The sequence below is a fragment of the Lentibacillus cibarius genome (genome assembly GCF_005887555.1).
GTDB lineage: Bacteria > Bacillota > Bacilli > Bacillales > Amphibacillaceae > Lentibacillus > Lentibacillus cibarius.
The window spans coordinates 634,385-749,727 of the sequence record NZ_VCIA01000001.1; the positions used below are offsets into that span (position 1 = coordinate 634,385).

Genomic DNA, 115,343 nt, shown 5'->3' on the forward strand with positions numbered 1-115,343 from the left:
TCTGCATAGGTTGTTGTTGTAATCTCCCCAGAAACAAGCACCATTCCTGTCGTAACGTTTGTCTCACATGCTACTCGAGCATTGGGATCTTTGGTAAGTATTTCATCAAGTATCGCATCTGAAATCTGATCGCAAATTTTATCCGGATGGCCTTCTGTCACCGATTCAGATGTGAATAATCGACGCTTTATAGCCATATGGCTATCCTCCTTGGATTTTGATACGGAACTCCTTCTCTTCAGTATATCTCAACCTGTTCGTTTCTTTATCAAACAAAAAAACCTTTCCTGCGTCCCGAGGAAAGGTTGAGGCCTTTCGCTCTTATTGTTCAAGGTCTTGGCCTTGCACCAGTTTAGCACCTTTTCACATTCGTGACGGTTGCCGGGCTTCAATGGGTCTGTCCCTCCACCACTCCGAATAAGAGAGTATCCGCTCGACAAATATCGTAACGAATCCCCCTATGGGATGTCAACTTATTTATTGGGATGCAGGAACATTGACACGAAAATTTCATATATATAACCATAAAATAGTATGGACTATTATTTAAAATGTGTTATACTAATAAACAGATTAAATTGATAAGAGTTATTTATACTATGAAAATAATAAAAAGGTAGGTATGCCAAATGAAAACAAAAGAAGACACATTGCTGACTAAAGATTTGTTAACACATGAAAATATCCATTCAAACTTAACTGTTCCACATTTAGTTGAAAAAGTATTGTCGCGTGATGAAGGCGTTTTAAGTTCGACAGGAGCTGTCAGTGCTACAACAGGAGAATACACAGGCCGTTCCCCGAAAGACAAATATATTGTACGTGATGATACTAGTGAAGATGTTGATTGGGGGGAAACCAACCAATCCATTGATGAAGCTTCCTTTGATCAACTGCTAAAGAAAGTGACTGCCTATTTGCATAGTAAAGATGAATTATTCCGATTCCAAGGTTTTGCTGGCGCAGATGAAAATTACAGGCTACCGATTCAAGTAATCAATGAATACGCATGGCATAACCTGTTTTCCCGGCAGCTGTTCATCACACCAACAGAAAGCGAATTGACAGAGCATCAACCGGAATTCACGGTAATATCCGCACCGACATTCAAAGCTGACCCGGAAGTAGACGGGACTAATTCCGAGGTGTTTGTTCTTATTTCTTTTAAAAAGCGGATTGTACTAATCGGCGGAACCGAATATGCCGGTGAAATCAAAAAATCCATTTTCTCTATCATGAATTACCTTTTACCCAAGCGTGATGTGTTATCCATGCACTGCTCGGCTAATATCGGCCAGGAAGGTGATGTAGCGCTGTTCTTCGGTCTGTCCGGAACCGGTAAAACGACACTTTCCGCTGATCCTTACCGGCGTCTGATTGGAGACGATGAACATGGCTGGAGCCCTAATGGCGTCTTTAATATCGAGGGTGGATGCTATGCCAAATGCATTAATTTATCCAAGAAAAAAGAACCGCAGATTTATCATGCCATCCGGTTTGGTTCCGTCTTGGAAAACGTTGTCCTTGATAAGACGTCACGCGATCCGGATTATGATGATACGTCCCTAACGGAGAATACACGGGCAGCATATCCGCTCGAAAACATCAACAATATCGTTTCACCTAGTGTTGCCGGACATCCAAATACCATCATTTTTCTGACCGCAGACGCTTCCGGTACCTTGCCGCCAATCAGTAAACTGACAAAAGAACAGGCAATGTATCATTTCCTAAGCGGCTACACAAGTAAACTAGCTGGAACCGAGCGTGGTGTCACCATGCCGCAAGCAACATTTTCTGCCTGCTTTGGCGCACCGTTCTTGCCTTTAGCACCATCAGCATACGCCGAAATGCTTGGTGAAAAAATTGATCAATATAATTCAAATGTATTTCTCGTGAACACCGGGTGGACTGGTGGGCCATATGGAACGGGTGAACGCATTAAGCTTTCCTATACAAGGGCAATGGTGCATGCAGCACTGGAAGGCGAATTAAATAATATCGAAACAGTTACAGATTCCATTTTTGGCTTAGCTGCACCGATGCATGTACCGGGGGTTCCGGATGAGGTACTGATTCCAAGTAATACTTGGTCCGATAAGGAAGCATATAAGGCAGAGGCACAATCATTAGCCATGAAGTTCCATGAGAATTTCCAAAAGTTCACACAGGCAAGTGAAGCAATCCACAACGCAGGTCCGATTTACAAAGGGTAACAAACATTTCGTTTCCTCATCCCAAAAGGATTTTATATATGAAGGAATATAGTTGGCTTATGCCGGCAACCGGTCTTCCTTATGGAGGCCGGTTTTTTTCTGCGTCAGTAGGAAAGACTTTTAGACAACTGGGGTTACAAATCTTCCACATCCTACTTCGACGTACTAGTGCAGGTGCCCGCACAGGATGTGACGGTTTTAGCCTGCAAAGGCGTTTATACCTTTGTTCCTCTCCGGACGAGTTCATATGAAAAATGTTCGGTCGTTAAAGCCCTACAATCTCCCAACAAACTAGTCGTTTCTAGGCATTCACACATTTTTACCAACCACATATGATAAAAAGTATAACACAATCTTTATGCAGAAAGGAACGAATGTTATGAGAAAGCGTTTCTGTACCGCTTTATTAGGTTGTCTCTTGCTTGTTTTTACTGCTGCATGCGGTTCAGGGGGAACGTCAACGGTCAAACTTGCGGAAGTAACACGATCACTTTTTTACGCCCCACAATACGTCGCAATTGAAAAAGGTTTTTTTGAGGAACAAGGTATCGACATCAAGCTCCAGACAGCGTGGGGTGGGGATAAAACGATGACCGCACTGCTATCAGATGGAGCAGATATTGCGCTTGTCGGATCGGAAACATCTATCTACGTGCAGGCACGAGGTTCTAAAGACAAAGTCATTAACTTTGCTCAGTTGACGCAAACGGATGGTACTTTTCTCGTTGCAAAGGAACCAAATCCTAATTTTGAATGGCAAGATCTTAAAAATACTACATTCTTAGGACAGCGTGTAGGCGGTATGCCGCAAATGGCTGGAGAATATGTATTGAAAAAACACGATATTAATCCAGAAACAGACTTGAACCTCATCCAGAATGTTGATTTTGCTAACATACCAGGTGCTTTTGCTTCAGGAGACGCACAGTATGTCCAATTATTTGAGCCAACCGCCAGCACATTTGAAAAAGAAGGTAAGGGACATATTGTTGCCTCGTTCGGTAAGGAATCCGGTCATGTACCATATACAACATTCATGACCAAAGAAAGCTTTATGACGAATAATGAAAAAACCGTAAAAAATTTCACAAAAGCAGTCCATAAAGCCCAAAAATGGGTGCAAGAACACAGTGCAAAAGAAATTGCCAAAGTGATTCAGCCTTATTTCGAGGACACAGAACTGGAAATCCTGGCATCCTCCGTTGACCGCTACAAAAGCCAAGGTTCATTTGCACTGGATCCTATTCTTGACAAAGATGAATGGAACAATCTAAAAGATATTATGGATGAGGCCGGTGAACTACCTGAAGATGTTCCATATAAAACACTTGTTAATACGCAAATTGCTGAGGAAGTAATTGGCGACTAAGGAGGGGGAACAATGTCATTTCTTACCTTAGATCATGTTTCACACCACTATTTTTCTAAAAAGAATTATACAAAAGCCCTCGACGACGTCACGTTTTCTATCGATGAAGGTGAATTCGTTGCATTACTGGGGCCAAGTGGGTGCGGAAAATCAACCATACTCTCCATCATTGCCAGAATCGTCGAACACACTACCGGTAATATTTATGTAAACAATCAGCCACTGCACCAATCCGATTTGGATATTGGCTATATGTTACAACAGGATTATTTGTTCCCTTGGAAAACAATTATTAATAACGTATTGATTGGACCTAAGATTAGACATGATGATTCACAAGAAACAAAAGAAAAGGCGGTGAATCTGCTCGAACAAGTCGGGCTTTCCAAGATAAAGGACAATTATCCAGACTCCCTATCTGGTGGAATGCGGCAGCGGGTAGCGCTTGTACGCACATTAATTACCAACCCAAAGGTACTATTATTAGATGAACCATTTTCAGCACTTGACTATCAAACAAAGCTGAAGCTAGAGGACTTAGTTTGGGATCTTCTCCAAATTTACAAGAAAACGTCCGTTCTCGTTACACACGACATTGGGGAGGCAATTGCCATGAGCGATCGTATCATGCTCATGGATGCAAACCCAGGTTCTATTGCCAAAACATTTGAAGTGCCTGTTGAATTGCGCAATGAAAAGCCATTTCTAGTACGACGACACCCTAAGTATCAATTTCTGTTCGATAAGATTTGGGGAGAATTGAATAAAAATGAGGCAGTTCCTGAGCAATCCAAGGTGGTGACATCCTACAATGAGACGTGAATCCGATCAGCAACTGTTTGCAAACTATCAGCTTAAAATAAAACGCGAAAAAAAGTTTGTCTTTACCTGGCAGATTCTTATACTTGTTGCCTTTTTTGGTCTATGGGAACTTGCCAGCAATATGAATTGGATTGACCCGCTTATTTTCAGTTCACCTTCTGAAATTTACCATGTTCTAATTGAGAAATTCACTAATGGATCCATGCTGACACATCTTCAAGTAACATTGTTCGAAACAGTTTTAGGCTTTCTGATTGGAACCATATGCGGCATTATCCTTGCAACAATCTTATGGTCGTCAGAGAAGTTTTCGCGTATTATGGATCCCTATTTAGTTATTCTGAATGCTATGCCGAAAGTTGCCTTGGGTCCTATTATCATTGTTGCCATGGGTCCTGGCTATCTATCGATAATTGCAATGGGAGCCATTATTTCCGTCATCATTACAACATTAGTAGTTTACTCTGCATTTAAAGAAGTGGATCATAATTATATCAAAGTATTAAAAAGCTTCAAAGCAACCCGATGGCAAATTTTCAGAGAGGCTATTTTCCCGGCCGCTGTTCCGTCCATGATTTCCACGCTGAAAGTGAATGTCGGTCTATCTTGGGTAGGGGTCGTTGTCGGGGAGTTCCTTGTATCCAAAAAAGGACTTGGATACTTGATTGTTTATGGATTCCAAGTGTTCGACTTCTCCCTTGTTATGTCAAGTTTGATTCTTATTGCCGTATTTGCGGCGCTAATGTACAAAGTCGTTGAACAAATTGAGAAGACACTTATGAAGCATACGCGTTGATAAAGTGAACGTTCACTCAGTTAAGGGGGCTCTTCTCCCCCTATCCGGATTGAGCTCTTGTCGATCACAAAGTTATTTTTTTCTTCTTTAAGTATGCTAGTGGAATTCATCATTTCTTCCCTATTTAATCTTTTCGAGGTAATCCAAGCAATGCTTCAGCACATCATCTTTCATAATAAAGCTATAGGACTTACGATACTTTATATCACCTGGTAAGGCGTCAAGGAGGATGGGACCGTCCGTTTCATAGTACGTTGTCTGAGGGAGCAGCGCGTTTATTTCAGCCGCATAAACATTTTTAACGATTGTTCCACCCTTCCCAGCAACAACATATTGACCTATGTAACGAATCGAATCAATTACTCCCCCTGTTTCCTCCCGTACTTCACGGATGGCTGCATCACGTGCACCTTCGTTTTCTTCCACTTTTCCACCGGGAAATTCCAAACCGCGGTCTTTGTGTTTGGTGAGCAGCCATTTATTTTTATGTGTGCATATTACCAACACATGCTTTGGATCTTTAGAAAATGGATGATCATTAAACGACAATTTTACTTCATTCCGATAAAAATCCTTAAAAATATACATCATTTCATCTGCTTTCCTGTTCCGTTCAATTAGTCAAATGTAATCCCGGTTATTTTCCACTTATTATGAAACGTAAATGTAATGTTAATCGTACGGGTACCGTATAATTCTGTTGTATTCGTTTGTGTAACTTCTACAGTATTATCATTCTTCCGTATCATATCATAGTCCTCTTCTTCATGAAACCATGGCGGTGTTTCGGTCGGTTTGAGATACAATCCATCGGGTTCTTCGTCAAAATAATAGTCGATATATTTTGTAGCAACTTCCTTTGATGAAACTTTTGTAAATGCTTTTAACAGCTGATTTTTAGAATTGTAATGGAGCACCTTATAGCTTTCATTAGTTTCCTGCACAATTAAATTCATAAACTGACTGGTTAAGAAAACAACACGTTCATGATCCAATTTTTTAATCGTTTTACTATTACTGGCGGGTTTAGCTTTTTCAGTCACTGCGTTATCCGCTTCAAGATGATCTGTTCCTTCTACGATTGATACCGAATCATTTCCAGTCCCTTGCAGCGCAATGAAAAAGAACATAACAACCAAACCTGTTAGAATATAGTTTAGGAATTTGCGTTTTCGCACCATGAGTCACCTCTCGATACTATATATAAGTATCGTTCTACTAATCTATTCCTTTTTTTCTGAACCATTAAACAAAAAAACAGGGATTAGGAGGGAAATATTGAAGCAACGAAAAATCCGAATAATGATTCAACATTTTTCCAGTTAGAACCACTTCGGATTTTTATTACTCTTTTAAAAACTATGTTATCATGTGTTTTTAGTTACATCCTGGATTCTGAAACGTTCGTTCACATATGATGGTCGGATAGTATACCCATCGATTCAATATGCTGTTTTGTCACACTATCTCCTAGTTCATAAACCATGCGGAAAGCTTCTGTTATTTGATTATCGTAGTCATCATTGGACTCATCATTATGATAAGGCATAATTGGCACATGCGCACGATAAAATGCTCGAGTATCCGCATCATTCATATTATCGAGTTTATAACGGAGTGTTTGTACCTCATCCGTTGTTGCGTAAATCGTGAATTCATCATTATTGTCATATTTAATTTGTGAAATTTCCTTACTGCCTAAATTGATATAAAATTTCTTTCTTTCCATACTGCACCTCCTATTTCTAATTTGCCGCGAAACAGGAGATACATGCATGTTATCTGTAGTTAACTTTTCATATTAACTCCCCCATCAGTCACTTAACTGATGGGGGTCCATATCCATATTCAGTTTGCTGCTGTCCGGGATTCACTTAAACCGTTAGTTCCATTTGCGAAAACACAGCGACCTCTGCCATGTGGAATGCACATAGGTGTTCCGAACATCGGGTCAAACGTGACATCACATTTCATCTGAAAAACTTCGTGAACCAGGTTACACGTTACAATTTCTTCTGGTTTCCCCTGTGCAAAAACACTTTTGTCCTTTATAGCAACAATATTGTGAGCATACCGGCAAGCAAGATTTAAATCATGCAACACCATGACAACGGTGCGACCGTCCTTTTCATTCAATTCAAACAAAAGATCAAGGACATCGATTTGGTGTGTCATATCAAGATAGGTAGTCGGTTCATCCAACAGGATCGTATCTGTCTCCTGTGCCAGTGTCATCGCAATCCACGCCCGTTGACGCTGACCACCGGATAATGAATCAACAGGCCGGTCCTGCAATTCCAACATATTGGTTGCTTCCAAGGCGTGATGGACTGCACGCTCGTCTTCTGTCGACCATTGTTTCAAAAAGCTACGATAAGGATGTCTCCCTTGTTTGGCAAGTTCTTTCACACTGAGACCATCTGGTGTTGCTGGACTCTGCGGTAGTATAGCCAACTTTTTTGCAACTTCTTTTGTACTAATTTTGGCAATGTCTTCCCCATTAAGGACAACATCCCCGCCTTTTGGCTTCAATAACCGTGCCAATGAACGTAGCAATGTGGACTTTCCGCATCCATTACTGCCGATAAAAACGGTTATTTCCCCTTGTGGAATAGCCAAGTCCAAATCATCAATTATTATGTCGTCACCATATCCAAGCGTTAAATCCTTCGCTGATAGCGTCTGCATCGGAATCTCTCCCTACATGTTGCGTAATCTGGACGAAGCACACATACGTATATATACGGCCCAGCGTTCCAATACTTTATATCTATAGTTTATTTGGTTTTTGCCAAGAAGTCAATGACTATGAGAATCATTATCATTGGTTAATTCGATTATCTATGAATGTACATTTTATTTTTCAAAACAAGTGTTCCAATAAGTTGTAATTATGGTGGGCAATGACACTCTAACTGCTATAACAGTTTATCCCGAAGCAATTTATTGGATGCATTTCTTGGCAATTTTTCAATGAAGTAAATTTCTTTAGGTAACTTATACCCGGCAAGGCGCTGACCAGCAAATTCCATAATGGCTTCTGTTGTAATGGAAGTATCATTAACAACAACGAAAGCAACGGGAATCTGTCCCCACTTATCATCCTCTTTGCCTGCAACACCCACTTCATCAATGGCCTCCATCGCAGCTAAAACACCTTCAATTTCCGTCGGATAAATATTCTCACCACCGGATATGATTAAATCTTTTCTCCGGTCAACAACATATAAAAAACCTTCATTATCGGTATAACCTAGATCTCCAGTAGCCAGCCATCCATCGGCAATCGCCTTTTCAGTAGCTTCATTATTATTATAGTAACCTTTAGTGACCATTGGACCTTTCACTAGTATCTCACCAATTGCACCGTCAGTTTTGTTAATTTTCAATTGTGCCGGAAATAGTGGCTTGCCGGATGAACCCAATCTTTTCAATGCATCGACGGGACTTAGTGTTACAATCTGTGAGGCCGTTTCCGTCATTCCATACGATTGAAAAACGGGAATATGTTTCTCCTTCGCCTGTTCAAGTAAACTCCTCGGCGCGGGTCCGCCACCAAGTAGCATGCAACGGAGTGTTTTCGGGTATCGACGTTTCCCAAGGCAGTCGACAAGATCCTTAAGCATAACGGTGACAACTGATACGATGGTGACACCGCGATTCATAATCGCATGATGAACTGCCTGCTTTTCATATGTTTCAAGCAAATGCACCGATATGCCACATATGACACTGCGCAAAAGAATAGACAACCCGCTGACGTGGAATAAAGGCAGGACTGCAAGCCATTTGTCGTTATTTGCCAGTCCCAGGTTCAGCATTGACCCAGTCGCACTCCACCAATGGTTGCCATACGTGTGAATCACACCTTTGGGAAAACCGGTTGTACCTGACGTATAAATTATTGTGAAAGAAGCATCCAAGTCAATTTCGGTTTGGAGTTCTGCCGATGATTCAGCCGCTTCCCATACATCACTAAAGGAATAAAAATCGGCATTCACCTTATTGTATTCATCTTGCCCGATGACCAGAGTTACACCAGCATCTTTCACTTGAAAGTCCAATTCCGGGCTGGTTAACCGCGTATTTAAGAGAACTGCAATAGCACCAACGTAACTTACAGCATGGATGGCAATGACCATGTCCGGGTGATTGGCCGAGAGTATACCAATTTTCGATTCCTTCTGTACCCCAAGTCGCTTGAGTTTACGTGCGAATGATTGACTTTTTTCTTTCAGTTCATAAAATGTATACACCGTACCATCCGCTAGTTCAAGCGCTGTTTTATTTGGAGCTAGCTCAGCCTGCTTCGTCAGCCAGTGCGGTATAATTTCAGCCATTGGGACTCCCCTCCTTCATGAATGAAAAAGAAAACCTTTGCCCAGCGAACAGCATAAGCAAAGGTCCTCCAGTGCAAATATTTATTACGGAAAGCGCGGGAATTGTTTGAAGTCCGGTTTCCGTTTTTCTTTAAATGCGTCGCGGCCTTCTTTCGCTTCCTCGGTCGTATAATATAGCAATGTCGCATCTCCACCCATTTGCTGCAGTCCTGCTAGACCGTCTGTATCCGCGTTGAACGATGCTTTTAGGAATCGGAGTGCCGTTGGTGATTTCTCTAGCATTTCTTCACACCACTGCAATGTCTCTTCTTCCAGTTTTTCTAGTGGAACGACCGTGTTGACAAGTCCCATTTCATAGGCTTCGTCGGCATTGTACTGACGACACAGATACCAGATTTCCCTGGCACGCTTATGGCCGACCATCCGGGCCAACAGACCTGCACCATATCCGGCATCAAAGCTGCCCACTTTCGGGCCTGTCTGGCCGAAGATGGCGTTATCAGCGGCAATCGTCAAATCACATACAACATGCAGTACATGCCCACCGCCAATCGCATAACCGGATACCATCGCAACAACCGGTTTTGGAATGGTACGAATTAGCCGCTGCAGATCAAGCACGTTCAGACGCGGAACTTGATCATCACCGACATATCCGCCATGGCCTCGTACCGATTGGTCACCACCTGAACAGAATGCCTTGTCCCCTGCTCCGGCTAAAATAATCACACCGATGGAGGAATCATCACGGGCATCCGCAAACGCATCGATCATTTCATTTACAGTTAGTGGCGTAAACGCATTCCGTTTTTCCGGCCGGTTTATCGTCACTTTAGCAATCCCATTATACTTTTCATAAATAATTTCATTGTATTGTTTTACCTCTTCCCATTGGACTGTCACTTTTATGCCTCCTATCACTATTTAGTGTTTGTTAATGGATTGAAGAAACCCTTTCACTATTTTACCAAAAATATTCGGTTGTTCCACATGGATTGCATGACCGGCATTTTCCACCACATGAAGATCACTCGCTGGTATGTATGCCTCCATAGCACGATTAATGGTAATAAACTTCGCATCCTCCTCACCGACCAAGAGCAGCACAGGTAAACGAAGAGATGAGAGTTCTCCCCACCAGGATGGCTGCACACCGGTCCCCATGGTCATGAGTGACTGTGCAAGCCCTTCTGCCGATTGCTGGAGTCGTTCATTACGTATACGTTGCTGTACATCTTTCGGCATGGTTCTCTGTGTACGAAACAATGGCAGCCCTTCCCAATAGTCGACAAATGTGTTGATTCCATTTGTTTTTATCCAAGAAGCCAGCTTTTCATCTTGATGCCGGCGACTAGAACGTTGTTGTTCGTCATTTAATCCGGGTGAAGCACTTTCCAGTGTAAGCGACATAACCCGGTCGGGATGCAGCATCGCCAACGATAATGCTGTTCGCCCACCCATCGAATAACCGATAAGATGCACTTTATCCAATTGCAGCTGATCCAGCAGATTCACCAAATCGCTACAAACCGCTTCCGTATCTTTTGGTTGACTGGCAGTTTTTCCATGACCGGGCAAATCAATCGCAATGGTCTTGAAATCCGGTAGCCAGCCGTTGATCAAGGAGTCCCACGTGCGGGAAGAACCGGTAAATCCGTGCAGCAGCACAACTGGCTCCCCGTCCCCATTCCATTCATACCAGTATACAGCATCACTTATTGTAACATACATGGAATCAACCCCTCGTTTGCAACAGTTCGTTTTCAATAGCCTGCCATTTATCATGGTGCCATTGCCTATTTTCCGTCCGGTCAGTTTTTACTTCAACGACTGATAATCCATCGTACCGATAACTTTCCTTGAGCACCTGCTGCAAATCCGACAAGTTCGTTGGCTGGTGATAAGTGCCACCATACATGGTAATGACCTGTCGGAAGTCAATATCCAGCGGTGTACCGAATAACGTTTCAAAATGTTTTTGATGGTCTACTTGCGGGAGAAAAGAAAAAATACCGCCACCGTTATTATTGATAACAAGGATTGTTATGTTCAACCTATAATGCTTAGCCGCTAAGAGCCCATTCATATCATGGAAAAAGGACAGATCGCCCAGAACGAGCGTAACAGGGATTCCTGACGCCCCAGCTCCCAAACCGCTGGAGACCATTCCGTCGATTCCATTCGCCCCCCGGTTCGCCAACACCTCCAGTGATGCAGTGGTAGACATGAAAAAGGTGTCCAAATCCCGTACCGCCATACTATTGCCGATATATATAGTGCTCCGATCAGGAATAACAGTCATAAGTCCGCGAATAGCTTCGCCCTCTGTAAGTTTTTCCTGCCCTTGTTGATTCAGCAAGTGTTTTTTGGCAATACGATTCATTTGTTGCCAGGTGTCTAACCACGTTTCGTCAGCGCTCGGGGTGGCAACCATGGCTGCCAAGTCTCTGCACAATGCCGTGCCATCAGCGTCGATAAATGCTGTTTGGTTTCCGGCCGGTTCTCGGTAACCAGTATGATTTTCAACGACAAACTGTTGCACATCTCTGTGTTCTTTCATAAAGAAAAGATACGCTTTCGAAACCGGCATCGCCCCAAAACGAATGATAAAATCTGGTTTCAGCTGTTTCCGGATGGTTTCATTCCGTAAAATCGCATCATACCCCTCTATTATATGATCTTTGGCATGCTTTCCGGCACGAAGCTGTGACAAAGGATCTGCCAATATAGGAACTCCCCACTGCCGTGCAAGGTGAGCTATGGCATCGGCAAGATTAGGATCAGGTTGCGGACCACAGACAATTAACCCTTTCCCGGAATGGCTCAATTTTTCACAAAGATTGTTCAATTGCTGAGGATCAAGTCTACGTCGTCCTTCCATCTTACCAAGAAATGAACCCTTTCCACGTTTTCCCCAGAGATCCTCAGTGGAGAAATCAGGTATTAATGGTTCCCGGAATGGAAAATTCAAATGCACCGGGCCGGCATTTCCTTCTCTTGCTATATGGACTGCGCGGGATGCTTTACTCCTCGCATAAGCAAGCATGTCTTCAGTGGCTTCCGGCAATGCCATTTCATGAAACCACTTAGTATAATCCCCATACAGCTTCAACTGTCCAATCGCCTGCGGTGCGCCAACATCACGCAGCTCGTGCGGCCTATCTGTTGTGAGGACAATCAATGGAACGCGACTGTAATATGCCTCAATGATCGCCGGAAAATAATTAGCGGCGGCTGTTCCTGAGGTGCATATAATGGCAACCGGACGTTTCATCTGTTTCGCCATTCCTAACGCAAAAAAAGCCGCGGACCGCTCGTCAATAATCACCCACTGGTTCAACTCAGGATGCTCCGTCATCGTCATTGCCATCGGGGTAGAGCGGGAACCGGGTGAAATAACAACGTCTGTCAATCCAGCAGCAACGAGTTCGTCAACAAAATTGGCTGTATACCGTGTCAGGTTTTCCGTATGATTCATTGCCGTCCCTCCAGTGCAGACAGCATTGGTCTGAATTTAATCATCGTCTCTTCATACTCCGCTTCCGGGTCTGAATCCTTTACAACACCACAACCGGCAAATAAGGACACCTTGTCTCCCTGTACGAGTCCGGACCGGATGGCCACAGCAAATTCCCCATTCCGGTTGCTGTCAAACCAGCCAACCGGGGCACCATACCAGCCACGGTCGAGCTGTTCATGCTTTCGGATAAAGTCCTTTGAGGCTTCCCGGGGAACACCACCAAGCGCCGGTGTGGGGTGCAATTTTTCGATAATGTCAAAAATACTGTACCCTCTTTTCAATTGTGCTGTTACCGGAGTGTATAAATGCTGTAGGTTTCTAAACGGATGAATGACCGGTGTTTCCGGGACATGAACGGCATCGCAATACGCTTCCATTGATTGTCTGATCATTTTCACGACAAAATCGTGCTCACTACGGTTCTTATCATCGTGGAGTAAGTTTTCACCGATTTCACGATCTTCTGCTTCCGTTTTTCCGCGTGGCGCTGTTCCGGCAAGACAAACCGAAAATAATTGATTGTTATCTTGCTTGACTAACCTTTCCGGAGAAGCGCCAACAAAGCAGTCGCCTGCACGTTCCACAGCAAACACATAACTATCCGGCTGTGTTTCCAACAAATTTCTTAAAATAGAAGCAACCTGTACGTCATCTGTCATTGTCACCCGCAGCTCACGAGCCAAGACAATTTTTTGTGCATCGTGTGCTTTTATCTTGTCCGCCGCAAGCTTTACAGTTTGTTTCCATTTGTCAGGTGCTATTTCTTGCTGTCCGGCGATGCCAGCGCACTCCGGTAACCTTTCTGAGCTGTTCACTAATATATCTTTAGCTTGTTCCACCCACTCGGTCAGCTCCTGCAAATCATCATTAGCCTTAACTTGAAGATTAATCGTCAAGTAATTACGAGCATTATGCTTAGTCAACAGCACATTCGGAACCTGAAACGACCGATGACTAAATTTATTCCATAGCGAAGATTTTCGAACACTTGGATCGAATGACATGCCCCCAAGCCCTACAACCCCAGTTCCAGGCACTTGATAAGGGTTGTCAATTATTGCTTCATCGACCAATTGCTGCCAGTGGTTTTCTATTGTTTCTGTTCGGTTCTCCTCTAATTCTATATTCCAAGCACAACCAACGCCGACAATGGAAAACTGTTCAGATGTACTCGTCCAAAAAACACGATCCATTGACAACGTCTTTGCCGACGCAAAGAACCGAACCGGATCAACTTCATGTATTTCTTCTGTCATACTTACCAATTGATTATACTCAGTTGTTTTCGCTTTGGTAATTGCTTTTGAAAGCAGCGATTCAAATGATTTTAATTTTACTTCAATCATTTTTATTATCCTCCATACCATTCACCATTTCAACTTACCATATCTATTTTATTCTTTTTTATTAAGTTCCTCAAGGATTGGTGTCTAATTGTGATGATTTCATGACGATAGGCAATTGACAGGCCTTAACGAATTGCCTAAACTTGTATTGATATAGTAAACGCTAAGTTGAATCCCAAAGCACTAAAGGAGAGGGGAAACGTGAATTCGACAAACGATAATTCAATAAAAGAGGCACTCAACGAACGCAGCGGCTTGCAAGTGTGGTGGCGTCTCTTACGTCCACATACACTGACAGCATCTATTGTTCCGGTATTTGTTGGAACGATGTTTGCACTGACAGAGGAGCATATTAACTTATTATTATTTTTAGCTATGCTTTTGGCATCCATCCTTATCCAATCTGCCACCAATATGTTCAACGAATATTATGACTTTATTCTGGGGTTGGATAATGATAAATCAGTCGGCATCGGTGGTACGATTGTCCGGGATGGTATTTCACCAAGAACGGTGCTTCGATTAGCAATTACGTTTTTTGCCATTGCCATTTTGTTAGGTGTTTATATCTGTATGGCATCAAGCTGGTGGATTGCTGTCATTGGCATCGTGTGTATGTTATTCGGTTATTTGTATACAGGTGGTCCGTACCCGATTGCCTACACACCATTCGGCGAGCTTTTCTCCGGATTTTTTATGGGGACGGTCATTATTGGAATCAGCTATTATATTCAAACATCAACACTGACAAGTTCGGTCATTTGGCTGTCGATACCGGTTGCGATTTTTATCGGGGCAATTATGCTTTCCAATAACATCCGTGATCTTGATGGAGATAAGGAAAATGGGCGGAAAACAGTCGCCATTCTGCTCGGACGGAAAAATGCCATTAGATTCCTGGCCATTTTATTTATCACCGCATACAGCTTAACCGTTATTTACATGATTACCGGAATTTTACCGATGTGGTCAATCCTGGCATTTTTAAGTATTTTTAAGGCAGCTGACGTTATTCGCAAATTCCGCGGCAAGACGAACTCGCTAGAAATGATGCCGGCCATGGCTGCCACAGGTAAAACGAACACAATGTATGGTTTCCTAATTGGCATTTCATTATTGGTCAGTGCCTATTTGTAATGAGAGGGGACTTATCTCATGGACTTTTCCGAAACATTAATGGAAACACTCGGTATTGAGACAAAGCTACTTGATGAAAATCTTGTCATCATGACCATGCCCGTTGATGAGCGTACACACCAGCCTGCAGGATTCTTGCACGGAGGTGCAAATGTCGCATTAGCCGAATCCGCCGCAAGTATCGGCGCATATATGAACATTGATAACGAAAAGTTCGACGTGTTTGGCATCGAAATCAATGCCAATCATATCAAATCCAAGCGCGAAGGTATTGTTACCGCCAAAGCAGAACCTTTGCATAAAGGAAGACAAACGATGGTGTGGGAAGTGCGGATCACCGATGAGCATAACCGACTTCTGTGCATATCCCGTTGTACCATTAGCGTCGTTCCTAAGAAAAAGTAAATGAAAGCGGGAGTGTCATGATGGCACTCCCGCTTTTTTAAAGTTCCTTATGCTGCTAAATTCGTCTGTTTTTGCTCTATCCAAGCCTTCATTTTAATAAATACGGGTACAAATAAGACGCCTACAATAACTCCCTTAATCATATTAAAAGGCAGCACTCCACCGGAAACTGTTATCCATTTCACCGTGGTTGCAGCCATTTCGGGAGCTCCTGTAAACCAAGCATAAGCCGGTAAGATCAGGTAATAGTTTAAAACGCTCATCCCAATTGCCATAACAATGGTACCAGTTACCAGCCCTGAAACCACACTCTTGACACCTTTTGACCGATGGTACAGTACAGCTACTGGTACGACAAACATAACCCCTGCAAAGAAGTTTGATGCCACACCTATCGGATCGCCGGCACCGGATACAACTAGATATAACAAATTTTTAATCCCTTCTACAATAATACCAGCCACCGGTGAAAATATCAGTGCCGCCATCAATGCCGGTACTTCACTGAAGTCTATTTTTAAATATGGTGGTAAAAATGGCAGTGGAAAATTCAAAAAGAATAGCACCAAAGAAATCGTTCCTAGCAATGCCAGGACAACAAGTTTAACTAATTTTGATGATTGCGCGGTTGGTCGCATCACCCGTCTCCTCCTTCATCCTCACCGATTCGCATCTTACACTGATGAAGGGTGAGCCGTATCCTGTCGCGTCTGGTTTTCGGTCCAAAACGTTAAACCGGAAACCTATCATAAAAAACCCTAAAACCTATTAGGGGCTTTAGGGTGTCACGTCACAGGAAAGTTAAGGTACACGCACGCATGCACCGAATTCCGGCTCGTCATCTTCTCCCATCCAGACTGTAACTGTCGGTCCCGGACTCACACCGGGTCCACCGCTGCATTCATGCAGACGGGTCACGGACTTAAAACAGCATAGTGCTTCTTACCGTCGGTCGGGAATTGCACCCTGCCCCGAAGATGGAATCGATATGTTATTTTACATGTATTATACTACAATTTTCTTTCATTGAAAAGTCATTTGCAGCTGTGAAATTAATCTTTCTACGACGTCTTCAACCGAATTTGAAGGTATCTAGTCATCTAATGGATTTAAACTTTCTTCACCCGTCATTTCAGACAGCATAGTAACAAGTAATTCTATCTCCTCATCCATATCCTTAAGACTAGACGTTTCGACAGGTGAGTGCATGTACCTGAGTGGCAGAGAAACCAGTGAAATGGGAACACCGGGACCGGTCAGTCGCATACGGTCTGCATCTGTCCCTGTCATACGTGGTGTCAGTTCATACTGTACACGAATATTCCGTCTTCTAGCTGTTTTTTCGAGCATCTTATTGATTTTAATGTTAATGGGAGCGCCTTTTGCCAGTACCGGACCGCCATCAAGTTTAACATCGCCGTGTTTATTTTTATTCACACCTGGATAATCCGTGGCAAATGTAACATCACAAGCGATGGCCATAGTTGGCTTAATACCGGCAGCAGCAAAATACGCACCTCCCATATTTGTTTCCTCATTTACGGTACTGGCCGCATAAACACCAACATCGCTTCCTCTATCTGAAAGCCGCCGCAGAACTTCAGCAACAATAAATGCCCCTGTCCGATTATCCAGACCGCGGCCGGATACATACCTGTCCATTAAAAGCTCTGGATTAGTCTTATAAACAGCCAAATCACCTATCTGTACAAACCGCTCCGCTTCTTCCTTTGTTTTATAACCGCAATCAATAAACAAATCTTCTAATCCGAAATCGTTTTTCAGGCCACCATGGTGTTGTGCATTGACACCGATAACCCCCGTTGATTCAGCGTTGTGCCCAAGTACGGTCACTTTCATTCCAACAGCAGCCTTTGGATTTATGCCACCCATTTTATCAAAATGAAGAAATCCCTCATCATCAATGCGGTTAATAACAAGTGCAATTTCGTCGCAATGACCTGCCAATAATACTTTAAATTCAGCATCCGGATTTATAATTCCAATTGCATTGCCGGCATTATCCGTCTTGATTTCATCCGCAAAATCCTTTACATAGTTTATCCATTTTTTCTGAATGGCCACCTCATCACTTGACGGTGACGGTGTATGCAACAAATCCATTAAAAACGACCTGTTCGCCTGCTCCATCAAAAAACCTCCCTCTCATACTCTTCCATACAATCATAGCAAATTTTTTCCACGACGCGTAGCCACACGAATAAATGCCCTATTGTAGATAATATAAAGCGAACCAAGCACTTTAATTTACAGAATATTCTTCTTCAGGTACACTTTAGAAAGAAAATGGTAAAAAAAGGAGCGTCGACTAATGACCCTTGAGCAATGGTTTGAGCAAGGCATGGACCCGGACACATATATAGAATCGATGCAGAAAAACAAAGAAAACTTACTACATATTTACGACCATTTCACATTACCGGAGGATGAGCAGTTTATTCGGAACTTGGCAGCGCATGACCTTCGCGTTATTGTGCTCACGGAGGACTGGTGTGGCGATGCGATGCTCAACACACCTATCTTGCTTCGTCTCACTGAACAGGCTGACATACCGGTTAAATTCCTACCCCGAGATGAAAACCTTGAGCTGATGGATCAATACTTGACTAATGGAACATCACGATCAATTCCCAAGTTCATTTTCATCGATAGCAATGGAAAAGAAGTGGCGGTATGGGGACCGAGAGCGGAAGAAATCCAGGAATTCGTCGACCATTCCAGACAGCAACTACCACCAAGCGATCACGATGATTATAAGGAAAAGTCAAAAGAAATACGCCGATTTATGACTAAATCCTTTCGTGACAATACTGACTTCTGGCAGGAAGTTTATGAAAGCATCAAAACCACTTTGAAAAGAAATTTGAATCTGTAATACTGGAACAGAAGATTTTTAGTTAAAGAAAAACCCGAGTCGATTCAGATATTTCTGAATCAACTCGGGTTTTTTGCTTAATGAAATAAGCGCAGGGAAAACACATATCGTTCGTATTTAGAACTGATTTGTTTAGTTTTTTTCCCAGTCTCTTCCTTATCATGACGGAAACATCTTTCAGCAAATGTCAATCACGCCCGTGTATGGACTGCAATTACCTTTTATGGCGTATGAAAGTTTTGGACCTTTGCCAATACTATGTGTGTAATTTTAATGGATTATCGTCATGCTATGATACATCCGGGCACGAACACAGAACAAAAGGAAGCGTCCTTGCAAGTAAAAGTTATATCGCTAAATTTTATAGTTTTTTATAAGGTCCTCCTAAGTCTATATTTTCTGACGTTACTAAAAACATGGGCAGGTGAACAAAGTGAATCTCGAAGTATTTAAACATATTTATTTCCGTATGCCGGCAGCTGTAAGGCTTCTCCTGTCTATTTTTGTACTCATGATCCTATTTGGATTTATCATTCACCTTGTCGAGCCAAATCAATTTCCATCCGTTTTTGATGGTGTATGGTGGGCGTTTATCACCGGCGCAACAGTCGGTTATGGTGATTATGTTCCACTTACTGTTCCAGGCAGAATCATTGGCATTCTTCTTCTACTTTCCGGCGGTGGCATGCTGACATTTTATATTACGACGCTCGCCGCAACCACTATTAATCATGAGAATAAGCTTTCAGAAGGGAAAGTCTCTTTTAACGGTAACCACCATATCGTAGTCATCGGCTGGAATGAGCGAACTAAACAGCTAACAGATATGATTGCCGATAAGGATTCTAACCAAGAAGTCGTGCTAATTGACCGGACATTGGACAAATTACCTTATCGTCATTATCCAGTTCATTTCATCCATGGAGATCCGAGCGAGGATGCCGTATTAATACAGGCCAATATTAAAGCCGCTGAGGCCGTCCTCATTTCGTCAGATATTACCATTGACGAGCGAAAAGCGGATATTAACACCATCTTATCCATCATCGCTGTTCGTGGGAACAATCAAGATGTCTCAATAAATGCAGAAATTCTAACCATCAGCCAAGTAGAAAATGCCATTCGGGCGGGTGCGGACACCGTTATAAGCTCAAATGATTTTATGAGTACACTGTTTTACCATGAGCTCTTCCATAAAGAACAGACAAAACCTTTTGAAACAGTGTTAACACTACTAAATAATCAACAATTTAACCACATTCCGCTTCCAGATAAGTTGGATGGAAACACCTTTAAAGAAACGGTACTGTTCTTCCTGGAAAACGGTGAACTTTTACTTGGAATAATTCGTGATGGCAAGTGGCATATGAATCCACGACCTGACATGGAACTTGACAAGGATGATACATTAATCATCCTCTCATCCTGGTAGTAACAATTCTTCTACCTTTCGCAGCACAGCTTCACCGACTTTCCTAGTTTCACGGTTCAAACCGGGATCAGCTACGGAAAAATCCAAGGTATCATTTTCATCGCTTTTTGCCGTTTCCGGGTATTCAAAATTAAGTAAATACGGCTTCTCTAGCCGTATTGTTACCCCCGGAAAATCTAATGAACCTTGAACGGCATAAAATGGAATACGCATTAAATAGTGTATGCCTTGGTCATTAATAATCAATTCAATTATCGATTGTTCATAATCCCAATTCGTTCGGATAATTGAACCTCCTGGCCTAAATCTCTCTTCCAGCACATAAAGTGGGTATATGTTGTTTTCCATCAAAGAGTGTAACGGAATCATGCCAGTTTACCTCCCTCGTTTTACAAAAGAAGCGTTATTCATTATTTTTTGCTCGAAAACAAAATATATGCTAAAATATCTTATTGTGTTAAAAGAATCGAATACAATATAGGAGTTGTTCAGCATGGGAGATAAGTTTGAAACTGGTAGATTTTAGAAGGAAAAGTTACCGGCATTCAGCCATATGGGGCATTTGTTGCTTTAGATGAAGAAACACAAGGTCTTGTTCATATTTCCGAAATAACACACGGCTATGTTAAGGATGTTCATGAGCACTTGGCAATCGGTGATGAAGTGAAAGTGAAGGTCTTAAGTGCCGATGAAGAAAATAACAAAGTTTCTTTATCCATCCGAGCAACCGAAGAACCGCCAAAAAACAATCCAACAAACCAGAAAAAGTATGAAGCTAATCAGTCGGATAACACAAATGCCGGTTTTAATACATTGAAAGATAAACTTGAGGAATGGATAAAACAATCAGAAAGGTAGAACAAGTAAGATCAAAGGCGAAAGCACCCTTGCAGGATAAAACCATCACGCCCTGCGCGTGCGCCACACTAGTACGCCCTGCACGTCGGAGCCGGACGTGGCTTATCTTGCAAGTAAAAGTTATATCGCTAAATTTTATACTTTCTTAACTAACAAAAAAGAGGCTTCTTCAAATATGCGTCATGAAAGACGAATTCGGCATATTTGAATTTGCCTCTTTTTATGATTTACCAATAATGTCCAACGCCAAACAAAGAACTTACATACCACCCATTAGCCCCCCTTCCATACGTTTACATTCGTTTATATACGTTATGTTACACAAAAATAGCTCTAGCTTGAATGAACAGCGAGAAATTAGGTAAAGTAAAAAGTACAAGGAGGAATATATATGACACATATCAGTTTTTCATGCACAAATGCATATCAGTTTTTCAAGCAAGAAGAAATGGACTACTTGAACGATTATATAGAAACTGCTCACTACAAACTTCATGAAAATACCGGTCAGGGCAGCGATTTTTTGGGGTGGCTCGATTTGCCGGAGAACATGGACAAAGAGGAATTCACGCGGATTAAAACCGCCTCAAAAAAAATCAAAAACGACTCCGATGTGCTGCTCGTTATTGGGATTGGCGGTTCGTATCTGGGGTCACGTGCGGCCATTGACATGCTTAATCATTCCTTTCAAAACTTACTTCCCGGGGACAAACGCCAAGCTCCTCAAATCATTTTCGCGGGTAATCATATCAGTTCGACATACATAAGTGAGCTGCAAGACATACTCGAAAATAAAGACGTATCCATTAACGTTATCTCTAAAAGTGGAACTACGACCGAGCCGGCGATAGCCTTCCGAGTTTTCCGTAAATTCCTTGAAGACAAATATGGTAAAGAAGAAGCGAGAAAACGAATCTACGCGACAACTGATAAAGAAAAAGGTGCTTTAAAAACCGTTGCGGAGGCAGAAGGATACGAAACATTCGTCATTCCTGATAATGTTGGAGGCAGATATTCCGTACTAACAGCAGTTGGACTATTGCCAATCGCTGTGAGCGGCATTGCAATCGATGAAATTATTCACGGTGCCAAAGTTGCCATGAATGATCTGAATGAGCCGAAACTCGCTAACAATCCGGCCTATCAATATGCGGCAGCTCGCAACATTTTATATAACAAAGGCAAGACGACAGAATTGCTGATTAACTACGAACCGCAACTCAACATGTTCAGTGAATGGTGGAAACAGCTCTTTGGCGAAAGTGAAGGCAAGGATCAGAAAGGTATTTTTCCGGCATCCGCCAATTTTACCACTGACCTTCACTCGATGGGACAATATATTCAGGATGGCCGCCGCGACCTGTTCGAGACTGTTCTGCACATTAATAAGCCAAAGAAAGCTATCATGGTAGAAGAGGACACAGACAATGCTGATGGACTTAATTATTTGGCTGGAAAAACGCTGCACGAAATCAATGACAAAGCCTATCAGGGAACACTGCTAGCACATACGGACGGCGGGGTGCCAAATTTAGTCATTGAGGTGCCAACACTTGATGCATATACGTTTGGCTACCTTGTATACTTTTTCGAGAAAGCATGTGCGGTGAGCGGTTACTTGCTCGGTGTCAACCCGTTCGATCAGCCCGGCGTGGAAGCATATAAGAAAAATATGTTTGCACTTCTCGGCAAGCCGGGATTTGAGGATGAAAAAGAAAAGCTTGAAAAAAGACTAAAATAACAATTCGGGCAATTTTTTGCTATAAGACGTTTAAATTCTGGATGTGGGGGTAATACTTTAAACGTAAGACTTTCTCGTATTCCCCCTGTTAAGCAAAGCGTCAATAACGCTTTGCTATTTTTTTGTACTTAAGGTTGAACAGGATCTCATTCAGCGGGATAAATGCTTGGCAGTTTAACCTCTACCCATTTTCCAGTATAATAGTAAACGGAATTATTAGCTATTAGAGCAGGAGGTTAAATAATGGCGGCTTTTGAAAAAGTATATGACCGTACAAATACTCGTTCCGTCAAATGGGACATGCGAAAGAATGTATTCCAAACCGATAATGTATTGCCGATGTGGGTAGCAGATATGGATTTTCAAGCACCACAGGCAGTTAATGATGCATTAATCGAGCGCGCAAAACATGGCATTTATGGATATACAACAATTGATAGTGACGTGAGAAATGCTATTATCAGCTGGATTTCCAGGCGGCACAGCTGGGAAATCAAGGACGATTGGCTTTCATTCAGCCCGGGGGTCGTTGCAAGCTTACATATGGCTGTTCAGGCGTTTACCGATCCCGGTGACAGCATTCTCATTCAGACACCTGTATACACCCCTTTTTACAATGTCATTGAAACACATGACCGAACGATTGTGAAAAATCCGTTGCGGCGAAAAGATCACTATTACCATATTGATTTTGAAGATTTCGAGGAAAAATTAAAAACCGGTGTGAAGGCATTCATTCTTTGCTCCCCGCACAATCCGGTTGGACGTGTGTGGACAGAAGAAGAACTGAAAGAAATGGCCCGGCTTTGCCTGAAACATGACGTACTCATTCTATCTGATGAAATACATGCAGACCTTATCTACCCAGGCGAAAGACATATACCTATTGCCTCTCTTTCAGACGAGATTGCAGCGCAGACCATCACATTCATGTCGCCATCAAAAACATTCAACCTAGCGGGACTACAAGCATCGTATATCATTACTTCCGATAAGCAAAAACGGGATTTGCTGGATAAACAGTTGACCAACCAGGGACATCACATGATTAATACGATGGGAAACATAGCTATAGAGGCGTCCTATCAGCATGGAGAAAAATGGCTTGATGAACTCCGTGATGTATTGGCGGGAAATAAAGCTTACGTCATTCAAAAGCTTGAAGGCGAGACAAATAAGCTGAAAGTGACCAAATCGGAAGGAACTTATCTGCTGTGGATAGACTGCAGTGCACTTGGCCTAGATAGTGAAGGATTAAAGGAATTCATGAGCAAAACAGCCGGCGTAGGGCTCAATGCCGGTGCAGGCTATGGTGAAGAAGGCGAAATGTTCATGCGCATGAACATTGCTTGCCCTCGGGCGACACTGCAGGAAGGTGTTCAGCGTATCGTAGAAGCTGTTAATAATTATCAGTAGCATTGTTCAGGTGATCCAATATTTTGGTTGGATCACCTGTTGTTTTAGCGCCACTTTCCATAAGGCCGCGCCTGTTATTCTTCCTGTTCCTCATTAAAATCGGTCGGATCTGTCGGTGTTTCAGTCGTCTTCTTTTCATCTTTCGCAATAAGACCGCAAGCTATTCTTGCACCGGAATCACCACCAGGCTGGCTGACTCCATCATCCTGCTCTTCAGTTATGACGAGTGATGTTCCCTCCCCGTCCAGCAGCGATTTTTTGCCGTCGAGGAGTGTGGCCTCCGGTAGCATCAGTTCAGCATCAACAAGACCGCCTGCATCTGCCTCAATATTAGGGAGATCACCCAAATGCGCGCCTTCCGGATGCATTAGTCCATGCTGGTCTCCGGTTGGATTCAAGTGATTACCTGCTGTCTTAAAATCAGGCGCATCGCATTTAGGATACTCATGGATATGGATGCCGTGGTAACCTGGCTCTAATCCTTCCAGTTTTAGTTTAACGTTCACACCAGCATCAGCTTCTGTTAGCTTAGCTGTACCAATCATATCATCTGAAGAATTGTACATCTCCACCGTTCGTGTGGTTTCCTTATTTTCCTGACAGGCCGTCAGCCATGTCAACGAAACAAGTACAATTACAACGAATACTCTCATCTATGGTACTCCTTTTCAATTACATTGTATTTTCAGTATCCGCAATCAGATAAAAATTAAACGGATTCCTTTAAAAGAAACCCGTTTCAATCGCTATCTTTTTTTGTCTCAAAATACTGTTGGTACTGCTTTTCTGCTTTTTTTGCCTCTTTCCTGGAAACCTTTATAAAAAAATACATGGTTATGACAGCACCAATCATAAATATAATTAATGTTATGACAGCAGGAATGTATTCTGTTTTATCTTCTGGAAAGTATAAGAACTCCATCATCATCTATCACTTCCTTACACTCATTATAGCACCAAACAAGTAACTTTTAAATCCAGCACCTGCTAATTGCTGAATTCCTTGCCATCTGGCACAATGGACAAAAAAGGAGGATAATAAAATGGCATTTCAAGCTGGAGATATCGTGCAAGTTAAATATAACTCAGGTAAATACATAGGTGAAATTCTTGAGGATCGCGGTGAGCGCTACTTGATAAAAGTACATGCTGTCGTAAAACATCCGATGCAAGGCGACTTACACCATCCCGGTGAAACGGAAGGAGTCTTCTTTCAAGAACGAAAAGCGCTTGCACACTACGAAAAACTCAACGCGGTCAAGTCGGCTGCTAAAGCATTTCATGAAGAAGTTCCAGAGTACCGGACTTCTTTAAAAAAATCCATCAACACAATGAAGGAACAGCTTTCGAAAGAAGATACACCCTTCAACAAGCTATCTTTAAAACAACTCGAGTATTTAGAGCAAAACGACTACACCAAAAGTTATTATCACTGAAAAAATAAATGAGCCAGCGGTTACCCCCTGGCTCTGTCTTTTTTATTCACCCAAATGTTCACTCATTACTTCACTGATGCCGCTCATCGCTTCTTCTTCATCACTGCCTGATGCTTTGATAGTCACTTCTGCATCTTTTGGTATTCCTAGTGACATGACGCCCATAATGGATTTCAGATTCACATCTTTCCCATTATAAGAAATCTGAACATCTGATTCAAATTGACCAGCTTTATTCACTAGCAATGTTGCTGGACGTGCATGAACGCCAGTATCTGCCGTAATAGTAAATGTTTTTTCCTGCATTATTTTCATCCTTCCAATATTAATTCCTTTAGTGTATATTTTCCCACAGAGGTGAATGACATACAAGCTTATTATATACAAAATAAGTCTCTTTTGAAACAGAAAAGCGATGAAAACTGTGTCATTTCCATGAAAGTTGTCTTTATCCAACCATTATGATAACGTAAATTTGACAATGTTTGAGGAGGAATCAAGGTATATGAGTGTGCATATTGGTGCAAACAAAGGTGATATCGCCGACAAGATTCTATTGCCTGGCGACCCATTACGGGCCAAATTCATCGCCGAAACTTTCCTGGAAGATGTGACACAGTACAACAGTGTACGTGGCATGTATGGCTATACAGGTACCTATAAAGGAGAACGCATATCTGTCCAGGGTACAGGAATGGGCGTACCATCCATATCCATCTATGTGAATGAACTCATTCAGGATTATGGTGTACAGACACTGATCCGTGTCGGAACCTGTGGCGCGATCCAGCGTGATGTCAATGTTCGTGATGTTATCCTTGCACAGGGAGCAACAACGGATTCGCAAGTAAACCGGATGATATTTAACGGTATTGATTACGCACCACTGGCTGATTTCGACCTGCTCCGAAAAGCTTATGACGTCGGTAGTGACAAAGGGTTAAACTTACGTGTCGGTAATGTATTTACAAGTGATACGTTTTATCGCGATAACGCCAAAGATGTGAACGAGCTGCTGGCATCGTATAATGTACTAGCCGTAGAAATGGAAACGACCGCATTGTACACACTTGCAGCTAAATTTAATCGTAATGCCTTAACCGTTCTTACCGTATCCGATCATATCCTGACCGGAGAAGAAACCACTTCTAAAGAGCGACAGACAACCTTCCATGACATGATGGAAGTGGCACTCGACACAGCCATCAAACAATAAGGTGCTAACAGAAGAGTAAACAGTCTTCCATTGGTGGAAGACTGTTTTTTTTGCCACTTTGTAAACTCATTAATAAATCGGTTGACATTGAGATTGAACATACTCTATGATAATAACTAATTGAGAGGAGTGATACTTATGAAAGAAATTCGTTCAATTGATTTAACGTTCAGCGCACTATTCGTATGTCTGATGGCAATTGGCGCTAATATTGCTGTATGGTTCCCAGTGTTGGCAATCCCCATTGGCGGCGCTGCCATTCCACTATCACTGCAGACGTTTTTTGCAACATTGGCAGGATTAATGCTTGGTAAACGGCTAGGCAGCATTGCTATGATTACATATATCGCAGTTGGTATAGCCGGTATTCCGGTATTCGCTAAAATGCAAGCAGGCCCCATGGCACTCATTAACCCTACCGGCGGTTTTATCCTATCTTTTGTATTTGTTGCTTTTATAACAGGGCTCATTGCCGAACGTAGCCGGAAACCATCTATTCCACTTTATACGGCAGCTTCTTTATTCGGACTTGTTGTTAACTATGGCATCGGGGTGACGTATCTGTTTATTGCTATGAACACATGGCTTCATCTCGACATCTCTTATTTTTCCGCTTGGGCCGGGATGTTTCCATTTCTCATAAAGGATACAGGAATGGCCTGTTTAGCTGCTATGTTTATGTTAACCATCTCTAAACGAATACCGTCCAGATGGGTTGCCTTCAGAACTTGAACTACCCACCACTTACTAAGCATGAAGTAGGGTATTCTCGCCTGTAAATGATAAATCGATGAAAGGCATGACCGATTGTGATAAAATAGCACTCTAAAAGCTTTCCAATGTCCATGATGCGGCCCACGGATGGGTTTTTTTATTTCAGGACAGCGGAATGGAAACTGCAACAGAAGGGATGTCATATGTCGTGAGCCTTTTTGCAAACTTTCCATTATGGGCTGCATTATCAGCAATTGTTGTTGCCCAGGTTATCAAAATTCCGATTCATCTAATTGCAGCCAGGGAATTCAATCCGGGGCTCGCCTTCTCAACAGGAGGAATGCCAAGTAGCCATTCAGCCGCAGTTGCTGCTTTGTCAACAGCAGTCGGAATAGTTGAAGGCGTGGACTCCATCATGTTTGCGATTGCAGCTGTTTTCAGCGTCATCATTATGTTTGATGCCTCTGGTGTACGTAGACAAGCAGGCGAACAGGCTATTGTCATCAACCAGCTTGTCAAAGATTTTCAGACATTTGTCGAGGGGGCTAAAGACTGGAATCAAAAAGAAGCATTTCAAAAACGGAAGGAATTGAAAGAACTTCTTGGGCATCAGCCTATTGAAGTCCTTGTCGGCGGGTTATCTGGTATAGCAATTGCATTTTTAGTTTATCAATGGTATTAGAAAAATTGAGACTATTCCCTCCCAGCGTTTAGACGCTGGAACGACGGCATGAAAGGTTTTTGTGGCATTTAGATATACGGATTCCGCTTAAACATTGTGCTTCTTCTTATTAAAGGAGACGTCCCACAACACAGTGGAACGTCTCCTTTAACTTTCCTGATCGTTTGTAATTTGCTCTCGAAAGACTTGCAACGTTTCATTTTCATTTAATTTATTCAACGCTTTTTCGGTCAGTTTACCATTTCCTTTTTTAATGACGTAAACTTCTACTTCCTTTTTACCCCATTCTGCATACACGTCATCAACCGTTTCATAGTACAAATCAATTTTGTTACCATTTATGGCGCCACCTTTATCAGCTACAACACCATATCCATAGCCAGGAATGAACAGGATGGTTCCAATCGGATAAATATCCAAATCGGCTGCAATAGTAGAGTATAAATCTCTTTTTACCTGCACCCCGGAATACGTAATACCATATTGTGGATGGTCGGGTGTTTTTCCAGTTGATTCAATTCCGGCAGTATAACCGGTAGCCATTACAGTAGCGCTCGGATATTGTTCAAGGTTAATGTATTCTTTCAGTGTTTTTGGTCCTTCAATCTGTTCACTTGAAATATAACGCTTTTGCTGTTTCATGACGTTCAATTTTTTCTTCTTCAGTGCAACTTGCCTGTACCCGGCTTCCCTCCCGGATGTTATAGGCGATGCATCGTAGTCTTCAACCATCCATGCTTTTACATCTGTGACTGACATATTTGTAATAGATGACAATGTAACAAAAAAAGCGCCAAGAAATAGTAGACACATTGCAGTCTTCCGTATTAAATTCCGTTTTTTCAATGATAACACCTCTCTGGATGTCATCATCTCCATTTTGGAAGCTTTTTATTCATTTACCATTTTAAAACATCCGGTAGCCACTTTTACGCAAGTAGCGAACGACAAATCCAGACACGATCGTCCCGATAAAACCAGCTCCTAAAATACTTATATCCGCGATTGTAATTTCTGTTAGTCTTGTGAAAGCTGTAGAAAATGCACTACCTGGATTTACAAAATACTCCGTAGTGGCTATATCATCTACAATCATCAAAATAATGAAAGGATAAACAAAAGTCATTAGCCACGTTTGTCGTAGCAGCATATTTAAAATAAATGCCAATCCAAAAAATATAACAAAAAACAGTAAAATCGAAACAACAAATTGTATCAACACCGTATCTCCCTTCACCTATGCATACAGCATTTATTTTATAACAAATGCAGAAAAAAGCAAAGACAAGTAATCCTATAGTGATCAATTTAAACCTTTCATTCATTTCTCTTGCAAATATGTCTTTTCCCAATATTTTCATTGCAGACATATCCATGTGCATCGATACACATAAACGTCTGATTTATGATATCATAGCAATGGTGTTTGAATAAGACAGATTGGGGGAACATCCATGCCAGAAGAAGTATATGATGTTACCATACTTGGCGCTGGTCCTACAGGATTATTCACCGCCTTCTACGGAGGGATGCGCCAAGCTAGTGTTAAAATCATTGAAAGTTTACCACATACTGGCGGGCAATTGACAGCCTTGTATCCAGAGAAATATATATATGATGTTGCCGGTTTTCCAAAAGTCCGTGCCCAGGAATTAGTCGATAACCTTGAGGAGCAAGCGGCTATGTTTGATCCAATGATTGTGCTGGGACAAGCTATAGAAAAAGTAGAACGTCTTACGGATGATACGTTTAAGTTGACTTCCAATAATAATGAAGTACACTTCACAAAAACGATTATTATCACGGCAGGCAATGGAGCTTTCCAGCCAAGACGATTAAACATAGAAGGCTGTGAACAGTTTGAAGGTGTTAATCTGCATTACCATGTAAAGGACATGCAGGCATATAAAGATCAAAATGTTATGCTTCTTGGTGGCGGAGATTCGGCAGTAGACTGGGCATTAATGCTGGAGCCGATTGCCAAAAAAGTGACGCTCGTACACCGGCGTGATAAATTTCGGGCCCATGAACACAGTGTTGAACAATTGATGAATTCCAATGTAGAAATTTTAACCCCCTATGTTCCTTCATCAATTAGTGGAACGGATAGAATTGAAAAAGTGATGCTCAACAAGGTTAAAGAGGATGCAGCATTTGAGATAGAGGTTGATTCCATACTTTGCAATTACGGCTTCGTCTCTTCGCTTGGCCCAATTAAGGACTGGGGATTGGAGATTGAAAAAAACAGTATTGTTGTCAATTCTAGAATGGAAACCAATATCCCAGGAATTTATGCCGCTGGTGATATTACAACCTATCCGGGTAAAGTAAATCTAATTGCTACCGGATTTGGGGAAGGCCCTACCGCCATTAATAACGCCAAACAATACATCGACCCGAATGCACGCATACAGCCAAAACACTCAACATCAATGTTTTAATATGGTCAGCCTGGACTCATTTAAGAGTTCCAGGCCTTTTTGTAGGGCTACAAAATCTGTACATTAAAAAAACTAGGGTAGATCCCCTAGCTTTTTTTAATTTAGTTTCCACTAACATTTTTCCGGCGTGCCTGTACGTTCCTTCGCTTTGAATGAGGAGCCACAGCCGCATGATACGATCGCATTTGGGTTATCGATACTGAACCCGCCGCCCATCATATTTTGCTTAAAGTCAAGTGTGGTCCCTTCGATAATTGGTGCATCCTGTTTATTAATAACGACTGGGATACCATTGATATCTTCAACCATGTCCAGTTCTTCATTAACATCATATTCAAAGCCAAGCGAATATGATAATCCGCTGCAGCCACCGCCTTTTACACCGAAACGCAGACGAACGCCAACTGATTCATCTTTCATCATTTCTTTCACCTGATCACGCGCTCCATCTGTAATGGAAATAACCATTTCGAATCCTCCTCTTTCATAAGATGAGTCATGCATTATCCTCCAGTATACAAACTATAGCAAAAACCATCAACTATGAGACGTTCAGAAAAACTCAGGCCTAGCCTCGTTTCAAACTAATTCCGAAGTTTTTATGGTAGGTCATCCAATTTTATACTTTCTGACATTATAAAATGATAGATGCCTGCCGCAATTGTTTCCGCACCACCGGTCATCAACACATCTCCATCCTGCTGCCAATGAATGTGCAAGTCACCACCATCAAGATGAACCGTTACTTCTTCCTCACGCGCTATCTCACCATTTAGAGTTGCTGCTACAACAGCGGCACATGCTCCCGTTCCGCACCCCTGCGTTATAAGCGTATTTGGCGACGCAGCCAATCCATTCCCACAGTTTTTCCCTTCTGAACCATCTTTATTGAATATGCGCATGCCTACATCCGCATCCTCACTCGGGTGTATCAAAATAAGCCCATCAGACCCAATTCCAGTATGAATATGCGAAACAGACTTAGCCAGTTCCGGCAGTCCAACTCCATCATGACTGTAAAACAGCCCCATTTTTCTCCAATTCTTTGTAAATAGTTTTAAGTTTCGGGATACCTTCCGCTACAATTTCATCATTTACTAAAACAAGTGGATAAAATAATTCTTCTTCCAATATGCGATTTGCGAATTCCTTGTGTTTTTCAACATCCGGCGGGTGATCAATATCAACATATTCATAAGCAATGTTCTCGTCTATATACTTTCTGCCGATTGCAGCCTGCAGCCATTCATACGTATCCCGTGAACCGGGCGCACCAACACAACTAGCACAAATTTGCTCTGCACCGTAAACAGTGATATAGATATCCTTCCCCATCACAAAAACCCCCTATTCCTTGGTTACTTTCATTTTACAAAATCCCTTATGAAAGATAAAATAAAAGGTAGATAGTATTTAAAATAAAGAATAGATTTTTTCAGCAATACATTTTATAATAAAAGGCAGAAAGGAGAAGATGGATAATGCAAGAACAAGTACAAGAAGTATTAAATAAATTGCGTCCATTTTTGCTTCGCGATGGCGGCGATGTGGAGCTGGTTGATGTTGATGATGATGGCATTGTGCTCCTTCGTCTGATGGGGGCATGTGGAAACTGCCCAAGTTCTACCATTACATTGAAAGCGGGAATTGAGCGTGCATTGATGGCTGAAGTTCCAGGTGTAAAAGAAATTGAACAGGTATTTTAAAGTTGCCCTTCCCATACAGCTTGTAAAGGCAGACTAAAGTAATGTCTGCCTTTTTTATATGATAAGATTTGCATGAAATATGGCTGATCCTAAAAAGCATCGTGACTCCTTAGATCAGGCAAAGATTAGTTACCTGAAACTCAGACAGGCGTTATCGGGGTGTCCCCTTTCAGTACAGCGGTCAAGTTATCGAGACAGAGATTAATCATTTTGGAACGTGTCTCCTCACTAGCAGACCCGATATGTGGCAGGCAAACCGTATTATCCAGTTTCGCCAGCGGATGGTCTGGAGAAATTGGTTCCTGATCAAACACATCCAGCCCAGCTGCCTTGATTTGCTTATTTACTAATGCCTCGTGTAAAGCTTCCTCATCAACAGTACCACCGCGTGAAGCGTTGACAAATATAGCACTGTCTTTCATTTGCTCAAATGCATTTTTATTAAATAACTTTTGTGTATCATTGGTTAACGGAACGAGTGAAACAACATAATCGGCCTCTTTCAACAAATCAGCGAACGCTAAATACGTAGCCCCCAACTCCTGCTCTGCTGTCTTTTTACGTGAACGATTGTGATACAAGATGGGCATATGAAACCCGGCTGCCCGTCTGGCTACCGCCTCACCAATCCTGCCCATACCGACAATACCGATTTTCTTCCCGTACACATCTGAACCAGCCAACAAATATGGTGACCAATGTTTCCATCGTCCCTCACGAACATAATCGGTGGCTTCTACTATTCTTCTAGCAGTTGCCATTAATAATGCAAATGTCAAGTCTGCAGTCGTCTCGGTCAGAACATCCGGCGTGTTGGTTACCACAATACCGCGTTCTTTTGCCGCCTGCACATCTATGTTGTCATAACCTACCGCCATATTAGCAACAATTTTCACATTTCTGGCGACGTCCAAGAATTCACGGTCAATCGATTCAGTCAACAGACACAGTACACCGTCAGCCGATGCTGCTTCACGCAGTAGCACATCCCGTGGTACAGGTGTATCTTCCTTTTCCCACATGTAAAAATCAGCGTATTCCCGATATGGCTCCAATAGATCATCAGGGATTTTCCTTGTAACATAAATAACTGGTTTCATCTTTGGATCACTCCATTGTTTGTGATTCATAACCAGTGTAACACAGGAATCGCTAATTCTTTAGTCGAAACCCCGGCATTATCAAAAAACATCCGCAACCTTCGTTCATAAACAGGCTGACGTTCCATCAAATCAAGTAAAACAGCGTGGTTATATTCGTAAGTTTCCCCAATAAAACCACGTTCGATAGTATCAAAAAAATGGACAGGAAATAAAAGCCGTGCATATAAGAGCCGCCAGGAGAAAACCGACAACGGCTTAACATGCTGATAATCATCCAGAAATGTTCGTATGTCATGCATGGGGTCTTCCGTTTTCAATAATTGATGTCGAATATACGCTGCTAAGTCGCGTGCAGGATGATCATAGACGAGATCTGTCATCCATAGATATCGATTGTTAAGCTGCCCGTAATACCTTCTGAATGCGATGGTTCCCTGGTCCGTTTCATGGAACCGGGACTCATGCTCACTTTCCTGCATATATTGGATAGCATTTTCACTTATTCCAACCAAGTATGGCAGAAAATCCACTAGTTCACGATAATAGTCCCCGGGATTATCATAAGCTTCTTGCTCTATTTTCTGTTCGAAGGCACTCATTTTACCTATCCACAGATCCTTCCACTGTCCATAGCTAGAAATGAGTTGTGGTTCATAACTGTACAGTGAACCATCCATATGAAACCGTGCCAACCTCTCCCCATAACCATATCCAGTACGATTATCCGCGTTTGACCTATCTGCCTTTAGTACCATATAACCGCTGTCATTATGCTTCGTAAACCATCCCCCTTGCTTATTTTGTACAGGGACTATTACTTGATTCCAGTTGTTTTCATACAAATAATAAGCCAACGATGCTTGCTCCATATGTATCATTTCCTTCATATCGCCGGAAATGATAAAATAAACATAATTATCATCTATGAAACCTTCCGCGCCGTTTATTACCGTTTCTTCGTATACATGAATATCATAATTTATGGCAAGAAAGTCTCTCAACATGATCGCTCCTTTTTTCCGTGTCTAATTTAATATATGTTAGAAACCGCTCTATCTTAACAATTTTTAAAAGAAAAGGTGATAACTATGGATAATAATACGAACAAAACCAAACTGGAATTAAAAGCAAGAGAATGGCTGTCAGAACGAGGGGTAACAATAAAAGACATTGCAGACCTCGTCCATTATTTGCAGGCCAAATACCATGATAATCTTAGCATGGAGGACTGTCAGTACAATGTGGAGCGAGTATTGGGGAAACGGGAAGTACAGAATGCCATACTAACCGGCATCCAATTGGATCGTCTGGCTGAGAAAAAAGAACTTGACGAGCCACTGCAACGAACCATCGAGATTGATGAAAGTCTGTATGGCATTGACGAAATAATTGCTTTCTCCATTGTTAACGTGTATGGTTCCATTGGCTTCACCAATTACGGTTTTATCGACAAACAGAAACCAGGTATTCTTGAACATTTAAATGATAAATCTACCGGCGAGTGCCATACTTTTCTGGACGATATTGTCGGAGCAATTGCTGCGGCAGCTTCAAGTCGGCTGGCTCATGCTACCGCTGACGATGAAATATTTGATGACTGAATGAATTAATTAGGAGGGAGTAATCCGCGGCCTCCTATACATATAAATCCGGCCCAACGGTTGACTTTATATTTGCTTGGAATATAAAAAATCCGAACCGATTCGAAATCTATGGAAGAATTTGAATCATCGTTCGGATTTTCTTTATTCTATACAATTGTTCCAGCCTCTTACTTCATCCACTCTTTTAAAGTTTGGACATAATACGTTGGCTTCTGTTTAAACGTGGCGTAGTCTTCATAGGGTGTAACACCTGTACATACCATCAGTGTGTCAATACCGGCATTTATTCCGGCCAAGATGTCAGTATCATAATTATCCCCAACCATCAATGTAGCTTCCTTGGCAGTACCAAGCGCGTCCAGTGCCTGATTCATGATAATCGGCTCCGGCTTTCCAATAAAAATCGGCCGCTTCCCCGTACTAACGGAAATGACCGATGTAAGCGCGCCATTGCCGGGTTCGAGTCCACGTTCAGTCGGTATCGCCACATCGGCATTAGTCGAAATAAATGCTGCTCCATTCCATACTTGCAAACATGCTTCGGCAAGTTTTTCATAAGTCAATTTCCGGTCCATTCCAATTACCACGAAGTCACAATTGGTCTTGGTAATCTGGTGGCCTTCTTTTTCCAGTGCATCTACCAATCCTTCTTCACCTATTACGTAACACCGAGCTTTTGACTGTTGCTGGTTTATGTATTTCGCAGCAGCCATACTTGTAGTAAAAACCTGCTCAGGAGTGGAATGGATACCCATTTTTTGCAATTTAGCGGAAACTTGTACCTGCGTTTTCGATGAGTTATTCGTTAAAAATAAATACGGAAGCCCGTTTGCTGTAAGTTTATCAACAAATTCAACGGCATACGGTATCGGTTCATCTCCTTTATACATCGTCCCATCTAGGTCAATCATGTACCCTTTATATTCGTTCATGCAAACCCTCATCACTTTTTAATCGTCCATTTACAGCAGTTATCCCCATCAACAATACATGAACGAGGCTCAACACACCCCTCTGAGAACAAATCTTCATACAGTCTTTGGTCACCAGAGCAAATTTGCCGATAAGCTGAAGCGACCTTTGCAATGGGACAATGATAGTGCCTCATTTCATAAGAATCTTCTCCAATTTTTTCAACTTCTACCATGTATCCTTTGTTATTCTGAATAGCTGCAACATCCCGGATTTTTTGGCCAAAATCATCAGTATTCAATTCATTCTTAACCTCTGCTTGCTCCCGCTCCGTGCGTTTCTGAATCACTTTTTCCACTGTTTCTACGCCTTCTAATGCCTCAAGGTCCCACAGTATTTCAAGCGAAAGGCTTTCATATTGACTGGGAAATGTTTTATGACCGGATGGTGTAAGTGAATATATTAGATAAGGCCTGCCAAGCTTCTGTTTAACGAATCTTTTTTTTACAAGGCCTTGCCGCTCAAGTTCACGAAGGTGACGGCGAACAGCAACTTCGGAAATGGTAAAATAGGACATTATTCCTGATATTGTCAACTCATTTTCCTTTTTCAAGACGGTCAATACTGTACGTTTTGCACTCCCATTGTTTTGCATTCTTCCGCCCCCTTCCTGCTAATCATTAGAAAAAGCGTTGGCAACGCCTGCTTCATCATTTAAGTAGCTTCTGATATGAGAACCGAACTGGCTTAGCATCTCCTTATTCCGTTGTAATGTGCTATCAAGCAAGGTATGATCGATTGTCAAATAGTCTTTAACTACCATTTTTCTAAGTGTAATTATTTCTTTATAGCCTGCTTCATCAGCCTTTGGGAGCACTTTTTCATCGACAAGGATGTCAATGATGTCTTCAAAGCTTCCTGGGTCCCGCATAATAAACCCATCAATCATCATATTTCCGACATCAAGCACTGTTTCAATAATAAGTTCGGTCGCACGCTCTAGAAAGAGTTTATCCTTAAACGAGTTAGCTGGCTGATGATTAACCTCACTAAGAACCTTCTCCATATATGTCAACGTTTTCTCAATTTTTTTCTGATCAACGAAATACATCTCGATACCTCCTACTATCACATCATAACACATTAGCAACTTAAAAACGTATTCATACACGTTTTGTATGTGTCAATCTTTTCTCGATGTGGTTGTCACACCAATATATTTGGCACTCTATTTTTGTACACGTTTTCCGGCTACCGCGCTGTCGCTTGGTGGCCTGCATGTTTTCGTCACGTTCCAAAACCCGGAACCTGACAAAAACATGCAGGGTATTACCTAAAACTCTTCATCAAGTTTCCTATCGCTGATGAATGGGCTGTATATAAACTGATGGAACCTTCTTTTGCGCCAATCGATGGGCGTGTTGGCTGATTCAAATACTCCGTCATGCGAACGGTCTTTTCAACGTCTCGCTGCTTGCGTGCGCTTCGTTTTTGGGATGTGAGATAAACATCCCGCAACGTGTTATTGAGGATACCCTGTTTTACTTTCACCATAGCTTCACTGCCTTCTACGCTCCAATGCATCCCCCGTCTTTTCATCCGGAAAGAAACGCGACGCTGATTGGATTCCATAGCCCCTAAGCCTCGTGCGTCTTCTGGCGGGTCTTCCACTTTCTCACGCCAGTCAAAAATACGATCCCAATTGTGCTGAATGTAAGTTCGAAAACCGTTTACCTTTTCTACCTGTTTTGCGTTTTCCAGGGTACTTTCGTATGTATCCAGCCAAAGTATGAACTGTTGCCAATCGTGTTGTTTTAACGCTTTTCTTATCCCGTCCTTAAATTCACTCTTTTCACCGCCTAATGCCCGATTTAACGCCTGAGCTACATGGTAAGCGTCAAGTTGATTCAACACGGGATAACGGGACTGGGAAAAGGCTTCCTGGAACCGTTCAGCTGTGTAGCCCTGCCCGCCATCACTATTTGTCACAACCTGCGTATTCTCCAGCGAATAACCATGGGCCGCATATGACTGCACCTCTTTCCAAAAGTCATCAGTCGGCTTCGTTGTCATGATTACGTGTTGATTGCTGAGTGAGACCCGTTTGCCATTTTTGACCCAGCCTTCATGCATAATCGCATGCCGGACCTCATGGCTTTTCTTTTTCTTTGTAGAACGGACAAAAACGCCATCTGCCTCTGTATATAAATAGTCAACTTCTTTTCCCTCCGGAAGGGACGCTGCTTCCTCCAGTTCAGCCGCCAGTTCCACATCAGCCTGGGACTGCGCATCTCCAACACGCTTCACGATACTCCCGACTGTTTGATGACTCATCGTTACGGGGGTCCATTCCTTCAAAGTTTGGACTGATGCACGATACGTGCTCTCACTAGCCAATTCAGCCACTTTTACCTCCGTCAGGGGACTGTATCGTTGACTTTTCCGAAGACCAGCCCACTCATCAAAGGGATAGTGAGAATCACCTTTCAGGTCATGCATTAATGTATGCCGAAAACGAACTGCCCCAAACGTGAATTGAACCGTTTTCCAATCTTCACGCTCGACAGTCCAGCCCAACTTCTGTTTCTCAGCTTTAATCACCTTATTAATCTGTGTGAACACTTCCCCCATCTGGGAAGCAAACACCTCATACATATAGAGTCGAATGCTTTCTTCCAAATCAACTAAGTTGTTTGTTTCCTTTATTAATGCGTATAATCTTGATATAATAGTTTCCATGAGAAGGCCTCTTTCGAAATGTATTTGCCCGTCAAAGCATACATTTATGATAGAGTGCCTTCTCTTTTTTGACTAGAAAATTGCCTCAGGTGGCCCCGAGAATTATTTTACACATATCACGTTTTTTGGTTTATTTTGGCACGAAAGGATTAAGCATTTTAGGAAAAAATAATTGACAGAAGGGGTGAAAGTAAATATGTCAAAAAAAGATAAAGTGAAATACAGTGATTTTTCTAATGTTCTCAGTCAGCGAAATAATCTTATCCCGGAGGAATTTCCAGAGGGGCCTTTTGGGTCTGAAATCAACGATGAAGAACTCAAAGGAAGTAAATCAACGCCATGGAAGGAAGGACAGAGCCGGGAAAGTGCATTTGTTTATCCGGATAAGGAACAACATGATGACCTCCCGAGGCAAACACCGGGGGCACACCCGCTGCACGATGAAACAGGAGATCCCGATCCTGAAGAAAAAAATAAAGGGCAGTAGTCAACCAAAGACTTCTGCTCCTTCCTCATTTGTCAATTTTCTTCAAGAGAAAATAAGCACAGCCAAAATTACAATATTCGTATAAATAATCATCCAGTGTGCTTATTTTTGTATCGAAGCCAGCTTTCGGATTCTGATCATCATAAAAGCCTTTCAACCGAAGCTGATCATATCCCCAGTCACCGACAATAAAATCATATTTAGATAAAATTTCAGAAAAACGTTCCTTTATCCTTTCTTCTTGAAAACCGTTTTTCTCATTCTCTATAATTTCGTAACATTTCCCTTGTATTTCAATCATCAGCATCACTCCAATTACATTATACAAATTTTATCATACTACAGCATCTTGCAGCCACATTTTTTACAATTATTTGTAGTATGAATTTCCCCTAAAACCGTACACTAAGGTCAGACCATAATTATTAGCAGGAGGGTAGTCATGACCAAGAAACTTTTTATCACATTATCTCTTCTTACGGCTTTTGCACTGGTGGGTTGTAATAATACCGACAATGCGGCCGATGAACGGGAACAAATTGTTGATGAACTCGATCCAGAAGCAGAGAATACACCTAAAAATCCTGAGGGCAATGACAAACTTGGGTATGTCCGTTATAGCAAAGAACAAGTGGATAATGACAATGAAAAAAGTCACATTGTCACCATCGACAGAACGAAGATGGCAAACATGATTGCACGAATCATTTTACGTAACGACGGTTTTGACGAGGTGGCAACACTTGTAACGGACAAGGAAGCACTAATTGCCTATGCTAAAGAGGATGAGTTGGAAACGGATAAAGCTGCTGACATGGCAAAGAAAACAGCGGTATCTATTCTGCCGGAATATTTCGATGTGTATGTATCAGATAATGAAATGATCATGCACGATATACAAAGCTTACACAATTCAAGTACGAAAAATGACAATTACGATAATACACTCGACCAAATAATTGACCGGATGAAACAATCATCGCAAGGAAAATAAAACAGGCGGGAAACCAGCGGGCGGGCTTGCCCCGTCCTTCATCTCGTTAGATAAGGGAGGTGTAACATCATCCTAAGAAAAACCATCACAATGCTGGCGGCAGTTTGTCTGATTTACATTCAGCTTCCACACCTTATCCAAGCAAAAGAAGCGGAAGATAAGTCAATACACGAGCAGCGCATGGCTTTATACAGGAAAACAGAAGCAATAACCCAGATCCCATGGTATTATTTAGCCGCCATCGACCAATATGAACGGAACAGCAATGAAAACAATACGGACGATCAGCTTGTATCCATATCGTTGCCAACCGAAATTTGGTATGGCATTGGAAACAGTTCCATGATTAAGGATATTAATTTTATTCAATTTTTTAACGGAAAAGGCAAAGATGGCAATGGAGATGGGAAAGCAGACCCTGAGCAGCCGGAAGATGCTTTGTTCACCATGGCTAATATGCTGTTGGAATATGGTCCTACAAGGGATGAAATAAAAATTGCGTTGTGGAACTACTATAAACGGGATCTCACGGTACAAACTATCATGAATACAGCCAATGTGTTTAAAAAATTTAATCGGATTAAATTAACAGACAGGGAATTCCCGGTCGATACCGATTACAATTATTCCTACAACAACAACTGGGGAGATCGGCGAGGTTTTGGAGGCATTCGAATTCACGAAGGCTCTGATATCTTTGCGGATTATGGGACACCAGTTAAGTCGACAACATATGGCGTTGTAGAGCTAAAAGGCTGGAATTTATACGGTGGCTGGCGGATTGGTATACGAGATATCAATAATATTTATCATTATTATGCACATATGAGTGGTTACAATGATGATATTAAAGTGGGGCAAATAGTTGAACCTGGTGACATTCTTGGCAGTGTTGGGTCAACCGGTTACGGGCCACCGGGAACTTCAGGTAAATTTCCACCACATTTGCATTACGGTATGTATAAGGATAATGGATCGAAAGAATGGTCATTTGATCCATATCCCTATTTAAGAAAATGGGAAAGAATGTCAAAGTAAAGCTACTAAGCCTATACCTGATCAGGTATAGGCTCAAAACTTATTTAGCGATTCTTAGCATTTTTTACGGCATTGGTAATACTTGCGGCCAATCCACCCCAAATAATCAGCATGGAGATAATCATAAAGGCTATTGCTCCACCGGTCATTTACTTCGCCTCCTTAGTAGATTCGTTCGTATTTTTGGAACCTTTCCATTTGATCAATGTCATGATAATACCAATCAACAACGCACCTACAGCAATAAACCAGCCACCATACAAGATAAATGCATCCGGGTAATTCGCATAATTCCCTGTATCCGTATCAAACTGCTTCAAGATGTTTGTTTTAAATAAATCAAACATCGTATAGCCCAGCACAATCGGTGTGATGACACTCAAGCTGAACGTCCACCAACCGCCGAGTCTAATATCAGAAATTTCATTGGCATGGTCCTTGAATTCTCCAAGCTTACGAAGTACCCAAGCAACAAACACGACTTCAACTAAACCAATAAAGGCAACACCAAATTGGTTAATGAAATAATCTGCCGCGTCAAGGAAGTTCAAACCACCTCGTGTCGCAAATATCAGCGAAACTAATGCTGCAAATCCACCACCGAACAACACTGCTTTTGCACGGGAAATTTTAAACTTATCGATGAGACCAGCAACATAAGTTTCAATAATTGATATCAACGACGAAAGCCCGGCTAAAACAAGTGACGCAAAGAATAAAAATCCGAATAACTCATTAAGCGCAGGAAATTTATTGATAATTTGAGGGAATACCATGAATGCTAAACCAACTCCCCCTTCGACAACTTTATCAACCGGAACGCCTTCCTGCGCAGCCATAAAACCTAATACCGAAAAGACGCCTATCCCACAAAGCAGTTCAAAACTGGAGTTGCCAAATCCAACAATGAAGGCGTTATTTGTTAAATCTGACTTTTTAGGTAAATAACTAGAATAAGTAATCATTATTGCAAATGCAATGGACATACTAAAGAATATTTGGCCATATGCGGCAACCCAAACTTGCCCATCCATTATGGCACTTAAATCAGGCGTGAAGAACGCGTTCAATCCTTCGAAAGCACCTGGCAGCGTAATAGCACGAATTACAATGATTAAAAACACGACCACCAATGTAGGAATGAAAATGCGATTTGCCATTTCAATACCCTTTTTTACGCCTTTATAAAGAACGCCTAAAACAATTAACCAAACAATAATTAAAGGTATAAGAACACCTGGGACGAAACCTCCAAACTCACCTGGAGCTGTAACTTGCAAATAGTCTCCTGTTAAAAATCCTGGTGTATCCGTGCCCCAGCTTAAGTTGAGGGAAAATATAGAATAGGATATTGCCCAGGCAATGATGACAGAGTAATAGGTCGAAATGACGAATGCGATTAACACGCCCCACCAGCCAATCCATTCGCTTTTTTTGTTCATTCTGCTGTAGGTCAATGGTGAAGAGCCACGGTATTTATGACCCATGGTGAATTCCATAATTAAAATCGGAATACCTGCTGTCAACAACGCAATAAGGTAGGGAATCATAAATGCTCCTCCACCATTTTCATATGCAGTTGCCGGAAAACGCCAAATGTTGCCCAGTCCGACCGCAGAACCTATTGCTGCTAAAATGAAACCCGCTCTTGTCCCCCATTGAGAACGATTTTCCATTTTCCAGACCTCCCTTTAAGACGTTTGCTGCTAAATTCTTAGCAGCGAATAGTCTTTATAATGTTTATTCTTTTCTGACATCTATGGTTGTATTATAACGGTACTTCTTCACTATGTCAAAGGTTCTACTTCAATATTTAGAAGTAACTGAAACTTAATTTTCAAAGAGAGATTTCGGCTGAAGAGTAAGCTTGGGGCGGTAATAAAAGTCAAATAATAATCAGTGGAGAAATAAAATCCCCCACTGATTGAGTTTCACTTGATTACTTATCCCTTGTTAAGTCATCTTTCGGTACGGAAATAGATGGATTTTCACTATTACCGCCACCATAAAATTCTGGTATATCACCCATCAGTGCACCACCATCAATATAAATTTCTGTACTGACGGTGGCGGTATCCGTTGTAAACGGAACAATCACTTGCACGTCCGCCTCGACTTCCACATACAATGACACCCACGAACCATTCAGTCCAAGGGGTTCTTCTTCACGCTTGACATTCGTCTGTACATTACCGATAAACTCAAAATTGACCGGAATCTTTGGTCCTAAATTAGCTAAAATCGAATTGCCGGTTGCCTGGCCAATCGGAACTTCCACTACGGTCGGATCTTTTCGTGGCAAGTTTTCTGTTGTATCCTCGAATTCTTCCGGTTCAAAGAGTGAATTCTGATAATCTGGCGGTTCGCCGGTGTTCATATACCGAAAGTATTCTTCCACACGATCGGTTGCTACCCTGTTTATTTCACTAACAATGGCAGAATTCCAGTTGTATGTAGCAACATTGCCGTCATTACTATATGTAATGTTTAATAAATCATCGTAATTATAATTTTCAGCGAACCGGACTGCTGTATTGATTCCTCGAGTGGCGAATTCGGTCGTTTTTTTTTCAGCAATTTCCATTAGCGTTGGTTTAATACCTTTATCAATGATGACAATACTCAAAAAAATCATCAACACAAACAATACTAGCGTTATAACCAAGACGTTCTTAACGGAGAGCGGCTTGCTGGTAATTTTTTTTCTGCTGAATCCCATTCGCTTTCGCACACGGAACCCCCCTCTGAAACAGCATATGCTTGTTCCAGGGGGTTAGAATAAGATATTTACGGTCTATTTGCGGGAAGTTCTAAGTTAATTAATCGTGGAAGCTGAGGAGGTATATATGACGGGGAACGGCCAATCATCTAAGTTAGTTTCATCAAGGCTTCCTTTCCGGTTATTCCCGGCTCCCAGCCGTACGCACTTGATGCATTCGTTACCTTTTCGAGTGGCGCATCTAGCAGCTGATCGATTGTTTTAACACCTCTTGCTCTGCCAGCAACTGTTTTTCTGTCCGCAAGTGCTTCATTAAAAAGATCCACATCTAATGCACCACACATGATGTAGCCGATATCATTGGAGACGACTAATAAATTAGTTTTAGGAAGTTTCACCGTTACAGCTGTAAAATTCATTCCATCCATTTCTATCGGGGTTACCGTTACCATTTTTCAATAAGCCTCCCTTACATTCTTTATCATAAGCTATGCAAAGGAATGGTTTTTTGTCACCGAATTTTTGTTAGCTGCTAAAATAAGTCCTTAGTGTGTAGGTTAGTAAATCCCTCAAAAATTCGGGCAAGAAGTAACGCTTCACCTCGGATCTGGAAACCTCCGGCAGCAATCGACCAAATGTGAACGTATCAGCCGTCGCGATATGATATGTTTTATTAGACTTCAATGGCTCCCCTTGATATCTAATCGACCGGACAGATGCATTACCATCTTCCCTAACAACCGTCTCGACATCCAGTCCTGAAAAAATCATTTTACCTATGACCTCACCCCGGAATCCAAATCCTTTCAGTTTCAGTTCCGTTAAGTCTCTTGTCAGACACGCGCGAATAACTTCTGTTAGTTCATCGCCGTCCAATTCAACAACACAAGGGTTAATCGGATGAGGACAGATACGGTGGACATCTTTACCGCTAACATCACCCGCGGGCAATCCGTCCAATAAAACACCTGCATTAAGTATGGCAGCATCCGCTTGCGTCCAATGTTTCATTACATCCGTCAGTTTTTGCATTAATTCAGTGTGCTGGAACCATTTTACTTCCAATGATTCTTTCAAGTGCGTGATTGGCTGCTCAAGTAATTGATTCGCTTCGTCGCCTAACTCACGCAACGTTTGAACCGTATTCAAATCCTTAGGCAAATGACTGACGTCGTTTGTATACGCCTCCTTCTTCAGAAGTTCCTGGTCAGAATGGTCCCATGTCAGAATGACCTCACCAGTAAATGTACAATGTTTTCCCGCTGCCGTAATCACTGTGTCATTAATGGTTTCACCAGTTCTTAATAAGTGATGGGTGTGTCCACCGATAATAATATCAATGTCATCAATTCGGCGAGCAATTTCCTGGTCTTCATTTAAACCTAAATGGGACAGAAGTATAATAATATCCGCTTCTTCTTTCACATGATGAATATATTTATCAAGTGTTTCCAGCGGATCTGAAACATACCAGTCCAAAAGCTCGTAGAAGGCATTGAACGGTGCTGTCAGTCCAATGACACCAACTCGAACACCACCAACAGACTGCATAAAGGTAACACGCTGCAACCATTCAGGTTCCTTATCCGTCAAACTGTGTAAATTGCTACAAACGACCTGGAATGTTGCCTCATTATATAACTCGTGTAAATCCTCATGAGCCATTGTGATTCCTTCATTATTGCCCAATGTCGCCAGATCATAGCCGACATCGTTCATCAACCGAACATTTGCCTTACCCATAAACGCTTCTGCAATTGGATCTACCCTATCTACATGGTCACCAATATCAACAAGCCAGCATGATTCATTTCCTTGTGTGATTTTTTCTTTTTGTTCTTTCAAATAACCGGCAACTTGAGGCCAGTTCGAAAAATTACTGTGCAAATCATTTGTATAATAAAAGTGAATTTTTTCCAGCATTTTTGTCATACTCCTTACATCAATCCTTCCATAATCAGACGGGCACCGACTAATACCAGTACAATCCGCAACACCCATTCCAGTGCATTACTTGATACTAACTGACTGACTTTTGCTCCTAGTGTGCCGCCAATTAAAGCACCCGGAATGAAAATAAGTACATATTGCCATGTGATATGTCCAAGTGCAATATGTGTGCTTGCACTTATTATACTAATAAATAAAATCATAAACATCGATGTTGCAGTGGCAATATGAATAGGTAAACCAAAAAGAACTATCATCGCTGGAACCATGATTGCACCACCACCAATGCCGAACAAGCCCGAAATCACCCCGACAGTCAATGAAATGAAAAATGCCGGAAGAACTGAAATATATTTAGCAGCTGTCCTCTCTCCTGACTGATCTAGATTTCCAGAGCGCTTTCGTTTAATAAAAAAAAGTAATGACAACAAAATCATCAATACTCCGAAATAAAGCGAGAAACTATCAGCGTGTATAAACTGGTTAAGCCACGATCCCAATATGCCACCCGGTATGCTGCCCAATAACAATAAGCCACCTATCCTATAATGAACACGGCCCTTCTTTATGTAGGCAATTGTTGATGAACAGGCAGTAAATATCATTGTAATAAGGGAAATCCCGACGATCACCTGTGGCACAGCCCACGCAAAAGCATCTATATAGTGATGCATAAATAGCATGGCCGGAATTAAAACAACACCCCCGCCCAATCCAATTAAACTGCCGGTGAATGCAGATAACACGGCAATCACCAAGCAAACAACATAAACCATCCTATCCCTTCCCTATCGCGCGTATCTTATCCCATCGTAGCACCTATAAGTAAGGAAATACACCAATCCGTTTCTCTTAAGATTCTTTCCCCATATTGAACATATTTTCAGACCGCAAAATTGATACTTCTGCATCTTTCAAAAAAAGCTCAAAAAATGAGCTCTTCAAATTTCAGTTAGAAAGAAAACCTTGATGCAGTAATGCATCAAGGTTTTAATAAAGTTTAGCCAATGGAACCTTCCATTTCCATTTTAATCAGTCGGTTCATTTCAACTGCGTATTCCATTGGAAGTTCTTTTGTGAACGGCTCAATGAAGCCCATAACAATCATCTCTGTCGCTTCTTCTTCACCAAGGCCCCTGCTCATTAGATAGAACAGCTGCTCTTCGGAAACTTTGGATACTTTCGCTTCGTGTTCCAAAGAAATATTGTTGTTATTGATTTCATTATATGGAATGGTATCTGAGGTGGACTCGTTATCCATAATTAACGTATCACATTCAATGTTGGAGCGTGCACCTGTTGCTTTGCGTCCAAACTCAACGATACCACGATACGTCACTTTTCCGCCTTGTTTAGAGATTGATTTAGATACGATACTCGATGACGTATTTGGAGCCAGATGATGCATTTTAGCACCTGCATCCTGGTGCTGACCACGCCCGGCTAGTGCGATGGACAGCGTATGACCGCGTGCTCCTTCACCACGCAACCAAACCGATGGATATTTCATCGTCAATTTTGAACCAAGGTTACCATCAATCCATTCCATTGTTGCATTTTCGCCTGCCGATGCACGTTTTGTTACCAAGTTATACACATTGTTAGCCCAGTTTTGGATTGTTGTATAACGGCAATAGGCATCTTTATGAATAAAGATTTCAACAACCGCACTATGCAGTGAATTGGTTGTGTAAACCGGTGCTGTACAGCCTTCTACATAGTGTACAGATGACCCTTCATCAGCAATAATTAGTGTACGTTCAAATTGTCCCATATTCTCAGAGTTTATCCGAAAGTATGCTTGCAGTGGTGTTTTAGCCTCAACACCCTTTGGAACATAGATGAATGAGCCCCCGGACCAAACTGCTGAATTCAGTGCGGCAAACTTGTTATCGGATGGTGGAATGACTTTACCGAAGTATTTTTTGACAAGATCTTCATTTTCTTTCAAAGCTGTATCCGTATCTTTAAAAATGATACCTAGTTCTTCAAGGTCCTCTTTAAGATTGTGGTACACAACTTCTGATTCATACTGTGCGGATACACCAGCCAAGTATTTTTGCTCGGCTTCCGGAATTCCCAGCTTATCAAATGTCTGTTTGATTTCATCGGGTACTTCATCCCATGTTTTTCCTTGACGTTCTGAAGGTTTTACATAATATACAATTTCGTCAAAGTTAAGTTCGGAAAGATCGCCGCCCCATTGTGGCATTGGTTTTTTATAAAATTTCTCCAGCGCGTTCAGCCGGTAGTCCAGCATCCACTGCGGTTCTTCTTTCATTCTTGAGATTTCTTCAACTACTTCACGTGTCAACCCTCGACCAGAACGAAACACCGAAACGTCTTTATCATGAAAGCCATACTTATAATCTTCCATTTCTGGCACTTGTTTTGCCATGAAAAATACCTCCTTTTAAAGTGTACGGATCTTCCAGTACCGGATTTCACAAGCGAAGGATACCACAAGTTTCACCCGGCGCCGGATAGCGATCTGTTACTTAAGCATTTGACTGCTTACTGTTCCTGAACACCTTTTTCCATTGCCTTCCAAGCAAGGGTTGCACATTTAATCCGAGCCGGAAATTGGGAAACGCCCTGTAATGACTCAACATCACCCATATCCAACTCTTCTGTATCCACATCCTCGCCAAGCATCATTTCTGAAAAAGCTTTCGACATTTTCAATGCGTCATCAAGCTTTTTCCCTTGAATTGCCTGGGTCATCATTGAAGCGGATGACATACTGATGGAACAACCTTCACCAGTGAATTTAGCATCCTGAACAATTCCATCTTCCACCTGCAACTGCAGTTGAATTCTATCACCGCAAGTCGGATTGTTCATATCGACAGTCAGAGCGTTGCCATCAATAGTGCCCTTGTTACGCGGATTTTTATAGTGATCCATAATGACTTGTCTGTATAGTGTATCAAGGTTGCTAAAAGACATCCCCAAAATACTCCTTCGTTTTCAAAAGTCCATCGACCAAACGGTCAATATCTTCTTCCGTGTTGTACAAATAAAAACTTGCCCGGGCTGTTGCAGATACATCCAGCCATTTCATTAGAGGTTGTGCACAGTGATGACCAGCGCGCACTGCGATTCCTTCAGCATCAAGTACTGTTGCTGCATCATGCGGGTGAACATCATCAAAATTAAATGTGACTAGTGCTGCCCGTTTTTCCGGCCCATAAACAGTTATACCATCTATTGTACGTATTTTTTCCATCGCGTAGTCAGCCAATCTCTGTTCATGTGCTAGAATATTATCCATTCCCACTTCATTCAAGAAGTCAATGGCTGCACCCAAGCCGATGGCACCGGCAATGATTGGCGTGCCACCTTCAAATTTCCATGGGAGCTCTTTCCACGTTGCATCATAAAGGTCGACGAAGTCAATCATTTCACCACCGAATTCTACCGGTTCCATATTTTCCAGAAGTTCTTTCTTACCGTATAATACCCCAATTCCGGTCGGTCCACACATTTTATGTCCTGAAAAGGCATAAAAATCACAATCCATATCCTTGACATCCACTTTCATGTGTGGTGCTCCCTGCGCACCATCCACTACAATGACCGCACTGTGTTCATGGGCAATTTTTGCCATTTCTTCCACAGGGTTAACCGTACCAAGCACATTTGATACATGTGTGATGGCTACGATCTTCGTGTTTTCTGTCACTATTGCTCGTGCATCTTCCAATGAGATCGTTCCATCATCCTGAAGTGGGATATATTTCAAGGTTGCACCAGTTGCTTTCGCTGCCTGTTGCCAAGGGATGAGGTTACTGTGATGTTCCATCGGTGTAATTACAATTTCATCCCCCTGTTTCAGATTGGCCCGTGCATAACTGTATGCAACCGTATTAATTGATGTTGTTGTACCACGGGTAAAAATGATTTCAGCTGTACTTCTTGCATTCAGGAAGTTACGAACCTTTTCCCGAGCACCTTCATATTGCTCTGTAGCACGCGAACCTAGTGTGTGTACACCACGATGCACATTAGAATTTGCCTTTTTGTAATAGGTATCAACCGCTTCAATTACTGTCCTCGGTTTTTGTGAAGTGGCTGATGAATCGAGATATACTAAAGGATGCCCATTAATTTCTTCATGCAAAATCGGGAACTCTTGTCGTATAGCCTGCACATCCATCAATATACCTTCCTTTCAATCACCTGACTCAGCTGATTTTTCACGGATTCAATCGGTAATTGATTTACAACCGGTGCGAGAAAACCGTGAATAATCAAGCGTTCAGCTTCAGTCTGGGTGATTCCCCGACTCATTAAATAATATAATTGAATAGGATCAACCCGTCCGACAGATGCTGCGTGCCCCGCTTCCACATCATCCTCATCTATTAAAAGAATTGGATTGGCATCACCACGTGCTTTTTCACTGAGCATTAACACACGTGATTCCTGTTCGGCATTCGATTTTTTTGCACCGTGTTCTATTTTGCCAATCCCGTTAAATATGGACGTAGCACTACCTTTCATGACACCGTGCTGTAAAATGTGCCCTTCCGATTCTTTACCGAAGTGAACAATTTTCGCGGTGAAATTCTGTGACTGCTTGCCGCGCCCGACTGAAACTGTCTTGGCATTGGAAACAGCATTTTCTCCAATTAAATGAGTGATATTTTCAGATACCGTGTTACCGTCGTTCATTTGTCCCAGTGCCCATTCAATACGAGCATCACGGTATGCGACACCACGGCGGTTGATATAAGTGGTCGTGCCTGCCGCGAAATTGTCGACACCACCAAAGGAAATTTGCGCATTATCATGGGCAATAACTTCAGTTACAATATTTGATACTGTTTCCTGCTCTTCATTTTGAGAAATATAATTTTCAACGTATGTTAGCGAACTGTTATCTTCTGCTACTACGAGTACATGGTTAAACATGGCCGTTTCCGGATCTTCCTGCCAGAAAATAACCTGTAGCGGTTCCTCAACTTGAACATTCTTAGGAACGTACACAAACACTCCGCCATTCATCAAGGCTGCATGCAATGCGGTAAGCCGGTGTTCATCAACTGCAACCCCATCTTTCATGTAATAACGTTTAACTAAATCCCCATGTTCTCTCAGTGCGGTGAAAATATCAGTAAAAATAACACCCTTATCCTTCAACTCCTGTTTCAAGGAGGCAAAAGCAACCGTATGATTTCGCTGTATAAGCAAATTTTCAGGTGCATTATCTACATCAAGAAATTCCTGAATGTCCGCCGGCAAGTGATCTAACGATGTTAATTTACCAGCCTCAGGAGCATCATGCTTGAAATGGCTAAAATTCCATTTATCTATTTTTGTTTTATCTGGCTTCGGCATTTCCAGGGAATCAGCTTGTTCTAAAGCTTGAAGGCGTAAATCCCGCATCCATTCAGGTTCGCTTTTTTCCTGTGAAAACTGGCTGATATAGTCTTTATTGTATGGCAGCTTTGTGTCAACAGTCATATTACCCCTCCTAGCTTTTTAGACTTCCTGCTCTGCTGTTTTTTCTTCAATTCCCAGTTCTTCCTTGATCCAGTCATAGCCTTCAGATTCAAGTCGTTGTGCCAATTCTGGGCCTCCAGATTTAACAACACGGCCTTGCATCATGACATGAACCTTATCCGGTGTAATATAGTTAAGCAAACGCTGATAGTGTGTAATAATCAAGCAACCAAATTGTTCGTCACGCAGTTTGTTTATCCCTTTGGAAACAACTTTAAGTGCGTCGATATCCAATCCGGAGTCAATCTCATCAAGAATGGCAATTTCCGGTTTAAGAAGCATTAATTGCAGAATTTCGTTTCGCTTTTTCTCACCACCGGAGAACCCTTCATTCAGATAGCGTTGTGCCATGTTTTTATCTATTTCAAGATAGTCAAGCACTTCATCCATCTCTTTAATAAACTTCATAAGGGAAATTTCATTGCCTTCCTCGCGGCGTGCGTTGATGGATGAACGCAGGAAGTCAGATGTCGTTACACCGCTAATTTCACTTGGATATTGCATTCCGAGGAAGAGACCAGCACGGGCACGCTCATCAACCTCCATTTCCAAAACATCCTTACCATCAAGATGTATGCTTCCTTCAGTAATCTCATAGCTTGGATGACCCATAATCGCTGATGCTAGTGTGGATTTCCCTGTTCCGTTCGGCCCCATTACCGCATGGAATTCGCCACCTTCTATCGTTAGGTTTACACCTTTTAAAATTTCATTTCCTTCAATTTCAACATGAAGATTTTTAATCTCTAGTGTTGAGCCTGCCATATCGATACCTCCAATTACTGTTATATTGTTCTTATTGCATAAAATGGACCAAAGCCCATTCTCAATTTATTCTCATTATAATCTTAAATCATTTCAAATGTATTATCAACTGTGAGAGGTTGTTTACCCCAAAAAATTACTGATCTTTCATCACCTATTAGCATTTACTAGGGGTTAATATACACACTAATATGCGAAAGCAGTTTATTCAAGTGGAGTTGAAAAAGATATAATTGACTGAAGCGGTTTGCATGGGAAAAAACGTAGTACATAGAAATCCCCACAGAACATGAATCGCCGTGGGGAATTTCGTCTAATTTGGTTGCGCTTCGAACAATGTATGATTCCCCTTCAATATGCCAGCAGCTTTTTCCAGCTGTTCCTGTACACTTATCTTGGCGGTTCCGCCTGTTGAATGACGGGTGTTCACTACGGTTTCAGGATCCAGCACTTCAAAAATATCTGAATCAATCACATCCGAAAATGACTGGAATTCTTCAAATGACAAATCAAGCAAATATTTGTCATGTTGAATGCAGTATAGGACGATGCTACCTACTGTTTCATGGGACTGTCTAAACGTCATCCCTTTATTTGTCAGATAATCTGCAAGATCAGTCGCATTCGAGTAGTCCTGTCTAACTGCTTGGTACATTGATTCTTTTTTCACGTGCATCGTTTCAATCATTGGCGCGAATAGTCCAAGCGCTCCCTTTAATGTTTCGGCTGCATCAAACATTCCTTCTTTATCTTCCTGCATATCTTTGTTGTACGCAAGCGGGAGCCCCTTCAGCATTGTAAGCATCCCGGAAAGATGACCATAAACACGTCCTGTCTTACCGCGAACAAGTTCCGGAACATCCGGGTTTTTTTTCTGCGGCATCATGCTGCTTCCGGTACAGAATGCATCATCAAGTTCAATAAAATCAAATTCGGCACTGGACCACTGCACCAATTCTTCTGACATCCGAGATAAATGCATAGCAATCATTGATGCGTGTGATAAGAATTCCACTACAAAATCACGATCGCTAACGGCATCCAGACTGTTCTCACAAACACCGCCGAAGTCCAACTGTTTTTGAACATACTCCCGGTCAATTGGAAATGTGGTCCCTGCCAGCGCCCCTGCGCCCAGCGGTAATTTATTGATTCGCTTGAAAGAGTCCTGCAGCCGTTCCACATCGCGCTGGAACATAAAGACATAGGCGAGCATGTGGTGCGCAAACAGAACAGGCTGAGCCCGCGCAAATGCGTATATCCAGGCAGTATGGTATCCTGATTGTTTTGCGCTTGCTGATAAAGGGAAGTTTGAACATTAGTCAGCAACTGAATGATTTCCATAACGGTATCCCTTAAATATAAACGCATGTCAAGTGCTACTTGGTCATTCCTACTCCGTCCAGTGTGCAACTTACCCGCGACAGGACCGATTTCATCCATAAGGAGTTTTTCAACGTTCATATGAATATCTTCATGTTCCTCGAGCAATGCCGCTTCACCATTGTCGATTCTGTCCGCGACCAATTTCAGACCGTCTGCAATTCTATCAGCATCCTGCGCAGGTATGATTTCACAGGCCTTCAGCATCTTGACATGCGCTAAGCTCCCCTGGATATCATATGTCGCCAACTTTTTATCAAACTGGATAGATGCCGTGTACGTTTCCACTAACTGGTTCGTCGGTTTTGTGAATCTTCCACCCCATAGTTTCATTGTTTTAATGTTTCCTTTACTGACATATCTGTTTTAAGTTCGGTCTCGGTCTTCTCGTTGCTACCTGACTCGTTAACAGAGGAGTGAACTTTTGTCGGTAATCCCCACAACTTAATAAAACCAGTGGCTGCTTCGTGATCAAACGCATCATCTGCATTATACGTTGCCAAATCGAAGTCATAAAGTGACTGAGCGGATTGGCGGCCAATTACATAAGCGTGACCTTTAAATAATTTCATTTTAACGGTACCAGTCACATATTGCTGTGTCTCTTCAATAAATGCTCTGAGCGCATTCGTTAAAGGAGAATACCATAAGCCATCATAAACCATTTGTGCAAACTTCTGCTCAACGACCGGTTTAAAATGGGCTGTTTCACGTGTTAGTGTCAATGACTCTAATTCCTGATGAGCTGCTAGTAGAACTGCTGCTGCCGGCGCCTCATAAATTTCCCTTGATTTAATACCCACAAGACGGTTTTCCACATGGTCAATACGTCCAACACCGTGTTTACCAGCAATCCCATTTAATTCCGTTATCAATTCCGCGAGTGGGAATTCACTGCCATTCAGTGAAACAGGCTTACCTTGCTCAAAAGTTATCTCGACAACTTCCGGTTCATCCGGAGCTTGAAGCGGATCGTTCGTTAGTTCGTATGCGTCTGTTGGCGGCTCTATCCATGGATTCTCAAGAATACCACATTCATTGCTGCGTCCCCACAGATTTTGGTCAATGCTGTATGGACTGTCTACGTTTACCGGAATCGAAATATTATGCGCCTTGGCAAAGGAAATCTCCTCTTCCCTGGACATGGACCATTCCCTTACTGGTGCCACAACATCCAACTCGGGATTTAGTCCGGAAAAAGCAACATCAAATCTGACTTGATCGTTCCCCTTTCCAGTACAACCATGCGCGACAGCTTCTGCACCCTCTTTTGCAGCGATATCCACAAGAATTTTGGCAATCAACGGTCTGGACAGTGCCGATATTAATGGATACTTCCCTTCATACAATAGGTTTGCTTTGAGTGCTGGCAACACATATTCATCCGCAAACAATGATTTGGCATCCACCACATATGATTTGATTGCACCAACCTGAAGTGCCTTTTCCTTAACCGACTCCAAATCCTTTCCTTCTCCAACATCCAGCGCCACAGCAATCACGTCATAGTTATACTGATCCTGAAGCCAGTTGACAGCAACAGATGTGTCAAGCCCCCCAGAGTATGCAAGCACAATTTTTTTCTTTTCCATTATGAATTCTCCTCTCATTTGTATCCTGTACTTATTCCGTATGTCGTCAGCCCATTAATGCAGTCATTAGAGCTTTTTGGGCATGCAGTCTGTTTTCTGCCTGCTGAAAAACAATCGATTGTTTACCATCAATGACATCTGACGTTACCTCTTGCCCCCTATGTGCGGGAAGACAGTGCATAAAAACGGCATCCTTTTTTGCAAACGTACACAGTGACTTATTCACCTGGAACTCGGCAAACACTTTTTCACGAGCTGATTGTTCTTTTTCCTGCCCCATGCTTGCCCAGACATCTGTATAAATGACATCAGCCTGCTGTACGGCTTGCTGTGGGTCCGTCGTCAATTCAATGCGGGCTCCCGTTTTGGCAGCAATTTTAGCAGCGTTTTGAACGATTTCAGCATCTGGTTCATATCCTTCCGGTGTAGCAACACTAATTGACATACCAGTCATTGCAGCACCAATCAGCAATGAGTGCGACACATTATTTCCATCACCAATATGGGCGAGTTTGACATTCTTCCAGTCGCCTTTCACTTCACGAATAGTCTGCAAATCCGCTAGCACCTGGCAGGGATGATATTTATCTGTAAGCCCATTTATGACCGGGACGTTTGCATGTGCGGCTAATGCTTCAACCGATTCATGTGTATACGCGCGAATCATGATGCCATCAATATACCTAGATAAAACGTTAGCCGTATCGGAAAGACTTTCCCCCCTGCCTAGCTGGAGATCGTTTGCATTAAGAAATATACCTGCACCCCCCAGCTGGAAAATACCTGTCTCAAAAGAAATACGTGTCCTTGTCGATGGTTTTTCGAACACCATACCCAGCGTTTTTCCTTTTAAAGGCTGCTCATTAATCCCTGCTTTTCGCATTGTTTTCATCTCATCAGCTAAGTTAAGAAGATATACCAATTCTTCACTGTTAAAGTCACTAATAGTAAGAAAATTCTTACCTTTAAGCTGTTGGTGAACACTTGCCTGTTTGACTGCGGGTCCCAACTCACACCACCTGCCCCTTCTTATATAATTCAGTATTGGTAACCAAAATTACAAAACTATTCAGATATGTGAACGAATTATATAAATAACCTGTTGTTGTATTATTATGCACTACTTTGTATATAAATTCAATAACAAAATGAAAATTTTTTTATTTTTTTCGAAAGCAGGTAATGTGAAAAAACTTGTCAATCTATCACGTTGTTTTCCAACCGACCAATATTTTCGATTTCCATGGTCACCACGTCACCATCACGCAAATACAGAGGTGAATCCATCCCCATAGCCACACCGTGTGGGGTACCAGTCATAATAAGATCTCCAGGCTTTAAGGTTATTAGCCCAGAAATAAACGCAATCAGAAACGGAACATCAAAGATCAATTTACTGGTTGAGGAAGATTGACGCACATTTCCGTTTACCAGCGACTGAATCTTTAAGTTACCTGGATCACCGACCTCGTCAGCTGTCACAATCCATGGTCCAACCGGTGTACTGCGATCTAGCGTTTTCCCCTGTAACCATTGTGGAGTGCGTTTTTGTAAGTCACGGGCAGAAGTGTCATTACCAATTGTATAACCGGCAATATAATCAAGTGCGTTTTCTCGCCTCACTTGCGATGCCACTTTTCCAATGACTGCGGTAAGCTCGACTTCATAATCCAACTTGCACGTTTTAGGTGATTTTTCAATCGCATCTTCGGGCCCAATCAGGCAATTGGCGAATTTCGCAAATAACACGGGATAATCGGGAACGTCACTTTTCATTTCAGCGGCATGCTCAGCATAATTTTTTCCAATGCAAATAATCTTGGACGGCTCGGGAACTGGAGTCAATAAATGAACATTTTCACGACTGAAACAGCTATCTTCCATATTGGTCGTCTGGACGAACGCAGCTGCTTCTTTCGCCTGGCTAATAACAAAATCCCCTGCAGCATAAAAACGGGTCGGATCGGATGGGAAAAATTGTTCCGCAGCATCTGCCAAGTCATTTTCCTGTCTGGAACGCCGCCACAAGCACCAGGCTTCCTGCATGTCGACAATTTTATCATGCAGCATGAACCCAACTCTTGGTGATGCAGCACTTTTTTTTAGTTGATAACTTAATAATTTCATCGAATGTTCCTCCAATCAATTGCAATTTGTACATATGTAAAACCTGCTATAATTATTCGTCTTTCGAATGTGATAGTCCTGCCTGCAGTAAAAAGTTAACGGCAAGCACCTTTTCATACGAGACTGTTGTATAATTAAAAGCCGGCACCCCCTTAGAGGTGCCGGCTTTCTGTATCATGAATGAATATTACTATCAATTTCGGCTATCATCTGTTTACACTGCTGGTATTCATGCTGCCGTCGTTTTTCAACGGCAATGCGTTTCTCCAGCTTTCGTTCATACTCTGCATAACCCATTTGGTGTGACTGCTGCATGGCCTTTTCCATCTCCGGTGTGTAGGCCATCTTAATTCCACTATTAATAGTGAACCATCCCTTTCAAATTGTTTACGATAATAAGAATACCACAAGGGATGTATCCGCCGCAAAACGTTTTTAGCCACTTCAAAGTGGAATGTACTTCGTATGAAACAGTGAACAGCAATTAGCTTTTATAAAACACAAGTTGCCGCTATTACCTGCCACATACTGCTGATTCGGCAAAATTTGAATACAAACCTATTAACAACAGTCATGACTTCTTGCTTGATAAAAGCAAGGTGAAATTAATCGTTATTCACAAATAATTCAGGTTTATATTTCATTAAATAACTGTAAATATTAGGTATAGAATGGAAAGCGTACACCTTTTCCTTCACTTCATTTTCGTCCTTAATCAATAAACATGGTACACTTTCTATCTTATTTTCATGCATGAAATTGGGATTTAGTGATGCATTCATTTCATAAAAGATCGTTTCCCGGTGAACCGATTCAATTTTGTCTAGCATGGTTCTTGCCAATGCACACGTGCCACACATTGGTGTATAGATGTATAAAATGTAATGCTCTTTCTGCAAATCGATGTCCTTCATCTGTTGCAATCGAATCACCCTAAGCTAAAAATATAGGATTAACTGCAATCTCTTCTCCCACAAGTGCTTCGGCCAATAGTTGAACAGGGGTTGCCGCCACTTCCCGGAACTCACTATTCACATGAATATGCCTAGCATGGGGAAGCTCGTGTGTCAGCTGCCGACGGATTTTATTGCCTGAATCATCCTCATCAACGAGAATATAAACATCCCGATTATCCAAATCATGTGTGTCAAGGAGTTCATCAAGCTTTTCAACACTTAGTGTCCCATTTGTACAAACAATTTCTGCATCATCGGTAAGTACTTTTTTGATTTGCTGCTTGTCCGTTAATCCTTCCACTATAATAACTTTTTCGCTGTCATGTGTCATTCGTATTGCACTCCTTACTTAAAGGAAACTTTTCTTAAAGAGGTTACACTTATTGGATGCGTTTTCCTGTTTTTACTATTCTTATGTCCAATCCAGCTTTTCCTATGATTGTTCAGGGGTTAATTGTTAGAAAAACTCAGGGCTGGGCTTACCTCGTCTATAATTTCGTGAGTTATAAAAAAACTGACTTGCATTAGTGACAGCAAGCCAGTCATACATCAGCAAAATAAAATTAATCCGCTTTGATCGTATCTTCGTATTGTTCGGCAGACAACAGTTGATCAAGTTCTGCTTCATCGGCCGGTTCAACAACGATCATCCAAGCTTTTTCATACGGTGACTCATTAACAAATTCAGGACTATCTTCCAATTCATCATTGATTTCGACTACTTTTCCATTTATTGGTGCGTATAACTCAGATACCGTCTTAACGGATTCCACGCTACCAAAAGGTTCGTCAGCTTGGATTTCGTCACCCACTTCAGGTAGCTCGACAAATACGATATCACCAAGTTCGTCCTGGGCAAAATCGGTTATGCCGATTCGTACTTTCCCATCTTCTTTTTTAATCCATTCATGTTCTTCTGTATACAACAAATCTTTCGGCAGGCTCATGCATATCCCTCCATTGTCATTATTACAATTATCACTTTAAGCATACTAGGTTATTAGATTTTTTTCTAGCATTATTTATTATTTTCCCAACCATTTTTCCACGAACGTCTCTTCCTTGAATCCGACCGTTACATCTTTTCCATCGGTCACAAGCGGACGTTTAATCAACATCCCGTCTGACGCAAGTAATGCCGCCATTTCTTCGGTACTTGCATCTTTAATCTGATCCTTGATATTGTGTTCACGATAGCTTTTGCCACTCGTATTGAAAAACTTCTTGGCGAACAATCCGCTTTTTGCAATAAGGTCAAGTAGTTCTTCTTTTGTCGGTGTTTCTTCGACAATATGTACACTTGTATAACCAATTTCGTGTTCATCAAGCCATTTTTTCGCCTTTTGGCACGTACCGCATTTCGGGTACCAGTAAAAAGTTAATGGCATACGCTCCCCACCTTTTCTCATTGATTACCTTCATTATAGCAAACGGACTGAGAAAAGGCATTTGGTTTTATCGATTGGAAAGCCAGACTTAGCCGCCTGGCATTTCTTTAGTGTGCTATATAACGTACTTCTCTTTCTCGATAATAGTTGCAGCAATTTCCCTTTTTTTGGCGACCACATCGATTGGTGTGTGACGCGTAAGCTTTCGTAATGATGACAGCATCATGCGCAAGGTGTCTCCAGATTCTACAGCAATCAACGTTTCTTTCGCGTCTGCTTCCATTCGGTTGAATGCTTCTTGAACGTACACTTGTGTGTAAAGCAGCTTTTGCTTGTGTTTATCCAAACCATCTTTATTCATCGCTTTTTTCGTGCGCAAAATGGCGGACTCGATGTTATACACTTCATTGACCATGTCAGCCAGATTAACGAGAAGTTCTTGCTCTTGCTCCAGCTTCTTTCCGTATTTCTGTGCGGCGATCCCAGCACCTAGCAGCACCATTTTTTTCGCGTTTTGCAGTAAATACTGTTCTTGTTCCAGCGGTGCATCACCGGGTTCTTCCGGCATCAGCATCATGAGCTCCTCCTGTAGCTGCTGTGCCTTATCAAGTAGTGGTAATTCCCCTTTCATTGCTTTTTTCATCAATGCTCCAGGGACAAGCAGACGGTTGATTTCATTTGTTCCTTCAAATATCCGGTTAATACGTGAATCACGGTACATTCTAGCTACTTCATATTCTTCCATGAAACCATAACCGCCATGTAGCTGGACGGCTTCATCAACAACATAATCCAAACATTCCGTTGCAGAAAATTTATGCATAGAACACTCTATCTGATACTCCGCAATGGCGTTTGCCACTTCCCGGCCGTCGTTCAACTGCTCTTTCGTCAGTGATCCAAGTCGCTGTTCAAACAGCCCGACTGTGCGGTATACAGCACTTTCATTTGCATAGGTTCTTGCTGCCATCGTTGCTAGCTTTTCCTTCGTTAATGAAAAACCGGATATTGGTGTTTGAAACTGTTTGCGCTCATTGACATATTTCGTCGCCACTTCAATTCCACGCTTGGATCCGCCAACACCGCCGATAGCGAGCTTATAGCGTCCCACGTTCAAAATATTAAAAGCAATTTTATGGCCTCTTCCTTTTTCACCGAGTAAATTTTCAATCGGAACTTCCGCATCTTCCAAAATCAGCGTGCGGGTCGATGAACTTTTAATCCCCATTTTCTTTTCCTCAGGCCCGGTCGACACACCGGGAAAGTCACGTTCGACAATGAACGCTGAAAAATGCTCACCGTCAATTTTGGCATAGACAATGAACACATCAGCAAACGCAGAATTGGAAATCCATTGCTTTTCACCATTCAACACATAATGCGTCCCTGCGTCATTCAATACAGCTGTCGTTTTAGCGCTTAAGGCGTCCGATCCTGAACTCGGCTCGGTCAGTGCATAAGCGGCTAACATCTCTCCTGTTGCTAGCTTTGGCAAATACTTTCCTTTCTGCTCGTCATTGCCGAAAAATACAATCGGCAATGATCCGATGCCGACATGCCCCCCATGCGTAACCGAAAAACCACCGGCACGTGCAAATTTTTCCGTAATTAATGATGAACTGACTTTATCGAGTCCCAGGCCACCGTATTCTTCCGGAACGTCTGCTCCAAGTAAGCCAAGTTCGCCAGCTTTCTTCAGAAGTTCAACCGAATACTCGAACTCATGATTTTCAAGATGTTCAAGTTTCGGCAACACCTCCCCATCGACAAAGTTGTCGGTCGTTTTGGCGATCATTTGATGTTCTTCGGTGAAATCCTCTGGTGTCGTTATATCGTCCGCTTGCACGTCATCTACCAGAAATCCCCCACCTTTAAACAACTTTTCTTTCATCTCGCTCATCAACATCGTTCCTTTCCATGTTGGAATTTTTCCAGAGCATCCTATTTCTCACGATGCTTTTTATTAAAGGCTTTTTTTGTAATCGTTGTCGCTTTTTTACGTAGTGGATATATGATGCGACATACCTTTGTATGAGTGTTAAAACGCCGCTGCGGAAATACACTTCGCTTTCCGTGGGCAGCTGATGAGCCTCCTCATGCTTACGCATTGCGGGGTCTCATATAGGCTTTTGCTCCCACAGGAGTCTCCGTGTATTTCCTCCGCTGTTTTTATTGTTTGGAGTAGGTATCGTGTCAGAAATAGGGTAGAGCCACTTTACTAGTCCGGGTAAGCGGAGGGCGGTGACTCCTGCGGGAAAAGCACGAGTCCGAAGACCCCGCAGGAAGCGGTTTTCTTCCGAGGAGGCTGAGGCCGTGCCCGCGGAAAGCATCCGCCCGGAGCGATCCCGGACGTTGATTGAAAAGTCGTCATACTTATAGAAAACACTTTAGCACTTACGTCGCATTATATGAACTTTGTGTCAAAAGCAACAACCTTTAGAAATAAAACCCTTGCATTCGCGCATGTTAATTCACGCCTTCAAATATATGGTTCAACAAGATTTGCAGCTTACATTAGTTCAAAAACACCGGCCGCGCCCATACCACCGCCGATGCACATGGTGACCACACCATATTGAACACCGCGCCGTTTCATTTCATGGATGAGCGTCAACGTCAATTTTGTACCTGTCATGCCAAGCGGGTGACCAAGTGCTATGGCTCCACCGTTTACATTAACTATTTCCGAATCCAGATCCAACGCCTGAATAACACGGACAGCCTGGGAAGCAAACGCTTCATTTAATTCGAACAAGCCAATATCACCTAACTCCAGTCCGGCCATCTTCACTGCTTTCGGTACGGCTGCGACCGGGCCGACCCCCATTATTTCCGGTTCAACACCTGCAACAGCGAAAGAATGAAATTTAGCAAGCGGCTGTAACCCTTCTGCATCAGCTTTTTCACGATCCATCACAAGCACAGTCCCGGCAGCGTCGCTCATTTGTGAGGAATTGCCGGCAGTGACTGTTCCGTTGGTAGCAAAGGCCGGCTTCAGATTGGCCAGGATGTCTTTTGTTGTTTCCGGCCGCACCCCTTCATCCATGTCAAACATGAATGACTTTTCTTCTACGCTATTTTTTTCACCGATGACGCGCTCGGTTACCTCAACAGGGACAATTTCATCCTTAAATTTCCTTTCTTCCAGCGCCTTGGTGGCACGCTGATGGCTGTGAACGGCAAATTCATCCTGCTCATCACGTGATATGCCAAAGCGTTTGGCTACCTCCTCCGCCGTATGCCCCATTTGCATATAATAACCAGGAGCATTCTGAACAAGCGTCGGGTTTGGCTTGATCACGTGACCACCCATCGGTACAAGACTCATAGATTCCGCACCACCGGCTATAATCGTATCACTGGCACCAAGCATAATGCGTTCTGCTGCGTATGCAATGCTTTGTAAACCTGATGAACAGTAGCGATTGATAGTAATACCCGGAACTTCTTTCGACAGTCCAGCAAGCCCTGCAATGTTGCGCGCCATATTCATGCCCTGCTCTGCTTCCGGCATTGCACAACCGATAATGACATCATCAATATTCCCATCATAATTCCCTGCACGTTTCAACGTTTCTTGTATCGTCAGTGCAGCCAAATCATCCGGTCTTGTATTGGCTAGTGATCCTTTGTTCGCTTTTCCTACAGGGGTTCTTGCACCTGCAACAATGACTGCTTCCTTCACAATTTCTCCCCCTTCCTGAAATTAATTACGCAATGGTTTTCCTTTTAAGAGCATGTGCTGCATACGCTGCTGGGTTAGCGGTTCACCTATTAAACTTAAGAATGCCTCCCGCTCCAGTTCGAGCATTACTTGTTCATCAATCAACGTCCCTTGTTTAATCCGTCCGCCCGACAAGACATATGCCAACTTTTCCGCAATTTTTAAATCATGATCACTTGCATATCCGCCGAACCACAAAGACTTTGCCCCGAGCAGCATGGCAGCATAACCAGCGTCCCCAACAACTGGGATTTTTTCACGTTTTGGTGCTTGATAGCCTGTTTTTGCAAGTGCCAATACTTTTTGTTTCGCATTATGAAGCAAGTGATCCGGATTTACGCTGATGGCATCGGCGCTGTCTAAATAGCCATATTCGCGTGCTTCTTCTGCCGATGTTGACACCTTGGCCATGGCAATCTTTTCAAAAACATCATTCGCAACTTTCGTGAGATCAACGTCAACACCTTTAGGTAAGTTACGGAGCTGTTTCAAATAAAGCTCTTTCGTTCCGCCGCCGCCAGGAATCAGGCCGACACCAAATTCCACGAGTCCCATATATGTCTCCGCTGATGCCTGAACGGATGCTGCAGGCAAGGAAACTTCTGCACCACCGCCGACTGTCATATTGAATGGTGCAGTGACAACAGGCTTTTCGGAGTATTTAATCGACATAGCCATGTTCTGGAACTGGCGCACGACCATATCCAGTTCAACGAAATCATCATCCTGTGCCGCCATCAGCATCATACCGAGATGAGCGCCAACACAGAAATTCTTCCCTTGGTTGCCAATGACAAGGCCTTCGTAGTTCTTATCTACTTCTTCTAATGCATCGTTTATCATTTTGATGATATCAAGGCCGATTGCATTGCCCTTTGAGTGGAATTCCAGTCCGGCAACACCGTCTCCCAAATCTATTAAACTAGCACCGGTATTCTTTTTAATAACGCCTTTTTCATCTTTTAATCGTTTTAAATTAATTTCTTTTGGGTTAAAATGCTGCAGCTTGTATGTGCCTTCATGGTAAAAATAAACATGGCCATTTTCTGTTTTATAGAAGGTCTCCTTGCCACCCTCCAGCATTTGAAGCACCCAATCCGGTACAGTCGCACCTTCTTCTTGCATACGCTCAACCGATTCACGCACACCGAGAGCATCCCACGTTTCAAACGGACCAATTTCCCAGCCGAATCCCCACTTCATCGCCTGATCGATAGCCACGATATCGTCTGCAATTTCGCCGGTTAATTCCGCCGAATAAAGCAGTGTCGGTTTCAAAATATCCCATACCAAGTCACCGGCTCTGTCTCCTTTTGCTTTTACAAGCGCTTTCAATTTCCGGTGCAGTGTTTTCTCCTGCTGCGCCATTTCCGTTGCGTTTGTTTTTAGTTTCTTGCGTTCCTCATATTCCAATGTTTTCGGATTTAGTTCATAAATCGTGCTGCCATCTTTCCCTTTTTTCTTCAAGAAAAATCCCTGACCACGCTTAGCTCCAAGCCATCCTTTTTTCTGCATTTCCAGCATAAATTCCGGCACTTTAAATACGTCTCTTTCCTCACCAGCAACTTGATCACGCACGTTATTGGCAACATGAATAAACGTATCGAGCCCTACAACATCCAGTGTCCGGAATGTCGCACTTTTCGGACGCCCGATCATTGGGCCAGTGACCGAGTCAACTTCACCGATACTGTAGCCGCCACTCAACATTTTCTGCACTGTAACCATCAAACCATATGTTCCAATCCGATTAGCGACAAAGTTTGGGGTATCTTTCGCCTCGACAACGCCTTTTCCTAAAACATCTTCGCCGAACGTCTTCATGAATGTTAATACATCCAAATCCGTCGCTTTCGTTGGGATGACTTCTAATAGCTTTAAGTACCGTGGCGGATTGAAAAAGTGTGTTCCAAGAAAATGTTTGCGAAAATCTTCTGAACGTCCCTCCGCCATGTCCTCTACAGAAATACCCGATGTATTGGAACTGACAATCGTTCCCTGGCTGCGAAACTGATCAACGACCGCATAAACCCGCCGTTTTACTTCTAGATTTTCAACTACCACTTCAATAATCCAGTCAACATCCGCAAGTTTTTGCTTATCATCTTCCATATTACCGACTTCAATTAAGTCCAAGCTCTTTTTAGATGTGATTGGTGATGGCTTTTGCTTTAATAATGCCTTTTTACTGTCAGCAGCCTTGCGATTTCGTACAGTCGGATTTTCAAGTGTCAGTCCTTTCTTTTTTTCTTCTTCTGTTAACTCACTGGGTACGATATCGAGCATCATGGTTGGTATACCTACATTTGCCAGATGGGCTGCAATCCCCGAACCCATCACACCAGAGCCTAGTACTGCGGCGCGCCTGATGGTTTGCTTCATTTTTATCCCCCTACCCTTGTTTGAATGAATACTCATTCATTTTTAGGTGATATTAGAAAAGCTCGGCATCCGCTCCGCCTTATAGCGAGTGCCGAAGCTTTTCTTATAAGGTCTTCCAACACTTATACTTTCTGACGTTAAAATAAGAGATAGTTGCCTATCCATCTGTGACTTATTATAGATTAAATTCAGATATTTCGCAATAAACATAAGAAACTTTTTTCAATTATGCACCAGGGAAACTTTCATGAGGCTATAAAGTGCGTTAAAATAAAAACGGCTTGATTCGTGATTATCATATAAATCACGAATCGGAATGGACGGGTTGAGCAGTACCTCGTCTATAGAAAGGATTGAACAATATGAGCAAAAGATGGATCACAGACTACGCCCAGATTATTGTCGGTGCTACCCTTGTAGCACTAGCCTATAATCTGTTCTTACTTCCTACTAAATTAGCTGCGGGAGGCATCTCCGGCGTCAGCACTATTTTATTTGAAGTATACGCCTTAAGCCCTGCCCTGACACAGTTTCTGATAAATCTGCCCATTTTTGTCATTGGGTGGATCGCACTAGGGTCGGATTTCAGCTGGAAAACATTGGTCGGGACATTTTGGGTTCCATTCATGATTTATTTGACAGCCGAGTTCCCTTACACGGTTTCCAATCCTTTTTTAGGCGCGATTTATGGAGGGATTATTTTAGGGATCGGGCTCGGAACCGTCTACAAAGGCGGTGGCTCCACCGGTGGAACAGCTGCCATCGCTCAAGTAGTCAAAAAATTCACTGGGCTGTCGAGCGGATATTCCCAGCTGATTGTTGATGGATTCGTCGTTATTTCCTCCATTATCGTTTTCAATCTGGAGCTGACGTTGTTTGCCCTTATGTGTATTTATATCACCAGCAAAACGATTGATATCGTCCAATTACGTACATCTGCGTCCAAATTAATGATGATTATTACCGAAGAAGAGGAGAAAATCCACAACCTTATTAGCAACCAGATTGACCGCGGCTTAACGAAAGTACGAACAATTGGTGGCTATTCCAATCAGGACAAAACAATGATCCTCTGTGTCGCTGAGCAGCAGGAAGCCGTGAAACTGAAAAGACAACTGCAAGATGAAGAGCCAACTGCATTTGTCGTGTTCATTAGTGCCTCGGAAGTATTGGGGCGCGGATTCTCGCTAGATAAATACTACGGGCAGAAATTTTAATGCCTAAAAGAAATCGGCAATCTATGCCGATTTCTTTTTAAAATGGTCTGTCACGCATTTCATGTTTGATGTGGTCCTTAAAACTTTCCGAATAGATTCTTTCCGACTCACTTTTTTCCCGTCCATCCTCATCAATCTCTATCTTTCTGTCTTTAAACTTCGCCACTAAATCAACAATGACACCGATCCCAAGAACTCCGCCGAAGACCATCTTTCAAGTATACATATTCTAACATACTTCCTTTGTCACATCCCATTCCGAATACTAACGGCTCTCTTCATTATCGTATGGTTGATATTTTGAAAAATTTCGTCTATCCAATATATATTTATATAGTCCCCGTGTGGAGCATATTGTAAATTGTTCATGTACCCGCCCACCATACCCTCCAATCGTAATCATTCCTATTTACAAATCGTAATCATTACGGTAATATGAAGTAACCATATTAAACGAGAGGAATTCGACGATGAAACGGCATTTACTGATTATACTTTTTTTCGTAACAGGGCTGATCACAATAGGATGCACAGCTTCTGAATCCGACGACAATACCAAATTGACCATCTTTACCTCCATTTATCCGATTCAGTATGCCGTCGAACGAATTGGTGGAGATGCTGTCCATGCAGAAACCATCTATCCCCCAGGAGTCGATGCGCACACATACGAACCGACAACCCGGGAGATGACCGCTATTGCTGGAAGTGACGCATTCATTTTCCTTGGTGCCGGAATGGAAGGATTTGCGGAAACAGCCGCAAATGCACTGGCATCACAAGATTTAGAGTTAGTTGAAATAGGAAAAGATAAAGAGCTCTTTCATGGTGATACTTCTAACCACGATGGACATCATCATCATGATCATAATCCGCATATCTGGTTGGATCCAGTAAGAATGATTGACATGGCTAGCATAATCAAAGACAAGCTGATTGATATAGACCAAGAAAATAAGAAACGATTCGTAAACAACTTTAATAGACTAAAAAACGATTTACTTACGCTTGATCAAACATTCCAAAAAACCATAGCGACCAAAGCAGACAAAAAAGTACTCGTTTCCCATGCCGCCTACACGTATTGGGAACAACGCTATGGTATCGAGCAAATTGCGATCAGCGGCCTATCGTCAAACGACGAGCCATCTCAGAAAGAATTAGTGAAGATTATTGAACAAGCAAAACAATCTGCTAGACATTATGTTCTGTTTGAGCAAAATACTTCGGACCGTGTATCGGAAATTATTCAAAATGAAATCGGCGCTGAAGCCCTGACGATTCATAACCTTTCCGTTTTAACAGAGGCTGATATAAAAGACGGAGAGAATTATCTATCGTTAATGCAACACAACCTGAACGTACTTGATCAGGCGACCAAATAGGAGGCATGCACCATGGCTGAACCGGTTGTTTCCATAACCAATCTCACATACGCCTATGAACAAAAAACTATCCTGACTGATATTCATTTTGAACTGCCTCGTGGTTCCTTTATGGGATTAATTGGGCCAAATGGTGGCGGCAAAACGACACTCATTAAAATGATTATTGGACTACTAAGACCTGATAGTGGGACAATTCGTTTGTTTGGACAGCCCATCCAGCAGTTTAAAGACTGGAGTAAGATCGGGTTTGTTTCTCAAAAAGCAAACAACTTCAACAAAGGATTCCCGGCGACCGTATTTGAAGTCGTTTCTATGGGGCTGACGGCCAAACTAGGCTATTTTACATTTTTTAAATCCAAACATAAGCAGAAGGTACTCCAGGCCATTGATCAAGTTGGTATGCGAGATTACGCATATAAAAATATTGGTCAGTTATCAGGCGGGCAGCAGCAGCGGATATTTATCGCTCGAGCGCTTGTGAACGATCCGGAATTGCTTATTTTGGATGAGCCGACAGTCGGGGTCGATCAAGAAAATGTTCAACGATTTTACGAACTACTGCGTGAACTAAACAAGAAACATGCCGTGACACTACTGCTCGTAACACATGATACGGATGACTTATTGAAATATGCTACCGAGATCGTACACCTGAATAAAACATTAACATTCCTTGAGCAACCCGAAAAGTAGACACAGCAATTAAGCTACCACTTATCTGATTAAATCCAACCATTCACCCTGAGACAGGATTACGATACAGGAGGAAACAAGATGCTTGCAAACTTGTTAGAATATGACTTTTTACGGCACACCTTTTACACCGGACTGTTAATTGGCATCATCGCACCACTCTTAGGAACGTTCATCGTCGTCCGGCGGCTTTCCCTGATAGCTGATGCCTTATCTCATGTAACATTAGCCGGGATAGCTTTCGGCTTGTTTATGGATAAAAAATTCGCAATCGGTATAGCGCCATTGTACAGTGGGATGGGCTTTTCTGTACTTGGGTCGATTTTTATCGAAAAACTGCGTGCCGTATATACTGCGTACCAAGAATTGGCCATTCCGATTATTCTATCGGGCGGGGTCGGACTGAGTGTTATTTTTATTGCATTGGCGAACGGATTTAATACCGATCTATTTAATTACTTGTTCGGATCCGTATCCGCGGTGAGCACAAAAGATTTTTACGCTATACTTGGCATCTCCGTTCTCATTGTTGCGGTGATCCGGCTTTTCTATAAGGAACTGGTTACCTTGTCGTTTGATGAGGAACATGCTGTTGTGTCCGGCATTCATGCTAAACGGATTCATTTTCTGTTTATCGTCCTGACAGCGCTTGTGATTGCCGCGTCTATCCGCATTGTCGGGGTATTGCTCGTATCCGCACTCATGACACTGCCTGTAGCGGCGGCAATGCGGCTGGCGAAAGGGTTTAAACAAATGATGTTATTTTCTATTTTATTCGGAGAAGCGGCTGTTATAATTGGTATGATTACAGGTTATTATTTCAGTATTCCACCGGGCGGAACGATAGTACTTTCATCGATTGTCATACTGCTTCTGGCCATAGGAAAGAAACGATTTTCATACCATACTGGGGGAGTCGCGCATGAGGCTGAATGAGGCTGTTCAACAATTAAAATCACACGGCTACAAAACAACCGCCAAACGGAAGGATATGCTGGCGTTTTTCGCAGAGGCTGATGGCTATCGGACAGCAAAAGATCTGATCAGCTATATGGAGCCAACATATGCGAGCATTAGTTACGATACAGTCTACCGAAACCTGCATTTGTTCCGGGAAATCGGGGTACTGGAAACGACTGAACTGAACGGTGAAAAACATTTTCGCTTTAGCTGTTCGCATCATCACCACCATCATTTCATCTGCAAGGACTGTGGGAAGACCAAAGCGTTAGAAATCTGTCCAATGGACGAAATCAGGCAATCGCTTGGAGGCTATGAAATCGAGGGACATAAATTTGAAATCTATGGATTGTGTCCGGTCTGTCAGGAGGAATGAGTAATGCCAACGCTAATGCTAGCTTATCGATTTTTTGACAAAAAATAGTTTCGTAAAAGAACGAGAACGCTTGGTGAGTTCCAAGCGTTCTTTTGCTTTCATCAGCAAATTAATAGTTACCTAATGTCCCCGACGGTATGAGTGTCTTTTCTCATAGGTTCCCGCGGTGTTCGGGCACTCATCAACGGTATGAGTGCCTTTTCTCGAGGTTCCCCGCTACATTCGGGCACTCATCAACGGTATGAGTGCCTTTTCTCGGGGTTCCACGCTGCATTCGGGCACTCATCAACGGTATGAGTGCCTTTTCTCCGGGTTCCACGCTGCATTCGGGCACTCATCGACGGTATGAGTGTCTTTTCTCATAGGTTCCCGCGGTGTTCGGGCACTCATCAACGGTATGAGTGCCTTTTCTCCGGGTTCCACGCTGCTTTCGGGCACTCATCAACGGTATGGGTGCCTTTTCTCGAGGTTCCCCGCTACATTCGGGCACTCATCAACGGTATGAGTGCCTTTTCTCGGGGTTCCACGCTGCATTCGGGCACGTTGCTGGGACTCTAATCCAGCGTTAACCGGCCACTTCTTCTACTACCTTTGTTTCCTCATGGTGCAGCATATTTTTCTGAATAACATCGTCCACGGGTTTGTTCAGCTGCTGCTTCAGTTCAATTGCATCATCTGGTTCTCCTGCGATGTACAGACGCTCCCAACCGTTATCTTTAGCAAGCTTGTCCAGTTTTGGAGCAATGCTTTTATACCAGCGCTGCTTATTCGCTTCATAACGAGCTTTAAACTGTTCCTGCTGCACATTACGTCCACCTGATCCCATCGACGCATCTATTTTATGCGGGCCGGTGCGCTGACGCCATTCATCCGTGTCAATGTCTAGTCCATAATAATACGTGTGTGTCACTTCTTGAAGATATGTCTCGACAACGCTTATCTGGTTTGTTTGAACAAGAACAATGCCCGTTCTTGGATAGGCATTGCACAATTCCTTCAACTGCTGTAACCGAGGAGTGTCCTCCCAGTAAAATTCCGTGGTTAATTGCATCCGAACACGCTGGGCAAACCACACAGTTTCAGTCGCATCAGCAAACACGATGACACCTTTGTGCAAATTAAGCTCATGATCCTCCACATATTTTTTCACTTTTCGTTTAACACGTTTAAAGTTTTCAAGCTCTTCGGTATTATTTGCTTCCCGCAGATAGCTTTCAAAATTCCTCAGACCATTTTTTAAATGAATCTTCCAGCCACCTGATTGGTTTTCTGGTTCTGACGGATCTGTATTTAAATACATCGTAAAAACTTTATTCCGTCTCTACTGACATGTTCAAGTGCTTTAATCTGTTTAAAGAGATTCATTCGACTTAGCACTCCTTTTTTCAAAGTTAACGCTTAGTAGTCTATAGACGAATAGCGTCAGTTTTAAACGTGTCTAGTCCTAATCATACTTAGCAGGGAAAATAGAAATATGCTAGATAACACCAACTTAGATTATCCACCGGATTCGCTCATCGTTTGATCTTTTTCATTTGCAAGGATAATTTCGTACTGTGTTGCATAAATATCTTTCTATAGACGGAATTACAGGACAGGCCAACGTTGAGAGTGATTAACATGCTTAAAAAAATAGCCTTCATCCTATTCGGAAGTGTTTTAGTTGGAATCGGTATTAATTACTTTGTTATCCCCAATCATCTGGTTGACGGCGGAGTTATCGGGCTGGGTCTGATTGCCAAATATATGCTTGAACTGAAGCCGGGATTGACTATCATTATCCTCAGTTTACCGCTTTATTTGTTTGCATGGTCCCATTTCCGTTCCTATTTTTACAATGGAATCCACGGCTTATTGACGTCAGCATTTTTTATTGATTTATTCCATCCATTAATGGCGCTTGAGACACCACCTATTTTTATTAGTTCGATTAGTGGGGGTTTATTGCTGGGTACTGGAATAGGTCTCATGCTGCTAGCGGAAGCAAGTGCGGGCGGTAGTGATCTGCTGGCACTCATGCTCGCAAAGGTTACGCCGTTAAACGTCGGAGTGATTATTCTTATTATCGATAGTATTGTTATTGTACTTGGATGGTTTATCATCCAGGAAACTACATTTATGTACTCCGCTTTAATGGTTGGCATGATTGGACTGACAACATCAGTTATCACAAGTTTGTTTTCTTCATAGAGCAGCCATGCCCTGACTCTGAAACTAAAAAAAGCCGCACACCATTTCTGTTCATTCTTACATAAGCAGAAATAGTGTACGGCTGTACTTGAATTATTCGTTTAGGAAGTTTGATTAGCGAACGCGTCGCACATGTCCAGCAAAATGTTTCTTCCAGTACGTGTTGCTCATGCTTGCTACGTCAACCCCAGTACTAGTTTGAGCCCCTAGAAATTTACCATTTCCAAGATAAATGCCAACATGTCCATTTGTTTTGTATGTATTAAAGAATACTAGATCTCCAGGCTTAGCGTCGCTGTACGAAATACGTTTACCAGTGTTCTGTAGCGCAGCGGTACTCGACGGAATCGAAATATTAGCCTGTCCAAATGCCCATGATACAAAACCGGAACAATCAAAACCACCAGGTCCCTTTCCGGCTGTAACGTAAGGGGTTCCCATTTGTGTATATCCTGCATTAATTGCAGCAGACAAGCTTCCGCTGGATGTGCTCCGTTGCTGTTTATCGCTATTGTCGACTGAACTGCTCAGTTGCTTCAGTCCACTGCGGGATAATGGTGCTGTTGACTTGCCTCCGGACGATTCGCGCCGGCGCAGTTCCCGTTCAATCGACGCAAGGCTTTGATCTTTATTTTGCAGTTCGTTCTTCAAGCCTTGCAGATGTTCTTTTTTCGTCTGCAGTTTTTTCTTGTCCGCCTCATTCTGCTCTTTCTGGGCGAGGATTGTCTGTTCCATTCCTTTGATTTCCACTTTCATCGATTGAAGTTCTTTAAGTTTATTTTCAATTTTTTCCTTCTTTTCCTTTAAATTAGCTTTATCCGTTTCTTGCTGTTCCACCAGCTGTCGGTCTGATTTAGCAATTTTGGAAACGGCAGATACACGGGTAATCAGATCAGAGAAACTTTCAGCACCAAAGATAACATCAAGAAAACTAACGTCCCCGCCGCTTTTCTGTAAGGAGACAATTCGGCTTTTCATGACTTCCTTACGCTTTTCTATCTTTTTTTCCAACTTATTAACTTCTGCTTCCAAAGCCGGTATTTCTTCTTTTGCTTCTGAGATTTTATTCTTCGTTTCACGCATCTTCTGTCTGTTTTTATCTAGTGCTTCGTTGACACTTTTAATTTTTTCATTTAAATCTTTCAGATCTTCCATAGCATCAGCAATTTTCTTTTCGGTGTCTGATAGATTTGCCTTAACCACTGAGCGCTCTTTCTGAACTCCGTGCAATGTTTCCGCGCCGGCTGGAGCAGCGAAAATCAAGCCTCCTGCTAAAACCACACTAGTTGCGACTCCAATAATTCGTTTCAACATCTATTCCCCCCGCAATTCACGTAAAAATCTTTCGTATATGTATTCGCATTCTCATATCTGTTGTTCAATTCTATGTTATCTATTTCTCTATTAATAGATTTAGCCAACTCGTATTATAGCATTCGAAAATGACATGCATGTAATAGGAATATTACAATTGTATTTCAAATGCTTTTTTCTTCATTTATTATTTATTTCTTTTTAAAATGGTTGCAAATGGACGCATAAATTGGAAAAATAGAAGTTCGAGTAGAAAAAATTGCGGGGATGAAACAGATGAAATGGATAAAACATATAAAATTGGCTGGTGGCCGTATCATTAAAACTGGTGTCGCCATTTTTATTACAGCGTGGATTTGTGTACTACTGGATTGGCCGCCTGTGTTTGCCGTCATTACGGCCATTGTCACGGTAGAGCCGACAGTATCAGATTCGATTAAAAAAGGGATTGTGCGTTTTCCGGCATCAGCGATTGGGTCGGCATATGCAGTGCTTTTTATATCGTTATTCGGCAATTCGCCACTGACCTACACGCTGGCAGCTGTATTTACAATCACAACTTGCGTTAGACTGAATCTGCATGCAGGGGTGTTGGTTGCAACATTGACCTCTGTTGCCATGGTTGAAGTAATCCACAGTAACTTTCTTATGTCTTTTTTCATCCGGCTTGGTACGACAACAACCGGGCTAGTTGTCTCAACTGTTGTTAATTTGTTTATGTTGCCACCGGACTACACAAAGGAAATTGCTGGGCGGCTACAAACGCTTGCGTATAAAACGGGAATTGCCATCGAAAAGGTGGTCAATGATATACTGGATAAGGAACCTAACGTCACTGTTGTCGAGCAGGAAATGGCTGATCGAGTTGACGATTTTATCCATCAAACGGAAGAACTGATACGCTATCAAAAAGAAGAATCTAAATATCATCCGCTTACCAGAAATGAATGGCAACATTTTCAAGCGGAGCAGTTTGATCTCAGGCGGTTGCAGTTAATTCACTATCATATAGGGAATCTGATTCATACATCATTCACAAACCTTGAGTTGACCGATGATAAAAAAATTGCTATTCGGAATGCGGCAATCAAAGTGGCAGCATCGCTTAAAGATCCTCATTTGTATGATCAGAAGGAACATAAGGAACGGCTGCAGCAATTGACTGAATTGTTCTGGGATCACAATGAGGAAATTACCATTAAGAAGCAACAACATCCAACCAGTTTTCGACCTGTACTTATCATGCTATATGAACTAGTTTCTATCTACAATCTCGTTGAACGCTATTATAAAACAAAGTCACAATGACAAGTGACTTTGTTTTCTTTTAACGGAATAAAAACTTCGGCATCGCTATAATACAAGATGAATGCCAGGTTCCTCTAGTCGGTGAGTAACTGTTTTCCGTTAGATTGTTTTCGATTAGCTGTTTTCCAGGATTTCGTCTGCAATTAACTGGTATGATCTTTTTCTAGCTTCATAACTATGTGTAATGGTCAGGATCATCCATTCATCTGTGTCATACATGGTCTCTAGGCGAGTAAGTGCCTGCTTTACTTCTTTAGGATTACCAATAATCGTTTGGTTGGCTGTCTCACGGACCATTGCCATGTCCTCATCAGAATAATGGTAGCGTTTTGCTTCTTGAACGGAGGGAACCTTCCCATCTCCTTCCCCTTTCGCCTGTTGAATCCGCCATAACTGATTGCTTAATGCTAGTTCTTCCGCTTTCTCAGTTGTTTCAGCACATATAACCGATATCGCAGCAAGTTTATTCAGTTGCTGATGCGGATATTTTGCACCGAACGTTTCCGAATAGTTCTGCATAATCCGAGGGCCATCCTGTTTACTCATGAATTGCCCGAATGCATACGGAAGTCCCTGTTCTGCAGCAGCTTGAGCACTCTTTTCACTTGTTCCCAACAACCACATTTCCGGTGGTGTTGATGGCACAGGAGATGGTTTGATTTTGGCGTTCATATGCGCTTCAGGAAATCCCCCATGCAAAAACTTACGCAATTCATCAAGCGATTCCGGCATATGGCGGACATTTTCCAAAAAGTTGCCAGACAGTGCCATGGACGCTTCCGCCGATCCGCCTGGAGCCCGACCGATTCCCAAGTCAACACGCCCAGGATACAGTGTTGCCAACAGGTTGTACGTTTCAGCCACACGGAATGGCTTGTAATGCGGCAATAAAACAGCGCCAGCACCAATCCGTATCTGTTTTGTTTCAAACCCAATCATTCCTAGCATCACATCTGGATTCGGACATGCCAAACCGGACATATCATGATGCTCTGCTATCCAATATCGATTATATCCTAATCTATCGGCTGTTTTGGCCAGATCAATTGATGCGTTTAACGCTTCACGTGCCGACTTGTCCGCAGATATGGGTGATTGATCCAATATGCTAAGCTTCATATACATGACCTTCTTTCTAAGAAAATATCGGTGAATTTCCCCTTTTAAAACAACCTTTTTTAGTTGAAAACAATCTAATATACATTTATGGTAATATGTACACTTACAAAATACAAAGGTGCTGATGTTTTGGGTATATCTATTCGTGAACCAATTAATGGGCTGACCCATTTATTTGGAGCTGTCCTGTCGTTCTTTGGATTAATTGCATTAGTTACGAAGGCTTTAGCAACAACTAATTCCGCGCTTGCTGTTGTGGCAGCTGTCATTTTTGGAACTAGCATGATTCTCTTGTACAGCGCCTCGGCTACCTACCACATGGTTGTCGCGCGGGACCATGTTATTGCTTTTCTGCGCCGTATTGACCACTCCATGATTTTTGTTCTGATTGCTGGAACTTATACACCATTATGTTTAATCAGCTTAAGCGGTATATCCGGGTGGATACTTTTTACGGTTATATCCGGCATCGCCTGTGCTGGTGTAACCTTTAAATTGGTATGGTTTCATGCACCGAGGTGGCTATCAACTGCTTTGTATGTAGGGATGGGTTGGGTCGCTATTTTCTACACCCCTAAACTTGCGCCAATTATAGGTAGTAGTGGTATGCTGATGCTCGTTCTTGGTGGGGTTTTTTACACCATTGGCGCCTTCATATACTGGCGAAAACCAGCCTTCCTCTCATTTAAACATATGGGATTTCACGAGATTTTTCATATATTTATTTTGGTCGGCAGTTTGTTTCACTTTATCTGTATATATAGTTACGTGCTTTAAAGTGATGTGAATGGAGTTGAATCAAAACCTTGTGCATAACTACAGGGGTTTGATTCAACTTTCTATACCAAGCAATATGGACTCGAGCACATAACAGTTCATTCCAGGAATTCCGCTACATTCGTATCAATCAGTTGCATTTCCGCATCACTTAAGTCAAACGCACTCGCTGTCATTTGATCAATTTCCTCGTTCAACTGATTTTCTTTTTCAACCAATCTATTCATCACACTTTTTCTATTTTCATAATACGCCAGCCAGCCTGACTTTTCGGTAAGGGACATATACTTCCATTTGCTAAGCTGCTCCAGCCACTCTTCTGCATTCCATTTATAAAACGTTTGGAATGAAGCGGGCAATCGATCTATTTTAAGTTCATGTCGGATCACTTGTTCCATTGTGTGCAAAGCTTTGCCTTTATCATACTTAACTTGCAACATTTGAGCGACTGCTTCCGATATGTGTTTCTGCTCTTGTTCTGAAATATCCGGAACAGGAAACATTTTCAAATCCTTCACCTTAAACTGTGGAAATGTTTTTCGCTGGAATTTATCGAACTTGTTGATAAACCAGAACGTTGTGATTTTTGAATTCAGCACACCCAACAAAAATAGCGGATCTTTTTGGAAATTTATAATATTGTTAGCGTTGCGGTCATTCAAGACTTCCTCTTCCGTGTAGACAGCGTTGATTGCATACGTTGACCTGGAAGGAATTTGCCTTACTAAAATTCTTGACGATGTGAAAATTTCTTCTTTCCGTCTGGCAGCCAGATGGGGGCCATATCGAAGCCAGCTGCCACCCCAGTCGATATAATAACGGCAAACATCGCGCCCCTCAAGGTACATCCAATACGTTTCATCAACTTGATCATCACTGTGATATACCCTATTCTCCTTCATTTCCTTTGTCTGGACCGGATTACCCTTACCAACTTCATAAGCCACCAGGCCCGATTTCACGGTCGCAACAGCGCCTAAATTCAGCCCTGTTTCTTCTATCTTTCTCATCACATTAAAGGCTTGTTTGTTTTTCATGAGCGAAATATTAATGATACTTTGCTCATCTACTAATTGTTCTGGACGTACTTCAGCGACAATCTCGACATTTTCACCAGCGTATTCTCCGAGTTTGACGGTTGTCGGCGCTGTTTTTTGGAAAATAATGAAACACGTATCGACATCTGCCTGTGCAAATATCCGGTCGTATATATTGATAATTTTCAAGTTGCCGGTGTGTTCCAGAAGAAAACGCCGCATTTTCTTAAACGAATCAATCGTCAAACACGTGTTAGGCACAATGAAAGCAAACCAGCCACCTTCTTTGAGCAAATGGTACGAACGTTCAATGAATAATAAATAGGTATTTATTTGGTATTCTACTAAATCATAATGGTTGTTAAAATAAGCTTTTTCGGCCGCTGTAAATCCTTTATTCCTTGCAAACACATACGGCGGATTGCCAATAATGACATCAAATCCACCAGCATCCATTATCCCCGGGAATTCTTTATCCCATTGAAATGCCTTATTCGTAACATCCGGGTTATCAATAATCGAATTCCCTGTTTTCAAGTTATCATCAAGTAACGTCAATTCCTCGCGTTTATTCGCGGTTTTCAGCCACAACGACAATTTTGATATTTCGACGGTTTCTTCATTCAAATCAACACCGAACAAGTTATTGGTCAAAATATAACGGTTAATATCGACTAATTCCGCTTGACCATCCTGCATTTCTTCCAGTTTTTTGTTAATTTTGTCCCTTTCTAAAGTGAGAGTGTCCAATGCCATATGGAGGAACGCACCACTCCCCACCGCCGGGTCCAATATTTTAATAGAACGCAGCTGCTGTTGTAATTGACGGTAAAACGCAATGTGTTTCTCTACGGGCAACAACTTTTTCCTACGTTTATCCGGTTGGGGTTTATGAAATTTTGAAAAGTCCTCTCCCGTTAAATTCGGTAGTGCATCCGCATGAAATTCCCGTTTTCTGTCATTAATCCAGCTGCCTAACGTCTCCTCTAGCAGCAATTTCGTAACACCCGGCGACGTGTAAAATATCCCGTCTTTCTTCCGTTTCCCTTGCTCCGAGTCAAATGTTTCATTAAGGATATCCGATTTTATTTTTTCAATATCATTGATTGATTGTTCAAAAATATGTCCAAGTATGTTCACATTAAGCTCTACGGAATAATCATAATTGGTTATCCTTTCAAACAACGGAAATATATCATCTTGGATAACTAAACCATCCAATATAATATCCTCTTTAAACAAACCACCATTAAAACGATTAATATTCATATCAGGGTTTCCTTTATCAATCGAAAGGAATAACTCTTTTAGCTGATTCCATATCTTGGTGTCACGCTTTTCAAATGAATGCTTGGACATTTGAACAACGTTTCGGAGAACATTTCTCGGCAGTAAATCGGCATCTTCACAGAAGCAAACAAATATAAACCGATCGAGGATTTTCAACGTCTTTTCAAAAATCACTAACTTATCTAATCCGCTGTTCTGATCCCGCAAATGTTTAAACAATTCCTTCCGTACATGCCGGTAATCCTGATAAAAAACTTTAAGCATTTCTTCTTCCTCTAAATGGCTGAGCTGACGCTTTTTATATTTATGATTAAATATGGCGTTATACATCGGTTCACCCGCTTTTATGTCTAAATTCACTTAGTATTATAGCACAGCGATTTGAACAGTTTATCCGATAGACTCATTTTGACATACAAAAAAGAATCATGTATAGTGTTCAATGTACGAACGTTTAAAACATTTCATTGTATAATATTCGTTTTTAGGGGAGATATTTATGGAAAATGTATTTGACTATGAAGATGTGCAGCTGGTTCCAGCAAAATGCATCGTAAACAGCCGATCCGAATGTGACACGTCCATTACCTTGGGCGGACATACGTTTAAACTTCCTGTTGTTCCAGCAAACATGCAAACGATTATCGACGAAAATATAGCCAATAAGCTTGCTGATGGCGGATATTTCTATGTCATGCACCGGTTTGAACCAGAGAAGCGTTGGGGTTTCATTAAAGACATGCATTCACGTGGACTTATCGCATCAATCAGTGTTGGTGTCAAAGATGAAGAGTATTCATTTATCCAACAGTTAGCCCATGAGCAGCTTATACCAGAATACATTACGATTGATATCGCACACGGGCATGCGAATTCAGTAATAAAAATGATTCAGCATATTAAAGAACACTTGCCCGATAGTTTTGTGATTGCGGGAAATGTCGGCACCCCTGAGGCAGTACGAGAATTGGAGCATGCTGGTGCGGATGCCACTAAAGTTGGTATCGGACCCGGAAAAGTCTGTACTACAAAACTAAAAACGGGCTTCGGAACCGGCGGCTGGCAATTAGCAGCATTAAAATGGTGTGCCAAGGCAGCAAGTAAACCAATCATTGCTGATGGAGGTATTCGTACCCATGGGGATATTGCTAAATCGATTAGGTTCGGTGCGTCGATGGTCATGATTGGTTCACTTTTTGCCGGACACGAGGAATCACCAGGGGAAACGATTGAAAAAGACGGAAAGTGGTATAAAGAGTACTTTGGATCAGCTTCTGAATTTCAAAAAGGCGAAAAGAAAAACGTAGAAGGCAAAAAAATGTATGTGGAGCACAAAGGCTCCTTAAATGATACGCTTAAAGAAATGGAGCAAGATTTGCAATCATCTATTTCTTATGCGGGGGGCAGTCAACTTGAAGCTATCCGTCATGTCGATTATGTGGTCGTGAAGAATTCCATTTTTAATGGGGATCAGGTTTATTAATGACCGCATATGCATTAAAATTCCCCATTTTTAATAAACAGTATTTGACAGTTATCTCTTCATATGTTTTCATTGAATTTAACTGAATAATAAAACGAAAACACTAGGGGAGCATTTTTCTGCTGAGAAAGGTAAGACTTGACCCTTTGAACCTGATCTAGTTCATACTAGCGTAGGGAAGTGGATACGAATGTGCGTAAAACTTTGCCATTTGAATCAATCATACGCTTACCGGTCATACATGATTAGGCGTGCTCCCTCTTAGTGAAATAAGAGAGGAGTTTTTATTATGGCACAGAAATTCAGTAATCGTATTTTTAATCGGGTTAAACCTTTATGGCATACTTATCTGGAGCACCCCTTTGTCAAAGGTATAGGGGAAGGAACGCTCGATGTGGAAAAGTTTAAACACTATATGAAACAAGACTACATTTATTTAGTTGAGTATTCGCGCATCTTTGCCATCGGAGCAGCGAAAGCGCATAACTTAAAAACGATGACCACATTTGCAAACCTCCTGCATGGAACCATGAATGTTGAAATGGATTTACACCGGGAATACGCATCGACATTCGGTATTTCAAATGATGAATTGGAAGCAACCGAACCATCCGCAACTGTGACAGCCTATACAAGCTATATGCTGAATAAAGCACAAAGTGGCGGTGTCGAAAATGCAATCGCAGCTGTTCTGGCATGCGCATGGAGTTATAACTTCATCGGGAAAGAGCTTGCCACATGGCCCAATGCCACAGAACATGAGCTTTATGGCAATTGGGTACAAATGTATTCATCTGAGGAATTTTCCAAGCTTGCCAATGACTGTATCGAATTAATCAATGAAATTGCTGAAGGAAAACCAGAACACGAATTAAAAGAATTAGAGGAGATTGTGGTAAAGACAAGTTACTTTGAATATATGTTTTGGGATATGGCTGAAAATAAATCCACTTGGCCTGTCAAATCAACTGTCTAAAAATAAAGGTTCAAGCTAAATTCGTCACGTTCTATGCCAACCGCTAGCACTAATACGTCGGGACTGGACGTGACTTATCATTTATTTTATACTTCTTATCCTATAAAATCAGGAAACTTCTCCCCCAGGTTGTCTGATTGTCAACAATGGGGGACGTTTTTTGTTCGTACCAGCTTTAACTAAGGAACATAAAAAACTTCGGCACGCACATAACCCTATAGCTAGTGCCGAAGTTTTTTGCTAATATATTCCAAAAGTTTACTTTTAACCGTATACAAAAGACAGTATCATTGACAACAATTTGAAATAATTGTATGATGCGCACGTAACTAAAAGTTTCCCGTGGTAAACATTAAAGTTTATGTTAATTGAAGAACCTTAAATCCTGAACAAAGAAGGGGGAAATATCCCATTATGATTGATTATTTCCTAGATCTAAATCCAATTGCACAAGCAACATTTGCAACCCTTTTTACATGGGGCATGACAGCTTTAGGTGCTGCTCTCGTTTTTACAACAAAGGGCTTCAATCAACGTTTTATGGATAGTATGCTGGGCTTTGCCGGTGGAGTGATGATTGCTGCAAGCTTCTGGTCATTGCTTTCACCGGCATTGGAAAAGGCTGAAGGTGGGCCATTGCCAGCGTGGATTCCGGCCGCAATAGGCTTTTTGCTAGGCGGTATCTTCCTTTGGGCAGCAGATAAATTACTCCCTCACCTTCATCCGGGATTAGCCATGGATGAGGCTGAAGGGATCCATCCGGACAGAAAAAGACGGAGTACGCTTCTAGTTTTGGCAATTACCCTGCATAACATTCCGGAAGGGCTTGCTGTTGGTGTAGCTTTCGGTGCAATAGCCGCTGATTTGCCGACAGCTTCACTTGGTGGTGCCATTGCACTGGCTATCGGTATTGGAATCCAGAACTTTCCAGAAGGCCTTGCCGTTTCTATGCCACTTCGGCGTGAAGGAATGTCTCGTGGAAAAAGTTTTATGTACGGGCAGGCATCCGGAGTTGTTGAGCCAATTGCCGGAATTATCGGGGCACTCGCCGTCACCATTATGCAACCATTATTGCCATATGCATTAAGCTTCGCTGCAGGTGCGATGATTTTCGTTGTGGCCGAAGAAGTTATCCCTGGGTCACAGGAAAATGGGAATAAAGACCTTGCCTCAATGAGTATCATGTTCGGTTTTGCCGTTATGATGATTCTCGACGTCGCATTGGGATAGCGGGATACGAGATAGTCTCCCGTTTCTCACTCCCCGAATTGCGTCCTATCATTAGCCTGAATCAGGCGAACAAAATGACTCATGATCAGCGCAGTCAACCCCCAAATAACATTCCCATTGTACTGATAAAAAAGTTCTTCCCTACTACGGGCGTTCCAGTTGTAGTTTTTTCCTCCTTGAATAAGTTCGAAGGGAAAATCCTTTTCAGGCATGGGCTGGTATGCCACTTTGTATCTTGCAGGTTTAGTTTCTAGAAAGAATGACAGCGGTACCGTAAACACTCGCTCCACCTCTGACTGATTCGGAGTGATCTGCTCCGGCTGTTTGATGATACCCGCAAAAGGATAGACGATTCTTGTTTCGGAAATGAGGTAATCAAGCGGGAATACATCTTGGATAGCTGTCTGTTCCAATCCAAGCTCTTCCGATGTTTCCCTAATGGCGCATTGACATTCATCTAAATCACAGCTATCCATCTTACCACCAGGAAAACAGACGTCTCCCGGCTGACTGCGCATATTCATCGACCTAACCTCAAATAATATATGGGGTTGTCCCTGCTCTGTTTCTATGAGCGGGATAAGAACGCCAAATTCCCGGTATTGTTCCCGCCCAAGAATGGATGGCTTATGGTCTTTAAGCTTTGCGATGATAGCCGACGTATCCAACGCACACACCTCCGTTATTACATTTTTGCTTTTTGCTTATGATATAACTCTTTATTGAAAAAAGGGACAAGTGTGCTTAGCTTAAAATCCTTATCCTTTTCTGAAGCTTATCAATTCAAGCCTTGTCTTATGGTGTTGACGTTTTTATTATAGGGACATCTATAATGATATACTGTCCGATGTTATTACCGAATGAAACACGGGGGGAGCTTTAATGGAAGTATGGGAAGCTGCGTATGTTGCGGGAATAATAGGCGGGGAAGGAAAGCTGCGTCAGGATGGTCGCCTAGAATATTTGCATTAAAATACTTTTAAATCATAGAGCGTTTTATCGTTTAAAGGTACTTTTTCTAATATTTAATAAAACATTTCTACGATAAAATAAAGCGTGAAACTTCCAAATGGAATTTTATGGTTCTCTGTCAAATGTGGTGGTGTGATTTTCACTCCACCATCTCTTTTTACTTCCTAGGCTTTGGGGCATTTTATGCCAAAGCCCTTCTAACCTCTTGTCGCCACAGTATTTTCTTTTTCAAGCGTTTAAAATCTTTAATTCCATATGACATACGTTTGGCCACTTTAATCGTGTTGTTTACACCTTCAATATATCCGTTATTGAACGGGTACATAAAGGACTGTAGAATTTCCTGCCTCCAGCGTTTAAATGTCTTCATGACTTTGTGAAATGCTTCAATATTAGAGGCTTTCATAGCCGATAAACATTCTTCAAATCCTTGGGTCGCTGTGATTTTATCACTTTCTTTAAACCATTGATCGAGCTTGTTTTTTAGTTCATATGCTTCTTTTAATCGGGGATGAATCTGTAGTAATTGATTTACTTTTTCCTTTTGTTCATCAGTTAATTTATATTGGGATTTCCACAATAATTTTTTGCTTCGCTTCATTCGGATTCGTTCATTCTTTTCAAGGTCATGTTGCACTTCTCGCCGCACACTATCCAGCGCCCAATAGACTTGTCGCATAAAGTGAAAACGATCAGCGATGATTAACGGATCACCTAAGGCTTTCTGTACTGCTTGTTTGAAGGATCTGGATAAATCCATGACTACGATTTCAACATTACTGGTGTCACAAGATTTTAAATATCTTTTAATGGTATCTACCTTTCTGTCAGGTAATACATCAATAATCTCTTTATGTTCGATATCAGCTATAACGGTTTGGAATCTTTCCCCACCAGCATCCCCTTTAAATTCATCAATGGCGATTGCACGGGGCAGCACCTTCTTGGTTTTTATGTCCCTGCGATCGAATATACGCAATAACCTGTTAGAACTCATGCCTGTTAATTGTGCAGCAGTCGTGAATGAACCCACACCTGTGTACGTTAATGCAGTTGTTTGAACCGAGCTTGTGCAACGTTGATACCGGTCCACCATTTGAAGTTTTTCATAAAAGGTATGCCGGCAATTCACACACAAATACCGCCTCTTTCTCAAAGAGATTTTCACTGGCTTATTTGATACGATTGGCCCCTGAATCTGCTGATTACGGTAACTATGGACACGCTTAGTTTTTTCCTTACAGAATGGGCACTTCTGCGTTTTCACTTTCGTATAAAGCTCTACATAAAACTTATCTGGTTCACTAGTCATATCCCAAACATCTACATGCTTATCTTTAATCCCCAGCATTTCTATGATAAAATGATTTTGCACTCTTTCCCTCTCCTTTGACCTTTTGTGTGGACAACTCTAGGTTAACAAAAGAGAGGGGATTGAGTGTATTTTTTTGTCTTCATTTGAAGTATTGATAATACTGGAGACACCACCACATTTAGTATAGAGCCAATTTTATGCTTTATATCACACGGTAATAAAAAAACCACCAACATATGTATTGGTGGAGACGGTGGGACGTGCTCTTCCATGCTTTCACATGGCACTGACTATATCTTGAACCTGAATAATCTCAGGTTCTCCGGCGTCTTATGCGAAATAGTGGATTTACCTGTTCTTGGTATCATTCCGCATCCTAGTACTACCTGCTTTTAGGCAGCCTATGAGTCGATACACGGCTGTTGGATTACTCCACATACCGCTCGGTGTTGCCATATTGCTTTAGGAGTGTAACATGTTGCCAAGATCATCTCCACACAACTTAGGTTTCACCGATAAAGCCGGATTATCACTTTTGTGTTACCACAAAAGGCGACTAATAACTAATCGAACCCACGTCCAGAGATATCGCCACTCAGACATCTACACGCATAGTTGGTATATTATCCTTCGCTAACTCTTCAGCCTACCAACAGGCTTCCAAGTAGCTAGTCTGTTTAGTTTCAGCCAGTATCCTCAGACGGTGGAAACTGGAATAGCCCGCTTCATTTGAGACCCTTCAATCTGCCCCACGGGCGAGAGCAGGAAGGATCGCTCTAGGCAGTGCTTAGGCAGCTGCTAGAGCTGGTAATTGTTTTCTTCGCCAGTTATATTTAGGCAATAACGTTTTACGAGCCGTAACCTCGACGCGCAGTCTGAGCTCGATCTATCCCTGTCGAATCCGTAACGTCCCCAAATAATAAAGATGGAGAAAACGCTCGGATAGAACGAGCATTATTTATTTAATTATCATCACGACAATTCTTAGTATAACATATGTGAAGCAAAAGTCAAATCAAGCTGAAGGTTACTGCATACTTTCTTTCACAGCACGGTCAGCGTCACGTTTCATTTGCTTGCGTTTTAGATCTTCCCGCTTATCGTATTTCTTTTTCCCTTTCCCGATTCCGATAAGCACTTTAGCGACACCATTCTTAATATAGACTTTTAACGGTACAAGGGAGTAGCCTTTTTGCTGAATCTGACCGGTGAGCTTATCAATTTCTTTCCGGTGCAGAAGCAATTTACGTGAACGTGTCGGGTCATGGTTAAACTGATTTCCCTGCTCATACGGGGCAATATGCATGTTGACTAGCTGCATTTCTCCGCGGTTGTCGATTCTAGCATGCGAATCCTTCAAGTTCACGCGACCGGCACGGATTGATTTAATTTCTGTCCCCTTCAAAACAATACCGGCTTCAATGGTTTCTTCTATAAAAAACTCATGTCTTGCTTTTTTATTCTGTGCAATTACCTTCCCGGATCCTTTTGGCATACCTACGTCCTCCCACTACTTACGTGAACTTATTTTAACAGATAAAAGCTTATTTTCCAATTATCTACCCAGCTCATTATTTCGCATGGAAAAAGACTAATATGGCGTGTAAATACGCTATATTAGTCTTTTCGCCTCATCTCTCCCCGTTCACGGTCATTTCTTTGCCCTTTTCGCCTTTATTTTCTTCCGCCCTTTTTTCTTCGGCGCCGGGGTAGGATTCACTAGTTCAAAGTCAACGACACGCTCGTCTAGATTCACCTTTACGACACGTACCTCAATCTCTTCACCAATCCGGTACATATTACCGGTTCGTTCACCAATCATTGCATGACTGCGGTCATCATAATGATAATAATCATCAGTCAGATAACTTACATGTACAAGGCCTTCTATGGTGTTTTCCAGTTCGACAAATAAACCAAAATTCGTGATAGAACTAATAACACCTGTAAACTCCTCACCAATTTTATCTTCCATAAATTCAGCCTTTTTCAAATCGTCCGTTTCCCGTTCAGCATCAACTGCAGCCCGTTCTGTTTCTGATGAATGACGAGCAATTTCCGGCATTCGATCCTTCCAATGCCTGATTGTCTTATCATCCATTTGTTGGTTGATAAGGTATGTCCGAATAAGCCGGTGGACAATTAGATCCGGATAGCGCCTAATAGGAGAGGTGAAATGGGTGTAAAAGTCTGTTGCCAGCCCAAAGTGTCCCACACTCTGCGGATCATATTTCGCCTGCTGCATCGAACGCAGCATCAGCTTGGAAACAATCATTTCTTCAGTTTTACCTTTTACTTCTTCAATCACTTTCTGCAATGCCTGTGGGTGTATTTCATTTGCTGTACCCTTCACAACATAGCCAAGCCCTGCAATGAATTCAAAAAAGTGTTGTAGTTTACTCTCATCCGGGTCCTGGTGAATCCGGTGAATGAACGGCACATCCATCCAATGAAAATGTTCCGCTACGGTTTCATTTGCTACCAGCATAAATTCTTCTGTCAACCGTTCGGCAACAGAGCGTTCACGCAGTACAACATCTTCCGGCTTTCCGCTTTCATCGACAAGCACCGAAGCTTCCTTGAAGTCAAAGTCAATGGCACCACGGCCCATTCGTTTTGAGCGTAAAATTTCAGCCAGGTTTTCCATGTTTTCAAACATAGGGACAAGCGGTTTGTACTGTTCACGAACGGATTCATCCTGGTCGACAAGGATTTTGTTGACATTACTGTAGGTCATCCGCTCATTCGTCTTGATTACACTCTGGAAAATTTCATGATTGACGACTTCACCTTTTTTGTCTATCTCCATTTCGCAACCAAGTGTAAGTCGGTCCACCTTAGGATTCAGAGAACAAATGCCATTGGAAAGGCGATGCGGTATCATCGGAATCACTCGATCGACAAGATAGACACTATTACCTCGCTCTAATGCTTCCTTATCAATCGGTGTATTTTCTTCGACGTAATAACTAACATCAGCAATATAGACACCAAGCTGATAGTTGCCATTTGCTAATTTATGAACGGATACTGCATCATCCAAGTCTTTTGCATCCGCCCCATCAATGGTGACAATTTCTTTATCACGCAGATCACGCCGGTTTACCAATTCAGCCGGATCAATTTCATTCGGGGTGTTTGCAGCCTGTTCAAGAACTTCTTCAGGAAAGTCAATTTTGATTCCATGTTTATGGATAATCGAAATGATATCGATACCCGGGTCGTTTTTGTGTCCAAGTATCTGAACAATCTCACCTTCAGCGTTCATACGGCCTTCTGGATATTTCGTAATGTGAGCAATCACTTTATGGCCGCTTGTTGCACCACCTGTTCGATTCTTTGGAATGAAAATATCGTTAGGAATCCGTTTGTCATCCGCAACGACAAAGCCAAACGAACCACTATCGTCAAACGTCCCGACCACCTGGTGGGTAGCGCGTTCCAAAATACGAATGACTGTCCCTTCAGGTCTGTTTCCGTCCGCATTTCTTTTTTCAATCCGAACGAGAACTTTATCCTTATTCATTGCTGAGGCTAAATCGGAATGATGAATGTAAACGTCTGATTGCTTATCATCATCAGGAATCAGGAAAGCAAACCCTTTTGCATGCATCTGGATACTACCGCGAACAAGATTCATTTTTTCAGGAAGACCAAAGCGGTTTTTCCGGGTTCGAACTAGCTCACCGCTTTCCTCAAGTTCATTGAGCGCTTTCACAAGCTCTTTAAATTCCACTGCCTCTTGCAATTGCAATTCTTCCTCAAGCTCATTAACAGCAAGCGGCTTTTCGCTATGTTCATTAAAATAATTCCGTATCCGCTCAAGCATTGTTTCATCCATTAGATCACCTTCTTTCGTCAAACTATCTACTTGTATTATTCACGTTATTTGTAAAAAATAATCATACTTGCCAGTCAAGCGATTCAAGAAATTGATAAATATCCTCGTGCAGTTGCTCCTTTTCCTTGTCCATCGTAATAACATGACCGGATTCTTCATACCATTTAATATTTTTTTGTTCCGCTTCCACATTTTCATAAATATAGGAAGCACTGTCGGTATTAATCATGTCATCTTTCTGTCCCTGCACAACAAATGTTGGCGTGTAAATGGTATCAACATGGTTTTGGACTTCCGTTATCAAGTCAGCCAAGTCCGAGAACATACCACGTGAATTGTCAACAAGTTCCTGGACCTCTTGTTGAATGGTGTCTCTATCCTTCCCTTCCAGCTGTTTGAATTCTTTTGCTTTAAACTTATAACCTTTTGTAAGCTCGTCTTTGTTATCAAAAAACATTGGTGCACACATCGGGATAACGCCTTTAACCTGCTCTGAATAAGCTAATTTCAATCCTAGTACACCACCAAGTGACAAGCCGGCTACAGCAATTTCTGTGTAACCCAGTTCTTTTAGGTGATTATAAGCATTAACGGCATCTTCCCACCATTCGTCCGCTCCGGCTTTCACTAGTTCTTCAGGCGCTCCCCCGTGACCGCGGTATATTGGTGCATGGCTGGTATAGCCCTTTTTCTCCAAGAAGCGGCCTAACATCCGCACATCGGCTGAATGACCAGTAAACCCATGCAAAAGTAGCACCGCTCGCGGGCCAGCTTCAAATGTGAATGGCTTTGGGAATTTAATTTTCATGACTGTTCCATCTCCTTCAACATCGATTCTTCATATAATTACAGAACCGCATTATGTATCATTTTGAAATAATTTAACCCTTATCACATTACCGCGATAAGGGTCGTACACTACTGCAGTACATATGCACTTAGGAAAGCTAGGACAAAAAACAGCACCCCGGTTACAATCGTTGCACGGTGCAAAAATAAATCCGCCCCCCGTGCTTTCTGTTTTCCAAACAGCTGCTCAGCCCCACCCGAAATCGCTCCGGAAAGACCTGCACTTTTCCCGGACTGTAGTAAAATAAGGACAATCATAATAATTGCATCAATCAGTAATATGATATGGACAAAACTTTCCATTTATACAGCACCTCCTAAACGAACAAATACCTATTCGTACTTTAGCATAATCAGCGTGCTCACCGCAAGTTTTGACGTAAACTTTGGTAATCTACATGGATAAAAGTTGCTGACTGCACCGTTCGGATAACAAACCAATTTTTGTGAGACAATGGGATAATACATGGTCAAAAGCGGAAGTCTACAAGCGATTTTTGATTGGACTAATCGTAGCGAAACATCACTATCAGCATCGGAATTGACATTTCTTGATTCAGCGTGCTGCAAAGGTGTAAAATGTATAATGGAGTCAAAATTTATCGAAGGGTTGGTTTAAGATTATGATTGAAGGAATTGCTGCTTCCAGTGGGATAGCGATTGCTAAGGCATATCAGCTTGTAACACCGGAATTAACATACGACATAAAGCCAATAGATAATCCGGATAACGAAATAAACCGGTTGGATGAGGCACTTGAGAAAGCTAAACAGGAACTCGAAAAAATCAAACAACATACTAAAAAAGAAATGGGCGATGAACACGCCGAAATATTCTCGGCACACTTGCTTGTTCTAGATGACCCGGAGCTCGTCAATCCAATAAAAGACAAGATAAGAAATGATCACACTATGGCAGAAGCTGCACTAAAAGAAACGACAGACATGTTCATCGACATGTTCAAAAATATGGACAATGCCTATATGCGAGAGCGGGCAGCAGATATTCAAGACGTAACAAAGCGTGTCATGGCTCATTTGCTTGGCGTTACCTTCCCTAACCCGGCACTGATTGATGAGGAAGTTATTGTAATTGCTAGAGACTTGACACCATCGGACACCGCACAACTAAACCGTCAGTTTGTTAAAGGATTTGCGACAGATGTTGGTGGCCGAACATCCCACTCCGCCATCATGGCCCGCTCACTGGAAATTCCCGCGGTAGTTGGCACGAAAGATGTGACTAATGAAATAAAGCAGGACGACACGGTCATTATAGATGGACTTGAAGGAAAAGTGATTATTAATCCTTCCGAGGAAGAATTGACCACATATAAAGAAAAACAAGCAACATTTGAAAGACAAAAAGAAGAATGGGCCAAATTAAAAGACGAGCCAACCATAACCGCTGACAAAGAACAAGTCGAACTAGTGGCAAACATTGGCACACCGGAAGATGCGGCAAGCGTTCTCGATAATGGTGGCGAAGGAGTTGGTTTATACCGGACAGAGTTTCTGTATATGGGTAAAAGCCAGCTACCTAGCGAAGATGAGCAATACGAAGCATATAAATCTGTACTCGAAAAAATGGAAGATAAACCAGTTGTTGTCCGCACACTCGATGTTGGTGGAGACAAGGAATTAGAATACTTAGATCTTCCGGACGAACTAAACCCGTTCCTTGGTTTTCGCGCTATTCGATTCTGTCTGGAAAATGAACAAATCTTTCGTACACAATTGCGGGCACTACTGCGCGCTAGTGCGTATGGCAATTTAAAAATCATGTTTCCAATGATCGCAACTCTGGAGGAATTTCGCCAAGCAAAAGCCATTCTGCTTGATGAAAAACAAAATCTGCAAAATGAGGGAACCAGTGTTTCCGATAATATCGAAGTCGGCATTATGGTCGAAATCCCTTCAACTGCCGTGATAGCAAAACAATTTGCCAAGGAAGTTGACTTTTTCAGTATTGGAACGAATGATTTAATTCAGTATACCATGGCTGCAGACCGGATGAATGAACACGTATCATATTTATACCAACCATATCATCCGGCAATCTTGAATCTTGTTAATAATGTGATTGAAGCTGCCCACCACGAAAATAAATGGGTTGGCATGTGCGGTGAAATGGCTGGTGACTCTATTGCAATCCCAGCACTTTTAGGACTCGGACTTGATGAATTCAGCATGAGTGCATCCTCCATTCTACCAGCACGGACACAACTTCGAGGATTGTCTAAAGAAAAAATGACCTCATTCAAAGAAAAATTGTTAGCAATGGGAACCAGTGAAGAAGTTGTGGCGTTCATTAAAGAAAAAACAGAGTACTAGTCAAAATTGTATCGCCCCATTTTATACTTTCTTATTTTTAAAATCCCGGACTCTTTAAACTGGAGTTCCGGGATTTTTGTTTATGTGGTGGTAGTGCCTCCGAAGATTGAATACCTGTGTCGGGAGTGGGTGCACCTTATACCAGGATTAATAGCGCCGTTTATAATAGAGACATTACCCAAAGTGAAACACTTAAAGCCGTTCACTCTGATATAATTTCCATTTTCTCCATAATAGGTGTTCTCTCTTTATGATTAGGAATTTTCTCCGGATAGCCAATTTGCATGACAGCTGCGATTTTCACCGAGTCCGCATCCAGACTAATGTCGGTAACAAACCCGTTATCATGCATGTATGGTGTGATAGTCCAAAGCATGCCGACACCATATTCCCATGCTGCTAATTGGCTGTTTTGGATAAATGCACAAACAGCAGCATATTCTTCTTCATAGCGAACATCATCCGTCTCTTTCTTAAAATAGATTAAAGCATGATGTGGGATGTTCATTAAAAACCGCCTCATCGATTCAATCATTTTAGCTGTTTTTGCGTCATTGGCAGTGTTAAGCATACCAATTCTTTGGTAGCTAGCAATGATTGCATTAACAAACCTCTTCTTACCATCGTTTTGGTAAAGCTTAATATTCCATGGCTCTTTCATATAGTGAGTCGGTGCGTAAGAGCCATATGTAAAAATCTCTTTTAAAATAGCTGTATCTACTTCTTCCGGTTTAAACTGGTGAATGGATCGGCGCGTCTTTATTGCTGTTAAACTATCGATTGGTATCACCTCGGTGTATCCGTTTCCCCCTATTATGCCATTCAACCGAACTGTTGCCCAGTCATCGTTGACATAAATCGAACATAAAACAAACGATAATCTAGCTCCAGCGCAACCCTGTGCCGATTCTTTTTCGGCTCACTGTATGGCCGAATATCAGCGATACTTTGTCCCCGTGCCTTGCTATTTAAATCACGAACGATTTGAACCGGCAACCGTTCAAACTGAAACATATCTTCATACGAGACCGCCATCAATGTGACAACATCATGCAACGGGCTTCCAGGTATTGACGGGTTACGTTGTTTATAAAAGGCATAGTAATAATCTAGTAGCGGTTTTAAAATTTTAGCTTTGCCCACCTGACTAATATAGTCAACCATCCTTGGCGTGACGATAGCCTGTTCCGTTACATTCAGCGGAATAATTGTCGTATTATGCGCATATTTTAAAACGATATGTGCCGCCATCGGATCTCCATAAAAATTCGCCTCCGCAACGGCAGTAACATTGCCCGGCGTCCAAAAAGCCCCACCCATTATGTAATACTTACGAACATTGCTCATTTCTTTCTGATATAGAATAAACATCATAGCGAGTGATGTAAGTCTTCCTATATTAACAATCACTAACTCATCACTATACCGCCTAATAATCTCCATCACTTTAAAAAAGTTTTCCCTTTGAAATTCATTTGCGACTGAAGGCGGGATAATTGGGCCAAGTCCGTACTCCCCGTGTATTTCCGGATAATATTGCGGTTTTTCCCCTGTCATCGGACTTTCAGCACCGGTAATAACTTCAACGGATGGACTAATATCAAATAAATTCTTTACATAATGAACATTAGCCAACGCTTTTTCCCTTGAGATATTCCCGTAGTTAGCAACTACACCGACAATATCAATATTATCATCGAAATACCCATAAATCAGTGCTGCTGTATCATCAATGCCAATATCTCCAAAAACCAATACTTTCTGTGACAAACAATCCCCTCCCAGTTACCTCTATGTTTTATCAAGTTTATTCCATGGGCCATACGCCTATGCAAGTGAAGAAATGTATAGCATCAGCTAAAAAGGAAGGACAACGTTTACTATACGTTAAAGGAGGGGGCATTACGTTGAGGAAGCTTACCACTCGTTGCATTCCATTTTAAAAAGGGGTACAAACAATTTGTACCCCTCAAAAGCGTATATAATTTATTTCCTAGTAATTTAAATTCATTTGGAACACTTTGTCACATTAAAATTGCCAGTTATTTTTTCAAGTTATAAAAAGCTTTCAATCCGGCATATTCGCCCATACCCGCGAGTTCATCCTCAATGCGGAGTAACTGGTTATATTTAGCGACACGATCAGTACGAGACGGTGCACCGGTTTTAATTTGTCCTGCGTTGGTTGCAATAGCTATATCAGCGATGGTTGCATCTTCTGTTTCACCAGAACGGTGGGAAATGACAGCAGTGTAACCGGCACGTTTAGCCATTTCAATTGCCTCAAATGTCTCCGTTAGTGTGCCGATCTGATTTACTTTTACTAGAATAGAGTTTCCTGCACCCTGCTCGATTCCTCGAGAAAGCTTACTTGTATTTGTGACAAACAGATCGTCACCTACCAGTTGTACACGGTCACCGATTCGGTCTGTCAACAATTTATGACCATCCCAGTCATTTTCATCCAGACCGTCCTCAATTGAAATAATCGGGTATTTGTTGATAAGATCTTCGTACCAATCAACCATTTCCTCAGCCGTACGGACGACACCTTCTCCTTTCAGGTTATACTTGCCATCCTCGTATATTTCTGAAGAAGCAACATCCATTGCCAGCTTGACTTCTTCACCTGGCTTGTACCCGGCAGCTTCAATTGCCTCAACGATGGTTCCAAGTGCTTCTTCATTCGAACCGAGGTTAGGGGCAAATCCGCCTTCATCACCTACTCCAGTATTATAACCTTTAGACTTCAATACTTTCTTTAGTGCGTGGAACACTTCCGCACCGGTGCGCAATGCTTCTTTAAACGTAGGTGCTGCTACAGGCATGATCATGAATTCCTGAATATCGACATTATTGTCGGCATGCTCTCCACCATTTAAAATGTTCATCATTGGTGTTGGAAGTGTTTTAGCATTGAAACCGCCTAAATAATTGTAGAGTGGCTGTTCCAGATAGCTTGAAGCTGCATGTGCCGCAGCTATGGACACGCCAAGAATAGCATTTGCCCCAAGACGGCCTTTGTTTTCAGTGCCATCAAGTTCAAGCATAATTTGATCGATAATATTTTGCCGTGTTACGTCAACACCAATAAGTTCAGGTGCAATAACGTCATTGACATTTTCAACCGCTTTTTGCACACCTTTACCTAAATAGCGGTTTTTGTCATCATCACGAAGTTCCACCGCCTCATATTCACCAGTAGACGCTCCACTTGGTACAAGCGCTGCACCAAACGCACCGGATTCGGTGAACATTTCCACTTCAACTGTTGGGTTACCGCGGGAATCAAGCACTTCGCGGGCATAAATATCTGTTATATAAGGCATCTAACCACTCCTTTATTTTTTAATCAGTGTGTTTCCTGTCATTTCTTTAGGTTTTTTCACATGCAATAGGTCGAGCAATGTTGGGGATAAATCTGCTAAAATACCGCCATCGCGTAATGTTTCTCCCTCTCTAGTTACAATGACGGGAACCGGGTTTTTCGTGTGTGATGTCATCGGTTCACCTTCCATTGTAATCACTTCATCCGAGTTGCCATGGTCAGCAGTTATAATAGCATTACCTCCAAGCTCGAGAATCTTATCAACAACTTTTCCAAGGCATTCGTCCACCGCTTCGATTGCTTGAATGGTCGGTTCCAGTTTACCAGAATGGCCAACCATGTCAGGATTGGCGAAATTTAAAATAATCGCGTTATGCTCTTGGCTATCAAGCTCTTCCAGCAACGAATCGGTTACTTCATAAACACTCATCTCCGGTTGCAAATCATAGGTAGCAACTTTTGGCGAATTAATTAGCACACGTTTTTCGCCGGGAAATTCATTTTCCCGTCCACCACTCATAAAGAAGGTCACGTGCGGATATTTCTCGGTTTCCGCGATACGAAGCTGCTTCATTCCATGTTGTGACAATACTTCCCCGACTGTATTATCCAGATTAACTGGTTGATACGCCACATAACCGTCAACTGACTCACTGAACTCAGTTAGCATGACAAAGTCCACATTTTTGGGTGGATGGCTACCGCGATCAAAGTCATGGAAATCATCATTGGCAAACGTTCTCGATATTTGGATAGCTCGATCGGGACGGAAATTATAAAAGATAATGGAATCTTCGTCCTGTACCTTACCGATAGGCTCCCCGTTATCATCTGTCATGACCGATGGAATTACAAATTCGTCATAAATCCCATTCGCATAAGAGTCATCAATCATATCGTATGGATTCTTATATGTTGGTCCTTCGCCATAAACCATCGCATCATACGCCCGCTTGACACGGTCCCAACGCTTATCACGGTCCATGGAATAATAGCGGCCAGAAATGGTGGCAAACTGACCAACTCCGTATTCGCGCATTTTTTCCTCTGTCTGCTTTATATATTCCTTTGCAGTTTGCTGACCAACATCACGTCCATCTAAAAAGGCATGTACAAACACCTTTTGCAGTCCTTTTTCTTTCGCAAGCTTCAATAATGCAAACAGATGACTGATATGGCTATGGACGCCACCATCAGATAACAGACCGAAAATGTGTAGCGCTTTGTCGTTTTTCTTAGCATGTTCTATTGACTTTACAAAGGCATCTTTCTCAAAGAATTCGCCTTCTTTAATAGATAAATTGACCCTTGTAAGACTTTGATACACAATTCGGCCGGCACCGATATTGAGGTGGCCAACTTCCGAATTTCCCATCTGCCCTTCTGGAAGACCAACCGCCTCCCCACTTGCTGTCAACTGGTTGTGTGGATATTTACCCCAATAACGATCAAAGTTAGGCGTGTTTGCTTGTTTGACGGCATTGCCCTTTTCTTCCTCACGAATTCCAAAGCCATCAAGAATAATTAATGCAGCAAGGTTGTTATTACTCATTTTGTACCTGCCTCCACAAGCTTAAGGAATGAATCTGCTTCAAGACTAGCACCGCCAACCAGGGCTCCATCGATATCCGATTGTGCCATTAGTTCATCGATGTTAGCTGGTTTAACGCTACCACCATACTGAATCACAAGCTGATCGGCAGTTTCTTTACCAGCAATATCTTTGACGACATTACGGATATGGATGCAAACATCATTAGCGTCTTCACTTGATGCTGTTTTGCCTGTACCGATAGCCCAGATTGGTTCATAAGCAATAATCACTTCAGCAATCTGTTGCTCAGTTAAACCTTCCAATGCCTTACGAACCTGGGTTTCAATGTGATTCATCGTATCGTTAGCTTCACGTTGGTCAAGCGTTTCACCTACACAAACGATCGGCGTCAATCCGTGGTTGAACGCTGCATGCACTTTTTTGTTTACAGATTCATCCGTTTCGCCAAATTGCTCACGGCGTTCAGAATGACCAATCACTACATGTGTCACACCGATATCCTGTAGCATTGACGGGCTGACCTCCCCGGTAAAGGCACCACTTTCTTCAAAATGCATCGTTTGTGCACTGATTTTTAACTTGCTCCCTTTCGATTTTTCTACAAGTGATGGCAAAAATGGAAATGGTGCACAGATAATCGCTTCTACGTGATCATCATCGGGAAGATTTCCGGTTACATCATTAGCAAATTGATCAGCTTCAGCAGCTAATTTGTTCATTTTCCAATTTCCAGCTATAATTTTCTTACGCATCATTCATCACCCCGCGTTAATTTATTTGTCATCCAGCGCCTGTAACCCCGGAAGGACTTTCCCTTCCATAAATTCAAGGGATGCACCGCCGCCAGTGGACACATGATCCATCTCTTCGGCCAAGCCAAATTTCTCAACAGCTGCGGCTGAATCACCACCGCCAATCACCGTATAGCCATCCGTGTTGGCCAAACTTTCAGCAACGGCCTTCGTTCCACCGGCGAATGCATTATACTCAAATACACCCATCGGTCCGTTCCAAATAACCAGCTTTGACTCGCTAACAATCTTATCATACTTTTTACATGTTTCAGGTCCAATATCAAGTGCTTCCCAATCCTCAGGTATATACGTAATATCCACGACCTTCGTATTGGCATCCGCAGAAAAGTCGTCAGCCACAATCGCATCCTCGGGCATCACAAAGCTGACACCTTTTTCTTTCGCCTTTTGCATGAATTCTTTAGCCAAATCCAGTTTGTCTTCTTCAAGCAATGATTTGCCAATTTCATAACCCTGTGCCTTCACAAATGTATAAGCAAGACCGCCACCAATAATCAAGTTGTCCACTTTATCAAGCAGATGATCTATGACGTTAATTTTATCTTTCACTTTGGCACCGCCAATGATTGCGGTAAATGGCCGCTCAGGGTTTTCTAAAGCTTTACCTAACACTTCTATCTCCTTTTCCATTAGAAAACCGGCAGCAGCAGGCAATTTTTCGGCAACCCCCGTTGTTGACGCATGTGCACGGTGAGCTGCACCGAAGGCATCATTTACATACATGTCAGCCATTGCGGCAAATGCCTCAATTAATTCAGGGTCATTTTTTTCTTCTCCAGGTTCAAAACGGACATTCTCTATTAAGATGATATCACCATTATCAGCTTCGGAAATGGCTTCATTTACTTCTTTACCATATACCTCATCCGTTTTGACTATTTCTTTTCCTGTTAAATCACTCAATCGCCCTGCAACCGGATCAAGTCGTAATTCCTCTGTCACTTTCCCTTTTGGCCGACCAAGGTGACTTGCAAGGATTACAATAGCCCCATTCTCTGATAAATGGTTGATTGTCGGCAATGCGGCCCTGATGCGCGTGTCATCTGTAACCTCCCCATCCTTCATCGGTACATTAAAGTCAACCCGGCAAAAAACTCTCTTTCCTTTGACATCAAGGTCATGAAGCGTTTTTTTATTCATACCAAAACCTCCTAGCTAAGAAATATGTATCGTCAGAAATCGAGGTGGCAACTTCATTTTATACATTCTTATCTCTTGAAAAAAGGAGGAGGATAGACCTCCCCCGATATCATCTTATAGTCCTTGTTTACTGATGTAAACGGCGAGGTCAACACAACGTGCAGAATAGCCCATCTCATTATCATACCAAGAAACAACTTTTACCATGTTATCCTCAAGGGTCATGGTTGATTGTGCATCAAACAATGACGAAAACGTGTTGCCTACGATATCGCTGGAAACGACAGGAGCTTCTGTGTAGCCGAGAACACCTTTCAGTTCACCTTCCGCAGCCTCTTTAAATGCGTTATTAACGTCTTCTTCTGTTACATTTTGATCGAGCTCTGCAACAAGATCCGTCAGGGAACCATCTGGCGTTGGCACACGTACCGCCATACCATTTAACTTACCATCTAAATCAGGAAGCACTTTTCCAACAACTTTTGCCGCTCCTGTTGTCGTTGGAATAATGTTTTGCGCCGCCGCACGTGCACGACGATAATCTTTATGCGGTAAGTCGAGAATTTGCTGATCATTGGTATACGAGTGAACAGTTGTCATCAACCCACGCTTCACACCAAACTTTTCATGCAAGACTTTAGCCAGTGGTGCCAAGCAGTTCGTTGTGCACGAAGCATTGGAAACAATATGGTGCTTGGCAGGATCATAATCTTCTTCGTTAACACCCATAACCATTGTCAGGTCTTCCTGTTTACCCGGTGCTGAAATGACAACTTTCTTCGCACCTGCATCAAGGTGTTTTTTCGCGTCATCACGTTGTGTGAAACGACCAGTCGATTCAACCACTATATCTACACCAAGATTTCCCCAACCAAGGTCGGCAGGATCGCGTTCGGAAAGCACTTTGATTTCTTTTCCACCAACAACAATATTTTCACCATTAACGGTAACTTCCTCGTCCAGCGTACCATGCACGGAATCATACTGCAGCAAATGTGCAAGCATATTGGCATCCGTCAAATCATTGACGGCAACTACTTCCACCTCATCATTTTTCAAAGCCTGGCGAAACACATTGCGACCAATACGTCCAAACCCGTTAATACCCATTTTAATTGCCATAAATAATTCCTCCTATATGTTAGTGAATCTTTTTATTTAAAGGGATGAATTATCCCTTAAAATCGCTTCAGCAGCCGCTTCGTCTGTTATGAGCAAGTCACTTCTTCCTTGTTTAAAATAAGAAGTAATTGCTTGTGCCTTTGATTTTCCACCAGCCACCGTAACTACCATTTTCCTATTTTCGGACAAATCATCCAGATGAATACCAATTGTCCGTACCTTATGAACAATCCCACCGGAACCATTGAAATAGTAACCGAATGCTTCACTGACTGCCTTTTCTTCTTCAAGTTTCCGGATTACTTCCTCCGAAGTCTTGCGGCGCTTGGCCATCGTGATTGCATCACCTATTCCGTGTAAAACAACGTCAGCATCTTTAATAAGTTTAAGTACTTCAATAACAGCTGGTTCTTTAATCATGGTCTGATACGAATTTTCACTTAAAGGATCGGGGACATATAATAATCGATAGGTACCATTTGACTGTCTTGCCATTTTGGCAGCAATTGTATTTGCCTGATTTTCTTCCTTTTCCCCGATACCACCTCTGGCAGGGACAAACAAGCAATTCGTTTCATTCGTGATCGCCCCTATCATATCGGCAACCGCAGCAATCGTTGTCCCACCTGTAACTGCAATGGTTTGATTTGAAGTCATATGCTCCTGTAAGTAGGAAGCACATGCTTTACCCATTTCTTGTTTTACCCAATGATGTTCATCACTATTACCGGGAACAATAATAACATTCCTTATTTGTACTTTATCCTTTAGCTGCTTTTCTAAAACACTTAATCCCATTGCCTCATGCATAAAGGTTGCTAATTGATCTATCACTAACTTTCCCTCTTCTGTCAATTGCATACCTTTGGACGTCATCCCAATCAGACCTTGCTTAGAAAGAATATTGACTTCACCACGGATATGCCGTTCAGTAAGGTCAGTATTATCGGCCAGCGCCCTTCTCCCGATTGGCTGGAGGAATTCAATGTTCTGCAGAATTACATAGCGCTGCTGCATAACATCCAGCAAGTCGGGGTATAATTTTTTTTGGAGATTAATTAATTGCATAATAGCCCCCTTAGCTGGTCAGTTTTGGTCCCGGTACATCATTTATCGTCCCACATAGTCCAAAAAAAGAGAGAATTTCTTCTCTATTATTATTATACCACACACACCTGTTTATACAAACATTTTAAATCACATTTCCGTTTTATTCTTCAATGCCCGTTTCAACGCCTCATAACTGATTTCCTCACAATGCAGTTCTGCATCGCCGATTTTCACTGTCGGTATAAGCAACTGATATTCTTCCAGCCACTCATCCTTTTCATAAATATCTCGCTCTTCTATTCGAAAGGAATAGTCATGACGTAATAAATCAAGCAATGCTCGTGCATGATCACATAATGGACAGTTTTGTTTAGTGTAAAAAAGAATGTGTTCCATTGTCGAGTCTCCTTTATTTTCGTTTCGTTGATGCCGCTATTCCGAGCTGTTCACGATATTTGACGACCGTTCGCCGCGCAACATTTATTCCAAATTCCTGCTTCAGCCGGCTTTTGATCACCTGGTCTGACAACGGTTTTCGCTTATCTTCATTTTCTATCAATTCGGCAATTAATTGTTTAATGACAAACGATGTGATCTGTTGCCCATTACTTTGCTTGACACCCGGCTGCAGGAAAAATTTCAATGGAATAATCCCGCGTTTCGTCTGGATATATTTATTAGCTATCGCTCGACTGACTGTTGAAATGTGCATATCCAAATCAGTTGCTAATTCATTTAACGTCAGTGGCTGCAACATAAACGCACCATGAGAAAAGTATAGTTGTTGCTTCTTGACAATCTTTTCAATAACACGTTCAAGGGTATTACCCCTATATCGCAACACTTGCTGCAACCAATTAACTTGGCGATATTTCTCTTTTAGGAAAGTTGTTGCCGCTTGATCATCCGGTTGAAAATGCTTATATGCTTCATTAATTTCAATCTCGGGTGAATACCACTTGTAGAACGATATCTTCCAGTTACCGTCCTCCTCATAGATGTAAGCTTCCGGGATAATATATTCTGTTTTCTTCTCTGATAAGAGCCGCCCCGGTTTTGGATGACAGGACTTAATTCTCTCCACATTCACCGCAGCTTCATCTTCTGTCAAATGAAAATAATCACTAATTGCCGAAATATTTTCCTCAGCCAGCCATTCTAGGTGATTTTCTAGCAGTTCTTCTAGAAATGATACTGATTTATCAAGCTGAAGCAGAATACATTCCTTGAGCGACCTTGCACCAATACCTGCAGGCTCCAATGATTGGACCCATTGTAACGCCTGTTCCGCTTGATCTAGACGTATTTCACACTGCTTAGCCCATGATTCCATGGTAATATCTAAATACCCGTTTTCATCCAGTGAGTCAATACCAAATATAACTACCGGCCGTAACGGTTCCGGCAGCTCTATCGTATAAAGTTGACTTTTCAACCGATCATACATGGACTCCTCTGCCTGATTGATTTCTCCAATTGCTTGTTTATCCCCAACCGCCTGTTTAAAGTTGTTGAACTCATAATCATAGTTTACATCTTCAATCAAGGGATTTTCTTTGGCAATCTCTTGAATGTAATCGACAACTTCTACTCCTGTACATTGAAGCAGCTGAATAGATTGGATAAGCGACTGGTTCATTTTGAGCTGCAGCTTCTGCTCCTGAGCCATTTTCGGCCGCATGATAAGCCCTCCATCCATACTGAATACTTTTAGTTTGCCATAAGATCGACAAAAACGCACGTTCCATCCATATCCCTGGCTTCATTTTGTGACATATATCACATCGTATTAAGTTAGTTGGAGATACAATGACAGTAAACAAACCAAAGTTGGTGAACGCTTATGATTTGGGAATTGCGACAGTTGACATTGTTCATCCATATCCTGCTAGCAATCACTTGGGTTGGCGGCGTATTTTTTATAGGATGGGGGGTCTTCCCAGCTGTCAGGAAAATGGCCTTTGTACAGCAACGCCAATTACTACTTGCGCTCATGCAATGGTCGCACAAATTATTAACAGCAGCAGGAATTGGGGTAATTGTCACCGGATTATTGCTTGGAACGATATTTGGTCCAATTGAAACCTGGAATAACATATGGCAAACAAGCTACGGAAATATATGGATAGCAGCATTTACTACCGGCAGTTTGACACTGCTTTGGGGTATGTTCATCGGATTCAGACAGGCGATAAGCGTGCTATCGAATGTTACTTTATGGGAACAAGCGGACCGCGGGGATAAAAAGACTTTATACAAGGCACTTTCCAAAGTTGCCATTACCGAGTCCGTTGAAGGTGTTGGTTTTATCGTGCTTATTGTGTTGATGGTTTTACTATAAAAGGAGGCTGATACAAATGTTATCTTCTGCTATCAATCGTAAACAAGAAATATATTATTACCGTGCATCATGGTTGCAACTGTTTCGACCGATGACACTGACGGGAACAATCACCCCGATTCTTGTCGGTACCGGAATAGCTGCTATGCATGAATCGATCCGATTTTCTGTATTTTTAGCCATGCTCATTGCTTCTTTATTGATTCAATCCGCGACAAACCTTTTTAATGATTACTACGATTTTCAGCATGGACAGGACAAGGCAAAATGGACGACTGACCAATCTAGTGCGAGCGGCCCACCACATGCTGCCGTTCTATACACCGCCATTTTAATGATTAGTGCTGCAGTGCTCATTGGAGCCTGGCTTGCCTATCAAAGTAGCATTTGGATTATTCCAGTCGGCATTGCTAGTATTATTTTCGGATATCTTTACTCGGCTGGTCCACGTCCATTGTGTTCCATTGGGTTAGGAGAGACGGTAGCGTTCACATTTCTCGGACCGATTGTTACAATATTGAGTTATGTTGTTCAAGGGAACGCATTAAGACTGGATATCCTTGCTATCTCCCTACCGTTTGCATTGATCATCGCTTCAATGATTTTGACTAACAATATACGAGACATAGAGAAAGATCACACCTTCCGTCATACACTAGCAACAACACTCGGACGCTTTAAGGCTGTAAATTTGCTGACTGCCTTGCTTACGCTTAGCTATATCACTGTTATAGGATTAGTAGTTAGCAATGTTGTTCCATGGTCGGCTACACTTGTTTTATTAGCTTTACCATTGGCCTTCCGACTTCGCTGGTCTTTTCGGAAAAAAGCCAAACGCGCAGAGGAGTTAGCAGGTATGAAATGGGCAGCATGGCACCATTGGGCATTTGGACTATTATTCGCAATCGGTGTATGGTTATAAGTCAATAATCTTAATATATACAATTTGGTATTATTGCAACAATCACATCCGGAATTATATTTAGTCAATGTTTCCAGATAAACCAATTACGAAACGGCAGGGATAGCGGGCCTCTTCCCTGTCCCATCTGGAATTAATGCTTTTCACGTGTTTCAAAAGACTACTTTTTTAACTAAAGATATTGACATTATTAGTTATCAGTCGTACAATAAATATTGTCGTTATAAAAAACTAGGCTCTCGCTTCTATTAATTTTTCCAGCTAACGAGCTAACCAATGCGGAAGTAGTTCAGTGGTAGAACACCACCTTCCCAAGGTGGGAGTCGCGGGTTCGAGTCCCGTTTTCCGCTCTAGTACGGGAAGTAGCTTAGTTTGGTAGAGTGCCACGTTCGGGACGTGGAGGTCGCAGGTTCAAATCCTGTCTTCCCGACCATTCCAATACATGAGTGCATAACATTTATACTAATTATATAAACGGGGCCTTAGCTCAGCTGGGAGAGCGCCTGCTTTGCACGCAGGAGGTCAGCGGTTCGATCCCGCTAGGCTCCATCACAAAAAGGAAAGTGGAGTGACAACATGTCGCTCCGCTTTCCTTTTTTCTGTTTCCTAATTCAAAGACGGACACAGAGGACAGATTCATGAACCTGTTCGGCGCCTAAAAGAAAGGAAATAACTGCAATATAAACAGCACGAGGGCTCCGAGCAGAGCAGTCATCGGCAGTGTGATGACCCACGTAACGACCATACGTTGCGCAATGCCCCAATTAACGCCTTTTATGCGATGAGAAGTTCCCACCCCCATGATCGCAGTGGAAATGACGTGTGTTGTACTGACCGGCAAGTGAATGAGAGTCGCACCAAAGATCGTAGCGGCACCGGTCAAATCAGCAGCCACACCGTTTACCGGACGGATTTTCATAATTTTGCTGCCAACCGTTTTGATGATACGCCAGCCGCCTATCGATGTTCCCAATGCCATGGCAGTCGCACAACTCAACTGTACCCAAAACGGCACCTCTGTCGTCGTATGCACCCCACCGACAATGAGCGCCATCGTAATAATCCCCATGGACTTCTGTGCATCATTGGTGCCATGAGCGTACGATTGAACAGCTGCAGTGACCATCTGAATACGGCGGAATTGTTTATTGGTTTTGGCTAGATTTCGATTTTTAAATACAACCTTAATAATCGAATAAAGAATGTAGCCAACGACAAATGCGATCACCGGGGAAAAAATCAGCCCCTCAATAATGGAAATAAAACCACCGTACTGCACGGCACTAAAACCTTCCGAGGCAATAACAGCTCCAGCAATCGCACCAATAATAGCGTGCGACGAACTACTCGGAATCCCAAATAGCCACGTAATCAAATTCCAGGTAATAGCTGAAATTAACGCAGCAAGAATCATGGTTGTCCCATTTTGCAGGTCAAATGGATTCGCTATGCCGCTCGTAATCGTTTGTGCTACACCTGTGAATGTCAGTGCACCAAGAAAATTCATGACCGCCGCCAATATAATAGCACGCCTCGGGGTAAGGGCTTTAGTTGATACAGACGTTGCGATAGCGTTAGCCGTATCATGAAATCCATTGATAAAATCAAATATAAGTGCAAATATAACAATAAAAACAACAACGAAAAGTAAACTATTCATAACCGTATGATGCCCCTTATCACGCGTTCTTCATGATGATACTTTGCATAATATTAGCAACGTCCTCGTAATCATCCGCAATTTGTTCCAATGTTTCATAAATTTCCTTGTACTGGATTACCTTTATCGGGTTCGCTTCATTTTGAAATAACCCCTTCATGGAATTGCGATATAAATCGTCGCACTTGCTTTCATAATCCTTTATTTGAATCGCATGCTTTTCCATGTCTTTTAAGTTACTATCCGCAAACAATTCAAGAGCCAACGAAATTTCTTTGGAACATTTTTGAATATAATCGGTAAACTGATCAATATATTTATCGGACGAATAAATTTGATGAATATCCATTAATGCCGTGAATTCTTCCATCCCATCAATCAAATCGTCAAGGTTCATCGTCAACTGCATAATGTCTTCACGTTCAATCGGCGTGATGAACACATGGTTCAGATGCTGAAGGATGCCATGCACTTTTTCATCTGCTTCCGTCTCATACTGTTTCATCGTCAACGCGAATTCCTGCAGTGTATTATCATCCTTCACCTTAAATGTAAGAAAATAGTCTGTCGCTTCACTAAGATGTTTAGCAAAGTCCACTAAATATGCTGTAATCTTGTCCGGCTTTTTATTAAAAATACCCATGTGCGACCCCCCAAATAAGATTTAAGCAAACATATAACTCGACTTCTACGCAAATTATTATACGCTTTTCCCATTCATATTGCATCCTTTAATACTACCTACTACTTAACTTAGCTAAAAGTCTACAGCTTACCCGTTAACTAACTGGTGAAATAAGAACATATTGCGCAATACTTCTTCAACTTCGCCTCGCCAATTAACGTTCCGAGAACACCGTTTGAACAGCTTATTTGTAATAAGTGTGTTCAGGTTTACGAAGAATAACAACTTTACAAATAATAGTTTATCAGCAGAAATTAAAACAAAGTACTTGTTAAAAAGTGATTTAGGCGTTATAATATCAATTGTGTTTGCAAAGATTATTAATCGAATGCGCTCGTAGCTCAGCTGGATAGAGCACTGGTTTCCGGTACCAGGGGTCGGGGGTTCAAGTCCTCCCGGGCGCGCTATAATGAAGACAAGACAAGCGATGCACCTGATGCGAGTTCCTTGTCTTTTTTTGTGTAAATAAAGGATGAAGAATTCTCCTTCTTATCTAGCTGGTGTGTTTGACTCATGCCAGTGGAATTATTGGTGGTGAACATCAGTCAATACATAGTGTTTATGTTTGTTTTATAATATCGTTCATAATTTTTATTCTTTGAAGTTATACATAAATAAATACAGACTTCCCTAGTAAAAGGTTTATTTTCCCAATTATAGGGAATGATGATTAAAGAATTTTTTAGGGAGGATAGGCTACTTTTCATTTGACCTTTTTTGACCTATTAGTTATGATTAAATTATCCGATATATGGATGAATTAGCTATATAAGGAGGAAGAACACATGAATCTGATACCAACAGTTATTGAACAGACAAACCGTGGGGAACGTGCATATGATATTTACTCACGCCTTTTAAAAGACCGTATAATCATGCTTGGTAGCGGAATTGACGATAATGTGGCTAACACAATCGTTGCACAGCTACTCTTTTTGGAAGCGGAAGATCCGGATAAGGACATCTCTCTTTACATTAACTCACCAGGTGGCTCTATAACTGCCGGCATGGCAATTTATGACACAATGCAATTCATCAAATCCGATGTGTCAACAATCTGCACTGGTATGGCGGCATCAATGGGGGCATTTCTACTTGCAGCTGGTGAAAAAGGTAAACGTTATGCACTACCAAACAGTGAAGTGATGATTCACCAACCATTGGGCGGAACACAAGGTCAAGCATCTGACATTGAAATCCATGCGCGCCGTATTATTGAAATGCGCGAAAAACTGAACAAAATTCTGTCCGAACGCACTGGTCAACCAATAGAAGTAGTTGAACGGGATACAGATCGCGACAACTTCATGTCCGCTGAAGAGTCCAAGGAATATGGACTAATTGACAAAGTATTGAAGCGGCAATCCGATAAAAACTAATACTATTATAGAGAATTCGGCATTCGCTGCGTTTTATAAGTGGGTGCCGGATTTTTTGTGTACTTGAAAGGGCTGCATACACTTTCATACAGCCCTTTCATTCTATCAATTTACATCCAATTTTTTAGCAATCTGAAGTGACTTCCCGTTTATCATACGGTTGTTTTTGAAACAAAGGTAATTAAATTATGCAATGCTGTTTCTTCATCTGCGCCTTCTGCAATAAGTTTGATTGTTTCCCCAGTAGTAATTGCTAAGCTCATCAATCCCATGATACTTTTTGCATTCACCCGTTTCCCATCTTTTTCGAGAAATAAATGTGCGGTGTATGTGTTTGCCTCCTGAACAAATTGGGCTGCGGGCCGCGCCTGCAAACCGGAAGCAAGCTCAACCTTGACTGATTTCTCAACCAATAGTTACATCCTCCCTCTGACTGCAATGGTTTTCAATTCTATAAAAAATAGCAGCAAGTTTCACACTTCAACTGCCTGCACAGGTGTACCCATGTATGCAATTAAAATCATGTGAATGACATGCCACTTATCTTCATCTAAGTTTAAAGCTATTATAGCACATTCCCCTAGATTATTCACTTCTTTGAAACCGCTCTTTCTTCCCTTAGTTTTTCGGCAAATTCGTCAATTTTCTTCAGTCGGTGATTCACACCGGATTTGGAGATTTTCCCGTTGGAGATGAGTTCTCCTAATTCTTTTAATGTGATATCCTGATGTTCAACCCTCAATACTGCAATTTCCCTAAGTTTTTCTGGGAGCACATCAAGACCGACCGTATTTTCAATAAATTGGATGTTTTCGATTTGACGGAATGCCGCACCAATGGTTTTGTTCAGATTGGCCGTTTCACAATTGACAAGTCGGTTTACTGAATTGCGCATGTCACGGACAATCCTGACATCCTCAAACTTAAATAAAGCATTGTGTGCGCCAATAATGCTTAAAAACTCTGTAATTTTCTCTGCCTCTTTTAAATACGTTATATACCCTTTTTTTCGTTCAAGCTGTCGAGCTCGAAGCTGGAAATCATTCAAAAGCTCCGTCAATGCATCATTATGCTCCTGATAAGCATTAAAAATTTCCAAATGATAGGAGGAAGTTTCCGGATTATTGATGGATCCACCTGCTAAAAAAGCCCCCCGTAAGTAGGATTTTCTGCAGCAGTCACGATCCAGATACTTATCAGGTATTTTCCGAGTAAACGTATATGGACCTTGCAAAACACCCAAATCAGTAAGCAATTCTTGAACATCTTCTTTCATGCGGACAATATACACATTATTCTTTTTCAGTTTCATTTTCTTTCGAACGAGCAATTCAACAGGAACAGAATATAACGATTTAATTAATGTATAGATACGTCGGGCAATCGCTGCGTTTTCCGTTTGAACATCAAGCGTATAAATGTTTCTAGCCATCGATAGGGCTCCGTTCATTCTGATGAGTGCTGCAAGTTCAGCATATTCGCAACATGTGTCCAATTCGATTCCGGTTAGTTCTTTTTTTATTTCTGAAGCAAAGGACAATCCCGCACACCTCCCTGTTCATTCTTCACCAGCTTATTCCCGATCAATAATGGAATATAGCAGTTTTGCTATTTTCTCTTTATCGTGACGTAACGTCGTTTTTGATGGATTAATAATATCACCTTCAATGATCTCAAGTCCCATATCTATTAGACGGTCGGTATCATAAACAACAGGGGTTGCATTCTCTTCTGCATAGACATCACGGATATGTGGACTGATTGGTTCATTGTGAACAACAATCGAATCAATACACGTCTCTCCGGTATGTTTACGAATGGCCTGAATATGGTCAGCTGCAGTATATGCTGTTGTTTCCCCTGCCTGTGTCATTACATTGCATACATAGACGACCTTACCCTTTGTTCGTGTGAGGGCTTCGTCCATTTGCGGTATAATCATATTAGGCAAGATACTTGTATACAAGCTACCAGGGGCTATCACGACCAAATCTGCATTTTCCACGGATTCCACTGCATGCGGAAGCGGCTGAACTGGCTCCGGACTTAAAAAAACACGCTCGATCTTTTTATTAGCCAAAGGAATATTCGATTCACCCGAAACGACGGTATCGTCTTCCATTTTGGCATGCAATGACAAGCTCTGGTTCGAAATAGGGTAAATATTCCCCTTCACATTCAAAACACGGGAAATTTCTTTAATACCAGTGAAAAAGTTGCCCGTAATCGACGTCATTGCTGCAAGAAGCAGGTTCCCCATCGAATGTCCGGAAAGTCCGTTTCTAGCATTAAACCTATGCTGAAACAGATCCAAAAGCATCGGCTCTGCATCAGATAATGCCGCAATAACATTACGTATGTCACCAGGTGCCGGTATCGCCATTTCATTCCGCAGACGTCCGGTACTCCCACCATCATCAGCAACCGTTACAAGGGCAGTTAACTCGATCGGCAAGTTTTTCAGACCACGTAGCAGGACGGGCATCCCCGTACCACCACCGATCACCGTAACATTTGGTTTATTTCCACGACCCATATTAAAAACCCTTTCTTTTGTCAATATCACGATGACTGACATGGGTAATATAATTTGTTGCAAGTTGTTTAGCGAAGTGTTGAGCGATAGCTACCGAGCGATGCTGCCCGCCAGTGCATCCAATCCCGACGACAAGCTGGGACTTGCCTTCTTTCTTATATTGGGGGAGCATAAACTGGAGTAAATCAAGCACCTTTTCATTAAATTTATGCGTGTCAGACCATTTGAATACATAGGAAGACACTTCGGAGTCCAATCCTGTCAACGGCTGCATTTGCGGTACATAATGCGGATTTGGCAAAAACCGTACATCGAACACCAAATCAGCATCAATTGGTATACCGTACTTATAACCAAACGACACCATATTAACTGAAAAAATTTCCTGTTTATCTTCCATGTATGCGTTTAGTATTTTTTCTCTTAATTGTTTTGGCTTTAACGTCGTCGTATCAATAATTCGTTGCGCCCTGCCCCGTAATTCATCAAGCATGGCGCGCTCCTTTTGAATACCTTCGAGTGGAAGGCCATCTGCGGCCAGTGGGTGGGAACGCCTCGTTTCCTTATACCTGGTTACAAGTTCCTCATCTTTTGCATCCAAGAAAAGAATGTGTTCATTTAACCAGTCTTCTTCCCCTAGTACGTCCAGTGCCCCAAACAAGGAATCAAAAAATTCCCTTCCTCGTAAATCCATGACAAGGGCGACTTTATGAATATTATTCCTCGAATCTTTCATTAGCTCTAAAAACTTGGGTAGGAGAGCCGGGGGCAAATTATCAACACAGTAATAGCCCAAATCCTCAAAGCTTTGAACAGCTACCGTTTTTCCTGCCCCCGACATCCCTGTAATAATAACCAGTTTGGTATCTTGTTCACTATTCCACATGCTAATTCTCCCCTTCATGAAGTTGTGGAGTCAAAACGCATTTGCAATAATTCGTAATCCTCCGTATACGAAAACGAACCGAATAGCATGTCGTTAGAAGAAAAGACATGAGCAAAAATCTTTCTGTCCCCTTCCGCCATTGGCAATTTGTGGATTGCGTCCAACGCCACCCACTCCAATTCTCCTTCTTTACAGTAACTTGCCAACTCTCCTTCAGAAGCCTTGCACATAAATGTGAACATCATCCACTCTTGCACAAGCTCATCACTACTGTAGATCATAAAAGTGAATGCACCAGTCAGTGAAGGATCAATTAGTTTCAGACCTGTTTCCTCCCAAAATTCACGAACGACGGATTCTTTAATCGTTTCCCCTTGCTCCATCTTACCGCCTGGGATTGCGTACCAACCCCGGCGCGGTTTTTTAATCAATAAAACTTTATCATTATCTATTAATATGCAATTTGTCACACGTTGCATTCCTAATTCACTTCTTTCAACTGAACTGTCCATAAACACTAAGGTTATTATACAATGAACAGCTACTAACCAACAAGTATATGCCAAAATAGAGCAAAAGCGTAAGGCAGAAGGATAAAGCGTCCATATTTAGACGAAAAAAATGCAGGTGCACAATCACCTGCAGAAAAACTAATTTATTTATAAAAAGGGGGTCAATTAGTTAATTCCATTGTAACGAATAATTGTTGCGTACGTATTACAGCGGCGTTAAAAAGCAATTACTTTCTAATGAATGGAACGCAACAATTAATCAAACAATGATTGGCATCGCCTAAGTTGTTCACGACAAAATTTCTTATTTACATCCTATCCGTATAACTTTTAGGATTGTGCGGCTTTGATTTCTTCCATTAAATCCTCAATATACTTCTGGGCTGTCTCCGCGGCGATACTTCCATCCCCAGTTGCTGTTACGATTTGTCGGAGTGATTTCTCCCGAATGTCACCCGCAGCAAAGATTCCCGGGATTGAAGTCTCCATATTTTCATTGGTTGGAATATATCCTTCTTCATTAGTAATACCCAAAGATTTAAATGGCTCATTCAACGGCAGCATGCCAATATAAATGAATACCCCATCGATTGGATGGTCATATTCTTCACCTGTCTGATTATTAGTGAGTGTGACGCTTTCTACCTTGCCACTTGGGCCATTAATTTGTTTTGCCTCTGTATCCCAGATGAATTCAATCTTGTCATTGTCAAATGCACGATCCTGCAGAATTTTTTGTGCACGCAATTCATCACGACGATGCACGATGGTAACTTTATTGGCAAAGCGTGTTAAATATATACCTTCTTCAACAGCGGAGTCCCCACCGCCGACTACGATAAGATCTTTTCCTTTAAAAAACGCTCCATCACATACAGCACAATAAGAAACGCCGCGTCCACCGAGCTCCTCTTCGCCCGGAATGCCAAGTTTCTTATACTGGGCACCAGTCGTAATAATTAACGCACGTGTATGATATTGCTTTTTCCCAGCAATGACTGTTTTATACTCACCATGATCCTCAACATCTTTAATATCACCGTACGCATACTCGGCACCAAACTTTTTCGCATGTTCGAACATATTATTGGATAAATCCGGTCCCGAAATGTATTCATAGCCAGGGTAGTTTTCTACATCTTCAGTATTCGCTACCTGGCCACCCGGAATACCGCGTTCAAGCATCAGTGTGTCCAAATTTGCACGTGAAGCATAAACTGCGGCAGTCATACCGGCAGGACCGGCACCAGCAATAATCACATCATAAATACGTTCTTCGGCCATATTATCAGCCCTTTCCACACTATTTCTTCCAAGTCATATTCATCATATAGTAAGACTATATATTCGTCTAATCTTATGCTCAAGCAAACAACTAAGCCGTTAGTCCGTAATCCAAGGAAGACCTTCATCAGCTAATTCGGTATGTCGTCTACAGCCTTTCTTCCATATAGAAAGTGCTTTTGAACACATATGAAGCTTATATGCTGTAATACTGTACCATTTATAATAGGAAAGGTGATTTTTCACCTTCTCCTCATTGATTGCCCGGAACCGTTTGAACGCCTCGTCGTGAACACCAGTTTGTGCGAATGTCACTGCTATTCGAAGTTTTTGCTGTTCGTGTACTGGATATACATTCAACAAAGCGTTTATATGCGTTTTGTGTTCTTCACGGCACAACTCATGATAAAAAACAGCTAAGTTAATGTGACTTGATAATGATTCTGGAGATTCCGCTAGTAGGTTGTATTCCATGTCAATTGCATCATCTCTGTAACCTGCAAAAAATAGGGTATACGCATAATCATGCCGTATATTCTCATGGCCCGGAAATAGAGCCATCATCTCTTCAAGCAATGGAAGTGCCTTGTCCCATGCTTGATGTTCCATATGAAAAAACACCGTCTCCTGATAAATGAGCAGTTCATCTTCTTCCTCAAATTCCCAGTCGTCATCTTCTTGTTCTTCATCAACCATCATTAAGTCAATTAAATGTTCCGCGTCTTCCCGCATATCACCATCAGGGTCTTTATCAAGATATGATTCTGCATACTTTTTTGCATCATTCAAGAGACCTAAATGGGCATAATTATTTGCAAGTAAGTAATAACAATCTGTATACTGATCACCTGATGACTCCAACACTTCATTCAACAATTCGTTAGCAGTGTGGTAAGAACCAATTTCGGTGTAGACAATAGACAACTGGCACTTATAAAGCGGATTTGTAGGAATTGCATCAACTGCTTTTTGCAGCCATTTTATCGCTATTTCGAACTTTCGCTTCTGAAAAGCTTCAACACCTTTTGTAAAATAGAAATCGCCGTCCGGTATAAAGGGGATAATATTCTCCTCATTTGGTGCTATTTTACTACGCTGTTTCATGCTAGCCCCCCTATTTATGTGTCAAATCTCGCCGAACAAAGTATACCACAATTGGCAGGCGAATAATATATGTATTTAAAAAGAAAAAGCAGTCCCAGTCAATTCCATCCAGACTGCAAACTGCTTTCACGCTGTTAGTATACTACAAAAGTGCTAATTCGACTCTCTGCTACATTGTCAATTATATAATGGGATGGACTGCTTCATCTAATAGTTGGTCAAGCTCTTCAGCATAAGCTTGCTTCTGTTCATCCGTCCATTGAAAAACGTTCGCCATATATGCAATAACATTATCCTTATGCTTTTTAACAAAGGCAATATCAAAAAACAACGCGCCTGTCCGACGTACAAAAAAGTCCACCGGTTTATAAGCCATTTCATACTTTATAGCGTAAATGAGTTCGGCAAAAACGACAGGATCAATTGCGGCGCTATGTGCGTTTGCTTGTTCCTCTTCGTACAATTCAAAGATTTTATCAATATTGGCACCATATTG

116 protein-coding genes, 4 tRNA genes, 1 other RNA gene, 2 pseudogenes and 3 riboswitches (2 of these 126 running past the window's edge) are annotated in these 115,343 nt (G+C 42.0%); of the genes and pseudogenes, 40 read left to right on the plus strand and 83 right to left on the minus strand.

Annotation, left to right across the window (positions count from 1 at the left end):
• Window positions 1–197 carry the 5' end (the start) of a methionine adenosyltransferase gene (gene metK, locus FFL34_RS03195; protein WP_138601353.1) on the minus strand. Its footprint begins 1,006 nt before the window's first position, so only the first 197 of its 1,203 coding nucleotides appear in the window; the start codon lies at window positions 195–197; its stop codon lies beyond the left edge, outside the window.
• Between the two features lie 121 nt (window positions 198–318).
• A riboswitch (SAM riboswitch) is annotated at window positions 319–424 on the minus strand.
• 205 nt (window positions 425–629) lie between these two features.
• Between metK and pckA the strand changes: the two genes are divergently transcribed.
• From pckA to FFL34_RS03215, 4 genes are all read left to right on the plus strand, one after another.
• A complete protein-coding gene (pckA, locus tag FFL34_RS03200; RefSeq protein ID WP_138601356.1) occupies window positions 630–2,216 on the plus strand; it encodes a phosphoenolpyruvate carboxykinase (ATP) in 1,587 nt (528 codons plus the stop codon).
• Window positions 2,217–2,595: 379 nt separating this feature from the next.
• Window positions 2,596–3,585, plus strand: coding sequence for an ABC transporter substrate-binding protein (locus FFL34_RS03205; protein WP_138601359.1), 990 nt, complete (start codon window positions 2,596–2,598; stop codon window positions 3,583–3,585).
• A 12-nt stretch (window positions 3,586–3,597) separates the two neighbouring features.
• Window positions 3,598–4,407 carry an ABC transporter ATP-binding protein gene (locus FFL34_RS03210; protein WP_138601361.1) on the plus strand — a complete coding sequence of 270 codons (810 nt, stop codon included), beginning with the start codon at window positions 3,598–3,600 and terminating at the stop codon, window positions 4,405–4,407.
• Window positions 4,397–5,203: an ABC transporter permease gene (locus FFL34_RS03215; protein WP_138601363.1), complete on the plus strand. Its 807-nt coding sequence runs from the start codon at window positions 4,397–4,399 to the stop codon at window positions 5,201–5,203. The genes FFL34_RS03210 and FFL34_RS03215 overlap by 11 nt, the downstream gene beginning before the upstream one ends.
• Before the next feature lie 120 nt (window positions 5,204–5,323).
• Here the strand turns inward: FFL34_RS03215 and ytkD are convergent, their stop codons facing one another.
• From ytkD to FFL34_RS03260, 9 genes are all read right to left on the minus strand, one after another.
• Window positions 5,324–5,791, minus strand: a complete 468-nt coding sequence (gene ytkD / locus FFL34_RS03220; protein WP_138601365.1) for an RNA deprotection pyrophosphohydrolase — start codon at window positions 5,789–5,791, stop codon at window positions 5,324–5,326.
• 29 nt (window positions 5,792–5,820) lie between these two features.
• Entirely contained in the window at window positions 5,821–6,384 is a 564-nt protein-coding gene (locus tag FFL34_RS03225; RefSeq protein ID WP_138601368.1) for a hypothetical protein, read from the minus strand.
• Between the two features lie 227 nt (window positions 6,385–6,611).
• Window positions 6,612–6,932, minus strand: a complete 321-nt coding sequence (locus tag FFL34_RS03230) for a hydrolase (protein WP_138601371.1) — start codon at window positions 6,930–6,932, stop codon at window positions 6,612–6,614.
• A 119-nt stretch (window positions 6,933–7,051) separates the two neighbouring features.
• Window positions 7,052–7,891: an ABC transporter ATP-binding protein gene (locus FFL34_RS03235; RefSeq protein WP_138601374.1), complete on the minus strand. Its 840-nt coding sequence runs from the start codon at window positions 7,889–7,891 to the stop codon at window positions 7,052–7,054.
• 230 nt (window positions 7,892–8,121) lie between these two features.
• Window positions 8,122–9,543, minus strand: a complete 1,422-nt coding sequence (locus FFL34_RS03240) for an o-succinylbenzoate--CoA ligase (RefSeq protein ID WP_138601377.1) — start codon at window positions 9,541–9,543, stop codon at window positions 8,122–8,124.
• An 84-nt stretch (window positions 9,544–9,627) separates the two neighbouring features.
• Window positions 9,628–10,446 (minus strand): 1,4-dihydroxy-2-naphthoyl-CoA synthase, encoded by an 819-nt coding sequence (menB, locus tag FFL34_RS03245; RefSeq protein WP_138601380.1) that lies wholly within the window; start codon window positions 10,444–10,446, stop codon window positions 9,628–9,630.
• Window positions 10,447–10,467: 21 nt separating this feature from the next.
• On the minus strand, window positions 10,468–11,274 hold the full coding sequence (gene menH, locus FFL34_RS03250; protein WP_138601382.1) for a 2-succinyl-6-hydroxy-2,4-cyclohexadiene-1-carboxylate synthase: 807 nt from the start codon (window positions 11,272–11,274) through the stop codon (window positions 10,468–10,470).
• Between the two features lie 4 nt (window positions 11,275–11,278).
• The gene (gene menD, locus FFL34_RS03255; protein WP_138601385.1) at window positions 11,279–13,021 is read right to left on the minus strand and encodes a 2-succinyl-5-enolpyruvyl-6-hydroxy-3-cyclohexene-1-carboxylic-acid synthase; all 1,743 of its coding nucleotides are present in this window, start codon (window positions 13,019–13,021) and stop codon (window positions 11,279–11,281) included.
• Window positions 13,018–14,409, minus strand: coding sequence for an isochorismate synthase (locus FFL34_RS03260; protein WP_138601388.1), 1,392 nt, complete (start codon window positions 14,407–14,409; stop codon window positions 13,018–13,020). The genes menD and FFL34_RS03260 overlap by 4 nt, the downstream gene beginning before the upstream one ends.
• A 201-nt stretch (window positions 14,410–14,610) precedes the next feature.
• Here FFL34_RS03260 and FFL34_RS03265 point away from each other — a divergent pair, with 201 nt between their 5' ends.
• Both FFL34_RS03265 and FFL34_RS03270 read left to right on the plus strand, forming a co-directional pair.
• Window positions 14,611–15,546 carry a 1,4-dihydroxy-2-naphthoate polyprenyltransferase gene (locus FFL34_RS03265; protein WP_138601391.1) on the plus strand — a complete coding sequence of 312 codons (936 nt, stop codon included), beginning with the start codon at window positions 14,611–14,613 and terminating at the stop codon, window positions 15,544–15,546.
• An 18-nt stretch (window positions 15,547–15,564) separates the two neighbouring features.
• Complete coding sequence (locus FFL34_RS03270) at window positions 15,565–15,951, plus strand: hotdog fold thioesterase (protein ID WP_138601394.1); 387 nt, start codon at window positions 15,565–15,567, stop codon at window positions 15,949–15,951.
• Window positions 15,952–15,998: 47 nt separating this feature from the next.
• On the opposite strand, the gene FFL34_RS03275 is transcribed toward FFL34_RS03270, so the two are convergent.
• Together FFL34_RS03275 and FFL34_RS03280 are read right to left on the minus strand one after the other, a co-directional pair.
• Complete coding sequence (locus FFL34_RS03275; protein ID WP_138604652.1) at window positions 15,999–16,589, minus strand: ECF transporter S component; 591 nt, start codon at window positions 16,587–16,589, stop codon at window positions 15,999–16,001.
• 198 nt (window positions 16,590–16,787) lie between these two features.
• Window positions 16,788–16,934, minus strand: a riboswitch (FMN riboswitch).
• Window positions 16,935–17,043: 109 nt separating this feature from the next.
• Entirely contained in the window at window positions 17,044–18,102 is a 1,059-nt protein-coding gene (locus FFL34_RS03280) for a M20/M25/M40 family metallo-hydrolase (RefSeq protein WP_138601397.1), read from the minus strand.
• 181 nt (window positions 18,103–18,283) lie between these two features.
• Here FFL34_RS03280 and FFL34_RS03285 point away from each other — a divergent pair, with 181 nt between their 5' ends.
• Entirely contained in the window at window positions 18,284–18,847 is a 564-nt protein-coding gene (locus FFL34_RS03285; protein WP_138601400.1) for a thioredoxin family protein, read from the plus strand.
• A gap of 433 nt (window positions 18,848–19,280) precedes the next feature.
• Entirely contained in the window at window positions 19,281–20,279 is a 999-nt protein-coding gene (locus tag FFL34_RS03290; protein WP_138601403.1) for a potassium channel family protein, read from the plus strand.
• Here the strand turns inward: FFL34_RS03290 and FFL34_RS03295 are convergent.
• Window positions 20,268–20,648, minus strand: coding sequence for a YugN family protein (locus FFL34_RS03295; RefSeq protein WP_138601406.1), 381 nt, complete (start codon window positions 20,646–20,648; stop codon window positions 20,268–20,270). The two genes, FFL34_RS03290 and FFL34_RS03295, sit on opposite strands and share 12 nt — an antisense overlap.
• A 124-nt stretch (window positions 20,649–20,772) precedes the next feature.
• Here FFL34_RS03295 and yugI point away from each other — a divergent pair.
• The 3 genes and pseudogenes from yugI to FFL34_RS03310 all read left to right on the plus strand — a co-directional run bounded on the left by yugI (window position 20,773) and on the right by FFL34_RS03310 (window position 24,294).
• A pseudogene (gene yugI / locus FFL34_RS03300) lies at window positions 20,773–21,137 on the plus strand (S1 domain-containing post-transcriptional regulator GSP13).
• Window positions 21,138–21,528: 391 nt separating this feature from the next.
• On the plus strand, window positions 21,529–22,878 hold the full coding sequence (locus tag FFL34_RS03305; RefSeq protein WP_138601409.1) for a glucose-6-phosphate isomerase: 1,350 nt from the start codon (window positions 21,529–21,531) through the stop codon (window positions 22,876–22,878).
• 243 nt (window positions 22,879–23,121) lie between these two features.
• Window positions 23,122–24,294, plus strand: a complete 1,173-nt coding sequence (locus tag FFL34_RS03310; RefSeq protein ID WP_138601412.1) for a MalY/PatB family protein — start codon at window positions 23,122–23,124, stop codon at window positions 24,292–24,294.
• 74 nt (window positions 24,295–24,368) lie between these two features.
• Here FFL34_RS03310 and FFL34_RS03315 read toward each other — a convergent pair whose 3' ends face one another.
• A complete protein-coding gene (locus FFL34_RS03315) occupies window positions 24,369–24,947 on the minus strand; it encodes a superoxide dismutase family protein (RefSeq protein ID WP_138601414.1) in 579 nt (192 codons plus the stop codon).
• An 86-nt stretch (window positions 24,948–25,033) separates the two neighbouring features.
• Window positions 25,034–25,222 carry a hypothetical protein gene (locus tag FFL34_RS03320; RefSeq protein WP_411712149.1) on the minus strand — a complete coding sequence of 63 codons (189 nt, stop codon included), beginning with the start codon at window positions 25,220–25,222 and terminating at the stop codon, window positions 25,034–25,036.
• Window positions 25,223–25,337: 115 nt separating this feature from the next.
• On the opposite strand from FFL34_RS03320, the gene kapB reads away from it, so the two are divergent.
• Complete coding sequence (gene kapB / locus FFL34_RS03325; protein ID WP_138601421.1) at window positions 25,338–25,730, plus strand: sporulation phosphorelay system protein KapB; 393 nt, start codon at window positions 25,338–25,340, stop codon at window positions 25,728–25,730.
• A 42-nt stretch (window positions 25,731–25,772) separates the two neighbouring features.
• Here the strand turns inward: kapB and FFL34_RS03330 are convergent, their stop codons facing one another.
• A complete protein-coding gene (locus tag FFL34_RS03330; RefSeq protein WP_138601424.1) occupies window positions 25,773–26,036 on the minus strand; it encodes a phosphocarrier protein HPr in 264 nt (87 codons plus the stop codon).
• Window positions 26,037–26,235: 199 nt separating this feature from the next.
• On the opposite strand from FFL34_RS03330, the gene deoD reads away from it, so the two are divergent.
• From deoD to FFL34_RS03345, 3 genes are all read left to right on the plus strand, one after another.
• Window positions 26,236–26,946: a purine-nucleoside phosphorylase gene (gene deoD, locus FFL34_RS03335; protein WP_138601427.1), complete on the plus strand. Its 711-nt coding sequence runs from the start codon at window positions 26,236–26,238 to the stop codon at window positions 26,944–26,946.
• A gap of 138 nt (window positions 26,947–27,084) precedes the next feature.
• Window positions 27,085–27,678, plus strand: coding sequence for a biotin transporter BioY (locus tag FFL34_RS03340; protein WP_138601430.1), 594 nt, complete (start codon window positions 27,085–27,087; stop codon window positions 27,676–27,678).
• A 190-nt stretch (window positions 27,679–27,868) separates the two neighbouring features.
• On the plus strand, window positions 27,869–28,342 hold the full coding sequence (locus FFL34_RS03345) for a divergent PAP2 family protein (RefSeq protein WP_138604653.1): 474 nt from the start codon (window positions 27,869–27,871) through the stop codon (window positions 28,340–28,342).
• Window positions 28,343–28,489: 147 nt separating this feature from the next.
• On the opposite strand, the gene FFL34_RS03350 is transcribed toward FFL34_RS03345, so the two are convergent.
• Both FFL34_RS03350 and FFL34_RS03355 read right to left on the minus strand, forming a co-directional pair.
• A complete protein-coding gene (locus FFL34_RS03350; protein ID WP_411712152.1) occupies window positions 28,490–29,188 on the minus strand; it encodes a 3D domain-containing protein in 699 nt (232 codons plus the stop codon).
• A 61-nt stretch (window positions 29,189–29,249) separates the two neighbouring features.
• Window positions 29,250–29,561 (minus strand): YuiB family protein, encoded by a 312-nt coding sequence (locus tag FFL34_RS03355; protein WP_138601433.1) that lies wholly within the window; start codon window positions 29,559–29,561, stop codon window positions 29,250–29,252.
• 235 nt (window positions 29,562–29,796) lie between these two features.
• Here FFL34_RS03355 and FFL34_RS03360 point away from each other — a divergent pair, with 235 nt between their 5' ends.
• On the plus strand, window positions 29,797–30,783 hold the full coding sequence (locus FFL34_RS03360) for an NAD(P)/FAD-dependent oxidoreductase (protein WP_138601436.1): 987 nt from the start codon (window positions 29,797–29,799) through the stop codon (window positions 30,781–30,783).
• Between the two features lie 111 nt (window positions 30,784–30,894).
• On the opposite strand, the gene FFL34_RS03365 is transcribed toward FFL34_RS03360, so the two are convergent.
• The 3 genes from FFL34_RS03365 to FFL34_RS03375 all read right to left on the minus strand — a co-directional run bounded on the left by FFL34_RS03365 (window position 30,895) and on the right by FFL34_RS03375 (window position 32,118).
• Window positions 30,895–31,251 carry a HesB/IscA family protein gene (locus FFL34_RS03365; RefSeq protein WP_138601439.1) on the minus strand — a complete coding sequence of 119 codons (357 nt, stop codon included), beginning with the start codon at window positions 31,249–31,251 and terminating at the stop codon, window positions 30,895–30,897.
• 131 nt (window positions 31,252–31,382) lie between these two features.
• On the minus strand, window positions 31,383–31,814 hold the full coding sequence (locus tag FFL34_RS03370; protein WP_138601442.1) for a diaminopimelate epimerase: 432 nt from the start codon (window positions 31,812–31,814) through the stop codon (window positions 31,383–31,385).
• The gene (locus FFL34_RS03375; RefSeq protein WP_138601445.1) at window positions 31,792–32,118 is read right to left on the minus strand and encodes a YuzD family protein; all 327 of its coding nucleotides are present in this window, start codon (window positions 32,116–32,118) and stop codon (window positions 31,792–31,794) included. The genes FFL34_RS03370 and FFL34_RS03375 overlap by 23 nt, the downstream gene beginning before the upstream one ends.
• A gap of 146 nt (window positions 32,119–32,264) precedes the next feature.
• On the opposite strand from FFL34_RS03375, the gene FFL34_RS03380 reads away from it, so the two are divergent.
• Window positions 32,265–32,489, plus strand: a complete 225-nt coding sequence (locus tag FFL34_RS03380; protein ID WP_138601448.1) for a NifU family protein — start codon at window positions 32,265–32,267, stop codon at window positions 32,487–32,489.
• A gap of 140 nt (window positions 32,490–32,629) precedes the next feature.
• Here FFL34_RS03380 and FFL34_RS03385 read toward each other — a convergent pair whose 3' ends face one another.
• Both FFL34_RS03385 and FFL34_RS03390 read right to left on the minus strand, forming a co-directional pair.
• On the minus strand, window positions 32,630–33,589 hold the full coding sequence (locus tag FFL34_RS03385; protein ID WP_138601451.1) for a 2-hydroxyacid dehydrogenase: 960 nt from the start codon (window positions 33,587–33,589) through the stop codon (window positions 32,630–32,632).
• Window positions 33,590–33,615: 26 nt separating this feature from the next.
• On the minus strand, window positions 33,616–34,596 hold the full coding sequence (locus FFL34_RS03390; protein ID WP_234031413.1) for a protein kinase family protein: 981 nt from the start codon (window positions 34,594–34,596) through the stop codon (window positions 33,616–33,618).
• A gap of 84 nt (window positions 34,597–34,680) precedes the next feature.
• Between FFL34_RS03390 and FFL34_RS03395 the strand changes: the two genes are divergently transcribed.
• On the plus strand, window positions 34,681–35,193 hold the full coding sequence (locus FFL34_RS03395) for a phosphatidylglycerophosphatase A family protein (RefSeq protein WP_138601456.1): 513 nt from the start codon (window positions 34,681–34,683) through the stop codon (window positions 35,191–35,193).
• A 170-nt stretch (window positions 35,194–35,363) separates the two neighbouring features.
• Here FFL34_RS03395 and FFL34_RS03400 read toward each other — a convergent pair whose 3' ends face one another.
• The 4 genes from FFL34_RS03400 to FFL34_RS03415 all read right to left on the minus strand — a co-directional run bounded on the left by FFL34_RS03400 (window position 35,364) and on the right by FFL34_RS03415 (window position 38,847).
• Window positions 35,364–36,128, minus strand: coding sequence for a TIGR01457 family HAD-type hydrolase (locus FFL34_RS03400; RefSeq protein WP_138601459.1), 765 nt, complete (start codon window positions 36,126–36,128; stop codon window positions 35,364–35,366).
• Window positions 36,129–36,139: 11 nt separating this feature from the next.
• Window positions 36,140–36,763 (minus strand): helix-turn-helix transcriptional regulator, encoded by a 624-nt coding sequence (locus tag FFL34_RS03405; RefSeq protein ID WP_138601461.1) that lies wholly within the window; start codon window positions 36,761–36,763, stop codon window positions 36,140–36,142.
• 18 nt (window positions 36,764–36,781) lie between these two features.
• On the minus strand, window positions 36,782–37,219 hold the full coding sequence (locus FFL34_RS03410) for a DUF86 domain-containing protein (RefSeq protein WP_138601464.1): 438 nt from the start codon (window positions 37,217–37,219) through the stop codon (window positions 36,782–36,784).
• Window positions 37,220–37,437: 218 nt separating this feature from the next.
• On the minus strand, window positions 37,438–38,847 hold the full coding sequence (locus FFL34_RS03415) for an ISLre2 family transposase (protein WP_138601467.1): 1,410 nt from the start codon (window positions 38,845–38,847) through the stop codon (window positions 37,438–37,440).
• Between the two features lie 196 nt (window positions 38,848–39,043).
• Between FFL34_RS03415 and FFL34_RS03420 the strand changes: the two genes are divergently transcribed.
• On the plus strand, window positions 39,044–39,334 hold the full coding sequence (locus FFL34_RS03420; protein ID WP_138601470.1) for a hypothetical protein: 291 nt from the start codon (window positions 39,044–39,046) through the stop codon (window positions 39,332–39,334).
• 25 nt (window positions 39,335–39,359) lie between these two features.
• Here FFL34_RS03420 and FFL34_RS03425 read toward each other — a convergent pair whose 3' ends face one another.
• Window positions 39,360–39,635 carry a YutD family protein gene (locus FFL34_RS03425; protein ID WP_138601473.1) on the minus strand — a complete coding sequence of 92 codons (276 nt, stop codon included), beginning with the start codon at window positions 39,633–39,635 and terminating at the stop codon, window positions 39,360–39,362.
• A 141-nt stretch (window positions 39,636–39,776) separates the two neighbouring features.
• On the opposite strand from FFL34_RS03425, the gene FFL34_RS03430 reads away from it, so the two are divergent.
• Both FFL34_RS03430 and FFL34_RS03435 read left to right on the plus strand, forming a co-directional pair.
• The gene (locus FFL34_RS03430) at window positions 39,777–40,328 is read left to right on the plus strand and encodes a YhcN/YlaJ family sporulation lipoprotein (RefSeq protein ID WP_138601476.1); all 552 of its coding nucleotides are present in this window, start codon (window positions 39,777–39,779) and stop codon (window positions 40,326–40,328) included.
• A gap of 90 nt (window positions 40,329–40,418) precedes the next feature.
• On the plus strand, window positions 40,419–41,366 hold the full coding sequence (locus FFL34_RS03435) for a M23 family metallopeptidase (protein WP_138601479.1): 948 nt from the start codon (window positions 40,419–40,421) through the stop codon (window positions 41,364–41,366).
• 44 nt (window positions 41,367–41,410) lie between these two features.
• Here FFL34_RS03435 and FFL34_RS03440 read toward each other — a convergent pair whose 3' ends face one another.
• The 23 genes and pseudogenes from FFL34_RS03440 to FFL34_RS03545 all read right to left on the minus strand — a co-directional run bounded on the left by FFL34_RS03440 (window position 41,411) and on the right by FFL34_RS03545 (window position 65,860).
• On the minus strand, window positions 41,411–41,515 hold the full coding sequence (locus tag FFL34_RS03440; protein WP_138601481.1) for a MetS family NSS transporter small subunit: 105 nt from the start codon (window positions 41,513–41,515) through the stop codon (window positions 41,411–41,413).
• Entirely contained in the window at window positions 41,516–43,042 is a 1,527-nt protein-coding gene (locus FFL34_RS03445; RefSeq protein WP_138601484.1) for a sodium-dependent transporter, read from the minus strand.
• Window positions 43,043–43,305: 263 nt separating this feature from the next.
• Window positions 43,306–44,097, minus strand: coding sequence for a sporulation protein YunB (gene yunB, locus FFL34_RS03450; protein ID WP_234031414.1), 792 nt, complete (start codon window positions 44,095–44,097; stop codon window positions 43,306–43,308).
• 137 nt (window positions 44,098–44,234) lie between these two features.
• A complete protein-coding gene (locus FFL34_RS03455; protein ID WP_138601487.1) occupies window positions 44,235–44,537 on the minus strand; it encodes a YunC family protein in 303 nt (100 codons plus the stop codon).
• A gap of 73 nt (window positions 44,538–44,610) precedes the next feature.
• A complete protein-coding gene (locus FFL34_RS03460) occupies window positions 44,611–46,008 on the minus strand; it encodes a bifunctional metallophosphatase/5'-nucleotidase (protein ID WP_138601490.1) in 1,398 nt (465 codons plus the stop codon).
• 14 nt (window positions 46,009–46,022) lie between these two features.
• Window positions 46,023–46,811: a sulfite exporter TauE/SafE family protein gene (locus FFL34_RS03465; RefSeq protein ID WP_138601493.1), complete on the minus strand. Its 789-nt coding sequence runs from the start codon at window positions 46,809–46,811 to the stop codon at window positions 46,023–46,025.
• Between the two features lie 224 nt (window positions 46,812–47,035).
• Window positions 47,036–48,433: a Fe-S cluster assembly protein SufB gene (sufB, locus tag FFL34_RS03470; RefSeq protein ID WP_138601496.1), complete on the minus strand. Its 1,398-nt coding sequence runs from the start codon at window positions 48,431–48,433 to the stop codon at window positions 47,036–47,038.
• Between the two features lie 116 nt (window positions 48,434–48,549).
• Window positions 48,550–48,984 (minus strand): Fe-S cluster assembly sulfur transfer protein SufU, encoded by a 435-nt coding sequence (sufU, locus tag FFL34_RS03475; protein ID WP_138601499.1) that lies wholly within the window; start codon window positions 48,982–48,984, stop codon window positions 48,550–48,552.
• On the minus strand, window positions 48,974–50,194 hold the full coding sequence (locus tag FFL34_RS03480; RefSeq protein ID WP_138601502.1) for a cysteine desulfurase: 1,221 nt from the start codon (window positions 50,192–50,194) through the stop codon (window positions 48,974–48,976). Before FFL34_RS03480 ends, sufU begins: the two co-directional genes overlap by 11 nt.
• Window positions 50,194–51,504: a Fe-S cluster assembly protein SufD gene (gene sufD / locus FFL34_RS03485; RefSeq protein WP_138601505.1), complete on the minus strand. Its 1,311-nt coding sequence runs from the start codon at window positions 51,502–51,504 to the stop codon at window positions 50,194–50,196. The genes FFL34_RS03480 and sufD overlap by 1 nt, the downstream gene beginning before the upstream one ends.
• Before the next feature lie 18 nt (window positions 51,505–51,522).
• Window positions 51,523–52,308 (minus strand): Fe-S cluster assembly ATPase SufC, encoded by a 786-nt coding sequence (gene sufC / locus FFL34_RS03490; RefSeq protein ID WP_138601508.1) that lies wholly within the window; start codon window positions 52,306–52,308, stop codon window positions 51,523–51,525.
• 313 nt (window positions 52,309–52,621) lie between these two features.
• Window positions 52,622–54,024: pseudogene (gene argH, locus FFL34_RS03495) on the minus strand (argininosuccinate lyase).
• Window positions 54,021–55,283, minus strand: a complete 1,263-nt coding sequence (locus tag FFL34_RS03500; RefSeq protein ID WP_138601511.1) for an argininosuccinate synthase — start codon at window positions 55,281–55,283, stop codon at window positions 54,021–54,023. The pseudogene argH and the gene FFL34_RS03500 overlap by 4 nt, the downstream one beginning before the upstream one ends.
• Window positions 55,284–55,329: 46 nt before the next feature.
• The gene (gene argF, locus FFL34_RS03505) at window positions 55,330–56,292 is read right to left on the minus strand and encodes an ornithine carbamoyltransferase (protein ID WP_138601514.1); all 963 of its coding nucleotides are present in this window, start codon (window positions 56,290–56,292) and stop codon (window positions 55,330–55,332) included.
• 188 nt (window positions 56,293–56,480) lie between these two features.
• Entirely contained in the window at window positions 56,481–57,410 is a 930-nt protein-coding gene (locus tag FFL34_RS03510) for a fumarylacetoacetate hydrolase family protein (protein ID WP_138601517.1), read from the minus strand.
• A 174-nt stretch (window positions 57,411–57,584) separates the two neighbouring features.
• Complete coding sequence (locus tag FFL34_RS18130; RefSeq protein ID WP_171046251.1) at window positions 57,585–57,755, minus strand: hypothetical protein; 171 nt, start codon at window positions 57,753–57,755, stop codon at window positions 57,585–57,587.
• Window positions 57,756–58,015: 260 nt separating this feature from the next.
• The gene (locus FFL34_RS03515) at window positions 58,016–58,324 is read right to left on the minus strand and encodes a thioredoxin family protein (RefSeq protein WP_138604656.1); all 309 of its coding nucleotides are present in this window, start codon (window positions 58,322–58,324) and stop codon (window positions 58,016–58,018) included.
• Between the two features lie 19 nt (window positions 58,325–58,343).
• Window positions 58,344–58,697 (minus strand): toprim domain-containing protein, encoded by a 354-nt coding sequence (locus FFL34_RS03520; RefSeq protein ID WP_138601520.1) that lies wholly within the window; start codon window positions 58,695–58,697, stop codon window positions 58,344–58,346.
• A 232-nt stretch (window positions 58,698–58,929) separates the two neighbouring features.
• Window positions 58,930–59,313, minus strand: coding sequence for a glycine cleavage system protein GcvH (gcvH, locus tag FFL34_RS03525; protein ID WP_138601523.1), 384 nt, complete (start codon window positions 59,311–59,313; stop codon window positions 58,930–58,932).
• Window positions 59,314–59,391: 78 nt separating this feature from the next.
• Complete coding sequence (locus FFL34_RS03530; protein ID WP_138601526.1) at window positions 59,392–59,754, minus strand: arsenate reductase family protein; 363 nt, start codon at window positions 59,752–59,754, stop codon at window positions 59,392–59,394.
• A gap of 115 nt (window positions 59,755–59,869) precedes the next feature.
• Window positions 59,870–61,654 (minus strand): acyl-CoA dehydrogenase family protein, encoded by a 1,785-nt coding sequence (locus tag FFL34_RS03535; protein WP_138601529.1) that lies wholly within the window; start codon window positions 61,652–61,654, stop codon window positions 59,870–59,872.
• A gap of 609 nt (window positions 61,655–62,263) precedes the next feature.
• A complete protein-coding gene (locus tag FFL34_RS03540) occupies window positions 62,264–63,439 on the minus strand; it encodes an acetyl-CoA C-acetyltransferase (RefSeq protein ID WP_138601532.1) in 1,176 nt (391 codons plus the stop codon).
• Window positions 63,440–63,460: 21 nt separating this feature from the next.
• A complete protein-coding gene (locus FFL34_RS03545; protein WP_138601535.1) occupies window positions 63,461–65,860 on the minus strand; it encodes a 3-hydroxyacyl-CoA dehydrogenase/enoyl-CoA hydratase family protein in 2,400 nt (799 codons plus the stop codon).
• Between the two features lie 362 nt (window positions 65,861–66,222).
• Between FFL34_RS03545 and FFL34_RS03550 the strand changes: the two genes are divergently transcribed.
• Window positions 66,223–67,077, plus strand: coding sequence for a YitT family protein (locus tag FFL34_RS03550; protein WP_138601538.1), 855 nt, complete (start codon window positions 66,223–66,225; stop codon window positions 67,075–67,077).
• Between the two features lie 37 nt (window positions 67,078–67,114).
• Here the strand turns inward: FFL34_RS03550 and FFL34_RS18135 are convergent, their stop codons facing one another.
• Window positions 67,115–67,288 (minus strand): hypothetical protein, encoded by a 174-nt coding sequence (locus tag FFL34_RS18135; RefSeq protein ID WP_171046252.1) that lies wholly within the window; start codon window positions 67,286–67,288, stop codon window positions 67,115–67,117.
• 259 nt (window positions 67,289–67,547) lie between these two features.
• Between FFL34_RS18135 and FFL34_RS03555 the strand changes: the two genes are divergently transcribed.
• The 4 genes from FFL34_RS03555 to FFL34_RS03570 all read left to right on the plus strand — a co-directional run bounded on the left by FFL34_RS03555 (window position 67,548) and on the right by FFL34_RS03570 (window position 70,494).
• On the plus strand, window positions 67,548–68,462 hold the full coding sequence (locus tag FFL34_RS03555) for a metal ABC transporter solute-binding protein, Zn/Mn family (protein WP_138601541.1): 915 nt from the start codon (window positions 67,548–67,550) through the stop codon (window positions 68,460–68,462).
• A 12-nt stretch (window positions 68,463–68,474) separates the two neighbouring features.
• The gene (locus FFL34_RS03560) at window positions 68,475–69,158 is read left to right on the plus strand and encodes a metal ABC transporter ATP-binding protein (protein ID WP_138601543.1); all 684 of its coding nucleotides are present in this window, start codon (window positions 68,475–68,477) and stop codon (window positions 69,156–69,158) included.
• A gap of 81 nt (window positions 69,159–69,239) precedes the next feature.
• On the plus strand, window positions 69,240–70,094 hold the full coding sequence (locus FFL34_RS03565) for a metal ABC transporter permease (RefSeq protein WP_138601545.1): 855 nt from the start codon (window positions 69,240–69,242) through the stop codon (window positions 70,092–70,094).
• Entirely contained in the window at window positions 70,081–70,494 is a 414-nt protein-coding gene (locus tag FFL34_RS03570) for a Fur family transcriptional regulator (protein WP_138601547.1), read from the plus strand. Before FFL34_RS03565 ends, FFL34_RS03570 begins: the two co-directional genes overlap by 14 nt.
• A gap of 565 nt (window positions 70,495–71,059) precedes the next feature.
• Here FFL34_RS03570 and FFL34_RS03575 read toward each other — a convergent pair.
• Complete coding sequence (locus FFL34_RS03575; RefSeq protein ID WP_318279573.1) at window positions 71,060–71,794, minus strand: VLRF1 family aeRF1-type release factor; 735 nt, start codon at window positions 71,792–71,794, stop codon at window positions 71,060–71,062.
• Window positions 71,795–72,114: 320 nt separating this feature from the next.
• Here FFL34_RS03575 and FFL34_RS03580 point away from each other — a divergent pair, with 320 nt between their 5' ends.
• Window positions 72,115–72,684: a YitT family protein gene (locus FFL34_RS03580; RefSeq protein WP_138601549.1), complete on the plus strand. Its 570-nt coding sequence runs from the start codon at window positions 72,115–72,117 to the stop codon at window positions 72,682–72,684.
• 114 nt (window positions 72,685–72,798) lie between these two features.
• Here FFL34_RS03580 and FFL34_RS03585 read toward each other — a convergent pair whose 3' ends face one another.
• Complete coding sequence (locus FFL34_RS03585; protein ID WP_138601551.1) at window positions 72,799–73,998, minus strand: C40 family peptidase; 1,200 nt, start codon at window positions 73,996–73,998, stop codon at window positions 72,799–72,801.
• A 276-nt stretch (window positions 73,999–74,274) separates the two neighbouring features.
• Between FFL34_RS03585 and FFL34_RS03590 the strand changes: the two genes are divergently transcribed.
• Window positions 74,275–75,306, plus strand: a complete 1,032-nt coding sequence (locus FFL34_RS03590) for an aromatic acid exporter family protein (RefSeq protein ID WP_171046253.1) — start codon at window positions 74,275–74,277, stop codon at window positions 75,304–75,306.
• Window positions 75,307–75,420: 114 nt separating this feature from the next.
• On the opposite strand, the gene FFL34_RS03595 is transcribed toward FFL34_RS03590, so the two are convergent.
• Complete coding sequence (locus tag FFL34_RS03595) at window positions 75,421–76,425, minus strand: LLM class flavin-dependent oxidoreductase (RefSeq protein WP_138601553.1); 1,005 nt, start codon at window positions 76,423–76,425, stop codon at window positions 75,421–75,423.
• 129 nt (window positions 76,426–76,554) lie between these two features.
• On the opposite strand from FFL34_RS03595, the gene trhA reads away from it, so the two are divergent.
• Window positions 76,555–77,202, plus strand: coding sequence for a PAQR family membrane homeostasis protein TrhA (gene trhA / locus FFL34_RS03600; protein WP_138601555.1), 648 nt, complete (start codon window positions 76,555–76,557; stop codon window positions 77,200–77,202).
• 98 nt (window positions 77,203–77,300) lie between these two features.
• On the opposite strand, the gene FFL34_RS03605 is transcribed toward trhA, so the two are convergent.
• Entirely contained in the window at window positions 77,301–79,859 is a 2,559-nt protein-coding gene (locus FFL34_RS03605) for an Eco57I restriction-modification methylase domain-containing protein (protein ID WP_138601557.1), read from the minus strand.
• A gap of 169 nt (window positions 79,860–80,028) precedes the next feature.
• Between FFL34_RS03605 and guaC the strand changes: the two genes are divergently transcribed.
• The 3 genes from guaC (at window position 80,029) to FFL34_RS03620 (ending at window position 83,218) form a co-directional block, all read left to right on the plus strand.
• On the plus strand, window positions 80,029–81,012 hold the full coding sequence (gene guaC / locus FFL34_RS03610; protein WP_138601559.1) for a GMP reductase: 984 nt from the start codon (window positions 80,029–80,031) through the stop codon (window positions 81,010–81,012).
• 95 nt (window positions 81,013–81,107) lie between these two features.
• Window positions 81,108–81,208, plus strand: a riboswitch (TPP riboswitch).
• A 93-nt stretch (window positions 81,209–81,301) separates the two neighbouring features.
• Window positions 81,302–81,988 carry a thiaminase II gene (gene tenA, locus FFL34_RS03615; protein ID WP_138601561.1) on the plus strand — a complete coding sequence of 229 codons (687 nt, stop codon included), beginning with the start codon at window positions 81,302–81,304 and terminating at the stop codon, window positions 81,986–81,988.
• A gap of 414 nt (window positions 81,989–82,402) precedes the next feature.
• Window positions 82,403–83,218, plus strand: coding sequence for a ZIP family metal transporter (locus FFL34_RS03620; protein WP_138601563.1), 816 nt, complete (start codon window positions 82,403–82,405; stop codon window positions 83,216–83,218).
• A gap of 26 nt (window positions 83,219–83,244) precedes the next feature.
• On the opposite strand, the gene FFL34_RS03625 is transcribed toward FFL34_RS03620, so the two are convergent.
• The 7 genes from FFL34_RS03625 to secG all read right to left on the minus strand — a co-directional run bounded on the left by FFL34_RS03625 (window position 83,245) and on the right by secG (window position 90,498).
• Window positions 83,245–83,886 (minus strand): NUDIX hydrolase, encoded by a 642-nt coding sequence (locus tag FFL34_RS03625; RefSeq protein WP_138601565.1) that lies wholly within the window; start codon window positions 83,884–83,886, stop codon window positions 83,245–83,247.
• Window positions 83,887–84,371: 485 nt separating this feature from the next.
• Window positions 84,372–85,565 carry an ISL3 family transposase gene (locus tag FFL34_RS03630; protein ID WP_138601336.1) on the minus strand — a complete coding sequence of 398 codons (1,194 nt, stop codon included), beginning with the start codon at window positions 85,563–85,565 and terminating at the stop codon, window positions 84,372–84,374.
• 504 nt (window positions 85,566–86,069) lie between these two features.
• Window positions 86,070–86,411: a transfer-messenger RNA gene (ssrA, locus tag FFL34_RS03635) on the minus strand.
• 121 nt (window positions 86,412–86,532) lie between these two features.
• Window positions 86,533–87,000, minus strand: a complete 468-nt coding sequence (smpB, locus tag FFL34_RS03640; protein ID WP_138601567.1) for an SsrA-binding protein SmpB — start codon at window positions 86,998–87,000, stop codon at window positions 86,533–86,535.
• Between the two features lie 156 nt (window positions 87,001–87,156).
• The gene (gene rnr / locus FFL34_RS03645) at window positions 87,157–89,346 is read right to left on the minus strand and encodes a ribonuclease R (protein ID WP_138601569.1); all 2,190 of its coding nucleotides are present in this window, start codon (window positions 89,344–89,346) and stop codon (window positions 87,157–87,159) included.
• Between the two features lie 61 nt (window positions 89,347–89,407).
• Window positions 89,408–90,154 carry an alpha/beta hydrolase gene (locus FFL34_RS03650; RefSeq protein WP_138601571.1) on the minus strand — a complete coding sequence of 249 codons (747 nt, stop codon included), beginning with the start codon at window positions 90,152–90,154 and terminating at the stop codon, window positions 89,408–89,410.
• 110 nt (window positions 90,155–90,264) lie between these two features.
• Window positions 90,265–90,498: a preprotein translocase subunit SecG gene (gene secG / locus FFL34_RS03655; RefSeq protein ID WP_138601573.1), complete on the minus strand. Its 234-nt coding sequence runs from the start codon at window positions 90,496–90,498 to the stop codon at window positions 90,265–90,267.
• 320 nt (window positions 90,499–90,818) lie between these two features.
• On the opposite strand from secG, the gene ptsP reads away from it, so the two are divergent.
• Window positions 90,819–92,528: a phosphoenolpyruvate--protein phosphotransferase gene (gene ptsP / locus FFL34_RS03660; RefSeq protein ID WP_138601575.1), complete on the plus strand. Its 1,710-nt coding sequence runs from the start codon at window positions 90,819–90,821 to the stop codon at window positions 92,526–92,528.
• Between the two features lie 202 nt (window positions 92,529–92,730).
• Here ptsP and FFL34_RS03665 read toward each other — a convergent pair whose 3' ends face one another.
• The 10 genes from FFL34_RS03665 to rpoN form a co-directional block, all read right to left on the minus strand.
• Complete coding sequence (locus FFL34_RS03665) at window positions 92,731–93,318, minus strand: nitroreductase family protein (RefSeq protein WP_138601577.1); 588 nt, start codon at window positions 93,316–93,318, stop codon at window positions 92,731–92,733.
• Between the two features lie 32 nt (window positions 93,319–93,350).
• A complete protein-coding gene (locus FFL34_RS03670; RefSeq protein ID WP_138601579.1) occupies window positions 93,351–94,298 on the minus strand; it encodes a nucleoside hydrolase in 948 nt (315 codons plus the stop codon).
• Between the two features lie 272 nt (window positions 94,299–94,570).
• Window positions 94,571–95,857, minus strand: coding sequence for a phosphopyruvate hydratase (gene eno / locus FFL34_RS03675; RefSeq protein WP_138601581.1), 1,287 nt, complete (start codon window positions 95,855–95,857; stop codon window positions 94,571–94,573).
• A 12-nt stretch (window positions 95,858–95,869) separates the two neighbouring features.
• The gene (gene gpmI, locus FFL34_RS03680; RefSeq protein WP_138601583.1) at window positions 95,870–97,408 is read right to left on the minus strand and encodes a 2,3-bisphosphoglycerate-independent phosphoglycerate mutase; all 1,539 of its coding nucleotides are present in this window, start codon (window positions 97,406–97,408) and stop codon (window positions 95,870–95,872) included.
• A complete protein-coding gene (tpiA, locus tag FFL34_RS03685; RefSeq protein ID WP_138601585.1) occupies window positions 97,405–98,163 on the minus strand; it encodes a triose-phosphate isomerase in 759 nt (252 codons plus the stop codon). Before tpiA ends, gpmI begins: the two co-directional genes overlap by 4 nt.
• 21 nt (window positions 98,164–98,184) lie before the next feature.
• Window positions 98,185–99,366, minus strand: coding sequence for a phosphoglycerate kinase (locus FFL34_RS03690; RefSeq protein WP_138601587.1), 1,182 nt, complete (start codon window positions 99,364–99,366; stop codon window positions 98,185–98,187).
• Between the two features lie 114 nt (window positions 99,367–99,480).
• Window positions 99,481–100,488: a type I glyceraldehyde-3-phosphate dehydrogenase gene (gene gap, locus FFL34_RS03695; protein ID WP_138601589.1), complete on the minus strand. Its 1,008-nt coding sequence runs from the start codon at window positions 100,486–100,488 to the stop codon at window positions 99,481–99,483.
• Window positions 100,489–100,524: 36 nt separating this feature from the next.
• Window positions 100,525–101,559 (minus strand): sugar-binding transcriptional regulator, encoded by a 1,035-nt coding sequence (locus FFL34_RS03700; protein ID WP_138601591.1) that lies wholly within the window; start codon window positions 101,557–101,559, stop codon window positions 100,525–100,527.
• Window positions 101,560–101,685: 126 nt separating this feature from the next.
• Entirely contained in the window at window positions 101,686–101,934 is a 249-nt protein-coding gene (locus tag FFL34_RS03705; protein ID WP_138601593.1) for a glutaredoxin family protein, read from the minus strand.
• 13 nt (window positions 101,935–101,947) lie between these two features.
• A complete protein-coding gene (gene rpoN, locus FFL34_RS03710; protein ID WP_138601595.1) occupies window positions 101,948–103,219 on the minus strand; it encodes an RNA polymerase factor sigma-54 in 1,272 nt (423 codons plus the stop codon).
• A gap of 162 nt (window positions 103,220–103,381) precedes the next feature.
• Between rpoN and FFL34_RS03715 the strand changes: the two genes are divergently transcribed.
• The 5 genes from FFL34_RS03715 to FFL34_RS03735 all read left to right on the plus strand — a co-directional run bounded on the left by FFL34_RS03715 (window position 103,382) and on the right by FFL34_RS03735 (window position 105,350).
• Window positions 103,382–103,879, plus strand: a complete 498-nt coding sequence (locus FFL34_RS03715) for a V-type ATP synthase subunit I domain-containing protein (RefSeq protein WP_138601597.1) — start codon at window positions 103,382–103,384, stop codon at window positions 103,877–103,879.
• Window positions 103,880–103,895: 16 nt separating this feature from the next.
• Entirely contained in the window at window positions 103,896–104,801 is a 906-nt protein-coding gene (gene menA / locus FFL34_RS03720; RefSeq protein WP_138601599.1) for a 1,4-dihydroxy-2-naphthoate octaprenyltransferase, read from the plus strand.
• A gap of 278 nt (window positions 104,802–105,079) precedes the next feature.
• A tRNA-Gly gene (locus FFL34_RS03725) sits at window positions 105,080–105,151 on the plus strand.
• Window positions 105,152–105,157: 6 nt separating this feature from the next.
• Window positions 105,158–105,234: transfer RNA gene (locus tag FFL34_RS03730), tRNA-Pro, on the plus strand.
• Window positions 105,235–105,277: 43 nt separating this feature from the next.
• Window positions 105,278–105,350: transfer RNA gene (locus FFL34_RS03735), tRNA-Ala, on the plus strand.
• A 106-nt stretch (window positions 105,351–105,456) separates the two neighbouring features.
• On the opposite strand, the gene FFL34_RS03740 is transcribed toward FFL34_RS03735, so the two are convergent.
• Entirely contained in the window at window positions 105,457–106,461 is a 1,005-nt protein-coding gene (locus FFL34_RS03740) for an inorganic phosphate transporter (RefSeq protein WP_138601601.1), read from the minus strand.
• Window positions 106,462–106,480: 19 nt separating this feature from the next.
• Window positions 106,481–107,098: a DUF47 domain-containing protein gene (locus FFL34_RS03745; protein ID WP_138604658.1), complete on the minus strand. Its 618-nt coding sequence runs from the start codon at window positions 107,096–107,098 to the stop codon at window positions 106,481–106,483.
• 378 nt (window positions 107,099–107,476) lie between these two features.
• Between FFL34_RS03745 and FFL34_RS03750 the strand changes: the two genes are divergently transcribed.
• Window positions 107,477–107,550: transfer RNA gene (locus FFL34_RS03750), tRNA-Arg, on the plus strand.
• Window positions 107,551–107,931: 381 nt separating this feature from the next.
• Window positions 107,932–108,525: an ATP-dependent Clp endopeptidase proteolytic subunit ClpP gene (gene clpP, locus FFL34_RS03755; RefSeq protein WP_138601603.1), complete on the plus strand. Its 594-nt coding sequence runs from the start codon at window positions 107,932–107,934 to the stop codon at window positions 108,523–108,525.
• A gap of 152 nt (window positions 108,526–108,677) precedes the next feature.
• Here the strand turns inward: clpP and FFL34_RS03760 are convergent, their stop codons facing one another.
• From FFL34_RS03760 to FFL34_RS03795, 8 genes are all read right to left on the minus strand, one after another.
• The gene (locus FFL34_RS03760) at window positions 108,678–108,938 is read right to left on the minus strand and encodes an HPr family phosphocarrier protein (protein WP_138601605.1); all 261 of its coding nucleotides are present in this window, start codon (window positions 108,936–108,938) and stop codon (window positions 108,678–108,680) included.
• Window positions 108,939–109,114: 176 nt separating this feature from the next.
• Window positions 109,115–110,065 (minus strand): DNA-binding protein WhiA, encoded by a 951-nt coding sequence (whiA, locus tag FFL34_RS03765; RefSeq protein ID WP_138601607.1) that lies wholly within the window; start codon window positions 110,063–110,065, stop codon window positions 109,115–109,117.
• Between the two features lie 33 nt (window positions 110,066–110,098).
• Window positions 110,099–111,061 carry a gluconeogenesis factor YvcK family protein gene (locus FFL34_RS03770; protein ID WP_138601609.1) on the minus strand — a complete coding sequence of 321 codons (963 nt, stop codon included), beginning with the start codon at window positions 111,059–111,061 and terminating at the stop codon, window positions 110,099–110,101.
• 1 nt (window position 111,062) lies between these two features.
• Window positions 111,063–111,947: an RNase adapter RapZ gene (rapZ, locus tag FFL34_RS03775; protein ID WP_138601611.1), complete on the minus strand. Its 885-nt coding sequence runs from the start codon at window positions 111,945–111,947 to the stop codon at window positions 111,063–111,065.
• Between the two features lie 14 nt (window positions 111,948–111,961).
• Window positions 111,962–112,426, minus strand: coding sequence for an NUDIX hydrolase (locus FFL34_RS03780; protein ID WP_138601613.1), 465 nt, complete (start codon window positions 112,424–112,426; stop codon window positions 111,962–111,964).
• 363 nt (window positions 112,427–112,789) lie between these two features.
• Window positions 112,790–113,743 (minus strand): thioredoxin-disulfide reductase, encoded by a 954-nt coding sequence (gene trxB / locus FFL34_RS03785; protein ID WP_138604659.1) that lies wholly within the window; start codon window positions 113,741–113,743, stop codon window positions 112,790–112,792.
• 99 nt (window positions 113,744–113,842) lie between these two features.
• Window positions 113,843–114,847, minus strand: a complete 1,005-nt coding sequence (locus tag FFL34_RS03790; RefSeq protein ID WP_138601615.1) for a tetratricopeptide repeat protein — start codon at window positions 114,845–114,847, stop codon at window positions 113,843–113,845.
• 181 nt (window positions 114,848–115,028) lie between these two features.
• A protein-coding gene (locus tag FFL34_RS03795; protein ID WP_138601617.1) for a glycerol-3-phosphate dehydrogenase/oxidase crosses the window boundary here: on the minus strand, window positions 115,029–115,343 show its end. It continues 1,347 nt past the right edge of the window; 315 of the gene's 1,662 nt are visible here — the last part of the coding sequence; its start codon lies beyond the right edge, outside the window; it ends in the stop codon at window positions 115,029–115,031.

What these genes read in the sequence shown, in the direction of transcription:
- FFL34_RS03650 (WP_138601571.1), bottom strand. Translation starts at nt 90,154, where the DNA reads ATGAAAATTAAATTCCCAAAGCCATTCACATTTGAAGCTGGCCCGCGA.
- FFL34_RS03590 (WP_171046253.1), top strand. Translation starts at nt 74,275, where the DNA reads ATGAAATGGATAAAACATATAAAATTGGCTGGTGGCCGTATCATTAAA.
- FFL34_RS03230 (WP_138601371.1), bottom strand. Translation starts at nt 6,932, where the DNA reads ATGGAAAGAAAGAAATTTTATATCAATTTAGGCAGTAAGGAAATTTCA.
- FFL34_RS03520 (WP_138601520.1), bottom strand. Translation starts at nt 58,697, where the DNA reads ATGACACATGACAGCGAAAAAGTTATTATAGTGGAAGGATTAACGGAC.
- gpmI (WP_138601583.1), bottom strand. Translation starts at nt 97,408, where the DNA reads ATGAGTAATAACAACCTTGCTGCATTAATTATTCTTGATGGCTTTGGA.
- FFL34_RS03285 (WP_138601400.1), top strand. Translation starts at nt 18,284, where the DNA reads ATGACCCTTGAGCAATGGTTTGAGCAAGGCATGGACCCGGACACATAT.
- FFL34_RS03570 (WP_138601547.1), top strand. Translation starts at nt 70,081, where the DNA reads ATGAGGCTGAATGAGGCTGTTCAACAATTAAAATCACACGGCTACAAA.
- FFL34_RS03405 (WP_138601461.1), bottom strand. Translation starts at nt 36,763, where the DNA reads ATGCAAAACAATGGGAGTGCAAAACGTACAGTATTGACCGTCTTGAAA.
- FFL34_RS03445 (WP_138601484.1), bottom strand. Translation starts at nt 43,042, where the DNA reads ATGGAAAATCGTTCTCAATGGGGGACAAGAGCGGGTTTCATTTTAGCA.
- FFL34_RS03515 (WP_138604656.1), bottom strand. Translation starts at nt 58,324, where the DNA reads ATGAAGGACATCGATTTGCAGAAAGAGCATTACATTTTATACATCTAT.
- FFL34_RS03715 (WP_138601597.1), top strand. Translation starts at nt 103,382, where the DNA reads ATGATTTGGGAATTGCGACAGTTGACATTGTTCATCCATATCCTGCTA.
- FFL34_RS03465 (WP_138601493.1), bottom strand. Translation starts at nt 46,811, where the DNA reads ATGGTTTATGTTGTTTGCTTGGTGATTGCCGTGTTATCTGCATTCACC.
- tpiA (WP_138601585.1), bottom strand. Translation starts at nt 98,163, where the DNA reads ATGCGTAAGAAAATTATAGCTGGAAATTGGAAAATGAACAAATTAGCT.
- pckA (WP_138601356.1), top strand. Translation starts at nt 630, where the DNA reads ATGAAAACAAAAGAAGACACATTGCTGACTAAAGATTTGTTAACACAT.
- FFL34_RS03270 (WP_138601394.1), top strand. Translation starts at nt 15,565, where the DNA reads ATGGACTTTTCCGAAACATTAATGGAAACACTCGGTATTGAGACAAAG.
- secG (WP_138601573.1), bottom strand. Translation starts at nt 90,498, where the DNA reads ATGGAAAGTTTTGTCCATATCATATTACTGATTGATGCAATTATTATG.
- FFL34_RS03320 (WP_411712149.1), bottom strand. Translation starts at nt 25,222, where the DNA reads ATGATGATGGAGTTCTTATACTTTCCAGAAGATAAAACAGAATACATT.
- FFL34_RS03770 (WP_138601609.1), bottom strand. Translation starts at nt 111,061, where the DNA reads ATGGGTCGTGGAAATAAACCAAATGTTACGGTGATCGGTGGTGGTACG.
- sufU (WP_138601499.1), bottom strand. Translation starts at nt 48,984, where the DNA reads ATGTCTTTTAGCAACCTTGATACACTATACAGACAAGTCATTATGGAT.
- FFL34_RS03205 (WP_138601359.1), top strand. Translation starts at nt 2,596, where the DNA reads ATGAGAAAGCGTTTCTGTACCGCTTTATTAGGTTGTCTCTTGCTTGTT.
- kapB (WP_138601421.1), top strand. Translation starts at nt 25,338, where the DNA reads ATGGCATTTCAAGCTGGAGATATCGTGCAAGTTAAATATAACTCAGGT.
- FFL34_RS03310 (WP_138601412.1), top strand. Translation starts at nt 23,122, where the DNA reads ATGGCGGCTTTTGAAAAAGTATATGACCGTACAAATACTCGTTCCGTC.
- FFL34_RS03580 (WP_138601549.1), top strand. Translation starts at nt 72,115, where the DNA reads ATGCTTAAAAAAATAGCCTTCATCCTATTCGGAAGTGTTTTAGTTGGA.
- FFL34_RS03780 (WP_138601613.1), bottom strand. Translation starts at nt 112,426, where the DNA reads ATGCAACGTGTGACAAATTGCATATTAATAGATAATGATAAAGTTTTA.
- FFL34_RS03605 (WP_138601557.1), bottom strand. Translation starts at nt 79,859, where the DNA reads ATGTATAACGCCATATTTAATCATAAATATAAAAAGCGTCAGCTCAGC.
- deoD (WP_138601427.1), top strand. Translation starts at nt 26,236, where the DNA reads ATGAGTGTGCATATTGGTGCAAACAAAGGTGATATCGCCGACAAGATT.
- FFL34_RS03545 (WP_138601535.1), bottom strand. Translation starts at nt 65,860, where the DNA reads ATGAAGCAAACCATCAGGCGCGCCGCAGTACTAGGCTCTGGTGTGATG.
- FFL34_RS03210 (WP_138601361.1), top strand. Translation starts at nt 3,598, where the DNA reads ATGTCATTTCTTACCTTAGATCATGTTTCACACCACTATTTTTCTAAA.
- FFL34_RS03585 (WP_138601551.1), bottom strand. Translation starts at nt 73,998, where the DNA reads ATGTTGAAACGAATTATTGGAGTCGCAACTAGTGTGGTTTTAGCAGGA.
- FFL34_RS03370 (WP_138601442.1), bottom strand. Translation starts at nt 31,814, where the DNA reads ATGGGGCTGTTTTACAGTCATGATGGAGTTGGACTGCCGGAACTGGCT.
- FFL34_RS03340 (WP_138601430.1), top strand. Translation starts at nt 27,085, where the DNA reads ATGAAAGAAATTCGTTCAATTGATTTAACGTTCAGCGCACTATTCGTA.
- FFL34_RS03315 (WP_138601414.1), bottom strand. Translation starts at nt 24,947, where the DNA reads ATGAGAGTATTCGTTGTAATTGTACTTGTTTCGTTGACATGGCTGACG.
- FFL34_RS03380 (WP_138601448.1), top strand. Translation starts at nt 32,265, where the DNA reads ATGCAAGAACAAGTACAAGAAGTATTAAATAAATTGCGTCCATTTTTG.
- FFL34_RS03420 (WP_138601470.1), top strand. Translation starts at nt 39,044, where the DNA reads ATGTCAAAAAAAGATAAAGTGAAATACAGTGATTTTTCTAATGTTCTC.
- FFL34_RS03555 (WP_138601541.1), top strand. Translation starts at nt 67,548, where the DNA reads ATGAAACGGCATTTACTGATTATACTTTTTTTCGTAACAGGGCTGATC.
- menH (WP_138601382.1), bottom strand. Translation starts at nt 11,274, where the DNA reads ATGTATGTTACAATAAGTGATGCTGTATACTGGTATGAATGGAATGGG.
- eno (WP_138601581.1), bottom strand. Translation starts at nt 95,857, where the DNA reads ATGCCTTATATAACAGATATTTATGCCCGCGAAGTGCTTGATTCCCGC.
- FFL34_RS03280 (WP_138601397.1), bottom strand. Translation starts at nt 18,102, where the DNA reads ATGGAGCAGGCGAACAGGTCGTTTTTAATGGATTTGTTGCATACACCG.
- rnr (WP_138601569.1), bottom strand. Translation starts at nt 89,346, where the DNA reads ATGGATGAAACAATGCTTGAGCGGATACGGAATTATTTTAATGAACAT.
- FFL34_RS03440 (WP_138601481.1), bottom strand. Translation starts at nt 41,515, where the DNA reads ATGACCGGTGGAGCAATAGCCTTTATGATTATCTCCATGCTGATTATT.
- FFL34_RS03410 (WP_138601464.1), bottom strand. Translation starts at nt 37,219, where the DNA reads ATGTATTTCGTTGATCAGAAAAAAATTGAGAAAACGTTGACATATATG.
- clpP (WP_138601603.1), top strand. Translation starts at nt 107,932, where the DNA reads ATGAATCTGATACCAACAGTTATTGAACAGACAAACCGTGGGGAACGT.
- FFL34_RS03705 (WP_138601593.1), bottom strand. Translation starts at nt 101,934, where the DNA reads ATGGAACACATTCTTTTTTACACTAAACAAAACTGTCCATTATGTGAT.
- FFL34_RS03240 (WP_138601377.1), bottom strand. Translation starts at nt 9,543, where the DNA reads ATGGCTGAAATTATACCGCACTGGCTGACGAAGCAGGCTGAGCTAGCT.
- FFL34_RS03395 (WP_138601456.1), top strand. Translation starts at nt 34,681, where the DNA reads ATGGATAATAATACGAACAAAACCAAACTGGAATTAAAAGCAAGAGAA.
- sufB (WP_138601496.1), bottom strand. Translation starts at nt 48,433, where the DNA reads ATGGCAAAACAAGTGCCAGAAATGGAAGATTATAAGTATGGCTTTCAT.
- FFL34_RS03435 (WP_138601479.1), top strand. Translation starts at nt 40,419, where the DNA reads ATGCTGGCGGCAGTTTGTCTGATTTACATTCAGCTTCCACACCTTATC.
- menD (WP_138601385.1), bottom strand. Translation starts at nt 13,021, where the DNA reads ATGAATCATACGGAAAACCTGACACGGTATACAGCCAATTTTGTTGAC.
- FFL34_RS03430 (WP_138601476.1), top strand. Translation starts at nt 39,777, where the DNA reads ATGACCAAGAAACTTTTTATCACATTATCTCTTCTTACGGCTTTTGCA.
- gcvH (WP_138601523.1), bottom strand. Translation starts at nt 59,313, where the DNA reads ATGAGCCTGCCGAAAGATTTGTTGTATACAGAAGAACATGAATGGATT.
- FFL34_RS03390 (WP_234031413.1), bottom strand. Translation starts at nt 34,596, where the DNA reads ATGTTGAGAGACTTTCTTGCCATAAATTATGATATTCATGTATACGAA.
- FFL34_RS03740 (WP_138601601.1), bottom strand. Translation starts at nt 106,461, where the DNA reads ATGAATAGTTTACTTTTCGTTGTTGTTTTTATTGTTATATTTGCACTT.
- menA (WP_138601599.1), top strand. Translation starts at nt 103,896, where the DNA reads ATGTTATCTTCTGCTATCAATCGTAAACAAGAAATATATTATTACCGT.
- FFL34_RS03460 (WP_138601490.1), bottom strand. Translation starts at nt 46,008, where the DNA reads ATGCTGGAAAAAATTCACTTTTATTATACAAATGATTTGCACAGTAAT.
- FFL34_RS03215 (WP_138601363.1), top strand. Translation starts at nt 4,397, where the DNA reads ATGAGACGTGAATCCGATCAGCAACTGTTTGCAAACTATCAGCTTAAA.
- FFL34_RS03690 (WP_138601587.1), bottom strand. Translation starts at nt 99,366, where the DNA reads ATGAATAAAAAAACGCTTCATGACCTTGATGTCAAAGGAAAGAGAGTT.
- FFL34_RS03360 (WP_138601436.1), top strand. Translation starts at nt 29,797, where the DNA reads ATGCCAGAAGAAGTATATGATGTTACCATACTTGGCGCTGGTCCTACA.
- FFL34_RS03365 (WP_138601439.1), bottom strand. Translation starts at nt 31,251, where the DNA reads ATGGTTATTTCCATTACAGATGGAGCGCGTGATCAGGTGAAAGAAATG.
- tenA (WP_138601561.1), top strand. Translation starts at nt 81,302, where the DNA reads ATGGCACAGAAATTCAGTAATCGTATTTTTAATCGGGTTAAACCTTTA.
- FFL34_RS03550 (WP_138601538.1), top strand. Translation starts at nt 66,223, where the DNA reads ATGAGCAAAAGATGGATCACAGACTACGCCCAGATTATTGTCGGTGCT.
- FFL34_RS03595 (WP_138601553.1), bottom strand. Translation starts at nt 76,425, where the DNA reads ATGAAGCTTAGCATATTGGATCAATCACCCATATCTGCGGACAAGTCG.
- FFL34_RS03500 (WP_138601511.1), bottom strand. Translation starts at nt 55,283, where the DNA reads ATGGAAAAGAAAAAAATTGTGCTTGCATACTCTGGGGGGCTTGACACA.
- FFL34_RS03560 (WP_138601543.1), top strand. Translation starts at nt 68,475, where the DNA reads ATGGCTGAACCGGTTGTTTCCATAACCAATCTCACATACGCCTATGAA.
- guaC (WP_138601559.1), top strand. Translation starts at nt 80,029, where the DNA reads ATGGAAAATGTATTTGACTATGAAGATGTGCAGCTGGTTCCAGCAAAA.
- FFL34_RS03535 (WP_138601529.1), bottom strand. Translation starts at nt 61,654, where the DNA reads ATGAGCGAGATGAAAGAAAAGTTGTTTAAAGGTGGGGGATTTCTGGTA.
- FFL34_RS03260 (WP_138601388.1), bottom strand. Translation starts at nt 14,409, where the DNA reads ATGATTGAAGTAAAATTAAAATCATTTGAATCGCTGCTTTCAAAAGCA.
- FFL34_RS03480 (WP_138601502.1), bottom strand. Translation starts at nt 50,194, where the DNA reads ATGGATGTGCAGGCTATACGACAAGAGTTCCCGATTTTGCATGAAGAA.
- FFL34_RS03375 (WP_138601445.1), bottom strand. Translation starts at nt 32,118, where the DNA reads ATGGGGAAGGATATCTATATCACTGTTTACGGTGCAGAGCAAATTTGT.
- FFL34_RS03790 (WP_138601615.1), bottom strand. Translation starts at nt 114,847, where the DNA reads ATGAAACAGCGTAGTAAAATAGCACCAAATGAGGAGAATATTATCCCC.
- sufC (WP_138601508.1), bottom strand. Translation starts at nt 52,308, where the DNA reads ATGGCAGGCTCAACACTAGAGATTAAAAATCTTCATGTTGAAATTGAA.
- FFL34_RS03620 (WP_138601563.1), top strand. Translation starts at nt 82,403, where the DNA reads ATGATTGATTATTTCCTAGATCTAAATCCAATTGCACAAGCAACATTT.
- FFL34_RS03275 (WP_138604652.1), bottom strand. Translation starts at nt 16,589, where the DNA reads ATGCGACCAACCGCGCAATCATCAAAATTAGTTAAACTTGTTGTCCTG.
- ptsP (WP_138601575.1), top strand. Translation starts at nt 90,819, where the DNA reads ATGATTGAAGGAATTGCTGCTTCCAGTGGGATAGCGATTGCTAAGGCA.
- FFL34_RS03510 (WP_138601517.1), bottom strand. Translation starts at nt 57,410, where the DNA reads ATGAAATTATTAAGTTATCAACTAAAAAAAAGTGCTGCATCACCAAGA.
- FFL34_RS03455 (WP_138601487.1), bottom strand. Translation starts at nt 44,537, where the DNA reads ATGGTAACGGTAACCCCGATAGAAATGGATGGAATGAATTTTACAGCT.
- trxB (WP_138604659.1), bottom strand. Translation starts at nt 113,743, where the DNA reads ATGGCCGAAGAACGTATTTATGATGTGATTATTGCTGGTGCCGGTCCT.
- FFL34_RS03575 (WP_318279573.1), bottom strand. Translation starts at nt 71,794, where the DNA reads ATGTATTTAAATACAGATCCGTCAGAACCAGAAAACCAATCAGGTGGC.
- smpB (WP_138601567.1), bottom strand. Translation starts at nt 87,000, where the DNA reads ATGCCAAAAGGATCCGGGAAGGTAATTGCACAGAATAAAAAAGCAAGA.
- FFL34_RS03225 (WP_138601368.1), bottom strand. Translation starts at nt 6,384, where the DNA reads ATGGTGCGAAAACGCAAATTCCTAAACTATATTCTAACAGGTTTGGTT.
- FFL34_RS03530 (WP_138601526.1), bottom strand. Translation starts at nt 59,754, where the DNA reads ATGCCATTAACTTTTTACTGGTACCCGAAATGCGGTACGTGCCAAAAG.
- rpoN (WP_138601595.1), bottom strand. Translation starts at nt 103,219, where the DNA reads ATGCGGCCGAAAATGGCTCAGGAGCAGAAGCTGCAGCTCAAAATGAAC.
- FFL34_RS18135 (WP_171046252.1), bottom strand. Translation starts at nt 67,288, where the DNA reads ATGGTCTTCGGCGGAGTTCTTGGGATCGGTGTCATTGTTGATTTAGTG.
- rapZ (WP_138601611.1), bottom strand. Translation starts at nt 111,947, where the DNA reads ATGTGGAATAGTGAACAAGATACCAAACTGGTTATTATTACAGGGATG.
- FFL34_RS03235 (WP_138601374.1), bottom strand. Translation starts at nt 7,891, where the DNA reads ATGCAGACGCTATCAGCGAAGGATTTAACGCTTGGATATGGTGACGAC.
- sufD (WP_138601505.1), bottom strand. Translation starts at nt 51,504, where the DNA reads ATGACTGTTGACACAAAGCTGCCATACAATAAAGACTATATCAGCCAG.
- FFL34_RS03565 (WP_138601545.1), top strand. Translation starts at nt 69,240, where the DNA reads ATGCTTGCAAACTTGTTAGAATATGACTTTTTACGGCACACCTTTTAC.
- FFL34_RS03415 (WP_138601467.1), bottom strand. Translation starts at nt 38,847, where the DNA reads ATGGAAACTATTATATCAAGATTATACGCATTAATAAAGGAAACAAAC.
- gap (WP_138601589.1), bottom strand. Translation starts at nt 100,488, where the DNA reads ATGGCAATTAAAATGGGTATTAACGGGTTTGGACGTATTGGTCGCAAT.
- FFL34_RS03385 (WP_138601451.1), bottom strand. Translation starts at nt 33,589, where the DNA reads ATGAAACCAGTTATTTATGTTACAAGGAAAATCCCTGATGATCTATTG.
- ytkD (WP_138601365.1), bottom strand. Translation starts at nt 5,791, where the DNA reads ATGTATATTTTTAAGGATTTTTATCGGAATGAAGTAAAATTGTCGTTT.
- FFL34_RS03425 (WP_138601473.1), bottom strand. Translation starts at nt 39,635, where the DNA reads ATGATTGAAATACAAGGGAAATGTTACGAAATTATAGAGAATGAGAAA.
- FFL34_RS03295 (WP_138601406.1), bottom strand. Translation starts at nt 20,648, where the DNA reads ATGATTCCGTTACACTCTTTGATGGAAAACAACATATACCCACTTTAT.
- FFL34_RS03305 (WP_138601409.1), top strand. Translation starts at nt 21,529, where the DNA reads ATGACACATATCAGTTTTTCATGCACAAATGCATATCAGTTTTTCAAG.
- FFL34_RS18130 (WP_171046251.1), bottom strand. Translation starts at nt 57,755, where the DNA reads ATGGCCTACACACCGGAGATGGAAAAGGCCATGCAGCAGTCACACCAA.
- FFL34_RS03330 (WP_138601424.1), bottom strand. Translation starts at nt 26,036, where the DNA reads ATGCAGGAAAAAACATTTACTATTACGGCAGATACTGGCGTTCATGCA.
- FFL34_RS03400 (WP_138601459.1), bottom strand. Translation starts at nt 36,128, where the DNA reads ATGAACGAATATAAAGGGTACATGATTGACCTAGATGGGACGATGTAT.